The organism is Amycolatopsis sp. NPDC051102 (assembly GCF_040682815.1).
Classification (GTDB): Bacteria; Actinomycetota; Actinomycetes; order Mycobacteriales; family Pseudonocardiaceae; genus Amycolatopsis.
Genome location: NZ_JBFBBT010000019.1, coordinates 78,763 through 185,340, shown reverse-complemented (window position 1 = coordinate 185,340; position 106,578 = coordinate 78,763). Strand labels below are relative to the sequence as shown.

111 protein-coding genes and 1 tRNA gene are annotated in these 106,578 nt (G+C 70.2%); 65 read left to right on the top strand and 47 right to left on the bottom strand.

What is annotated here, in order from left to right; genetic code table 11:
* Positions 1-148 precede the first annotated feature (148 nt).
* The gene (locus AB0M93_RS37335; protein ID WP_364283008.1) at positions 149-724 is read right to left on the bottom strand and encodes a hypothetical protein; all 576 of its coding nucleotides are present in this window, start codon (positions 722-724) and stop codon (positions 149-151) included.
* Between the two features lie 164 nt (positions 725-888).
* On the opposite strand from AB0M93_RS37335, the gene AB0M93_RS37330 reads away from it, so the two are divergent.
* From AB0M93_RS37330 to AB0M93_RS37320, 3 genes are all read left to right on the top strand, one after another.
* Complete coding sequence (locus tag AB0M93_RS37330) at positions 889-2,700, top strand: NHL domain-containing thioredoxin family protein (protein ID WP_364283053.1); 1,812 nt, start codon at positions 889-891, stop codon at positions 2,698-2,700.
* A gap of 1 nt (position 2,701) precedes the next feature.
* Entirely contained in the window at positions 2,702-3,034 is a 333-nt protein-coding gene (locus AB0M93_RS37325; protein WP_364283005.1) for a co-chaperone GroES, read from the top strand.
* A 517-nt stretch (positions 3,035-3,551) separates the two neighbouring features.
* Positions 3,552-5,348: a VanW family protein gene (locus AB0M93_RS37320; protein ID WP_364283050.1), complete on the top strand. Its 1,797-nt coding sequence runs from the start codon at positions 3,552-3,554 to the stop codon at positions 5,346-5,348.
* A 4-nt stretch (positions 5,349-5,352) separates the two neighbouring features.
* Here the strand turns inward: AB0M93_RS37320 and AB0M93_RS37315 are convergent, their stop codons facing one another.
* Together AB0M93_RS37315 and AB0M93_RS37310 are read right to left on the bottom strand one after the other, a co-directional pair.
* Positions 5,353-6,060, bottom strand: coding sequence for a leucine-rich repeat domain-containing protein (locus AB0M93_RS37315; protein ID WP_364283048.1), 708 nt, complete (start codon positions 6,058-6,060; stop codon positions 5,353-5,355).
* The gene (locus tag AB0M93_RS37310; RefSeq protein ID WP_364283002.1) at positions 6,057-6,896 is read right to left on the bottom strand and encodes a helix-turn-helix transcriptional regulator; all 840 of its coding nucleotides are present in this window, start codon (positions 6,894-6,896) and stop codon (positions 6,057-6,059) included. Before AB0M93_RS37310 ends, AB0M93_RS37315 begins: the two co-directional genes overlap by 4 nt.
* Before the next feature lie 110 nt (positions 6,897-7,006).
* On the opposite strand from AB0M93_RS37310, the gene AB0M93_RS37305 reads away from it, so the two are divergent.
* The gene (locus AB0M93_RS37305) at positions 7,007-8,422 is read left to right on the top strand and encodes an MFS transporter (RefSeq protein WP_364282999.1); all 1,416 of its coding nucleotides are present in this window, start codon (positions 7,007-7,009) and stop codon (positions 8,420-8,422) included.
* Positions 8,423-8,483: 61 nt separating this feature from the next.
* Here AB0M93_RS37305 and AB0M93_RS37300 read toward each other — a convergent pair whose 3' ends face one another.
* From AB0M93_RS37300 to mug, 4 genes are all read right to left on the bottom strand, one after another.
* Positions 8,484-8,759 (bottom strand): GlsB/YeaQ/YmgE family stress response membrane protein, encoded by a 276-nt coding sequence (locus AB0M93_RS37300; RefSeq protein WP_103353968.1) that lies wholly within the window; start codon positions 8,757-8,759, stop codon positions 8,484-8,486.
* 139 nt (positions 8,760-8,898) lie between these two features.
* Complete coding sequence (locus AB0M93_RS37295; RefSeq protein ID WP_364282996.1) at positions 8,899-10,734, bottom strand: acyl-CoA dehydrogenase; 1,836 nt, start codon at positions 10,732-10,734, stop codon at positions 8,899-8,901.
* A gap of 139 nt (positions 10,735-10,873) precedes the next feature.
* Positions 10,874-11,659 (bottom strand): response regulator transcription factor, encoded by a 786-nt coding sequence (locus tag AB0M93_RS37290; RefSeq protein WP_364282993.1) that lies wholly within the window; start codon positions 11,657-11,659, stop codon positions 10,874-10,876.
* Between the two features lie 263 nt (positions 11,660-11,922).
* Positions 11,923-12,483 (bottom strand): G/U mismatch-specific DNA glycosylase, encoded by a 561-nt coding sequence (mug, locus tag AB0M93_RS37285; RefSeq protein WP_364282990.1) that lies wholly within the window; start codon positions 12,481-12,483, stop codon positions 11,923-11,925.
* A 168-nt stretch (positions 12,484-12,651) separates the two neighbouring features.
* Here mug and AB0M93_RS37280 point away from each other — a divergent pair, with 168 nt between their 5' ends.
* A complete protein-coding gene (locus AB0M93_RS37280) occupies positions 12,652-13,086 on the top strand; it encodes a hypothetical protein (RefSeq protein WP_364282987.1) in 435 nt (144 codons plus the stop codon).
* A gap of 66 nt (positions 13,087-13,152) precedes the next feature.
* Positions 13,153-13,329, top strand: a complete 177-nt coding sequence (locus AB0M93_RS37275) for a hypothetical protein (RefSeq protein WP_364282984.1) — start codon at positions 13,153-13,155, stop codon at positions 13,327-13,329.
* Here the strand turns inward: AB0M93_RS37275 and AB0M93_RS37270 are convergent.
* Positions 13,270-13,896: a VanZ family protein gene (locus tag AB0M93_RS37270; RefSeq protein WP_364282981.1), complete on the bottom strand. Its 627-nt coding sequence runs from the start codon at positions 13,894-13,896 to the stop codon at positions 13,270-13,272. The two genes, AB0M93_RS37275 and AB0M93_RS37270, sit on opposite strands and share 60 nt — an antisense overlap.
* A gap of 372 nt (positions 13,897-14,268) precedes the next feature.
* On the opposite strand from AB0M93_RS37270, the gene AB0M93_RS37265 reads away from it, so the two are divergent.
* The 4 genes from AB0M93_RS37265 to AB0M93_RS37250 all read left to right on the top strand — a co-directional run bounded on the left by AB0M93_RS37265 (position 14,269) and on the right by AB0M93_RS37250 (position 18,339).
* Positions 14,269-15,348, top strand: coding sequence for a Gfo/Idh/MocA family oxidoreductase (locus tag AB0M93_RS37265; RefSeq protein ID WP_364282978.1), 1,080 nt, complete (start codon positions 14,269-14,271; stop codon positions 15,346-15,348).
* Positions 15,349-15,387: 39 nt separating this feature from the next.
* On the top strand, positions 15,388-16,167 hold the full coding sequence (locus AB0M93_RS37260) for an alpha/beta fold hydrolase (protein WP_364282976.1): 780 nt from the start codon (positions 15,388-15,390) through the stop codon (positions 16,165-16,167).
* Positions 16,168-16,283: 116 nt separating this feature from the next.
* Positions 16,284-17,975 (top strand): bifunctional metallophosphatase/5'-nucleotidase, encoded by a 1,692-nt coding sequence (locus AB0M93_RS37255; RefSeq protein ID WP_364282973.1) that lies wholly within the window; start codon positions 16,284-16,286, stop codon positions 17,973-17,975.
* Between the two features lie 37 nt (positions 17,976-18,012).
* On the top strand, positions 18,013-18,339 hold the full coding sequence (locus AB0M93_RS37250; RefSeq protein WP_364282970.1) for an MmcQ/YjbR family DNA-binding protein: 327 nt from the start codon (positions 18,013-18,015) through the stop codon (positions 18,337-18,339).
* On the opposite strand, the gene AB0M93_RS37245 is transcribed toward AB0M93_RS37250, so the two are convergent.
* On the bottom strand, positions 18,329-18,865 hold the full coding sequence (locus AB0M93_RS37245; protein WP_364282968.1) for a GNAT family protein: 537 nt from the start codon (positions 18,863-18,865) through the stop codon (positions 18,329-18,331). The two genes, AB0M93_RS37250 and AB0M93_RS37245, sit on opposite strands and share 11 nt — an antisense overlap.
* A gap of 8 nt (positions 18,866-18,873) precedes the next feature.
* Positions 18,874-19,251, bottom strand: coding sequence for a nitroreductase family deazaflavin-dependent oxidoreductase (locus AB0M93_RS37240; RefSeq protein WP_364283045.1), 378 nt, complete (start codon positions 19,249-19,251; stop codon positions 18,874-18,876).
* An 88-nt stretch (positions 19,252-19,339) separates the two neighbouring features.
* Here AB0M93_RS37240 and AB0M93_RS37235 point away from each other — a divergent pair, with 88 nt between their 5' ends.
* From AB0M93_RS37235 to AB0M93_RS37225, 3 genes are all read left to right on the top strand, one after another.
* Positions 19,340-19,990 carry a hypothetical protein gene (locus tag AB0M93_RS37235; RefSeq protein ID WP_364282965.1) on the top strand — a complete coding sequence of 217 codons (651 nt, stop codon included), beginning with the start codon at positions 19,340-19,342 and terminating at the stop codon, positions 19,988-19,990.
* Between the two features lie 96 nt (positions 19,991-20,086).
* Complete coding sequence (locus tag AB0M93_RS37230; protein ID WP_364282962.1) at positions 20,087-20,437, top strand: YciI family protein; 351 nt, start codon at positions 20,087-20,089, stop codon at positions 20,435-20,437.
* Complete coding sequence (locus AB0M93_RS37225; protein ID WP_364282960.1) at positions 20,434-21,663, top strand: sigma-70 family RNA polymerase sigma factor; 1,230 nt, start codon at positions 20,434-20,436, stop codon at positions 21,661-21,663. The genes AB0M93_RS37230 and AB0M93_RS37225 overlap by 4 nt, the downstream gene beginning before the upstream one ends.
* On the opposite strand, the gene AB0M93_RS37220 is transcribed toward AB0M93_RS37225, so the two are convergent.
* A tRNA-Gly gene (locus AB0M93_RS37220) sits at positions 21,655-21,725 on the bottom strand. The two genes, AB0M93_RS37225 and AB0M93_RS37220, sit on opposite strands and share 9 nt — an antisense overlap.
* A 112-nt stretch (positions 21,726-21,837) precedes the next feature.
* Between AB0M93_RS37220 and AB0M93_RS37215 the strand changes: the two genes are divergently transcribed.
* Together AB0M93_RS37215 and dcd are read left to right on the top strand one after the other, a co-directional pair.
* On the top strand, positions 21,838-23,031 hold the full coding sequence (locus tag AB0M93_RS37215; protein ID WP_364283042.1) for an oxygenase MpaB family protein: 1,194 nt from the start codon (positions 21,838-21,840) through the stop codon (positions 23,029-23,031).
* Between the two features lie 23 nt (positions 23,032-23,054).
* Positions 23,055-23,636 carry a dCTP deaminase gene (gene dcd / locus AB0M93_RS37210; RefSeq protein WP_003058109.1) on the top strand — a complete coding sequence of 194 codons (582 nt, stop codon included), beginning with the start codon at positions 23,055-23,057 and terminating at the stop codon, positions 23,634-23,636.
* On the opposite strand, the gene AB0M93_RS37205 is transcribed toward dcd, so the two are convergent.
* On the bottom strand, positions 23,633-24,826 hold the full coding sequence (locus AB0M93_RS37205) for an FAD-dependent monooxygenase (RefSeq protein WP_364282957.1): 1,194 nt from the start codon (positions 24,824-24,826) through the stop codon (positions 23,633-23,635). The genes dcd and AB0M93_RS37205 overlap by 4 nt on opposite strands.
* 71 nt (positions 24,827-24,897) lie before the next feature.
* On the opposite strand from AB0M93_RS37205, the gene AB0M93_RS37200 reads away from it, so the two are divergent.
* The 3 genes from AB0M93_RS37200 (at position 24,898) to AB0M93_RS37190 (ending at position 30,676) form a co-directional block, all read left to right on the top strand.
* On the top strand, positions 24,898-25,368 hold the full coding sequence (locus AB0M93_RS37200) for a MarR family transcriptional regulator (protein WP_364282954.1): 471 nt from the start codon (positions 24,898-24,900) through the stop codon (positions 25,366-25,368).
* A gap of 66 nt (positions 25,369-25,434) precedes the next feature.
* Positions 25,435-29,829 carry a hypothetical protein gene (locus AB0M93_RS37195; RefSeq protein ID WP_364282951.1) on the top strand — a complete coding sequence of 1,465 codons (4,395 nt, stop codon included), beginning with the start codon at positions 25,435-25,437 and terminating at the stop codon, positions 29,827-29,829.
* A gap of 145 nt (positions 29,830-29,974) precedes the next feature.
* Positions 29,975-30,676 carry a CAP domain-containing protein gene (locus AB0M93_RS37190; protein ID WP_364282948.1) on the top strand — a complete coding sequence of 234 codons (702 nt, stop codon included), beginning with the start codon at positions 29,975-29,977 and terminating at the stop codon, positions 30,674-30,676.
* On the opposite strand, the gene AB0M93_RS37185 is transcribed toward AB0M93_RS37190, so the two are convergent.
* From AB0M93_RS37185 to AB0M93_RS37175, 3 genes are all read right to left on the bottom strand, one after another.
* Complete coding sequence (locus AB0M93_RS37185) at positions 30,670-31,695, bottom strand: cation diffusion facilitator family transporter (protein WP_364282945.1); 1,026 nt, start codon at positions 31,693-31,695, stop codon at positions 30,670-30,672. The two genes, AB0M93_RS37190 and AB0M93_RS37185, sit on opposite strands and share 7 nt — an antisense overlap.
* Positions 31,696-31,712: 17 nt before the next feature.
* Positions 31,713-32,060: a DUF742 domain-containing protein gene (locus tag AB0M93_RS37180; protein WP_364282942.1), complete on the bottom strand. Its 348-nt coding sequence runs from the start codon at positions 32,058-32,060 to the stop codon at positions 31,713-31,715.
* A gap of 402 nt (positions 32,061-32,462) precedes the next feature.
* Entirely contained in the window at positions 32,463-34,676 is a 2,214-nt protein-coding gene (locus AB0M93_RS37175; RefSeq protein ID WP_364282939.1) for a (Fe-S)-binding protein, read from the bottom strand.
* Positions 34,677-34,831: 155 nt separating this feature from the next.
* Here AB0M93_RS37175 and AB0M93_RS37170 point away from each other — a divergent pair, with 155 nt between their 5' ends.
* Complete coding sequence (locus tag AB0M93_RS37170) at positions 34,832-35,392, top strand: TetR family transcriptional regulator (protein ID WP_364283040.1); 561 nt, start codon at positions 34,832-34,834, stop codon at positions 35,390-35,392.
* 21 nt (positions 35,393-35,413) lie between these two features.
* A complete protein-coding gene (locus AB0M93_RS37165) occupies positions 35,414-35,863 on the top strand; it encodes a GNAT family N-acetyltransferase (RefSeq protein WP_364282936.1) in 450 nt (149 codons plus the stop codon).
* On the opposite strand, the gene AB0M93_RS37160 is transcribed toward AB0M93_RS37165, so the two are convergent.
* From AB0M93_RS37160 to AB0M93_RS37150, 3 genes are all read right to left on the bottom strand, one after another.
* Complete coding sequence (locus tag AB0M93_RS37160; protein WP_364282933.1) at positions 35,847-36,008, bottom strand: DUF397 domain-containing protein; 162 nt, start codon at positions 36,006-36,008, stop codon at positions 35,847-35,849. The genes AB0M93_RS37165 and AB0M93_RS37160 overlap by 17 nt on opposite strands.
* A gap of 1 nt (position 36,009) precedes the next feature.
* Complete coding sequence (locus AB0M93_RS37155; protein ID WP_364282930.1) at positions 36,010-36,849, bottom strand: helix-turn-helix transcriptional regulator; 840 nt, start codon at positions 36,847-36,849, stop codon at positions 36,010-36,012.
* Positions 36,850-36,930: 81 nt separating this feature from the next.
* Positions 36,931-37,464 (bottom strand): YbhB/YbcL family Raf kinase inhibitor-like protein, encoded by a 534-nt coding sequence (locus AB0M93_RS37150; RefSeq protein ID WP_364282928.1) that lies wholly within the window; start codon positions 37,462-37,464, stop codon positions 36,931-36,933.
* 174 nt (positions 37,465-37,638) lie between these two features.
* Here AB0M93_RS37150 and AB0M93_RS37145 point away from each other — a divergent pair, with 174 nt between their 5' ends.
* The 7 genes from AB0M93_RS37145 (at position 37,639) to AB0M93_RS37115 (ending at position 44,978) form a co-directional block, all read left to right on the top strand.
* The gene (locus tag AB0M93_RS37145) at positions 37,639-38,409 is read left to right on the top strand and encodes a DUF4097 family beta strand repeat-containing protein (RefSeq protein WP_364282925.1); all 771 of its coding nucleotides are present in this window, start codon (positions 37,639-37,641) and stop codon (positions 38,407-38,409) included.
* 28 nt (positions 38,410-38,437) lie between these two features.
* Positions 38,438-38,671, top strand: coding sequence for a hypothetical protein (locus AB0M93_RS37140; RefSeq protein ID WP_364282923.1), 234 nt, complete (start codon positions 38,438-38,440; stop codon positions 38,669-38,671).
* 67 nt (positions 38,672-38,738) lie between these two features.
* Positions 38,739-40,181, top strand: coding sequence for an alpha/beta hydrolase (locus AB0M93_RS37135; protein WP_364282920.1), 1,443 nt, complete (start codon positions 38,739-38,741; stop codon positions 40,179-40,181).
* 584 nt (positions 40,182-40,765) lie between these two features.
* Positions 40,766-42,640 carry a molecular chaperone DnaK gene (gene dnaK / locus AB0M93_RS37130; protein WP_364282917.1) on the top strand — a complete coding sequence of 625 codons (1,875 nt, stop codon included), beginning with the start codon at positions 40,766-40,768 and terminating at the stop codon, positions 42,638-42,640.
* Positions 42,637-43,344: a nucleotide exchange factor GrpE gene (gene grpE, locus AB0M93_RS37125; RefSeq protein WP_364282915.1), complete on the top strand. Its 708-nt coding sequence runs from the start codon at positions 42,637-42,639 to the stop codon at positions 43,342-43,344. The genes dnaK and grpE overlap by 4 nt, the downstream gene beginning before the upstream one ends.
* 30 nt (positions 43,345-43,374) lie before the next feature.
* Positions 43,375-44,547 carry a molecular chaperone DnaJ gene (dnaJ, locus tag AB0M93_RS37120; protein ID WP_364282912.1) on the top strand — a complete coding sequence of 391 codons (1,173 nt, stop codon included), beginning with the start codon at positions 43,375-43,377 and terminating at the stop codon, positions 44,545-44,547.
* 5 nt (positions 44,548-44,552) lie between these two features.
* A complete protein-coding gene (locus AB0M93_RS37115; protein ID WP_364282909.1) occupies positions 44,553-44,978 on the top strand; it encodes a helix-turn-helix transcriptional regulator in 426 nt (141 codons plus the stop codon).
* An 84-nt stretch (positions 44,979-45,062) separates the two neighbouring features.
* Here AB0M93_RS37115 and AB0M93_RS37110 read toward each other — a convergent pair whose 3' ends face one another.
* From AB0M93_RS37110 to AB0M93_RS37090, 5 genes are all read right to left on the bottom strand, one after another.
* Positions 45,063-45,593 carry a DUF305 domain-containing protein gene (locus tag AB0M93_RS37110; protein WP_364282906.1) on the bottom strand — a complete coding sequence of 177 codons (531 nt, stop codon included), beginning with the start codon at positions 45,591-45,593 and terminating at the stop codon, positions 45,063-45,065.
* Positions 45,590-46,357 carry a lytic polysaccharide monooxygenase gene (locus AB0M93_RS37105; protein ID WP_364282903.1) on the bottom strand — a complete coding sequence of 256 codons (768 nt, stop codon included), beginning with the start codon at positions 46,355-46,357 and terminating at the stop codon, positions 45,590-45,592. The genes AB0M93_RS37110 and AB0M93_RS37105 overlap by 4 nt, the downstream gene beginning before the upstream one ends.
* A 146-nt stretch (positions 46,358-46,503) precedes the next feature.
* Positions 46,504-47,220: a dienelactone hydrolase family protein gene (locus AB0M93_RS37100; protein ID WP_364282900.1), complete on the bottom strand. Its 717-nt coding sequence runs from the start codon at positions 47,218-47,220 to the stop codon at positions 46,504-46,506.
* 75 nt (positions 47,221-47,295) lie between these two features.
* A complete protein-coding gene (locus tag AB0M93_RS37095; protein ID WP_364282898.1) occupies positions 47,296-48,441 on the bottom strand; it encodes a globin domain-containing protein in 1,146 nt (381 codons plus the stop codon).
* A gap of 308 nt (positions 48,442-48,749) precedes the next feature.
* Positions 48,750-49,925 (bottom strand): globin domain-containing protein, encoded by a 1,176-nt coding sequence (locus AB0M93_RS37090; protein ID WP_364282896.1) that lies wholly within the window; start codon positions 49,923-49,925, stop codon positions 48,750-48,752.
* A gap of 254 nt (positions 49,926-50,179) precedes the next feature.
* Here AB0M93_RS37090 and AB0M93_RS37085 point away from each other — a divergent pair, with 254 nt between their 5' ends.
* From AB0M93_RS37085 to AB0M93_RS37070, 4 genes are all read left to right on the top strand, one after another.
* Positions 50,180-50,665 (top strand): MarR family winged helix-turn-helix transcriptional regulator, encoded by a 486-nt coding sequence (locus tag AB0M93_RS37085; RefSeq protein ID WP_364282893.1) that lies wholly within the window; start codon positions 50,180-50,182, stop codon positions 50,663-50,665.
* 99 nt (positions 50,666-50,764) lie between these two features.
* Positions 50,765-51,952 carry an MFS transporter gene (locus AB0M93_RS37080; RefSeq protein ID WP_364282890.1) on the top strand — a complete coding sequence of 396 codons (1,188 nt, stop codon included), beginning with the start codon at positions 50,765-50,767 and terminating at the stop codon, positions 51,950-51,952.
* Between the two features lie 96 nt (positions 51,953-52,048).
* The gene (gene clpB, locus AB0M93_RS37075; protein WP_364282888.1) at positions 52,049-54,643 is read left to right on the top strand and encodes an ATP-dependent chaperone ClpB; all 2,595 of its coding nucleotides are present in this window, start codon (positions 52,049-52,051) and stop codon (positions 54,641-54,643) included.
* A 197-nt stretch (positions 54,644-54,840) separates the two neighbouring features.
* Complete coding sequence (locus AB0M93_RS37070; RefSeq protein WP_364282885.1) at positions 54,841-55,608, top strand: hypothetical protein; 768 nt, start codon at positions 54,841-54,843, stop codon at positions 55,606-55,608.
* On the opposite strand, the gene AB0M93_RS37065 is transcribed toward AB0M93_RS37070, so the two are convergent.
* On the bottom strand, positions 55,605-56,540 hold the full coding sequence (locus tag AB0M93_RS37065) for a hypothetical protein (protein ID WP_364282882.1): 936 nt from the start codon (positions 56,538-56,540) through the stop codon (positions 55,605-55,607). The genes AB0M93_RS37070 and AB0M93_RS37065 overlap by 4 nt on opposite strands.
* Positions 56,541-56,609: 69 nt before the next feature.
* On the opposite strand from AB0M93_RS37065, the gene AB0M93_RS37060 reads away from it, so the two are divergent.
* The 15 genes from AB0M93_RS37060 (at position 56,610) to AB0M93_RS36990 (ending at position 66,754) form a co-directional block, all read left to right on the top strand.
* Positions 56,610-57,377, top strand: a complete 768-nt coding sequence (locus AB0M93_RS37060) for an SDR family oxidoreductase (protein WP_364282879.1) — start codon at positions 56,610-56,612, stop codon at positions 57,375-57,377.
* A gap of 109 nt (positions 57,378-57,486) precedes the next feature.
* Positions 57,487-58,248 (top strand): ABC transporter ATP-binding protein, encoded by a 762-nt coding sequence (locus AB0M93_RS37055; RefSeq protein ID WP_364282876.1) that lies wholly within the window; start codon positions 57,487-57,489, stop codon positions 58,246-58,248.
* Positions 58,248-60,695, top strand: a complete 2,448-nt coding sequence (locus AB0M93_RS37050; RefSeq protein WP_364282873.1) for an ABC transporter permease — start codon at positions 58,248-58,250, stop codon at positions 60,693-60,695. The genes AB0M93_RS37055 and AB0M93_RS37050 overlap by 1 nt, the downstream gene beginning before the upstream one ends.
* A 27-nt stretch (positions 60,696-60,722) precedes the next feature.
* On the top strand, positions 60,723-61,286 hold the full coding sequence (gene pyrE / locus AB0M93_RS37045) for an orotate phosphoribosyltransferase (RefSeq protein ID WP_364282870.1): 564 nt from the start codon (positions 60,723-60,725) through the stop codon (positions 61,284-61,286).
* Positions 61,287-61,542: 256 nt separating this feature from the next.
* Positions 61,543-62,094 (top strand): sigma-70 family RNA polymerase sigma factor, encoded by a 552-nt coding sequence (locus AB0M93_RS37040; protein ID WP_364282867.1) that lies wholly within the window; start codon positions 61,543-61,545, stop codon positions 62,092-62,094.
* Positions 62,085-62,639, top strand: a complete 555-nt coding sequence (locus AB0M93_RS37035) for an Asp23/Gls24 family envelope stress response protein (protein WP_364282864.1) — start codon at positions 62,085-62,087, stop codon at positions 62,637-62,639. Before AB0M93_RS37040 ends, AB0M93_RS37035 begins: the two co-directional genes overlap by 10 nt.
* Entirely contained in the window at positions 62,636-62,998 is a 363-nt protein-coding gene (locus AB0M93_RS37030) for an Asp23/Gls24 family envelope stress response protein (protein ID WP_364282862.1), read from the top strand. Before AB0M93_RS37035 ends, AB0M93_RS37030 begins: the two co-directional genes overlap by 4 nt.
* Positions 62,995-63,291, top strand: a complete 297-nt coding sequence (locus tag AB0M93_RS37025; protein ID WP_364282859.1) for a hypothetical protein — start codon at positions 62,995-62,997, stop codon at positions 63,289-63,291. Before AB0M93_RS37030 ends, AB0M93_RS37025 begins: the two co-directional genes overlap by 4 nt.
* A gap of 94 nt (positions 63,292-63,385) precedes the next feature.
* Complete coding sequence (locus AB0M93_RS37020) at positions 63,386-63,826, top strand: Asp23/Gls24 family envelope stress response protein (protein ID WP_364282857.1); 441 nt, start codon at positions 63,386-63,388, stop codon at positions 63,824-63,826.
* Positions 63,823-64,005 (top strand): hypothetical protein, encoded by a 183-nt coding sequence (locus AB0M93_RS37015; protein ID WP_364282854.1) that lies wholly within the window; start codon positions 63,823-63,825, stop codon positions 64,003-64,005. The genes AB0M93_RS37020 and AB0M93_RS37015 overlap by 4 nt, the downstream gene beginning before the upstream one ends.
* Positions 64,006-64,007: 2 nt before the next feature.
* Positions 64,008-64,283: an Asp23/Gls24 family envelope stress response protein gene (locus tag AB0M93_RS37010; RefSeq protein WP_364282851.1), complete on the top strand. Its 276-nt coding sequence runs from the start codon at positions 64,008-64,010 to the stop codon at positions 64,281-64,283.
* Positions 64,280-64,804, top strand: coding sequence for a DUF6286 domain-containing protein (locus tag AB0M93_RS37005; protein ID WP_364282849.1), 525 nt, complete (start codon positions 64,280-64,282; stop codon positions 64,802-64,804). Before AB0M93_RS37010 ends, AB0M93_RS37005 begins: the two co-directional genes overlap by 4 nt.
* The gene (amaP, locus tag AB0M93_RS37000) at positions 64,801-65,358 is read left to right on the top strand and encodes an alkaline shock response membrane anchor protein AmaP (RefSeq protein WP_364282846.1); all 558 of its coding nucleotides are present in this window, start codon (positions 64,801-64,803) and stop codon (positions 65,356-65,358) included. Before AB0M93_RS37005 ends, amaP begins: the two co-directional genes overlap by 4 nt.
* 276 nt (positions 65,359-65,634) lie before the next feature.
* Positions 65,635-66,024 (top strand): DUF2784 domain-containing protein, encoded by a 390-nt coding sequence (locus tag AB0M93_RS36995; RefSeq protein WP_364282843.1) that lies wholly within the window; start codon positions 65,635-65,637, stop codon positions 66,022-66,024.
* Positions 66,025-66,103: 79 nt separating this feature from the next.
* Entirely contained in the window at positions 66,104-66,754 is a 651-nt protein-coding gene (locus AB0M93_RS36990) for an RNA methyltransferase (protein ID WP_364282840.1), read from the top strand.
* A 3-nt stretch (positions 66,755-66,757) separates the two neighbouring features.
* Here the strand turns inward: AB0M93_RS36990 and AB0M93_RS36985 are convergent, their stop codons facing one another.
* Together AB0M93_RS36985 and AB0M93_RS36980 are read right to left on the bottom strand one after the other, a co-directional pair.
* Positions 66,758-67,726, bottom strand: coding sequence for a cellulase family glycosylhydrolase (locus tag AB0M93_RS36985; RefSeq protein ID WP_364282837.1), 969 nt, complete (start codon positions 67,724-67,726; stop codon positions 66,758-66,760).
* 68 nt (positions 67,727-67,794) lie between these two features.
* Entirely contained in the window at positions 67,795-69,930 is a 2,136-nt protein-coding gene (locus tag AB0M93_RS36980; protein ID WP_364282834.1) for a molybdopterin-dependent oxidoreductase, read from the bottom strand.
* Between the two features lie 51 nt (positions 69,931-69,981).
* Here AB0M93_RS36980 and AB0M93_RS36975 point away from each other — a divergent pair, with 51 nt between their 5' ends.
* A complete protein-coding gene (locus AB0M93_RS36975) occupies positions 69,982-70,980 on the top strand; it encodes a glycoside hydrolase family 76 protein (RefSeq protein ID WP_364282831.1) in 999 nt (332 codons plus the stop codon).
* A gap of 40 nt (positions 70,981-71,020) precedes the next feature.
* Here the strand turns inward: AB0M93_RS36975 and AB0M93_RS36970 are convergent, their stop codons facing one another.
* Both AB0M93_RS36970 and AB0M93_RS36965 read right to left on the bottom strand, forming a co-directional pair.
* Complete coding sequence (locus AB0M93_RS36970; RefSeq protein WP_364282829.1) at positions 71,021-71,887, bottom strand: substrate-binding domain-containing protein; 867 nt, start codon at positions 71,885-71,887, stop codon at positions 71,021-71,023.
* A 69-nt stretch (positions 71,888-71,956) separates the two neighbouring features.
* Positions 71,957-72,994 carry a LacI family DNA-binding transcriptional regulator gene (locus tag AB0M93_RS36965; RefSeq protein ID WP_364282826.1) on the bottom strand — a complete coding sequence of 346 codons (1,038 nt, stop codon included), beginning with the start codon at positions 72,992-72,994 and terminating at the stop codon, positions 71,957-71,959.
* 108 nt (positions 72,995-73,102) lie between these two features.
* Between AB0M93_RS36965 and AB0M93_RS36960 the strand changes: the two genes are divergently transcribed.
* The 8 genes from AB0M93_RS36960 to AB0M93_RS36925 all read left to right on the top strand — a co-directional run bounded on the left by AB0M93_RS36960 (position 73,103) and on the right by AB0M93_RS36925 (position 79,768).
* Positions 73,103-74,119, top strand: coding sequence for a substrate-binding domain-containing protein (locus AB0M93_RS36960; protein WP_364282823.1), 1,017 nt, complete (start codon positions 73,103-73,105; stop codon positions 74,117-74,119).
* Complete coding sequence (locus tag AB0M93_RS36955; protein WP_364282820.1) at positions 74,116-75,105, top strand: ABC transporter permease; 990 nt, start codon at positions 74,116-74,118, stop codon at positions 75,103-75,105. Before AB0M93_RS36960 ends, AB0M93_RS36955 begins: the two co-directional genes overlap by 4 nt.
* Complete coding sequence (locus AB0M93_RS36950; protein WP_285987298.1) at positions 75,102-75,911, top strand: ATP-binding cassette domain-containing protein; 810 nt, start codon at positions 75,102-75,104, stop codon at positions 75,909-75,911. Before AB0M93_RS36955 ends, AB0M93_RS36950 begins: the two co-directional genes overlap by 4 nt.
* Before the next feature lie 2 nt (positions 75,912-75,913).
* Entirely contained in the window at positions 75,914-76,741 is an 828-nt protein-coding gene (locus AB0M93_RS36945) for a PfkB family carbohydrate kinase (RefSeq protein ID WP_364283037.1), read from the top strand.
* A complete protein-coding gene (locus AB0M93_RS36940; protein ID WP_013230842.1) occupies positions 76,738-77,373 on the top strand; it encodes a nucleoside/nucleotide kinase family protein in 636 nt (211 codons plus the stop codon). Before AB0M93_RS36945 ends, AB0M93_RS36940 begins: the two co-directional genes overlap by 4 nt.
* A complete protein-coding gene (locus AB0M93_RS36935) occupies positions 77,370-78,110 on the top strand; it encodes an SDR family oxidoreductase (RefSeq protein ID WP_364282817.1) in 741 nt (246 codons plus the stop codon). Before AB0M93_RS36940 ends, AB0M93_RS36935 begins: the two co-directional genes overlap by 4 nt.
* Before the next feature lie 72 nt (positions 78,111-78,182).
* Complete coding sequence (locus tag AB0M93_RS36930) at positions 78,183-79,199, top strand: 2OG-Fe(II) oxygenase family protein (protein ID WP_364282814.1); 1,017 nt, start codon at positions 78,183-78,185, stop codon at positions 79,197-79,199.
* A 155-nt stretch (positions 79,200-79,354) separates the two neighbouring features.
* Entirely contained in the window at positions 79,355-79,768 is a 414-nt protein-coding gene (locus tag AB0M93_RS36925) for a VOC family protein (protein WP_364282811.1), read from the top strand.
* Between the two features lie 3 nt (positions 79,769-79,771).
* On the opposite strand, the gene AB0M93_RS36920 is transcribed toward AB0M93_RS36925, so the two are convergent.
* From AB0M93_RS36920 to AB0M93_RS36905, 4 genes are all read right to left on the bottom strand, one after another.
* Positions 79,772-80,446, bottom strand: a complete 675-nt coding sequence (locus AB0M93_RS36920) for a DedA family protein (protein ID WP_364282808.1) — start codon at positions 80,444-80,446, stop codon at positions 79,772-79,774.
* Positions 80,447-80,576: 130 nt separating this feature from the next.
* Positions 80,577-81,398, bottom strand: a complete 822-nt coding sequence (locus AB0M93_RS36915; protein ID WP_364282806.1) for a YceI family protein — start codon at positions 81,396-81,398, stop codon at positions 80,577-80,579.
* The gene (locus AB0M93_RS36910; protein ID WP_364282803.1) at positions 81,395-83,983 is read right to left on the bottom strand and encodes an MFS transporter; all 2,589 of its coding nucleotides are present in this window, start codon (positions 83,981-83,983) and stop codon (positions 81,395-81,397) included. The genes AB0M93_RS36915 and AB0M93_RS36910 overlap by 4 nt, the downstream gene beginning before the upstream one ends.
* On the bottom strand, positions 83,980-84,510 hold the full coding sequence (locus AB0M93_RS36905) for a MarR family transcriptional regulator (RefSeq protein ID WP_364282800.1): 531 nt from the start codon (positions 84,508-84,510) through the stop codon (positions 83,980-83,982). The genes AB0M93_RS36910 and AB0M93_RS36905 overlap by 4 nt, the downstream gene beginning before the upstream one ends.
* Before the next feature lie 188 nt (positions 84,511-84,698).
* Here AB0M93_RS36905 and AB0M93_RS36900 point away from each other — a divergent pair, with 188 nt between their 5' ends.
* The 5 genes from AB0M93_RS36900 (at position 84,699) to AB0M93_RS36880 (ending at position 87,969) form a co-directional block, all read left to right on the top strand.
* Positions 84,699-85,124, top strand: coding sequence for a PPOX class F420-dependent oxidoreductase (locus AB0M93_RS36900; RefSeq protein ID WP_364282797.1), 426 nt, complete (start codon positions 84,699-84,701; stop codon positions 85,122-85,124).
* A 504-nt stretch (positions 85,125-85,628) separates the two neighbouring features.
* Positions 85,629-85,805 (top strand): hypothetical protein, encoded by a 177-nt coding sequence (locus AB0M93_RS36895; RefSeq protein ID WP_364282794.1) that lies wholly within the window; start codon positions 85,629-85,631, stop codon positions 85,803-85,805.
* A gap of 63 nt (positions 85,806-85,868) precedes the next feature.
* Positions 85,869-87,260, top strand: coding sequence for an FAD-linked oxidase C-terminal domain-containing protein (locus AB0M93_RS36890; RefSeq protein ID WP_364282791.1), 1,392 nt, complete (start codon positions 85,869-85,871; stop codon positions 87,258-87,260).
* 32 nt (positions 87,261-87,292) lie between these two features.
* Positions 87,293-87,565: a type II toxin-antitoxin system prevent-host-death family antitoxin gene (locus tag AB0M93_RS36885; RefSeq protein WP_364282788.1), complete on the top strand. Its 273-nt coding sequence runs from the start codon at positions 87,293-87,295 to the stop codon at positions 87,563-87,565.
* Positions 87,565-87,969: a type II toxin-antitoxin system VapC family toxin gene (locus AB0M93_RS36880; RefSeq protein WP_364282785.1), complete on the top strand. Its 405-nt coding sequence runs from the start codon at positions 87,565-87,567 to the stop codon at positions 87,967-87,969. The genes AB0M93_RS36885 and AB0M93_RS36880 overlap by 1 nt, the downstream gene beginning before the upstream one ends.
* Here the strand turns inward: AB0M93_RS36880 and AB0M93_RS36875 are convergent.
* From AB0M93_RS36875 to AB0M93_RS36860, 4 genes are all read right to left on the bottom strand, one after another.
* Entirely contained in the window at positions 87,966-88,667 is a 702-nt protein-coding gene (locus AB0M93_RS36875; RefSeq protein WP_364282781.1) for a VTT domain-containing protein, read from the bottom strand. The genes AB0M93_RS36880 and AB0M93_RS36875 overlap by 4 nt on opposite strands.
* Positions 88,668-88,713: 46 nt before the next feature.
* Complete coding sequence (locus tag AB0M93_RS36870) at positions 88,714-89,076, bottom strand: hypothetical protein (protein WP_364282778.1); 363 nt, start codon at positions 89,074-89,076, stop codon at positions 88,714-88,716.
* A 25-nt stretch (positions 89,077-89,101) separates the two neighbouring features.
* On the bottom strand, positions 89,102-90,253 hold the full coding sequence (nagA, locus tag AB0M93_RS36865) for an N-acetylglucosamine-6-phosphate deacetylase (RefSeq protein ID WP_364283034.1): 1,152 nt from the start codon (positions 90,251-90,253) through the stop codon (positions 89,102-89,104).
* A 91-nt stretch (positions 90,254-90,344) separates the two neighbouring features.
* Positions 90,345-90,917, bottom strand: a complete 573-nt coding sequence (locus tag AB0M93_RS36860) for a SigE family RNA polymerase sigma factor (protein ID WP_364283031.1) — start codon at positions 90,915-90,917, stop codon at positions 90,345-90,347.
* Positions 90,918-91,116: 199 nt separating this feature from the next.
* Here AB0M93_RS36860 and AB0M93_RS36855 point away from each other — a divergent pair, with 199 nt between their 5' ends.
* Positions 91,117-91,395: a YciI family protein gene (locus AB0M93_RS36855; RefSeq protein WP_364282775.1), complete on the top strand. Its 279-nt coding sequence runs from the start codon at positions 91,117-91,119 to the stop codon at positions 91,393-91,395.
* Here AB0M93_RS36855 and AB0M93_RS36850 read toward each other — a convergent pair.
* The 6 genes from AB0M93_RS36850 to AB0M93_RS36825 form a co-directional block, all read right to left on the bottom strand.
* Complete coding sequence (locus AB0M93_RS36850) at positions 91,390-92,382, bottom strand: PDR/VanB family oxidoreductase (RefSeq protein ID WP_364282772.1); 993 nt, start codon at positions 92,380-92,382, stop codon at positions 91,390-91,392. The two genes, AB0M93_RS36855 and AB0M93_RS36850, sit on opposite strands and share 6 nt — an antisense overlap.
* On the bottom strand, positions 92,379-93,236 hold the full coding sequence (locus tag AB0M93_RS36845; protein ID WP_364282769.1) for a metal-dependent hydrolase: 858 nt from the start codon (positions 93,234-93,236) through the stop codon (positions 92,379-92,381). The genes AB0M93_RS36850 and AB0M93_RS36845 overlap by 4 nt, the downstream gene beginning before the upstream one ends.
* The gene (locus AB0M93_RS36840; RefSeq protein WP_364282766.1) at positions 93,233-94,705 is read right to left on the bottom strand and encodes an NAD(P)/FAD-dependent oxidoreductase; all 1,473 of its coding nucleotides are present in this window, start codon (positions 94,703-94,705) and stop codon (positions 93,233-93,235) included. The genes AB0M93_RS36845 and AB0M93_RS36840 overlap by 4 nt, the downstream gene beginning before the upstream one ends.
* Positions 94,706-94,786: 81 nt before the next feature.
* Positions 94,787-95,260, bottom strand: coding sequence for a pyridoxamine 5'-phosphate oxidase family protein (locus AB0M93_RS36835; protein WP_364282763.1), 474 nt, complete (start codon positions 95,258-95,260; stop codon positions 94,787-94,789).
* A 2-nt stretch (positions 95,261-95,262) separates the two neighbouring features.
* A complete protein-coding gene (locus AB0M93_RS36830) occupies positions 95,263-96,174 on the bottom strand; it encodes an SDR family oxidoreductase (protein ID WP_364282760.1) in 912 nt (303 codons plus the stop codon).
* Positions 96,175-96,229: 55 nt separating this feature from the next.
* A complete protein-coding gene (locus AB0M93_RS36825; protein ID WP_364282756.1) occupies positions 96,230-97,156 on the bottom strand; it encodes an aldo/keto reductase in 927 nt (308 codons plus the stop codon).
* 73 nt (positions 97,157-97,229) lie between these two features.
* Between AB0M93_RS36825 and AB0M93_RS36820 the strand changes: the two genes are divergently transcribed.
* The 3 genes from AB0M93_RS36820 (at position 97,230) to AB0M93_RS36810 (ending at position 100,041) form a co-directional block, all read left to right on the top strand.
* Positions 97,230-98,051, top strand: coding sequence for an LLM class F420-dependent oxidoreductase (locus AB0M93_RS36820; protein WP_364282753.1), 822 nt, complete (start codon positions 97,230-97,232; stop codon positions 98,049-98,051).
* A gap of 154 nt (positions 98,052-98,205) precedes the next feature.
* A complete protein-coding gene (fbaA, locus tag AB0M93_RS36815) occupies positions 98,206-99,237 on the top strand; it encodes a class II fructose-bisphosphate aldolase (RefSeq protein ID WP_364282750.1) in 1,032 nt (343 codons plus the stop codon).
* 141 nt (positions 99,238-99,378) lie between these two features.
* Positions 99,379-100,041: an MBL fold metallo-hydrolase gene (locus AB0M93_RS36810; protein WP_364282747.1), complete on the top strand. Its 663-nt coding sequence runs from the start codon at positions 99,379-99,381 to the stop codon at positions 100,039-100,041.
* Here the strand turns inward: AB0M93_RS36810 and AB0M93_RS36805 are convergent.
* The 5 genes from AB0M93_RS36805 to AB0M93_RS36785 all read right to left on the bottom strand — a co-directional run bounded on the left by AB0M93_RS36805 (position 99,971) and on the right by AB0M93_RS36785 (position 105,838).
* Positions 99,971-100,702: a tetratricopeptide repeat protein gene (locus tag AB0M93_RS36805; RefSeq protein WP_364282744.1), complete on the bottom strand. Its 732-nt coding sequence runs from the start codon at positions 100,700-100,702 to the stop codon at positions 99,971-99,973. The genes AB0M93_RS36810 and AB0M93_RS36805 overlap by 71 nt on opposite strands.
* On the bottom strand, positions 100,689-102,374 hold the full coding sequence (locus AB0M93_RS36800; protein WP_364282741.1) for an NB-ARC domain-containing protein: 1,686 nt from the start codon (positions 102,372-102,374) through the stop codon (positions 100,689-100,691). The genes AB0M93_RS36805 and AB0M93_RS36800 overlap by 14 nt, the downstream gene beginning before the upstream one ends.
* 597 nt (positions 102,375-102,971) lie before the next feature.
* A complete protein-coding gene (locus AB0M93_RS36795) occupies positions 102,972-104,171 on the bottom strand; it encodes an IS110 family transposase (RefSeq protein WP_364282739.1) in 1,200 nt (399 codons plus the stop codon).
* Positions 104,172-104,271: 100 nt separating this feature from the next.
* Positions 104,272-104,454: a hypothetical protein gene (locus tag AB0M93_RS36790; protein WP_364282736.1), complete on the bottom strand. Its 183-nt coding sequence runs from the start codon at positions 104,452-104,454 to the stop codon at positions 104,272-104,274.
* 211 nt (positions 104,455-104,665) lie between these two features.
* On the bottom strand, positions 104,666-105,838 hold the full coding sequence (locus AB0M93_RS36785) for a hypothetical protein (protein WP_364282733.1): 1,173 nt from the start codon (positions 105,836-105,838) through the stop codon (positions 104,666-104,668).
* A gap of 286 nt (positions 105,839-106,124) precedes the next feature.
* On the opposite strand from AB0M93_RS36785, the gene AB0M93_RS36780 reads away from it, so the two are divergent.
* Entirely contained in the window at positions 106,125-106,535 is a 411-nt protein-coding gene (locus AB0M93_RS36780; protein ID WP_364282730.1) for a DUF3151 domain-containing protein, read from the top strand.
* Positions 106,536-106,578: the final 43 nt, after the last annotated feature.

The window sequence follows — 106,578 nt, the reverse complement described above, 5'->3', positions numbered from 1 at the left end:
AATCTTGCGCTGCTCTCTCGCGTTGCGCTGTGTGTTGCGGGCCCGGCTCAAAGTGATTTGACGGCCTCAGGCGACGGGATGACCACCCCGCTCCTCTATTGGGTCAAGGCAGCGACGTCCCTCGCCCGGCTGAAGCGGGCCGCGGAGGCTAGTCGATGAAGCGGGACCAGAACGGGATGTAGCGAGGGCCGTCCGGCGGCGCTGTGCTGATTCCGCCCGTCGCGAACTCGCGGTGCAGGTAATCCCGCAGGTCAGAGCCGTACACGATGATGTCCGTCTGGTACACCGACAGGACCGGGTAACCCACCGTGTCCGGCAGGCCGGGCAGGTACCGGTGCCCGCACACCGGCACCAGCTGTGGCACGTCGGCCAGGCGGCGGCGCGCTTCGCGGACCGCGTCCTCCGGGCCAACCGGGCGCGTGCCCCAGTCCGGGAGCCAGAAGCCGTTGTGCTCGACGTCGTACAGCACTCCGTCGACCGGCCATGCCAACCGTTTGCGCAGCTGTTCCGGGTTGCCGCAGCGCCAGTCGGGCCAGCGGTCGCCGATCGGGACGCCGGCTGACAGGAACGTGCGGTGGTCCGCCGCGAAGCGGAAGCCGAACCGGTGCTCGACGTCGTCGAGCTCGGTTTCGCTCAGTCCGGGACGCACGGGTTCCCGGAGGTTCTCCTGCAGGTGCCGCGCCTCCTCCGGAGTGAGGGCGCCGGCCGGTTGGACGGGGGTCATGGCCCGAGCCTAAGCGGCGGCTCACCCGCCCGCGCGTCCTTTTTCGTGCCGACCTGGGTGACCCTTAAGGGGTGAGTTTGTTCTCTCATCGGGCGCATCGCGGAACAGAGCGTGAACGCGTGTAGTTCACTCATGCCGTGACTTCTCCACGACCGCAGAGCCGCGTGCGCGCCCCCGAGCTGCGCGGCGACGTCTGGCTGAACACCGGCGGCCGCCCGATCACCCTCGCCGAGCTGCGCGGCCGCGTCGTCCTGCTGGACTTCTGGACCAGCGGCTGCATCAACTGCCTCCACGTGCTCGACGAGCTGCGTCCCCTGGAGGCCGAGTTCGCGGACGTGCTGGTCACGATCGGTGTCCACTCGCCGAAGTTCCTGCACGAGGGCGAGCGCGCCTCGATCGAGGCCGCGGTCCGCCGCTACGACGTGCACCACCCGGTCGTCAACGACCCGAAGATGGAGCTGTGGTCGCAGTACGCCGTCCGCGCGTGGCCGACGCTGGTGGTAATCGACCCCGAGGGGTACGTCGTGCACGTCGCCGCCGGCGAAGGGCACGAAGAGGCGCTTCGCCGCGTCATCGCCGACCTGGTCACGAAGCACGAAGCCAAGGGGACGCTGCGCCGCGGCGGCAGCCCGTACGTGCCGGTCGAGGAGCAGCCCGCCGAGCTGCGGTTCCCGAGCAAGGCCGTCGCGACGGCCGAGGGGCGCGTGCTGGTCGCCGACACCGGGCACCACGCGATCGTCGAGTTCGCTTCGGACGGCGAGACCGTCATCCGCCGCTTCGGCAGCGGGGCCCGCGGTGGCCAGGACGGCCCGTTCGACATCGCGACCTTCGCCGAGCCGTCGGGCATCGCGCTGCTGCCGTACGACGTCGCCGAGCGCGTCGGCTACCACGCCGTCGTCGCCGACACGGCCGGTCACCGGCTGCGTGGCCTCGACCTGATCACCGGCGAGGTGACGACGGTCGCCGGCACCGGCGCGCAGTGGCGCAGCGGGCCGGACTCCGGCAAGGGCGTCGAGGTCGACCTCACCAGCCCGTGGGACGTCGCCTGGTGGGGCCCGGCCGGCGGGGTCGTCGTCGCCATGGCGGGCAACCACACGCTCAGCGTCTTCGACCCGGTCGGCGGCACGATCCGCCGCTTCGCCGGGACGACCGTCGAAGGACTGCGCGACGGCGATGTCAGCGAAGCGTTCTTCGCGCAGACGTCCGGCCTCGCCGTCGACGGCGACAAGCTGTGGCTCGTCGACGCCGAGACGTCGGCGCTGCGCTGGCTCGAGCCCGACGGCGAGTCGTTCACCGTGCAGACGGCGATCGGCGTCGACCTCTTTTCGTTCGGCCACACCGACGGCCCGGCCGACGAGGCGCTGCTCCAGCACCCGCTGGGCTTGGCCGTGCTGCCCGGCGACAAGATCGCCATCGCCGACACCTACAACGGCGCGGTCCGCCGCTTCGACGTCTTCACCCGCCAGGTGACCACCATCGCCACCGGGCTCGCCGAGCCGCAGGGCCTGCTGCTGCACGACGGCGAGCTGCTGGTCGTCGAGTCGGCGGGCAACCGGATCGGCCCGCTGCCGGCCGCTGAGCCGACGGTCGTGGCCGGCGACGCGCACGCCGTGCGCCGCCCGCCGACGGTCCTGGCGCCGGGCGAAATCGACTTTTCGGTCGTGTTCACGGCGCCACCCGGCGAGAAGCTGGACGACCGCTTCGGCCCGTCGACGCGGCTGGAGATCAGCGCGTCACCGCCATCGCTGCTGGTCGACGGCGGCGGTACCGGCACGGACCTGAGCCGCAAGATCCGCCTCGCCGCGGGCGAAGGCGTGCTGCAGGTCGTCGCGCAGGCGGCGAGTTGCGATGACGGCGGCGAGCACCCGGCGTGCCGGATCACCCGGCAGGACTGGGGCGTGCCGGTGCGGCTCGAGAGCGGTGGCGCGAGTGAGTTGAGCTTGGTCATGGCCGGTGCGCCGCGGACTGCCGAGTAACATGCAGGCCGTGTCTGACGGGCCGAAACTCCAGATCCAGATGCTGCATGATCGCGTGCTCGTGCGGCTTTCGCCGGAAGAAGGGGAGCGCCGCAGCAGCGGCGGCATCGTGATCCCCGCGACGGCGCAGGTCGCGCGCCGGCTCGCCTGGGGTGATGTACTGGGCGTGGGCAACAGTGTGCGGAACGTCAAGACGGGCGACCGCGTGCTCTTCAACCCGGAGGACCAGCTCGAGGTCGAAATCCAGGGCGAAGGGCACCTGGTGATGCGCGAACGCGACATCCACGCGGTGGCGACCGAGCAGACCGAGCACGGGACGGGGCTGTACCTGTAGGTCGGGTCCCGCGGAAGGCAGGGGCGTGGCAGACGAAGAGGTGACCGAGCGCGCCGACGTGCGCGAACCCGGCCGCACGGACGCGTCGACCGGGCCCGCGGTCGTCGAAGGAACCCCGGCGGCCGAGGTGTGGCCCGACGCCCAGCCGGAGCTGCCGGCGGTGGAGCCGGTTAACGCCGCCGAGACCGCGCCGGAGTTGCCGAGGGCGGAGCCGGTGGGCGCTGCCGAGGCCGTGCCGGCGTTGCCGAGGGTGGAGCCGGTGGGTGCCGCCGAGACCGTGCCGGAGCTGCCGGTGGCCGACTCCGGAACCGTGGGTGGGCAGCTGGAGGCCGAGCCCGTCACCGAGGCTGTGCCCGCGGTCGAGACCGCAGCCGGGTTGTCGGTGGCTGATGCGGCGGATGCGCGGGCTGAGGTCGATCCGGTCACCGAGATCGTGCCCGCGGCCGAGGCGGGCGCCGCCGGCGGATTGCCGCCGGTCTGGCCGGCTGCGGAACCCGATGCTCCCGCCGGGACCGCCGTGGCCACCGATCTCTTCTCCGATGACCTGCTCGGCGAACTCCTCGAAGTCCCCGCCCCGCCTCCCGCTCCCGACACTCCCGCTCGGAAGCTGCGCAAGGGCGTGGCCCGGACCATGATGGCCATCGGGCTCGCGCTCGGCATCTTCGTCATCCTCTACGCCATCGATCTCGCCGTCTCGGCCGGTGATGTGCCGCGCGGGGTGACCGTCGCCGGGATCGATGTCGGCGGGCTCTCCCATGCCGAGGCCGAAGCCAAGCTGCGGAAGGAACTCGAGCCGCGGCTGACCCGGCCCGTCGTCGTCCACGGCGGGGATGTGCAGGCCGAACTGGTGCCCTCGCAGTCCGGGCTCGGGCTCGACTGGCCGAACACCCTCGGGCTCGCCGGGCACCAGCCGCTCAGCCCGATCACGCGGATCATGTCGTTCTTCACCAGCCGCGAGGTCGGGGTCGCCACGCGTACCGACCAGAACCGGATCGGCGACGCCCTGCGCGAGCTCGCCGAGGGCAGGCTGAACCACCCCGCCACCGAAGGCTCGGTCGGGTTCACGCCGATCGACGGCAGCGACGGCGGTGTCACGCCCTTCCCCATCCTGCCGCGGCAGGGCCAGCAGCTGACCGACGTCGCCGGCGCCGTGCACACCGTCACCGACCACTGGCTTGACCCGGGCGGGGTCACGCTCGCCATGGCGATCACGCCCGTGAAGGCGACCGCGGCCGGCGTGCAGGCCGCCTACCAGCAGATCGTCGTGCCCGCCGTCGCGAAGCTGGTCGTCGTGCACGGCGAGGGCAAGGACGTTCCGCTGAAGCCCGTGGCGATCGCGTCGTCGTTCCAGTTCGCCGCGGTCGAAGGCGGGGCCGTCGAGGTCCGGATCGACCAGGGCAAGCTGCAGGCCGCCCTGAAGGACGACCTCGCGAGCACCGAGACCGACGGCAAGGACGCGCAGATCGTCTTCAGCGGCGACCAGCCCACCGTCGAGCCGTCCGAGGACGCCCGCAAGGTCGACTGGGAGAAGACCTTCCTCCCCCTGATCGACGTGCTGAAGAAGACCGACAAGCGGGACCTCCCGGTCGTCTACAGCGCGTCGGCGCCCAGCGTGACCACCGACGCCGCCAGCGCGCTCGGCATCAAGGAGGTCATCGGCGAGTTCACCACCGGTGGCCTGGCCGGCCCGGCCGCGACGAACAACCGGACGCTGGCCGCCCGCGTGTCCGGCGCCATCGTCAAGCCCGGCGAGACCTTCAGCCTCGGTGGCCGCTCCGGACCGCGCACCGCGGACGCCGGCTACGTGCCGGCCCCGGTCGACGAGGACGGCACCGGCGCGGACGTCGTCGGTGGCGGCGTCTCCCAGCTGGCGTCCACTTTGTACAACGCCGCCTACCTCGCCGGGCTCGCCGACGCCGGTCACCTGGAGCACGACCACTACCTCGACCGCTACCCGGTGGGCCGCGACGCCAAGGCCGTCAACGCCGACGGCAGCCCCGTCGAGCTCAAGCTGACCAACGACACGGCGACCGGCATCGCCGTCCAGGCCACGGTGTCCGGCGACTCGGTGACCGTCCGGATCTGGGGCACCCGGCACTACCGCGTCGAGGGCCAGACCGGCGCGCAGACCCCCGGCGAACCACCCCCGATCCAGTTCGGCTCCGGTGGGAGCGGCCCGTGCCGGCCGTCGATCGGCTCGTCCGGGTTCAGCGTGACCGACACGCGCGTGCTCTACGACATCGCGAGCGGCACCGAGGTCAGGCGGACGTCGCACACGGCGACCTACGGTCCGCGTCCGACCGTTCTCTGTTGAGTTGTCAGCGAAGGACCATGCACCCCGCCTCCTCGAAGTCGCGCAGCCACGCCGGCTCCCGCAGCTGCTTGTTCCACCGGAGATCCAGTTTGTCCAGTTTGGACAGCCGGGCCAGCGACGCGGGCAGCGTCGTCAACGAGTTCTCGCGCAGATCCAGCTGACGCAGCTCACCCAGCAGGCCGATCGACGACGGCAGCGAAGTGAGCCGGTTGCCGCGCAGGTGCAGTTCCCGCAACGCGCTCAGCGCACCGATCGACTCCGGCAGCTCGGTCAGCTCGTTGCGGTAGAGCCGGAGTTCGCGCAGCGCCGCGAACCCCGAGAGGTCCGCGGGAAGCGCCGCGAGCCGGTTGTCCGTGCACCCCAGGTACCGCAGCTTCCCCAGCCGGCACCAGGCGTCCGGGAACTTCGTCAGCCGGTTGTCGCTGACGTACAGGTACTCGGTGAGCCCGGCCAGCTCGCCCACCTCGTCCGGCAGCGAATCGAACCGGTTGTGCGCCAGGTCGAGCGTGTGCAGCGACGTCAGCGCCGAAATCCCCGGCGGCAGCACGGAAATCCGGTTCGCCGCGAGGTTCAGCACGCGCAGCCCGGTCAGCGACCACAGCGACCCGGGCACCACCGAGATCGCGTTCTTGTACAGGTCGAGCTGGGTGACGTCGGGCGGCACCGAAGGCACCGACGTGAGCCCCTGACCGCTCAGATCCAGTGCCGTCACGACGACCGCCGGGTGCGTGACAGCAACGCCCACGTCGAAGCGTCGTCCGGAGTGGACACCTGGATCCGCAGGCCCGGCGCCTCCGACACGGCCAGCTCGGTCAGCCGGAAGTGCATCCGGCCCGCCCGCGGGTGCTCGAACTCCCGCAGCCGCGCCCGCGGCTCCGCCACCTCGTGCCGCGCCCACAGCGCGGCGAACTCGGGGCTCAGCGCGGACAGCCGCCGGATGTCCTCCTCCCACGACGGGTCACCGATGTGGCTGCCGTACTCGGCGCGCATCCGCGCGACCATGTGCGGCACCTCCTCGTCGTAGTTCAGCAGGAACCGCCGCGCGTTCGGCTCGGTCACGCAGCACCACAGCAGGTTCTTGTGCAGGCACGGCAGGCTGTGCCACTCCCAGAACAGGTCCTCCTGCGCCGCGTTCGACGCGAGGACGTCGAACCGGCCGTTGACCACGGTGGCCGGCAGCGGGTCGAGCGCGCGCAGCACCTCGCGCACCGCGTCCGGCACCTCCTCGACCGACGACGGCAGCCGCGACGGCGTCAGCTCCGCCAGCCGGTAGAGGTGCTCCCGCTCGGGGTGGTCCATCCGCAGCGTGCGCGCGACGGCGTCCAGCACCTGCGCGCTCGCGTTGATCGGCCGCCCCTGTTCGAGCCACGTGTACCAGGTGACGCCGACGCCGGCGAGCAGCGCGACCTCCTCGCGCCGCAGCCCGCTGGTGCGACGCCGCACGCCGGGCGGCAGCCCGACCTCGGCCGGGCCGATCCGCGCCCGGCACGCCTTGAGGAACTGGCCGAGTTCCTCCCGGCGGCTGGTGTGGACCTGCGTTGACGTCATACCGACATGGTGCCCGAGGGGTACGACAATTTCGGGAAAAGCTGGTGTTCCCAGTACCAGCATCAGCAGGCTCTCTCCGGGAAGCACCGAAGAACCCCAAGGTCAGAGGCATGACACTGACCACACCTGCCCCGGCCACCCCGGACGGGGCCGCCCGGCCGGACCGGCGGCCGTGGTTCATGCTGGCCGTCCTGCTGCTCGGCCAGTTCATGGCGCTGCTCGACGTCACCGTCGTGAACGTCGCCATGACCGACATCCGCACCGACCTGCACGCGTCCGGCGCCGCGCTACAGCTCGTCGTTTCCGGCTACACCGTGGGCTACGCGATGTTGCTGATCACCGGCGCCCGGCTCGGCGAGCTGTTCGGACGCCGGCGCCTGTTCGTCACCGGTGTCGTCGCCTTCACCGTCTGCTCGCTGCTCTGCGGATTTGCGCCGGACGCGGTGACGCTGATCGTCGCGCGGATCGCCCAGGGCGCCGGCGCCGCGCTGATGATGCCGCAGGTCATCAGCGTCATCCAGGCGCAGTTCACCGGCCCGGCGCGGGCTAGGGCGCTCAGCGCGTACACCGCCGTCATCTCCGTCGCGTTCGTGGCAGGCCAGGTCCTCGGCGGGGTGCTCGTCGGCGCGGACCTCTTCGGCGCGGGCTGGCGGCCGATCTTCCTGGTGAACGTGCCGATCGGCGTGGTCGTGGCCGTGCTCGCCCTGCGGCTCGTCCCCGGCGGCGCGGCGAAGGCGGGCCGCCGGCTCGACCTCGCCGGTCTCGCCATCGCCGTGCCCGCGGTGGTGCTCGTCGTGCTGCCGCTGGTCCTCGGGCACGAAACCGGCTGGCCCGCGTGGACGTTCGGTTCGCTCGCGGCGGGTCTGCTGCTCGCCGTGCTGTTCGTGGTCGTGGAACGCCGCGTGCGCGATCCGCTGGTCAACCTGAGCGTCCTCAAGGTCCGCGGAGTCGCACCGGGCCTGGCCGCGCTGGCCACCGGCGTGGCGTCGTACGGCGGTTTCCTCTTCTGCGTGGCGCTGCACCTGCAGGCGGGTCTCGGGGAGACGGCGCTGGCGGCCGGGTTGACCATGGCGCCCGGCGGCGTGGTCTTCGGCATCTGCGGTTTCTTCTGGCACAAGCTGCCCGAACGCATCCACGCGGCGCTCACGCCGTCCGGTTACGTCGGGTCGGCGATCGCGTACGCGCTGCTGGGGCTGAGCCTGCAGGACGGCAGCAAGGGCGGCGCGCTGTTCTTCGCCGCGCTCGTGCTGTTCGGCCTGTCCATGGGCCTGGCGTTCGGGTCGCTGATGGCGCACGCCCTCACCCACGTCCCGCTCGCCAGCGCGGCGGACGCCAGCGGCCTGCTCACGACGACGTTGCAGCTGGGCCAGGTCGTGGGGGTGGCGACCTTCGGGAGCCTGTTCCTGACGCTCGCCGGCGGGTCGTCGGCCCACGCCATCACCACGACGATGACCTGCGCGGCGGCGCTGCTGCTGGCCGGGACCGGGTTCGCCGTCGCGCTGGCCCGCGCCTCGGCCCGGCGGTAGACACGGAAAAGCCCGGCCGGTTCACCCGTGGGTGAACCGGCCGGGCCGGATCCTGGAGGGGTTACCTGGTTACACCACGACGGCCGTAGGCGCCCGCGGCGATGCTGACACCGATCGCGGCCAGGACGACCTGGGTGAGGATCTCCAGCCAGTCGATGCCGTTGGTGTCCGCGTACCCGAGACCGCGCGCGATGGCCGTGCCGATGAAGGCGGCGATGATACCGATCACGATGGTCAGCCAGATCGGGATGTTCTGCTTGCCGGGAGCGAGCAGCCGGCCCAGAACGCCGATGATCAGCCCGACGATGATGGCGCTGATGATGCCGGCGACAGTCATCACTATCTCCTCTCGGTGATCGCGGGTCCGGCCACTCGGTCCCGCGACTCTCGGAGACGGAATGCCCCGGCGGTATGCCCTCGAAACGCCGGAAGGGCCCCTTCCGGGTGGGAAGGGGCCCTTCGGCGCAACGCGTTGATCAGAACGCGGCTTCGTCCAGTTCCATGAGCGCGTTGTCGGCGGCCTCCACGATGGCGCGGCGGGCGGTCAGCTCCGGCAGCACCTGCTTCGCGAAGAACGAGGCCACGGCGATCTTGCCCTCGTAGAACGGGACGTCCTTGGCGGACGCGCCCGCGTCGAGCTTGCCGATCGCGACCTCGGCGTGCTTGAGCAGCTGCCAGCCGATGAGCAGGTCGCCGACCGACATCAGCAGGCGGACCGTGTGCTGGCCCACCTTGTTGATGCTCTGCGGGTCCTCTTGCGACGCGGTCAGGTAGCCGATCAGCGAGCCGAGCATGCCCTGGGTGTCCTCGAGGGCCTGCTTGAGCAGCGCACGCTCGTTCTTGAGCCGGCCGTTGCCCGCCTCGGACTCGATGAACTTCGAGATCTCACCGGCCACGTACGCGAGCGACTGGCCCTTGTCGCGGACGATCTTCCGGAAGAAGAAGTCCAGCGACTGGATGGCCGTGGTGCCCTCGTACAGCGAGTCGATCTTGGCGTCGCGAATGTACTGCTCGATGGGGTAGTCCTGCAGGAAGCCGGACCCGCCCAGCGTCTGCAGCGACTGCACGAGCTGCTCGGTGGCGCGCTCGGAGCCGACACCCTTGACGATCGGCAGCAGCAGGTCGTTGACGCCGTGCGCGAGCTTCTGGTCGCCTTCGCCGGTCCACAGCTGGTCCTGGAAGGACGCCGTGTAGAGGTACACCGCGCGGAGACCCTCGGCGTACGCCTTCTGCAGCATCAGCGAGCGGCGGACGTCCGGGTGGTGGGTGATGGTGACGCGCGGGGCGGCCTTGTTCAGCATGTTCGGCAGGTCGGCGCCCTGGACGCGCTCCTTGGCGTACTCGAGGGCGTTGAGGTAACCCGTCGACAGCGTCGCGATGGCCTTCGTGCCGACCATCATCCGGGCGTACTCGATGACCTGGAACATCTGCGCGATGCCGTCGTGGACCTCGCCGAGCAGCCAGCCCTTGGCCGGGGTGCCGTGCTGGCCGAAGGTCAGCTCGCACGTCGTCGAGGCCTTGATGCCCATCTTGTGCTCGACGTTGGTGACGAAGGCGCCGTTGCGCTCGCCCAGCTCACCGGTCTTGGAGTCGAAGTGGAACTTCGGCACGAGGAACAGCGACAGGCCCTTGGTGCCCGGCTTGGTCTCGATGCCGGGACCCTCGGGACGGGCGAGCACCAGGTGCATGATGTTTTCGCTCATGTCGTGCTCGGCCGAGGTGATGAACCGCTTCACGCCGTCGATGTGCCAGGAGCCGTCCTCCTGCTGGGTAGCCTTGGTGCGGCCCGCGCCGACGTCGGAGCCGGCGTCCGGCTCGGTCAGCACCATCGTGGCGCCCCAGGCCCGGTCGATCATGATCTGGGCCCAGTGCTTCTGCTCTTCGGTGCCGTTCTTGTTCACGATCATGGCGAAGTTGGGGCCCGCCATGTACATGAACAGCGGGGCGTTGGCGCCGAGGATGAGCTCGGACGCGGCCCACTGCACGGTGGGCGGGAGACCGAAGCCGCCGAGGTCGTTGGTCAGGCCGAGGCGCCACCACTCGCCGTCCAGGAGCTGCTGGTAGCTCTTCTTGAACGACTCGGGGATCTTCACGCTGAACGTCTTCGGGTCGTACACCGGCGGGTTGCGGTCCGCGTCGGCGAAGGACTCGGCGAGCGGGCCGGTCGCGAGCTTGTTCAGCTCGGACAGCACACCGCGCGCGGTCTCTTCGTCGGATTCGGCGAGCACACCCTTGCCAAGGCGCTCCTGCACGCCGAGTACCTCGAAGAGGTTGAACTCCAGGTCTCGGACGTTGCTCTTGTAGTGGCCCATGTCGTCACTCCAATGTGTTCGGCTCCCCGGCCGGGCACATGTTCGCCTTACTCGCCGGTAACTTCAGGATATTACCTGCGGGTAACCAGAGCAAGCAGATCCGCACTTCCGAGTGCGGAAAATCCGCCGGTTTCCGGGGTCAACGCTGGCCGGGGAGTGCCGTTGTGTCCGCAGTCACCGGCAGGTGGCCGTCCTCGGCCCGGGCGATCAGGATCCCGCTGCGGAAGGCGATTGTCACGGCGTGTGTCCGGTCCCGGGCCGAAAGCTTGCGCAGGATGCTCTTCACGTGGGTCCGGACCGTCTCGACGGACAGGAAAAGCAGCTTCGCGATCGCCGAGTTCTCGAGTCCCTCGGCGACCAGCTGCAGCACCTGGTACTCGCGCCGGGACAGCGGCATCCCGCCACGCGGCGCCGGCGGGCTGTCGTGGGCGAGGTCGCCCTTCGGGGCGGACGCGCGCTTCGGCCGGGCGGTGAGGGCGGCCAGCGCCGGGTCGATGTAACGGCGTTCGGTGTGTGCCCGGCGGATCGCTTCGGCGAGCCGCCGTGAATCGATCGACCGCGGCACGATCGCGTGCGCGCCGGCGGCGATCGCGGCCGCGAGGTACTGCTGCGTGCGGTTCGCGTCGCGGATCAGGGTGACGAGGATCAGCGCCGGGTCACCGGCGTTGAGCAGCTTGGTCAGGTGGCAGTTCGGGTCGAGCGCCGAGTCGAGCACGACGACGTCGGGCTTCACCTGCTCGCACAGCTGCAGCGCGGCGTGGTGGCTGGCGGCCTGGCCGGCCCAGTGCAGCCCCTGGCTGCGGTGGACGAGCGCGGCGAGGCCGTCGCGGAAGATCGGGACGGGGTCGACGACCGCCACGCCGAGGCTGCGCCCGCCGGCTCCGGCCGGCCCGCTGGGCCTGCGGCTGGGCTCGATGCCGTGCATCGTGGGCCTCCGTCTCTGCGCCGTCGCTCCTGGGGACACCTCCCGGCATCCGTCCGGTCCCCCCTGCCGGGACCGGGCCAAAAGTGACTCCTCCTGTTGGTACGAGTCGCGATTGCGCAGCTCATGACGCCAATTCCCCCTCATGGCCCAACCTGCAGGTCACAGCAAACTGTGGGTAGAAGACGATCTTGCAGACTTGGCTCGGCTGGACGGGACGGGACCTGAAGGGGCAGTCGGCGCTACTGAGGGTGGCTCGTGGTCGTTCAACGATTTCGACAGTCTTCGGATGCGGCCCGCAGCCGCCCGAACTCGGCGGCCAGCCCGGCCGGCGTCCAGTGCGCGTTGAGCCCGCTCGGGTTCGGCAGCACCCACACGCGGGTGTCCCCGATCCGGTGCTCCTGCGGCCCGACGCGCGCCTTCGGGAAGCCGAACGCGGTCCGGTACGCGGTGATCCCGACGACGGCCAGCCAGCGCGGACGGTACTGGAGAACCTTCGCGACGAGGAGTTTCCCGCCTTCACGCAGCTCGTCGTCGGACAGTTCGTCGGCGCGAGCCGTGGTCCGCGCGACGACGTTCGTGATGCCGAGCTTGAGGTCGAGGAGTTCGTGCTGCTCGCTGGGGGCGTAGCGGCGTGGGGTGAAGCCGCCGTTGTGCAGGGCCGGCCAGAAGCGGTTGCCGGGGCGGGCGAAGTGCTGGCCCAGTGCGCCGGAGTAGAGGCCGGGGTTGATGCCGCAGAAGAGGACGTCGAGGCCGGGCGCGATGACGTCCTGGATGGTCGTGTTATGCGCTGCGGCCAGCTGGTCCTTTGTGGGTCGGGTGTTCACCTGTCCAGTTTCGGGCACGCTCGGGTTCGGCGCGGTGGCTCGCCGGTCCACAGGTCTTCGCCGATGTGGACAACCCGGGTCTGGGCTCGGCGATTCGGCGGTTTCGTCGGGGGGTGCCGATACGCTGGAAGCGGGGCCGGCCCCCAGGGAGGGCGGGGGGTGCTTTGGGTGAGGTCTGGGCTGGGCCGGCACATGCCGGCCGGGCCGGCGGCGGCCGGCTATCCGATGCCGAGCTCCGGCATGCTGGGCGTGACCGAGCTGGATGCGGACCGGCGAGCGATGCTCGCCGCCGCGCGGCGGCACCTCGCCCCGGACGGGCAGCTGATCGTCGAGTGGTATCCGCCCGCGTGGTTCGACGCCGCCGCGTCCGGCCAGGGTGGCCGGCTCGGCGAGGTGGCGATCGAGCTGGCCGACGTTGTCCGCGACGGCGATCTCCTCTCGGCGACCGTCCACTACGCCGCACGCGGGCGGCGGTGGCACCAGGAGTTCACCTGCCGCCGCCTGGACCTCGACGGCCTCCTGACCTCGGCTGACTTCGCCTTCGACCGCCGGCTCACCCCCGACCGCGCCTGGTTCTCCGTCCGTCCCCGTCGCATGGGGTAGCGGATTCACCACGAACCTGCGTAACCTGTGTGATCTCCCGCACAGCGCCGTACCGAGGAGGATTTCGTGCAGCTTCCGATCGTCTTCGGGCTGGTTGCGCTGGTCCTCGCCGTTGCCGCGCTCGTGGTCGTCCTGGAAGACCGGCGGGCCGCCAAGCGGGCCGCGCTGCAGCGGAAAGCCCGGTTAGCGCGTCTTGGCGAGGTCGACCCGCTCGCGCCGGGCCGGCTGCACGTGGACCGGTGAACGCAGGACCGTCAGCAGCAGCGCGCCGAACACCCAGCCGACGCCGGCGCCGGCCGTGTTGTTCATGAGGTCGTCGACGTCGAAGATGCGGTAGACGTGCGGTGCCGTGCCGAAGTTGGCCGTGACCTGCATGATCTCGATGAACAGTGACGCCGTGAAGCCGATCAGGGTCGTGCCGGTCAGGCCGCGGCGCCAGAGGATCCGCGCGAACACGCCCAGCGGGACGAACAGCAGCACGTTCAAGCACGCCTGCTGGAACGTCTGCGTCGTGAACCAGTCCCCGCCGTGCTTGAGCAGCTCCGTGTGGATGTCGGTGATCCACTGGAACGGGTGCAGCTGCACCGTCTGCGTCAGCCGGCGGGTGCCCGGCCCCGGCAGCGGCAGGAGGACGACCGCGAGCGTCATGCAGCCGTAGAGCAGCACCGCCGCCGTCGTGGCGATGCCGCGCAGGCGCAGGCCGCCGTGGCGGGCGAGCTGGGTGATCAGCTGCGGCACCAGGACCACGACCCACAGCGCGAGAAACCCGATGAAGCCGTACTGCAGGGCTGTGACCTGTGCGTTCGTCATGCCACCGACGGTATGGATCTTGCCGCCGGTGCCGCTTCGGTCGATGAGCCGCGCGGTCCGGACGCCCATCGGCCACTTGGCCGACCCGCCGCCGGGCCGATCGGTCAGTCGTCGTCGCGGTCCTCGCCGCGCTCGGCATGCCAGGCGCTGAACACCGTGCCCCCGATGAGCAGCACCACGACGGCCAGCACGATGAGGACGACCTCGATGCCCATCTTTCCCCCACATGTCGGAACGTCCGCCACATCGGTGCCGCCGGACCGGGTGTTACCGAAGTCATGCCGGCGTAACCGGTTGCTGCTTGCGCCGACCCGGGAATGACCACGACGCTCGGCACGTCGAAGTCTTGTGCGGGGAACGAAAGGAACGCTCATGGCACCGGTCCGGGTGGGCATCGTCGGGCTCAGCGCGAACGGCGGCTGGGCCGCGACCGCGCACGTGCCCGCGCTGGCCGCGGTGGACGGCTACGAACTCCGGGCGCTCAGCGGCAGCAACGCGGAGTCGGCCCGGGTGGCCGGGGAGAAGTACGGCGTGCCGCTGACCTTCGGCGACGCCGGGGAGCTGGCCCGGCACCCGGAGGTCGACCTCGTGGTGGTCGCCGTGAAGGTGTCCGAGCACCGGGCGCTCATCGAGCCCGCGCTGGCCGCGGGCAAGCAGGTGCTGAGCGAGTGGCCGCTGGGCGTCAGCCTGGCCGAAACCGAGGCGCTGGCCGAAGCCGCTCGCGGGAAGACGACAGCCGTCGGCCTGCAGGGGCGGTCCGCGCCCGCGTTGCGCTACCTGCGTGACCTCATCAAGGACGGCTACGTCGGCCGGGTGCTTTCGACGTCGCTGATCGCTTCGGGTGCCAACTGGGGGCCGAGCGTGCGCGCCGGCCGGGACTACCAGCTGCACCCCGAGGGCGGGGCGACGATGCTGACCATCCCGTTCGCGCACACCGTCGACGCGCTGGCCATGGTCCTCGGCGGCTTCACCGGACTCTCGGCGACGATGGCGACGGTCCGGCCGAGGGTGCGCGACGAGGTCACCGGCGAGTCCGTCGAGATGACCGCGCCGGACCAGATCGCCGTCACCGGCGTGCTGACCGGGGGCGCGGTCGCGTCGCTGCACCTGCGCGGCGGGACGTCGCCGGCCACGAACTTCCACTGGGAGATCAACGGCACCGAAGGCACGCTGGTCGTCGAGGCCGCGGACCCGCTGTTCTGGATCGCGAAGCTGACGTTGCGCGGCAGCCGGACCGGCACGCTCGAGAAGCTGACCGTCCCCGCGCGGTACGAGCTGCCGCAGCTGGCCGGCCGCAGCGCCGAGCCGTCGTACAACGTCGCGCACGCCTACGCGCGGCACCTCAAGGGCGACCTGCCCGACTTCGCACACGCTCTGCGCGTGCACCGCGTGCTCGACGCCGTCCAGCGGTCGGCCGACAGCGGCACCCGGGTGGAGCCGGACGCAGAGTAACTGTTACTTCCAGTCGTAGGTTTCCGCTACTCTTGGGCCATGGACGACGTTGTCTATGACCGCGCCGGCCACGGCGAACCGCTGGTGCTGATCCACGGCATCGGCCACCGCCGTCAGGCGTGGGCGCCGGTGTTCCCGCTGCTCACGCCCCACCGTGACGTCATCGCCGTCGACCTGCCCGGCTTCGGTGAGTCGCCCGAGCCGTCCGGCGGGTACGGCATCGAGCCGGCGCTGGTGATGTTCAAGGAGCTGTTCACCGACCTCGGGCTCGACCGGCCGCACGTCGCCGGCAACTCGCTCGGCGGCCTGCTGTCGCTGGCGCTCGGGCAGGCCGGCCTGGTCCGCAGCGTCACGGCGTTGTCGCCGGCCGGGCTGTGGAACCGGCGTCAGAAGCTCTACGCGATCGCCACGCTCCGGGCGCACCGCTCTCTCGCCCAGCGCACCCCGCCGCACGTCGTGCGCCGCATCGCCGCGACGGCCGCCGGGCGGCGCGCGCTGACCGGGATGATCGTCGGGCGGCCCGAGCGGCAGACACCCGACGCCGTCGTCGAGGACGCTCGCGCGCTCGCCACCGCGCCCGGCTTCGAACCCACCGCCGCCCAGTCGCGCGGGGACTTCCGCTTCACCGGCCCGGTCACCGGCGTCCCGGTGACCGTCGCGTGGGCCGAGCGGGACCGGATCCTCGCCCGGCCGCGCGTCGCCGACCTGCGGAAAGTCGCGCCGCACGGGGTGTTCCGGCTGCTGCCCGGCTGCGGGCACGTGCCGATGAACGACGACCCGGAACTCGTGGCGCGCGTGCTGCTCGACGGAAGCCGTTAGGTGACATTCGCTTTACGGCCGTCTTTTGCCCCTGGTAGGTGACCGGTTCACCAGGCAGAATCCTCCGCCGTGCGCCCGTTCGGGGACCCTGGGCGCGAATCGGAGGAAGAACACTCATGAGGCTTTCGACCCGGCTCGCGGTGTTCGCCGCGGCCGCGCTGGCTACGACGGCGGTGACCACCGCACCCGCGTCCGCGGGCCAGCGCCCGGACCCCACGACCGACGTCCGGATCATCGGGTTCAACGACCTGCACGGCAACCTGGAGCCGCCGTCCGGTTCCAGCGGGCGCGTGGTGCAGTCGGACGGGACCACTGTGGACGCCGGCGGGGCCGCTTACCTGGCCACGCACGTGAAGCAGCTGCGGGCGCAGGTGCGCAACTCGTTCGTCGTGTCCGCCGGGGACAACATCGGCGCGTCGCCGCTGACCTCGGCGCTGTTCCACGACGAGCCGACCATCGACTTCCTGAACATGCTCGGCGTCAACGCGTCCGTCGTCGGCAACCACGAGTTCGACGAGGGCTACAAGGAACTGCAGCGCATGCAGTTCGGCGGCTGCCACCCGACGGACGGCTGCCAGTTCCAGCCGACGTTCGACGGGGCGAAGTTCCCGTTCCTCGGGTCCAATGTGTACTTCACCAACGGCCTGCCCGCGCTGTTGCCGTTCACCGTGAAGTTCGAGGGCGGCGTCCCGGTCGGCGTCATCGGCGCCACCCTGAAGGACTTGCCGACCGTCGTCACCCCCGAGGCCATCAAGGGCCTGAAGTTCGGCGACGAGGTCGAGGCGATCAACCGGACCGCGAACCTGCTCGACTACTTCGGCGTCAAAGCCCAGGTCGTGCTGATGCACCAGGGTGACGGCACCGAGGTCGAAGGCCCGAACGACTGCAAGCTGCGCCCCGGCCCGGCCGCCGCGATCGCCGCCGCGGTGACGCCGAAGGTCGACGCCTTCTTCACCGGGCACAGCCACCAGCAGTACAACTGCGTGATCAACGACCCGGCGGGCCAGCCGCGGCCGGTCATCCAGGGCTCGTCGTTCGGCAGGCTGCTGTCGGTGGTGGACCTGAAGATCAGCCTGAAGACCCGCGACGTCGTGCGGTCGCAGACCAAGGCGTTCAACGAGATCGTCACCCGCACGGTCACGCCGGACCCGGTCGTGGCCGCGCTGGTCGCCGACGCCAAGACCAAGTCCGCGCCGATCGCGAACCGCCAGGTCGGCACCATCACCGCCGACCTGCCGGCGGCGGGCAACGCGGCCGGTGAGTCGCCGCTCGGCGACGTCATCGCCGACGCGCAGCTCGCGGGCACGCAGTCGAACAACGCGGTCGTCGCGATCACCAACCCGGGCGGCATCCGCGCCGACCTGACGTACAAGTCGTCGCCGAACGGCGAGGGCGACGGCGTGGTGACCTACGGCGAGGCGTTCACGGTCCAGCCGTTCTCGAACATCATGCAGACGATCACGCTGACCGGCGCGAACCTGAAGAACGTGCTGGAACAGCAGTGGACCGCGAGCGGCACGAAGATCCTGCAGATCTCGAGCTCGCTGCACTACTCGTACTCGGCGGCCGCGCCGATCGGCTCGCGCGTCTCGAACATCACGGTGAACGGCACGCCGGTCGACCCGGCGGCGACGTTCCGCGTGTCGGTGAACAACTTCCTCGCCGCCGGCGGGGACGGCTTCACCGAGTTCACCAAGGGCACGAACCTGGCCGGCGGACCGGTGGACCTGGACGCGCTGGTCGCGTACCTGGGTGCGCACCCGAACCTGGCCCCGCCCGCGGCGGACCGGATCACCCGCCTGCCGTAGCTCCGCTTTTCCAAGCCACCGGGTCGACAATGGACCCATGACGACCTGGGAAGACGTCGTGCGCCTCGCCTCCGGGCTACCGGAGGTGGAGGTGTCGACGTGGTATCGGACGCCCGCGCTGAAGGTGGCGGGCAAGGGATTCGCGCGGCTGCGCACCGAGGCCGAAGGCGGCCTGGTGGTGCTGTGCGGGCACGACGAGAAGGCCGCGTTGCTGGATTCCGGCGACGCGGCCTTCTTCACGACCCCGCACTACGACGGGTACGGCTCGATCATCGTGGACCTCGAGCGGGTGGACGTCGATCAGCTGCGCGAGCTGCTCGAAGACGCGTGGCGGCTGAAGGCGCCGCGGCGGCTCACCACTTGAGCTCGCCCTTCAGCATGCTCATCAGAATCATGTCGTGGCGCTTGCCGTCGAGGCCGACGAACGCCTCGCGGTGCCGGCCCTCCTCGACGAACCCGATCTTGCGGTAGACGTGCCGGGCGACCTCGTTCTCGGCGACGACCCACAGCGTGATCTGGTGCAGCCGCATGTTGTCGAAGCCGTACCGGCACATCAGGCGCAGCGCCTCGGTGCCGTAGCCGCCACCCGCGCGGTATTCGGCGTCGCCGATGTAGACGTCCAGGTAGGCCTCGCCGACTTCGGGCTCGGCGTCACGCAGGTCGATGATGCCGATGAGCTTCCGATCGGCCTTGGCCTCGATGCCGAGGACGACTTTCTCGTAGGTGTTGACCGCGCGTTCTTCGCAGCGTTTGCGCACCTGGGCCAGCGAAAGGGGGTGCTCGTTCTGCATCCAGCGGCCGACCTCGGGGTCGATCACGAACGGGTGAATCCGTTCGGCGTCCTCCGGTTCGAGTGCCCGCAGCCGGACGAGCTCCCCCTCGAGCAGCATTGCTCCCCCTAGTCCCGCTTCAGCAGCAGGAAGTCGTGGACGTTCAGCAGGCCGAGGAACTGGCGCACCGGTACCGGCATCGCTCGGCGCGACTCATCATGCACGAGTTCGGGCGAGTGCACGCGGTAATTTTTCCGCTGGGTGATGATGGTGCAACTCTCCGCGGCCAGCACGTTCTTGACCCAGTCCGTGTCGGGACCGTAGGTGAGGGCGACGACGAACCCGTCGCCGGTGCGGAAGACGTTCAACGGCGTCCGGTACTCCCGGCCCGACTTCCGTCCCTTGTGGACGAGCAGGCCGAACCCGGGGGCCCAGCCGACCACGTGCTTGTTGATCCGGTTCGTCACCACGCGGTTGAACCGGGCGAGTCCCTTGGGCAGCACCATGGACGTCATGATATCAACAATCGATGAATTAACCGATCGGGTGACCCCGGCTCCCGCCGGGTGGCGCGCCGATGGTGGGATATGGCGCATGTCGACCGAATGGCCGCTGCGCCAGGACCCGGAAGGGCCGGTCATCATCGCGCTGGCCCTGGTGAACGACCCCGACGCGCTGGGTTTCGTCGTGCTGGACGACGAGGACGACTGGTTCATCAGCGACGGCACCGAGCTGTCCGACGACGTGCTGGTCAACCGCGAGAGCTTCGGCAAGCTGTCGCTGCGCGAAGCCTTCGAACTGCTGCCGCAGCTGGGCGCGCTGGCGGGCCTCCCGACGGGGATGGCCGCCGACTGGGACCCCGAGCGCCGCACGTGGCTGCTGTCCTCGGTGACCGGCTCCGACGACGAAGACGAGGACGTCCGGCTGCTCGCGCAGCGCCGCGCGGCCTGGGAGTACGAGGGCTCGCCGGACGACGAGGCCCAGATCAGCACCGGTCTCACCGAGATCCCGACGGGTCCGCAGCAGCCGGTGCGCGCGGTCCGCCAGGTGGTCCGCGAGCAGGACGGCACCTGGTTGTTCGTCGGCTTCGAGGTCCCCGAGGCGGAGGACTTCGAGGTCGAGGGCCTGGAGCTGGAGCACGTCGCGAACCTGTACCCGGACGTCCGCACGGTGCTGAAGGCCGCGCCCGGCCAGGTGTACGACCGCGCGACGCCGGACAGCGAGTGGGAGCTCGTCGAAGGCTGAAAATTCCGGGGGCCGTTGTCCCGGGGCGGGTCCGCCCGTTCGTCCTTACAGTGAGAGCCGGCGATCGGCGCCGGCCAGGACCTGTGAGGAGCAGCCATGCCCCAGTACGCCGCGATCATCTACGCCTCCGACGTCGACCCGACCCAGCCCGAGGCCGTCGACATGATGAAGGACTACGACGAGTTCGGAGCCGGCGCGGCCGCGGTGATCCGCGGCGGCGCGGCGCTGTACCCGACGGCGACCGCGACGACGGTCCGCGTCACCGGAGGTAAGGGCGGCGACATCGTCACGAGTGACGGCCCGTACGCGGAGACGAAGGAAGCCCTCACCGGCTTCTACCTGCTCGAATGCGCGGACCTCGACGAAGCCGTCAAGGTGGCGGCCCGCATCCCGGGCGCCTGGGACGGCGCGATCGAAGTCCGGCCGGTCGTCGACTTCGGCAAGTGACCGGCGCCGGGGACGCGGTCGCGCGGCTGGTCCGGGACGAGGGCACCCGGGTACTGGCCACGCTGGTCCGCGTCACCGGAAGCGTCGACCTGGCCGAAGACGCGGTGCAGGACGCCGTCGTGCGCGCGCTGGAGACGTGGCCGCGCGACGGCGTTCCGGGCAATCCCCGCGGCTGGCTGCTGGTCGCGGCCCGCCGCCGCGCGGTGGACGTGATCCGCCGCGAAGCGAAACGCCTGGGGAAGGAGGCGGTCGCGATGCCGGCGATCGACCCGTCCCCCGACCCGCTGTCGGTCCGCGACGACCTGCTGCGGCTGGTGTTCACGTGCTGCCACCCGGCGTTGTCGCTGGACGCCCAGGTGGCGCTGGCGCTTCGGACGCTGGGCGGTTTGTCGACCGCGGAAGTCGCGCGCGCCTTGTTGGTGCCCGAAGCGACGATGGCGAAGCGCCTGACGCGCGCGAAGCAGAAGATCGCTCAGGCACGGATCCCGTTCCGGGTGCCGTCGGCCGAGGAGCTCCCCGCGCGTTTGGCCGGCGTGGCGTCGACGGTGTATCTGATCTTCAACGAGGGCTACACGGGCCGCGTCACCCTTGTCGACGAGGGCGTCCGCTTGGCCCGGTTGCTGGCATCGTTGATGCCGGACGAGCCGACGGCGTTGGGGTTGCTGGCGTTGGTGTTGTTGCAGGACGCCCGCCGCCCGGCACGCTGTCTCCCGGACGGCTCGCCGGCGTTGCTCTCGGTGCAGGATCGGTCGATGTGGGACGCATCGCTGATCAAGGAAGGCATCGAGCTGGTGGGCCGTGGTTTGCGCCGGACACCATCGGTGCCGAACGCGTACGTGGTCCAGGCGGCGATAGCGGCGTGCCACGACCTGTCACCGTCGTACGCGGAGACTCAGTGGGACGCGGTGATCTCCTGGTACGACGTGCTGTTGACGGTCGCGGACACTCCGGTGGTCCGGTTGAACCGCGCGGCGGCGGTGGCGGAACGGGATGGGGCTGCGGCGGGATTGGCGCTGGTCGATGCGTTGCCGGGGTTGGCGGATTACCCGTGGTGGCACGCTTCGCGGGCGGAGTTGTTGCACCGCTTGGGTTCGGCGTCGGCTGTTGATGCGTTGGCGCTTGCGGAGGAAACCGGTTTGCCTGCTGCCCATGTGGCGCATTTGCGGGGCAGAATAGAAAGCGAAAACCCCGGACACAATGCCCGGGGTTTCGGTGAGAGCGGATGACGGGAATCGAACCCGCGTATTCAGCTTGGGAAGCTGATGTTCTACCATTGAACTACATCCGCAGTGCGTCGCCAGCATACACGGCACCGTGATCCCCTTGTCCAGGACCCTCCCCTCCTTGACTCGCGCGCGTCAAGTGACAACACTTGTTGTCGACTAGCGGAGGTGAGCGCCGTGGAGGAGCCCGAGCTGTTCCGGCAAGGTGGGTTCCGGCTGGCCCAGCGGCTGTTCATCGAAGGTGACATCCGGGGTGACGAGCGGCAGGTCGCCCGGTTGCGGGAGTTCGCCCAGGTGCAGGACCGGCTTGCGGACGACGTCGTTGCCTGGATGGCGCAGCAGCCCAAGGGGCACGGGCGGAAGCTCTTCGAAGACGCCCTGGTGAACCGCGCCGAGGCGAGTGGGCCGCTGAAGGACTTCTTCGAGCAGGTTGACGCCAAGCCCTACTGGGTCGATGACGAGCGGCTCGAGCGCGGCGCCAAAGCCATCACCCGGGCCGGGCTGCTCGGGCTCTTTCCGCTCGGGGACATGTCGCTGATGGGTGGTTATCTCGCCTCGCGGGCCACGAAGTCGCTGGTCGGGACCGGGGAGATCGAGCACAAGGCCACCCGGCGGCTCGTCGAGACCGCCGCCTGGTGGATCGATGTCACCACGCCCGGGGCGCTCAAGCACGGTGGGACCGGGTACGCCGCCGCGCTGCGGATCCGGCTTGTGCACGCCCATGTGCGGGCCGCCATGAATCGGCGGGAGGACTGGGACTACGCCGCTTGGGATCGGCCCGTCAACCAGGTGCAGACCGCCGGGACGTTGCTGCTCTTCTCGCTCGTCTACGTCTTCGGTACGCAGCTGCTCGGCCTGCGCTACTCCGCCCGGGAACGTGGCGACATCCTGCACCTCTGGCGCTACATCGGGTGGCTCATGGGCGTCGACGACGAGCTGCTGCCCACCTCCGAAGAGGACGCCTGGCGGCTGCTGTGGCTGCTCGCCGCCACCGAATTCATCCCCGACGACGACTCCAAGCGGCTCGCCAAGGCGCTGATCGAGGCCAACGCCGCCGTCGGGGAAGGGCGTGGGGCCGTCGGGAAGGTTCTCTCGCACGTCTCCGTTGCCGTGCACTCGTCGATCAGCAGGCTCGTGCTCGGGAAGACCAATGCCGACTTCCTCGGTCTGCCCAACGACCCGGTTGCGCAGGCCGCGATCGTTGCCGTCGCCGGGGTCAACTTCGCCGCCGAGACCGTGCGGCGGTTCATCCCCGGGGCCACCGCGCTGCAGGAACGGATCGGGCAGGCCGGACGGCGTGGGTACGTCAAGCGGCTCGAGAAGATCTTCGGGCCTGACACGACGTACGCGCAGCACATGCGGGCCGCCTGAGCCCACCGGATAGGCTTCGGGCCGTGCTGCTCAGTGACCGTGACCTCCGCAAAGAGCTCGACGCCGGCCGGCTCGGCATCGACCCCTTCGATGCCGGCATGGTCCAGCCGTCCAGCATCGATGTCCGGCTCGACCGGTTCTTCCGCGTCTTCGACAACAGCAAGTACACCCACATCGACCCGCAGCTGCAGCAGGACGAGCTCACCTCGCTGGTCGAGAAGGAGGGCGACGAGCCCTTCGTGCTGCACCCCGGCGAGTTCGTGCTCGGGTCGACGTTCGAGCTCGTCACCCTGGCCGACGACCTGGCCGGCCGGCTCGAAGGCAAGTCGTCGCTGGGGCGCCTCGGGCTGCTCACGCACTCGACCGCCGGGTTCATCGACCCCGGCTTCTCCGGGCACATCACCCTGGAGCTGTCGAACGTCGCCAACCTGCCGATCACCCTCTGGCCCGGCATGAAGATCGGCCAGCTGTGCATCTTCCGGCTGTCGAGTTCGGCCGAGCACCCGTACGGCTCCAGCGAAGCCGGGTCCCGCTACCAGGGGCAGCGTGGCCCGACCCCGAGCCGGGCGTACAAGAACTTTCACCGCGTCGACACCTGGCGCTAGACCGCCACCTTCTCGTCCCAATCGATGTGGTGGTTCCACATGAAGGCGTTCGGGTCCTCCTCGGACGGCTTCGCGAACGCCCGCTTGATGAAGAAGTCGCGGACGACCCGACCGATCGGGCCGATCACCTTCTGCTCGCCGTTGCGCTTGCCGGCCGCGACCACGGCCTCCACGCGCTCCCGGCGCAGACCTTCGTAGGTGGCCAGCGCGCGCTCGACGTCCGGCACGTCGCGGAGGCATTTGCCCAGCGTGACGGCGTCTTCGATGGCCATTGACGCGCCCTGGCCCGCTGCCGGTGAGGTCGCGTGGGCCGCGTCCCCGATGATCACCATGCGGCCGCGGTGCCAGACCGGGACCGTCGGGAAGTCGTACGTCGGCCAGGCCGGGTAGATTTCCCGCGTCGCCTGGATGATCTCGGTGGCCGGCGTCCGGTCGGGGGCGACCAGGTGCAGGAGCTCGGCGCGCAGTTTCTCCCCGGCGAGCCCGGCCAGCTCGGACCCGGTCGGCTCGGTCTTGCGGGGCGGGTTCGCGAACCACCAGACGCGGCCGTCCGCGCTGACGACGTGGCAGAAGAACACGCGCTTGCCGAACACCATGTTCAGCACGCCCGGCTCGTCGGGCAGGTCCAGTCCTTCGGCGAACCCGCCGGTGTTCAGCAGCGGGACGTACCGCGGTGACGGCGCGTCCGGGTCGATGATCGTGCGCACCCGGGAGCGGAGGCCGTCGGCGCCGATCAGGAGATCGCCTTCCGCGTGCGAGCCGTCCGAGAAGTCCGCTCTGACGTGCGTGTTCGTCTGGCTCGCGCCGATCAGTCGTTTGCCGTACTCGGCGTGGATGCCGCGTCGGGCGGCCTCGTCGCGCAGCGCGACGTAGAGGTCGGAGCGCAGGACGGTCTGGCTCACGGTGCCGTCCGGGAGAGTGCCGCCCAGGGGAAATTCGGCGAGCCGGGTGCCGTTGCCGAGCCCGATCGACATCCGCGGCGAGTCGAAGCCCGCGCTCCGGACCACGTCCTTGAGGCCCAGCGGGAGCAGCGCGTCCAGCCCGTTGACCGCCAGGGTCAGGAACGCGCCGACCCCCTCGGCGCCGCGGTCGTACGCCTCGAACAGCAGCGGTTCGTGCCCGGCTTCGTGCAGGGCGATGGCGGTGATCGTGCCCGCCACGCCGCCCCCGATGATCAGTGCCCGTGTCATCTTTCGTCTCCTCGAATGTCTTAGAAACTAATTCGTTCTGTCGAACTAAAGGGTGGGCTAGGCTGGGTGCCGTGTCAAGCGAGCGCGCGAAACTCGTCGAAGAAGTTCTGCTCAGGTCGCGGGAGCTGTCGACGGAGACGGTCATGTTCCACACCGCGATCGCCGAGACCCGTGGACTGTCGGCGGTGGAGACCAAGGTCTTGGACTACCTCGCGCGCTTCGGTTCACAGACGCCGAAGGACCTGGCGCGGCTCTCCGGCCTCGCGCCCGCGTCGGTGACGGCGATGATCGACCGGCTGGAACGCAAGGGCATCGTCAACCGCGAGCGGCACCCCGAGGACCGGCGCAAGATCCTCATCGCCCTGGACCTGCAGTCGATCGCGAAGGGCGTGCACCTGTGGGATCACCTCGTGCAGGGCATGCACGAGCTCTGCGACCGCTACACCGACGACGAGCTCCGGACGATCATCGGGTTCGTCCAGGCCGCCACCGCCCTCACCCACGAGTCGACGGCGAAGCTGACCGGCTCCACGAAAGAGTGAGTTTGAGGGCGTAAAACCGGCTCCCGTGCCACGCTCCCAAGGTCGTGTCGGCCCCGGAGGTGGCTGTTGCCCGAAAGACCGCTGCGCCTGGTTCTGCTCCTGGCACTGGTCTTCCTGGCCTCGGTGGTCGTGCCGTCGGCGGGCGCGGCCGTCGCCCCGCCGTTCGCGGCCGGCTACGACGACACCGTGTACGGCGACTTCCTGTACGCGGGCAACGGCGCCCTGCGCTGCCCGGTCGCCGCCGACCACGCGCCGTCCGGCGGCGCGGCGGGCACGCCCGCGGCGTGCGCGAATACTGCGGACCGCAAGGACAACCTGGTCAACGACGACTTCTTCATGCAGTGGGCCGACGTCGACGCCGACCCCGGGACGTTCGATTCGGCGACCGTCTCGGTGACCGTCCCGCCGGGCGCGCGCATCGCCTTCGCGCGGCTGAACTGGGCGGGCAGCACAACCTGCGGTCCGTCGGCGGCCGCGCCACCGGGGACACCGGCGAAGCAGAACGTCCGGCTTTCCGTGGGCAGCGCGAAGCCCGTCGACGTCCCGCCCTCGGCGTACGCCGAAGACACGGGTTACTACTCGGCCCACGCCGACGTGACCGGCCGGTTCGCCAGTGCCGCGGGCGCGCTCGACGTCACGGTCGGGAACGTCTGGGCCCCCAAGGGTTTCGGCTGCGTCGGCGGCTGGTCGATCGTGCTGGTCTACGCCTATCCCGAGCGCAACGCCGATTTCGCGCCGGAGAAGCGCAAGGTCGTCGTCTACGACGGGCACGTCCGGCAGGCGGCCGGCGCACCGCCGACGGAGGCGACGATCACCGGCTTCCGCGCGGCGGCCGCCGACGCGCACCTCGGCGTCACGGCCTACGACGGCGACTGGGGCGCCACCGTCGACCAGTTCCTGATCGACGGCACCCCGGCCGCCGAGCCCGCGACCGGCGGCACGGCGAACTTCTTCGTCGCCAACGCCGACAACGCGGCGGCGCCCGCCGCGAAGAACAACTTCAGCGTCGACGCGAAGGCGTTCAACGTCGACAGCATCCCCGCCGGCGCGACGCGCACCAAGCTCGCCTTCGTCACCGGCGATGACGCGTTCCTGGCGCAGAACCTCGCGTTTTCGGTGCCGGTGCCCGAACTCCGGATCGCCGTGCGCGCGACCCAGCCGAAGGCGCACGCCGGCGAGCCGGTGACGTTCGCGGTCGCCGTGACCAACCCCGGTGCCGACCCGGCGTCCGGCGTGCAGGTCTCCGACGACGTCGTCCCGGCGTGCGCCAAACCGCTCGGCACGCTCGGCCCGGGCCAGTCGGTGACCTACACGTGCACCGGAACCGCACCGCCCGACGACTTCACGAACACCGCGAAGGCGACCGGCGCGAGCGCGCTCGGCGACCACCTGAACGGCGTGGCCGCCGCCCACGTCGACGTCGTGCACCCGGCCCTCGCCCTCACGAAGACGGCCGACCGGCCGGCCTACCGCGCCGGCGAGACCGCGACGTTCATGATCAAGGCGACCAACACCGGCGACACCGGCCTCGCCGACCTGCGCGTGACCGACCCGAAAACGCCGTCGTGCACCCTCACCGGAACGCTCGCCCTGGGCGAAAGCCGCACGACGACGTGCACGGCGAAGGCGCCGATCGCCGGCGGCGTCAACACGGCGAGTGCGGTGGCGGCCGACGACCTCGGCGAGCAGGTCACGGCCACCGCCGACGCTCCCGCGCCGACGATCGCGCCGGCGATCGAGGTCACCAAGACCGCGGACCCGCCGGTGATCCACGCGGGCGACGCCGTCACCTGGACGGTCGCCGTGCGCAACACCGGCGACAGTCCCCTCGCGCCGGTGCAGGTCACCGACGACACGACGGCAGCGTGCACGCGCACGATCGCCGGGTTGGCCGTGGGCGCGACGCAGGCGTACACGTGCACGGCGAACCCGTCCCGGACGACGACGTCCCAGGCGACCGTCACCGGCACCGACCTGGCCGGCCGGGCCGTGACCGCGACGGCGTCGGCCACCGTTTCGGTGATCACGCCGGCGCTGACGCTGGCCGCGGACGCGTCACCCGGCATCGCGCGCGCCGGCGACCCGGTCACGTTCACGATCACGGTCGCCAACGCCGGCGACGCACCGCTGACGGACGCCGCTGTCGCGGACGCGGCCGTCCCGGCGTGCGCCAAGCTGCTGGGCACGCTCGCGCCGGGCCGGACGGTCAGCTACCAGTGCACCGCCCCGGCGCCGCCGGACGACTTCGCCACGACGGTCATCGCCACCGGCAAGGACCAGCTCGACCGCGTGGTGAAGGTGACGGACGACGCCACGGTCGACGTCATCCACCCGGCAGTGACGCTGGCCGCGCGCGCCGCACCCGCGCAGGTCCGCGAAGGCGACAAGGTCACGTTCGCCGTGCTGGTCGAGAACACCGGCGACGTCCCGCTGGCGGGCGTCACGGTGGCGGACGACCAGGTGACCGCGTGCGCGAGGAAGCTCGGCGCGCTCCAGCCGAGGACGCAGCAGGCGTACGAGTGCACGACGGTCGCGGGCCCGACGGGCTTCGCGAACAAGCCGACGGTGACCGGCACCGACCCGACGGACCATCCGGTGACGGCGACGGCCGAAGCAGCGTTCGCGGTGCAGCACCCGGCGGTCGCGATCACGGCGGCCGTCACGGGCGGTCCGTTCCGCGAGGGCGACAAGGTGCCGTTCCGGATCACGGTCCACAACACCGGTGACGTGCCCCTGACCGGCCTCCGGGTCAAGGAAGCCGCGGACGCGCGAGACACCGGCTGCACCCAGGCCATCGACGGCGCGCTCGAACCCGGCGGCGTCGGCAACTTCACCTGCACCACCACGGCGCCGCCCGACGACATCACCCGTACCTTCCGGATCGTCGCCACGCCACCGGTCGGCCCGGACGTCATCGCCGCCGCCGAAACGACCGTCGACGTCATCCACCCGGCCATAGCGATCACCAGGACCGCCACACCGGACGTCGTCCGCGCCGGTGACACCGTCACGTCGACCATCACCGTCGTCAACACCGGCGACAGCACGCTCCAAGACGTCGCCGTGGCCGACCTGCTCGCCCCGGACTGCGCCAAATCCCTGGGACGCCTGGAACCGCAGGCGAAGCAGACCTACCGCTGCACGCAAACCGCCGGCGATGCTGACTTCGCCGCCGTCGCGAGAGCCACCGGCACCGACGCCACGAACCGTCCGGTGATCGCCACCGCCGGGGTCCCGGTCGACGTCATCCACCCCGCGGTCTCGATCACGAACGACGCTGCGCCCGCGCGAGTGCGGCAAGGCGACACCGTGACGTTCACGCTCGTCGTCATGAACACCGGCGATGTCCCGCTGACCAACCTCTCCATTGTGGACAGCAGCATCCCGGCGTGCGCTCACTCCATCGGCACCCTCCTTCCCGGCGCCCGGCAGCGCCACTCCTGCAAGGTAGACGCCGGCACCGACATTTTCGTGAGCTCCGCCACCGCGATGGCCACCGATCCGACGAACCGCCAGGTCAGCGCGACCGGCGACGCGGCCTACACCGTCCTGCACCCCGGCCTCTCGGTCGCCCAGGACGTCCACGGCGGCCCCTTCCGCACGGGCGACACCGTCATGACGACCATCACCGTCACCAACACCGGTGACAGCCCGCTGACCGCCGTCGAGGTGATGGCGGCCTGCCCCAAGACCTTCGACGAGCTGGAACCCGGCGCGAAACAGCAGTTCGACTGCACGAGGACCGCTCCGGCGGACGACGTCGTCAGCACCGTCAAGGCGACCGCGAAGGCTCCCATCGGCCCGCCACTCGGCGCGAGCGACGCCGACAAGATCGACGTCATCCACCCGGCCGTGCAGCTCACCGTGGACGCCAAGCCGGGAACAGTGCGCGCAGGCGACGACGTCACCTTCACCATCACCGCGCGCAACACCGGCGACGTCCCGCTGACCGCGGTGTCCGTTGTGGACAAACGACGGCAGGCCACCTGCGCGAACGAGTTCGGCACCGTGCCGTCCGGCGCGGTGAAGACCTACACCTGCACCCGCAAAGCGCCGGACGACGACTTCGAGCAAGCCGTCGAGATCAGCGGAATTGATCCGGCCGGTCGCGCCGTGCAATCGACCGGTGACGCAAAAGTGAATGTCGTCCACCCCGAGATCGCCGTGATGAAAGACGCCACGCCATACGAAGCCCGGGAAGGCGACACCGTCACCTTTTCGATCCTGGTCAAGAACACCGGCGACGTGCCGCTCACCGACGTCACGGTCACGGATGACCACACGCCGTCCTGCGCGCGCACTGCCCCGGACCTGCCCGTGGAAGCGGAAATCTCGTACAAGTGCACAACGGTCGCCGGAAAAGTTGGCTTTACCGGCAAAGCAATCGCCTCCGGGCAAGATCCGACCCGGCGTCCGGTGAGTGCTGCGGGCGAAGCGACGTTCGTCGTCCGAATGAGCTGAACGGAGTAACGCGGAAGCAGCCGATTGCCGCGAATTCCCTACCTGTCGCCGACGGTAAATGTGACCAGTGCGTTCGTAGGGTTCTCGTTGTAATCGTCCCGTGATACGTTCCTGCGCCGTGTCCCCCATTGGTGAACGTGCTCACGTGGTGATGGTGTCACTCAGTGTGCTGCTCGGCGTTTTCTCCGCCGCGGCCGGTACCTGGATGGCCACCGCGGAAGGAAACACCGCCGAGCTCGGCGCCGCGGCCTTGGTGCTGCCCAACGCGCCCGCCGGAGCCGGCGGCGGCAGTGGCACCGATCTCGCCGGCGGCCAGGTCCAGACCACCACCCCCGGTCAGCCTGCCGCGCCCTCGTCCTCGGCCTCCGCCCCGACCACGTCGTCGGCGGCGCCCACGCCGACCGAGACGTCCGCAGCCGCGCCGGCCACGACGTCCGAAGCTCCGCCGTCCACGACCAGGGCCGCGGCCCGCGTCGCGCCGTCGACCGCCGCCCAAGTTCTGTCGCTGGTCAACGACGAGCGCGCGAAGGCGGGCTGCGACCCGCTGACCGAGGAATCGCACCTGACGAAGGCGGCGCAGGACTACAGCGACCAGATGTCGGCCGGGAACTTCTTCTCCCACACCAGCCCCGACGGAACCACGTTCGACCAGCGCATCAAGCAGGCCGGCTACTCCAAGCCCGGCGCGGAGAACATCGCGAAGGGGCAGACGTCGGCCGCGCAGGTGATGGACGCCTGGATGAACTCCGAGGGCCACCGCGCGAACATCCTGAACTGCTCGCTCAAGAAGCTCGGCGTCGGCGTCACCACGGCCGGCTGGTACTGGGTCCAGGACTTCGGCTACTGAGGGGCCTGCGAAGACTTGTTCCACCGTTCGGCGACGTCGCCGTACCGCGCCAGCACCGTCGCCCGCAGCTCCGGGTCCGACCGCGGCACCGGCTCGATGAACACCTCGGTGACGTCGTTGAACCGCTCCGCCAGCTCGGACGCCAGGCGCACGCACGCGCGCTCCAGGTCGGCGGCCCCGAGCGAGTCGTCGAAGTCCACGCGGGTGCAGACGAGCACCTGGTCGGTGCCCATCAGCATGGTCTGCAGGTCCACGACGGCTTCGATCTCGGGCGCGCCGGAGAGGTGGTCGCGGATGGCGCGGACCAGCCGCGGGTGGGCCTGGCGGCCGACGAGCAGGCCGCGGTTGGTCCGGCCGAGCAGGTAGGCGACGCAGGCGAGCAGCAGGCCGATGGCGATGGACGCGATGCCGTCCCAGATCTCCGAGCCGGTGAGCTGGTGCAGCCCGATGCCGCCGAACGCGAGGAGCAGGCCGATCAGCGCGGCCGAGTCCTCGAACAGGACGGTCTTCGGCGTCGGGTCGTCGATCAGCCGCAGGTACGCCCATAGCGACTGGTTCTCGGCCTTCGACTCGCGGACGACCTGGCGCACCGCCTGCACCCACGACGTGCCTTCGAGCAGGAACGCCACGGCCAGGACGATGTAGCTGAGCAGCGACGTGCTCTGCGCTTCGCCGTGCCCGAAGAGGGTCGAGATGCCCTCGTACAGCGCGAACATCGCGCCCGAGGCGAAGATCGAGACGGCCGCGAGCAGCGACCAGAAGTAGCGCTCCTTGCCGTAGCCGAAGGGGTGCACGCGGTCGGCCGGGCGCGCCGAACGCTTCAACGCCGTCAGCAGCAGGACCTCGGTGATCGTGTCGGCCACCGAGTGCGCGGCTTCCGACAGCATCGCGCCGGAGCCGGTGATGATGCCCGCGATCAGCTTCATCACCGCGATCGCCAGGTTGACCCCGCCGGCGAGCAGGACGGTCAGAGTGCTTTCGCCACCGGAGCCACCGGACTTCGCGGATTCCTCGCTCACTCTTGTGAGCGTAGTGCTCAGAGGCGCCGCAGGCCGTGCAGAACGCGTTCCATGAGGGCGACGGCGGGGCGGCCGTCGGAGCTCGTGCGGCTGTCGTGGATGGTGACCAGGCCCTGCTCGGCCATGTCGTCCAGCAGCACGCGGACGACGCCGAGCGGCACGCTCAGGTTGGCCGCGACTTCGGCGACCGAGCGCGGCTGGTGACACAGGGAGCGCACCGAGCGGAACTCGCCGGTCAGCCGGGCGCCGTTCCAGTGCGCGCCGGCCCGCGTCGAGACCATCGCTTCGATCGCGAGGTGCCGCCGCGACTGCGTCCGGCCGCGCGTCAGGACGTACGGGCGCACGAGGGTGCGCTGGGTGGGCACGTAGTCCGATACGGGACGCTCATCGTCCGGTAGGGGGCGGAGTGCGTGTCGGCCGGTCGTAGTGGTCCGCCGGTCCTCGGCCATCCGTGCCGCCCCCTGATTCCGTGATCGTCAATGGTGCCCTCGCTGGCAACGGCGGCGGCGAGGAAAGGCCAGGATACGCCGCTTGTCCAGGGTTCAGGCCGTCGTTTCTCCTTCACCTGATGGGCCATTTCGGTGATTATCATGAACATTTTTCGAGAAAACGATTACCGCAACGAAGTCCCAGCTAGCGAGCTTGCTGGACATGACAAAGTTGTGACAACGGGTAGCGGAATGGCTACCGCGCCGCCGATCTTTCCGATCACGAAAACGGCCCCGATCAGGACATCCTGACCGGGGCCGCGTCGTGAAAATTTCGCGTCACTCCTCCGCGAGCGACGGCGCGCCGAGGGCGATCGGCTTCGGTTCCGGCTTGCGCTTGACCGACTCGAGCAGCATCTGCGCGACGTCGACGATCTCGACCTTCTCGCTCGCGCTGCCGTCGGCCTGGCGGGCCGTCAGGCCGTCGTTCAGCATCACCTTGCAGAACGGGCAGCCGGTGGCGATCTTCGACGGCGCGGTGCCGAGCGCCTCGTCGACGCGCTCGACGTTGATCCGCTTGCCGATCTTCTCTTCCATCCACATCCGCGCGCCGCCGGCGCCGCAGCACATCGACTTGTCGCCGTGCCGCGGCATCTCACGCAACTGCGCGCCCGTCGCGCCGACCAGCTCGCGCGGCGCCTCGTACACCTTGTTGTGGCGGCCGAGGTAGCACGGGTCGTGGTAGGTGACGTCCTCCGCGACCGGCGCCACCGGCACCAGCTGCTTCTCGCGGACCAGGCGGTTCAGCAGCTGCGTGTGGTGCACGACGTCGAACTGGCCGCCCAGCTCCGGGTACTCGTTGGCGAGGGCGTTGAAGCAGTGCGCGCAGGTCACGACGACCTTGCGGGCCTTGCGCTCGCGGCCCTCGAACACCGAGTTCAGCACCTCGACGTTCTGCTGGGCGAGCATCTGGAACAGGAACTCGTTGCCGGCGCGGCGGGCCGGGTCACCGGTGCAGGACTCCTCCGAGCCGAGCACGGTGTACTTGACGCCCGCCATGTGCAGCAGCTCGGCGACCGCGCGGGTCGTCTTCTTCGCGCGGTCCTCGAACGCGCCGGCGCAGCCGACCCAGAACAGGTACTCGGTGTCGCCGAGGTCGCCGTCGAACACCGGGACCTCGAAGTCCAGGTCCTCGGTCCAGGCCAGCCGGTCCTTGGCGTTCTGGCCCCACGGGTTGCCCTTGTTCTCCAGGTTCTTGAACATGCCGTTCAGCTCGCTGGGGAACGCCGACTCGATCATCACCTGGTAGCGGCGCATGTCGACGATGTGGTCGACGTGCTCGATGTCGACCGGGCACTGCTCGACGCAGGCGCCGCAGCTGGTGCAGGACCACAGGACGTCGGGGTCGATGACGCCGCCGTCGTCGCCGATCAGCGCCTTCTGCGACTCCGCGATGGCCAGGACGTCGATGCCCGCGTACATGTTGTCGCCGGACAGGCCGACCTCGTCGCCCGCCATGTCGCGCTTGCCGCCGGCCAGCAGGTACGGCGCCTTCGCGTAGGCGTGGTCACGCAGCTGCGTGATGACCAGCTTCGGCGACAGCGGCTTGCCCGTGTTCCACGCCGGGCACTGCTCCTGGCAGCGGCCGCACTCGGTGCACGTCGAGAAGTCCAGCCAGCCCTTCCAGCTGAAGTCCTCGATCTTGCCGACGCCGAAGGTGTCCTCGTCCGGGTCGGCTTCCTCGAGGTCGAGGACCTTGCCGCCGCTCATCATCGGCTTGAGCGCGCCGAGAGCGACACCGCCGTCGGCCTCGCGCTTGAAGTAGATGTTGAAGAAGGCGCTGAACCGGTGCCACGCGATGCCCATGGTCATCGTGCGCGCGACGACGATCAGCCAGACCGTGGCGCTCATCAGCTTGACGAACGCGAAGATCGTCACCAGGTTCGGGCTGGCCGGCAGCAGCTGGCCGATCGGGTTCGAGACGAAGGACGCCCACAGCGGCCCTTCGTGCGTGTTCAGCGCGGACTTCGCGGCCCGGACGCCGATGATGCCGATGCCCTCGATGAGCACGACGGCCTCGATGAAGTACGCCCACTTGAAGTTGGACCCGGCGAAGCGCGACTGGCGGTCGGCGCGGCGCGGGTGGTTGCGCTGGCGGATCGCCATCAGCACCAGGATGCCGACGATCGTGCCGAGCCCGAGCAGCTCCATGAGCAGCTGGAACGGCGGGAAGTCGTCGAGGATCGGCCAGCCCCACGTCGGGACGAAGACCTCGCCGTAGGCCTCGAACAGGGCCAGCGAGCCGAGCAGGAAGCCCCACATCACCAGCCAGTGGGCCGGGCCGACGCTGCGCTTCCGGTTCATCCGCGTGTGCGCGGCGAACTCCTTGATCAGCGTTTTCATGCGCGGCATGAACGGCCCGTTGCGCGTCGAGTCGGGCTGGCCGAGGCGGATCACCCGTACGAAACGGGCGATGGTCGCGGCGAACATGCCCCAGGCGACGAGGCCGAGCACGACGGAAATTCCGCCGAGCGTCAGTTGCAGAGCGCCCATCGTTCGGGTGCCTTTCGTCCGGGAAAACTGTGGTGGTGCCGGGAGACTAACCGTCCTTACTGATGAGTAACCTGTTGAGGGGCCGTAAGTCCCACCGATGTGGTGTACGTCGCTCTTTGTTTCGGGACGATCGTTCCGGTAGTTTTCACCCGATGGTGAAGCTGCAGACGGACGGCCGCAAAGCGCGCGGCGAGAAGCGGCGGGCCGAACTCATCGAGGCCACGCTGCGGATCATCGAGCGTGACGGCGTGGCCGGCGTCACCCACCGGACCGTCGCGGCCGAGGCCGGCGTGCCGACGACGTCCACGACCTACCACTTCTCGTCGCTCGACGACCTCCTGGTCGCGACGCTCATCTCCTGCGCCCGCGACATGGCGACCGAGGTCTACTGGATGATCGACCGGGCCCGGTCCCGCGGCTCACGCGGCGCCGAGGAGGTCGCGGGCCTGCTCGCCGAGGCACTCGGGCCGCGGCGCGGGCGCACGATGGCGGAGTACGAGCTGTACCTGCTGGCCGCGCGGAAGCCGGAGCTGCGCCCGGCCGCGCGTCGCTGGCTGGACGTCCTGACGTCGATGGTCCGCCACGACGACGAAGTGGCGTTCCGGGTGTTCCTCGCGGGCATCGACGGGCTGCTCATCCAGGGCCTGATCGACGACGAGCCGCCGTCGGCGGAGGAGCTGCGGCCGGTGGTGGACTACCTGCTGAAACCGCGTTGACGGCTGTCCTAGTTTCGGATCATGCGGACCTTCGGTGACTACGAACTCGACGACGACCGGACGCGGCTGGACCTCGACGTGGTGTGGAAGTTCCTCTCCACCGAGGCGTACTGGGGCCGCTGGCGCACGCGTGAGCAGGTCGAAGCGGCCATCGACGGCTCGTGGCGGGTGGTCGGCGCCTACCGCGACGGCTCGATGGTCGGGTTCGCCCGTGCGTTCTCCGACGGCGTCTCGTCGGCGTACCTCGCCGACGTCTTCGTCGTCGACTCCGCGCGTGGTAGCGGGCTCGGCAAGGAGATCGTGCGGGAGATGATCGACAACGGTCCCGGCGCCCAGTTCCGCTGGATGCTCCACACCGCCGACGCGCACGGGCTGTACCGCCAGTTCGGCTTCGCCGAACACACCAAGGGCCACTACCTGGAGCGCGAAGGGCCCAACGCGGGAAACTTCGTCGCTAACGCAGGTCGGTGAGGAGGGCGTCCCACGATCGGGTGGTGATTTCGAGGGTGCCGCCTGGGCGGTCCTTCGTGTCGCGGATCCGCACCACCTCGGCGAGCGCCACTTCCACGCACTCGGCCTCCGGACCGCTGTAGCTGGACTTCCGCCAGTTGTGCACGTCAGGCCTCCAAGCCGGCGATCACCCCCTCGATGAACGCGCGCGATTCCGCCGTGCTCAGCGCGAGGGACGCCATAGTCCGCGCGGCGGACTTGTAGTCCGACACCTGATCCTCATCGTAGATGTAGGCGCTGCCGCGGTACTGGTCCAGAAAGACGATGGCAGGCAGGTCCGAGTACTCGAAGACGCTGAACGAGCCGTTGAGCCCCGGGTGGTAGTCGCCGCCGGACGGAACCACCCGCACCTCGAACCGCCGCGGCAGTTCGAGGAGGTGGCGGAGCTGGTCAAGCAGCGTTTCGGTGCCGCCGATCTCCTGCCGGAGCGCAATCTCCCCGAGCACGAACGAACACTCGGGCGCGCGGTACTCGTGCAACGCCGCCTGGCGGATCATCCGGACCTTCAGCCGCTGTTCGATCAGCTGAGCCGGAGTGCCGCCGAGCGCCAGGATCGCCCGGGCGTAGTCCGGCGTCTGCAGCAGGCCGTGCACCAGCATCGGCTGCCAGCTGAAGATCGCGGCCGCGGTGCGCTCGTACTCGGCCAGCGTCGTGAGGATCGCGGGCGCGTCCGGCATCTCCTTCTCGGCCCAATTCGGCTCACGCGCGGTGCGGGCCAGGTCGAACAGCCTGTCGCGCTCCTCGCCGAGCACCCTGAGCTGCCCGAGCAGGAGCGCGACCTCTTCGATCTTGGGCACCCGCAGGCCAAGCTCCCAATGGGACAGTTCGGCCGCGTGCACGTCCGTGGCGCGGGCCAGCTCGCGCAGCCCGTACCCGCGCGCCTTCCGCGCTTTCCTCAGCCCGAACCCCAGCGCTCTCGACCGGGGTGTCGCTATCGGTGGTGGCATGAGCGCAGTGTGTCATCGGGGTCCGACAAAAACGGGCCCGGCTCCGTTGCCGATCGGCAACAGCGCCGGGCCCGGGAAACCTCAGCCCTTGTTCTCGTACACCGGCGTCAGCACCGCGCGGGCCAGCGTGTGCCCGAACATGTTGAAGCCGAGGAACGCCGGCGTCGCGTCTTCCGGCACCTCGAGCTTGTCGAGATCGAGGGCGTGCACCGCGAAGTAGTAGCGGTGCGGGCCGTGCCCGGGCGGGGGCGCCGCGCCGAGGAACTGCTTGACCCCGCCGTCGCCCTTCAGCGTCACCGCGCCGTCGGGAAGGCCGGAGCCGTCACCCGCGCCGGACGCCAGCTCCGTCACCGAAGCCGGGATGTTGAACACGGCCCAGTGCCAGAACCCGCTGCCCGTCGGGGCGTCCGGGTCGTAGCAGGTGATCGCGAAGCTCTTCGTCTCCGCCGGGAAGCCTTCCCACGACAGGTGCGGCGATCGGTCCTCGCCGCCGGCGCCGAAGATGCCCGACAAATGGGGCGTGGCCAGGGTTTCGCCGTCGGCGACGTCGTTGCTGCGCAGGGTGAACGACGGCACGTCGGGCAGGGATTCGTAGGGGCCGGGTGCTTGCGGCATGGATCCTCCTGATCACGGAACTGGAGTCTTCGGCCAGGCTAGGCCCCGGGCTCCTCCCGCGCGTCTCAGGGAGGGATCTCAGGGTCTTTCGGGGGGTTACCCCCATGTACGGCCCCTTCACCTCGTCATAACGTTTCTCACGCAGAAGAAACAACACTGAGGGGACCAACGACCATGGCGCGCCCGCTTCTGGCTCTGGGAGGCATCGTCCTGATCGGCGTCGGCCTGGCGACCGCATTCGGGTGGGGGTGGGGTTCGGACTTCCAAAACACCGACACGGTTTCGCAACCCATCCGCAGCGTGAAGCTGGAAGCCGATTCGGGGTCGGTGAAGGTCCGCGCCGGCTCGGGGGCGACGACGGTGCGCCAGGAGGTCGGCTACCACTGGCGCAGCAAGCCGGACGGGCCGTTCTACCGCGTCGAGGGCGATCAGCTGGTGCTCGGCTCGTGCGGCACGAACTGCACGGTGGACTTCGAGGTCGTCGTACCCGCGGGGGTGCCGGTGACGGGGGACATCGACTCGGGCGGGCTGGACGTCGCCGGAATGTCCAGTGTGGACGTCCACGTCGATTCCGGGCACGCGAAGGTCGAGGATGTGGCCGGCGCGGTGAAGCTGCGGATGGACAGCGGTTCGATCGACCTGGACAACGTCGGGCCGGTCCAGCTGCAGAGCGAGTCCGGCAGCATCACCGGCAGCGAGGTGCACGGTCCGGTCGACGTGACGTCGTCCAGCGGCAGTGTCGAATTCACGCTGGTGCGGGCGAACGACGTGAAGGTGCACGCCGAGAGTGGCGGTATCGACCTGACGGTGCCGGGCGGGCCGTACCGCGTCGAGGGCGGCAGCGACAGCGGGCACCGCGACATCGGCGTGCAGAACGACGGGTCCGCTCAGCACGTGCTGGACCTGACGACCGAAAGCGGCAACGTCACGGTCCGCGCGGCCTGACCTTTCTCTTACTACGGGGGCTTTTCCGATGGGCAGGATCGAACGGCGCGTGCTGGTGGCCGCGCTGCTGGGGGCGATCGCGACGTTCGGCGTCGTGGGCTTCGCGCGCGGGGAATCCGCGGAGACGCCGGCGCAGGGGGTGCCGGTCTCCGTGGATTCCCACTATCGAGTGACTTCTTGGGTCGGCACGCCGGCGGAAGTCGTTGTGCAGCAAGGAAACTCCGATTTCTTCTTCGCTTCCTGGACCGGCCGCCGCTCCTGATTTGTCGGTGGTCGCTGTTAGGAAGGAAGCACGCCGAAGGCCGGCGTGCAGGGGGAGGAAACGGATCATGAACATGCGCCGGGTTGCCGCGATCTTCGCGGTGCTCGTGGTCATGGCGGCGGTGCCGGCCGTCGCTTCGGCTTCGGTTCTGACGTGGCACTCGTGTGCCACGCAGCAAGAACCGACAGCGGAGTGCGCGACGGTCGACGTGCCGATCGACCGCGCGCGGCCGGAACTCGGGTCGGCGCAGCTCGCGCTGGCCCGGCTGCCCGCGCTCGATCCCGGCGGGCGGATCGGCTCGCTGCTGGTGAACCCCGGCGGGCCGGGTGGCTCCGGCGTCGGGTTCGTGCAGTTCGGCGGGCTGGCCTCGCCGGACCTCGGTGCGCTGCGGCAGCGGTTCGACATCGTGGGGTTCGACCCGCGCGGCGACTGGTTCAGCACGCCCCGCATCACGTGCGACCCGGCGACGCTGTTCGACCCGGCGCTGGACCGGTTCCCGTCGACGCGGGCGGGGTTCGACGCGCTCGCGGCGCACAACCGCAAGGCGGGCGAGGACTGCCTGGCCAGGACCGGGCCGCTGCTGGCGAACGCGGACACGCAGAGCGCGGCCGAAGACATCGAGACGATCCGGGCCGCGCTCGGCGAGCCGCGGATTTCCTGGCTGGGCCTCTCCTACGGCACCGAGCTGGGCGCGGTCTACGCGTCGAAACACCCGGACCGGGTGCGGACGATGGTGCTCGACGGCGCGATCGACCACGCGCGGCAGTTGCGCCAGGCGATCCTCGAGGAGGCCGCGGCCACGGAGGACGCGCTGGTCCGGTTCGCGGACTGGTGCCGGCGCTCGGCCGGCTGCGCCCTGCACGGCCAGGACGTCCTTCGTTTCTACGACGCCGTCGTGGCGAGGGCGGCCCGCGGCGGGATCTGGTCCGGTGACCTGGGCCGGCCCGCGACGGCCGACGAGGTCTCGGCGGGCGTCTACAACCACCTCTACATCCGGGACGACTGGCCGGCACTGGGCACGGCGCTGGCCGCGGCCGGCGGCGAGTTCCCGGACGCGCGGGCGCTGACCGAGCGGAACCAGTTCCTGTCCCCGATCTACGGCGCCTACCGGTCGATCGGCTGCCACGACTTCCCGTCGCCGTTCACCGGGCCGGCGGACATGGGCCTGATGGCCGGGCTCCTCCGCGTGGCGGCGCCGCACAGCTGGCGGTATTCGGAGTACTGGGACCTGACCAGCGGGTGCGCGGGCTGGCCGGTCCCGGCGAAGAACCCACCCCAACCCCATCCGGTCCACGGCGCCCCGCCGATCCTGGTCGTCGGCGGCGCGCACGACCCGGCGACACCGCTGGCGTGGGCCCGCGGCCTGGCGGCGAGCATCGACGACGCGGCTCTGCTGACCCGCACCGACGACGGTCACACGGGGATGTTCAACTCCGCCTGCGCCCGGGCGGCCGAGGTGACGTACCTGGTGAACGGGGTCGTGCCCGGCCGTGGGGCGGTGTGCCGGTGAGCGGGTGAGGCGGGATCATCCGCCGGGGTCGGGGTCGGGGTCGGGGTCGGGGGTCGGGGGCCGGAGGCGAGCGAGGTGGGCTCAAGGGCGGACGCGCCTGCCCGTGGGCGCTCGGCCTGGCCACGCCGACGGCGCTGCTGGACGGCAGCGGCCGCGGCGTCCAGCTCGGCGTGCTGATCAAGGGCCTCGAGCTGCCGCCGTGGTGCGGTCCGCGGTGGCTGCCGACCGTGGCCGGGCGGTGCGCTCGCGCGGCTGCGCTCCTGGGTGGGGACGGCGTTCCCGCGGCGCTCCCAGGTCGCGGGCGGCGTGCCCGCAGCGGCTGCGCTGCTGGTCGCGGGCGGTTGCCCGGGCTCTGCACCTTCGGGTGATCGGCGTCACAGCCGATCCGGGCCCACTCGGGAGCCGGACCCGGGAACAAGAACCCCCACCGCCTCGTTAGGCTGGGTACAGAGGTTGAGCGCAGTCGACTCAAGTCCGGCTTGACGAGGTGCGCGAAGGCCCGATAAAACTTGCCAGGGCCTCGCTCAAGGCGAGCATGAACCTGCAGGTCACGAACATAGCAGCCGTAAACAGGAGGAAGCACCATGGCGCGAGCGGTCGGCATCGACCTCGGCACGACCAACTCGGTCGTCGCCGTCCTTGAGGGCGGCGAGCCGACGGTCATCGCCAACTCGGAAGGCTCCCGGACCACCCCGTCGATCGTCGCCTTCGCCAAGAACGGCGAAGTGCTGACCGGTCAGCCGGCGAAGAACCAGGCCGTCACGAACGTCGACCGGACGATCCGGTCCGTGAAGCGGCACATCGGCACCGACTGGAAGACCGAGATCGACGGGAAGAACTACACCTCCCAGGAAATCAGCGCGCGCGTGCTGATGAAGCTGAAGCGCGACGCCGAGGCGTACCTGGGCGAGACGATCACCGACGCGGTCATCACCGTCCCGGCGTACTTCGAGGACGCCCAGCGGCAGGCCACCAAGGAAGCCGGGCAGATCGCCGGCCTGAACGTGCTCCGCATCGTCAACGAGCCGACCGCCGCCGCGCTGGCGTACGGGCTGGACAAGGGCGAAAAAGAGCAGACCATCCTGGTCTTCGACCTCGGTGGTGGCACCTTCGACGTCTCGCTGCTGGAAATCGGTGAGGGCGTCGTCGAGGTCCGCGCCACCTCCGGTGACAACCACCTCGGTGGTGACGACTGGGACGAGCGCATCGTCAAGTGGCTGGTCGACAAGTTCAAGGCCACGAACGGCATCGACCTGACCAAGGACAAGATGGCGCTGCAGCGCATCCGCGAGGCGGCGGAGAAGGCGAAGATCGAGCTGTCCAGCTCGAACTCGGCCAGCATCAACCTGCCGTACATCACCGTGGACGCGGACAAGAACCCGCTGTTCCTCGACGAGACGCTCTCGCGCGCCGAGTTCCAGAAGATCACTTCGGACCTGCTCGACCGCACCAAGGCGCCGTTCAACAACGTCATCCGCGACGCGGGCATCTCCGTCGGCGACATCGACCACGTCGTGCTCGTGGGTGGTTCCACCCGCATGCCGGCCGTCGCCGAACTGGTCAAGGAGCTGACCGGCGGCCGCGAGCCGAACAAGGGCGTGAACCCGGACGAGGTCGTCGCCGTCGGCGCGGCGCTGCAGGCCGGGGTGCTGAAGGGCGAGGTCAAGGACGTCCTGCTGCTGGACGTGACCCCGCTGTCGCTCGGCATCGAGACCAAGGGTGGCGTGTTCACCAAGCTCATCGAGCGCAACACCACGATCCCGACCAAGCGCTCGGAGATCTTCTCCACCGCGGACGACAACCAGCCGTCGGTGCAGATCCAGGTGTTCCAGGGTGAGCGCGAGATCGCCGCGCACAACAAGAAGCTCGGCATGTTCGAGCTGACCGGTCTCCCGCCTGCCCCGCGTGGCGTGCCGCAGATCGAGGTCACCTTCGACATCGACGCCAACGGCATCGTGCACGTGACCGCGAAGGACCTGGGCACGAACAAGGAACAGTCGATGACGATCACCGGTGGCTCCGCGCTGCCGAAGGACGACATCGAGCGCATGGTCAAGGACGCCGAGGCCCACGCCGAGGAAGACAAGAAGCGCCGCGAGGAAGCGGAGACCCGCAACCAGGCGGAGACGCTGGTCTACCAGACCGAAAAGTTCGTCAAGGACAACGACGACAAGCTGCCCGAGGACCTCAAGGGCAAGGTCAAGTCCGCGATCGACGAGGCCAACGAGTCGCTGAAGGGCACGGACTCGACCAAGATCCGCGAGGCGATCGAGAAGCTGAACGCCGCTTCGCAGGAACTGGGCACCGCCCTGTACGCCAACGCGAACGCCGACGCCGCGGCCGGTGCCGCGGGCGGTGCGGGTGCGGGTGCGGCCGGGGACGCCGGTGCGGCCGGCGGCCAGGCCAAGGCCGATGACGTGGTGGACGCCGAGATCGTCGAAGAGGACGAGAAGAAGTGACCCACAGCTACGACGAATCCGAGAACCAGGGCCGAGGCCCCGAGGAGCCGGTGGTCGTGCGTGACCGACGTCGGGTGGACCCCCAGACCGGGCAGGTTCGCCCGCCCGGTCCGGCCCACGCCGCGCCGGAACCCGACGAGGCGCCCGTCGAACACGCGGGGCCCTCGCTGGGTGAGTCCATTATGGACGATTCGGTGTCGGTCGTCTCCGACGTGGAGAAGGAGCTGTCGGAGCGCACCGCCGACCTCCAGCGCCTGCAGGCCGAGTACGCCAACTACCGCAAGCGGGTCGAGCGTGACCGCGAAGCGGTCGTGATCGGCGCGAAGGCGACCGTGGTGAACGACCTGCTGCCGCTGCTCGACGACCTCGAGCGGGCCGAGCAGCACGGTGACCTCACCGGCGCGTTCAAGGCCGTCGGTGACAAGCTGATCAGCGGCCTGCAGCGCGCGGGCCTGGAATCGTTCGGTACCGAGGGCGAGCCCTTCGACCCGAGCGTGCACGAGGCCGTGCAGCACAACACCTCGCCGGACGTGGCGGGCCCGACGGTCACCGTGGTCATGCGCCGCGGGTACCGCTTCGGGGACCGCGTACTGCGGGCGGCGCTGGTCGGCGTGACCGACCACGAGCCCGGCGCGGCCCAAGGGGACCCGTCCGTGGGTGGCGAGCTGCCACTCGACGGCGGAGTCGATGAGCAGCAGCAGTAAGAGAAACCCAGTGGAAGGAGGAGACGCCCGATGAGTGCACGGGAATGGATCGGCAAGGACTTCTACCGTGAGCTGGGCGTCTCCTCCGACGCCACCGCTGACGAAATCAAGAAGGCCTACCGGAAGCTGGCCAAGGAGAACCACCCGGACGCGAACGCCGGCAACGCGCAGGCGGAGCAGAAGTTCAAGGCGGTCTCCGAGGCCTACGGCGTGCTCTCCGACGCGAGCAAGCGCAAGGAGTACGACGAGGCGCGGCGCCTGTTCGGCGGTGCGGGCGGCTTCAACTTCCCCGGAAGCGGAAGTGGCACCGGCAGCTTCGACATGGGCGACATCTTCGGCCAGGCCGGCGCCGGTCAGCAGGGCGGTTTCGGCGGGCTCGGCGACATCCTCGGCGGCCTGTTCGGCCGCGGCCGGACGTCGGCGGGCGCGACGGCGAACCGGCCGCAGCGCGGTGCCGACGTCGAGACGGACGTCCGGATCGACTTCACCGAGGCGGTCAAGGGCGCGACCCTGCCGCTGCGGCTGTCGAGCCCGGCGACCTGTGCGACGTGCAGCGGCAACGGTGCGCGGCCGGGCACGTCGCCGCGGACCTGCCCGACGTGTTCCGGTTCGGGGCTGGTCAGCCGCAGCCAGGGCGCGTTCGCGTTTTCGGAGCCGTGCCGCGACTGCCGCGGCCGCGGGACGATCATCGACGACCCGTGCCCGGAGTGCGGCGGCGAAGGCATCAGCACGCGGACCCGCACGCTGACCGTCCGGATCCCGCCGGGCGTCGACGACGACCAGCGCATCCGGCTGGCCGGCCAGGGCGAACCGGGTCGGGGCGGCGCGCAGGCCGGTGACCTGTACGTCCGGGTGCACGTGGCCCCGCACCCGCTGTTCGGGCGCAAGGGCCTCGACCTGACGATCACCGTGCCGGTGGACTTCACGGAGCTGACGCTCGGCACCACGATCACGGTGCCGACGCTGGAGGCCAAGGTCTCGCTCAAGGTGCCGCCGGGCACGGCGAGCGGACGGGTGCTGCGCGTGCGCGGCAAGGGCATCGCCAAGCGTGACGGTTCGCAAGGTGACCTGCTCGTCACCCTCCAGGCGGCGATTCCCGCCAAACTGGACGACAAGGCGCGCGAGGCACTGCAGGCGTACGCCGAGGCGATGGCCGGGCACGACCCCCGGCCCGAGATCACCGAGCTGCTGCAAGGTAGGTGAGAGTGGTGTTCGGCGGGATTCCCCAGGAAGGGGACGAGGAGACCCCGGTGTTCGTCATCTCGGTGGCGGCCCAGCTCGCCGGGATGCACGCGCAGACGTTGCGCACGTACGACCGGCAGGGCCTGGTCTCGCCGGGCCGCACCGCCGGCGGCGGCCGGCGCTACTCGATGCGGGACATCGCGCTGCTGCGCGAGGTCCAGCGCCTGTCGCAGGAGGATGGCGTCAACCTGGCGGGCATCAAGCGCATCATCGAGCTGGAGAACCAGGTCGACGCGCTCCGCGCCCGGATAACCGAGCTGACGGAAGAACTGACCGCGGCGTACATGGCGGCGGAACAGGCCGCGGCGGCGGCGCACGCGTCCTATCGCCGGGACCTGGTCCCGCTCAACCAGCAGACGGCGTTGGTGGTCTGGCGCCCCAAGCGCCGCTGACGACTTGAACGACGAGGGCCTCCCCGGGCGACCGGGGAGGCCCTCTTGCGTGCGCAGTCCCTCCCGGCTGCTCACCGCCGCGGGTTACGTCTTGACGTTCAGCAGCTGCTTGACCTCCGCCGTCCGGGACTCGATCACCCGCCGGGCCAGGTCGCGGGCCTGGGCGTTCACCCCGCCGCCCGGACCGTTCTCCGTCTGGGCCAGCTCGACCGCTCCCTGCTGCTGGCCCGTCAGCACGTCCAGGAACCGGCGGGTGAACTCGCTGTCCGGCGCCGACTGCAGTGCTCCCACCAGGTCCGGCGACGTCATCTTCATGCCGCCGTGGCCCGCGTGGGCCTGGGGGTTCGTGTCCATCGCCGCCGGCTGGTCCCACTCGCGGAGCCAGCGGCGCATGTCCGTCACCTCGGTCTGCTGCGTCACCTCGATCGCCGCCGCCAGTTCCTTCACCGACGCCGGCAGGGGGCGGGCCGCGGCGAGCCGGACGATCTCCACCCCCTGCTCGTTCTGGGGGATCAGCATCTGCAGGAACATCACGTCGGCCGCGTTGTACGAAGGAGCGGCCGTCGTCGCGCAGCCGGTCAGCAGCAGCGCGACGACGGCCAGGACCAACCTCACTGGCGCTGCCACAGCGCCGGGGTGTTCGGCGGCTCCCAGCCCGCGATCGCCGTGTGCGCCTGGAGGCAGCGGTAGCTCGCGCCGCCGTACGTCACCACGTCGCCCGCCTTGTACGCCGTGCCCGCCGCCCAGGTGCCGCCCGTGGGCGGGGTGGTCGTCGTGGTGGTGGGCGGCGGCGGGGTCGTCGTGGTCGGGGGCGCGGGCGTCGTGGTGGTCGGCGGCGGCGGGGTGGTGGTGCCGCCCCCGCCCACCTGCAGGTCGATGCAGCTGTAGAACGCGTTGGCCGTGTCCGCGATGTTCCAGATGGCCAGCACCTTGATCCGGCCCGAGTACCCGGCCAGGTTCACCGTGTGCGACAGCGTCGACGGCGGCTGCTGGTTGTTGCCGTTGAACACCGCGACGCGGGTGTTGCCCACGTAGTACTCGTAGCTCAACGTCGAGTGCCGGGCGGTGAAGACCCAGTTGAACGTCACCGTCGTGCCCACCGACTTCGCCGGCCACGGCTTCGACTCGTCGGCCAGCTCGGCGAACTGGGACAGACCGGCGTTGCAGCTGCGCAGCCCCTTCGGGCCTTCGACGCTCTGCGGTTCGTAGATGATTTCGCCGCAGTTGGGGACCTTTCCGGCCGCGCAGTTGGCCTGCCGGCTGGGCGGATCCGACACGTATCCGTGGGCACTCGCGCTGGTGGCGGGGAGGACGACGACCAGCACCGGTGCGAGCAGGGCACCGGCCGCGGCCGCGAAGAGCTTTCGTTTCCAGGTCATTTCGGCTCCTCGAAGGGGAACAGCGTCGTTCCGCCGGGAAGGACGAACGAGCACATCCGGGGAAGATGTGGTCTAGACCATAAGAGGATTCGGGCACAACGGTCAACGAACTACCGCCGTTCGACGAATTCGCTGCTCCGCTCGGCTCAGTGCGAAGGTCGGGCCGGCTGCTGCAGGTGTTCGCCGAAGAACGCCGTCACCCGGCGCCACGCGTCCTCCGCCGATTCGTGGTGGTAGGTGAAGCCGACCACCTTGAGCAGCAGGTTCACCGGTGCCGCGGTGTCGATCTTGTTGGCGAACCCGTGGCTCGCGTCCGGGTACTCCTTGACGTCGTGCGGGATGCCGCGCTCGGTGAGCGCCGTCTCGAGCTTCGCCGCGGCGCCGCGCAGGCCGAAGTCCTTCTTCCCGAAGCTGGCGACGATCGGGCAGGCGTCGTCCAGCACCGACAGGTTCTTCGGCAGCTGCCCGTAGTACGGCGCTGACGCCTCGAAGCCGCGTGACGCCGCGACGAGCGCGAAGCCGCCGCCCATGCAGAACCCGGCGATGCCGACCCGGCCCGAGCAGTCCGCTCGCTCGGTCAGCAGGGTGCGGGCGGCCACGATGTCGTCGAACGTGCGCCCCTGGTTCGCGAACATGTCCGAGAACACCCGCCGCACGCAGCGGCGCATGCCGCCGCGGGAATACAGGTCCGGGCTCAGCGCCAGATATCCCTCGCGGGCGAAGCGGTCGGTGATGGTTTTCGTGTCCTGGCTCAGCCCGAACGCGTCGTGGATGAGCACCACCCCCGGATGCGGTCCGGCGCCCGCGGGTTCCGCCAGGTAGCCACCGATCGTGCCGTCCGAAACCGGAATAGTCATCTCCATATCGGTGAAGATAGCGACAATCCGCCGGTTCGGCGCCCGATCGCTGAGAGTCTCTCAGCGCATTACGGACAAACCTCAGTCCTGGGTGAACGGGTCGTACGATATTCGTTCCAGATCGATCCCCTTCGCCAGCAGCTTCGCGACGGTCGCCTGGATCATCGGCGGCGAACCGGAAACGAGGACGTCGTGGTTCTCCCACGAACCGCGCTGGGTCACGGCGTGGGCGAGCGTGCCGCGGTCGCCGCCGGCCAGCGCGCCCTCCTCGGTGACCGGGGTGACGGTCAGCCACTTCGACGTCGCCGCCAGCCGGCGGAGGTCGTCCAGCGCGTACAGGTCCTCCGGCCGCTTGCCGCCGAAGAACAGGTGCACCGGCGGGTTCCGCTTCCAGCGCGAAAGGTCGTCGAGGATCGCCAGCAGCGGCGTGATGCCGGTGCCGCCGCCGATCATGAGCAACCGGCGCTTCGCGGCGGTCGGGCGCACAGTCAGCACGCCCATCGACGGCCCCAGGCGCCAGACGTCGCCCGGCCGCGTGTGGTTGACGATGCTGCCGCTGACCCAGCCCCCGGGCACCGCGCGCACGTGGAAGGTGAGCTCGCCGTCGCCGCGGGGAGCGTTCGCCGGGGAGAAGTACCGCCAGAACCGGGGCCGCTGCGGCACTTCCACGCTGACGTACCCGCCCGAGCGGTACGGCAGCAGGCCCTCCGTGCGCACCTTCACCAGCGCGACGTCGCGGGCGAGCTTCCGGTGCTCCAGCACGGTCGCCGACCACGCGGCCGGCCCGGTCTCGGCCTGCGCGGCCTCGCGCATCGTCTTGGCGATGATCCCGTAGGCCGTGGTCCACGCGGATTCCACCTCGGGCGTCCACTTTTCCTTCAGAAATCGTTTCAACGCGGCGATCAGCGCGACGCCGACGGCGTCGTAGTGGCGCGAGACGACGGAGAACTTCCGGTGGTCGCGGCCGAGCTGCCCGAGGAAGGTGGCCAGTTCGTCGGGCCGGTCGACCATCTGCACCACGTACACCAGCGCGCGCAGCAGCCGGCTGCGCTGGGTCGTCATGGTGACCGGGAACAGATCGCGGCAATCGGGCGCGACCACGAACAACGCGCCGTAGAAGTACTGCGCCAGTTCGTCGGCTTTCGGTTCGATCGCTGCAAAGCTTTCACGAATCAACCGGGCCAGTTCGCGACCTTCCACGGCCGAAACGGGCAGCGGTTCGGGCATTGCGGAGATCTTCACGGATTCAGCACTCATCGGGAACGGTAATCTCCAGTCCTGCAAAGGCTTTTCATGCCGTGCACGCGGCGTCGCTGTGCGGTGCCGCCCCCGAGGGTTCCCGACTGTAGGCGAATTCCCGTGCAGATGCGCGTGATTCCGCGCGTTCCCGCTCGAACGGAGCAATTCGGCCACGTGCGGTCAACCCCGCCTGGCATAGGGTAAAAATGATCACGCCCGCCGGGTAAATCCGTTACTCGTTGCTGATTCCCGAGGCGTAACGAAATTGCGCGCGGGAGCGACCCGCGCGCGGTGCGCTAGTCGATCGTGAACGGGTCGTACTGGATCTGGTCCAGCGCGCTGCCCGCGACGAGCATGCGCGACACCGTCGCGCGGATCATGGCCGGCGAGCCGGACACGAGGATGTCGTGGCCGGGCCACGCGCCGTACCGCGTGACGGCTTCGGCGAGCGTGCCCTGCTCGAACCCCGGGACGTCGCCGCCGCGCTCCACCACCGGCGTGATGTGCAGCCACGGGTTGGTGGCCGCGAGCGCGCGCAGCTCTTCGAGGTCGTAGAGGTCCTCACGCGCCGGCCCGCCGTAGAACAGGTGCGTCTTCGGGTTCTCGCCCCACAGCGCGAGGTGGTCGAGGATCGCCCGCAGCGGCGCGACGCCCGTCCCGCCGGCGACCATCAGCACGCCCCGCGACGACTCCCGGTCGACCGTCATCCGGCCCAGCGGCGGCCCGAGCCGCCAGACGTCACCGGGCTGCGTGTGGCTGACGATGGCGCGGGACACCCAGCCGCCGTCGATCGCGCGGACGTGGAACTCGATGCCGCCGTCCTCGCGCGGCGCGTTGGCCGGCGAGAGGTAGCGCCACAGCCGCGGCCGCTGCGGCACTTCGACGCTCACGTACTGGCCCGGGTGGTACGGCACGGGCTGGTCCGGCACCAGCCGCACGAGGGCGAGGTCCCAGGTCAGCCGCCGGTGCTCGACCACGGTGGCCGACCACGACGGCGGGTTCGTGTCGGACGCGGCCGCGTCCTGCATGGCCCGGGCGGCGATGGTGAACGCCTCGGCCCACGCCCGTTCGACCTCGGGCGTCCACTCGCGGCCGAGGTGGTTCTTCAGCGACGCCAGCAGCGCGGTGCCGACCGCTTCGTAGTGCCGCGGCACCACGCCGAACTTGCGGTGGTCGCGGCCCAGCTGGCGCAGGAACGGCGCGAGGTCGTCGGGCCGGTCGACCATCTGCACGATGTGCACCAGCGCGCGCACCAGCCTGCCGCGCTGGATCTCCATGTTGATCGGGAAGAAGTCGCGCGTGGTCGGGGCGAGGGTGAACAGCATCCCGTAGAAGAACTGCGAGATGTCCGCGATGTACGGCTCCGACTTGGCCCAGCTGTCCCGGATGAGCCGGACCATCGCCGTGACGGCCGCGGGGGCTTCACGCGGGGCCGAAGACCGGGGGAACGGGCTGACGGAATCGGCTGTCATGAGCGGTTGTTCACGGGTCGGGGACCGCCTCCGGGGTCCTTCGCCACTGCTGCCACCTCGTCACTCAACGTCACTGGAATACGCCTCGCGTACCGCCCGTCCGCAGGGTAGCGGGCAGGCAGCCTTTTGCCCGCATTGTTGCTCCGACCGGGTGTATCCGCCCCGGTCAGGCGTGGGCGACCTCACCGGGGAGATGGTTGTCGCGAGCAAGTGTCCGGCAATAAACTTGTATGGCACAACCAAAGGAGGGTCCGATGGGCTTCGACGACACCGACGACGACGTCCGCGTCGAGCTCATGCGCGAACTGAAGACGGCTTCCCAGCTCCAGCACGCCTGGGTCATGCAGGCCTGGCAGAGCGAGCCCGGGCTGCACCCGGCGGCCGCGATGCTGCTGTCCGACCTGGCGAAGAACGGCGAGGCCCGTCCCTCCGAGCTGGCGAAACGCCGGTTCGTCGACCTCTCGGTCGTGAGCAGGCAGATCACCCAGCTCTCCGCCGCCGGGCTGGTCGACCGCCGTCCCGCGCCCGAGGACGGCCGGGCGTCGCTGGTGAGCGTGTCCGAGAAGGGCCGGGCCGAGCTCGCCCGCTGGCGCGTCAACTACCTGGAGTTCATGGAGAAGGCGCTCGGCGGCTGGGACGACGAGCGCGTCACCGAGCTCACCGGGCGGCTCGCGGAGATGAACGCCGACCTCCGGCGCGCGCTCGGCAGCGCGGCCTGCCTGGCCGACACGAACAAGTGACAGGGCGGCCGGAAGGCATACCGGAAGTGGCTTTGGACCCTGCGGAAAGTGTCCGTTCGGTCCTGACCTGAAAGCGTTGCCCAGGGTTAACGTCGGTGGGTGACGCGTGACCGGGTCGCACTGCTGTGCGCGCTGGGGATCGACAACTTCGGCTCAGGTCTGTTCCTCCCGTTGGCACTGGTCTACGTGACGCAGGTGATCGGGATGCCGCTGGCGGTGGCCGGCACCGCCGTCACGCTCGGTGCCGTCGGAGGGCTCGTCATCCCGCCGCTCGCCGGGCGGCTCGTGGACCGCGTCGGGCCCCGCGCCGTGGTGGTCGGCGCCCAGCTGCTGCAGGCCGCGGGCGCGGGCGCGTACCTCGTCGCCGACGGCGCGGGCCCGGTGATGGCGGCCGCCGTCCTGCTGTCCGCCGGGCAGCAGCTGTTCTACAGCTCCCTGTTCGTGCTCATCGCCGACGTCGCGGGCGACGTCCCGAAGGATCGGCCGTTCGCCGAGGCGGGGATGGTGCGGGCCGCCTGCTTCGGCCTCGGCGGCCTGACGGCGGGCCTGCTGCTGACGTGGCTCGGGGACACGGGCTACCGCATCGCGCTCGCCGTGGACGCGCTGACGTTCTTCGTGGCCGCGTCGATCCTCGTCGTCAGCGTCCGGCTCGTGCGGCCGCACCGGCAGGACCGCGAACGGTCGGTCCGGGTCCTGCGCGACCGGCCCTACCTCGCGCTGATCCTCTTCAGCGGGCTCTTCGGGCTGTCGCTGGACTTCTTCCTGATCGGCACGCCGGTGTTCGTGCTCGACCGGCTGCACGGCCCGGCCTGGCTGCCGGGCGCGATCCTGGCCCTGCTCACCGTGGTGACCAGCGTCGGCGGCACGCTCGCGCTGCGGCTCACCGCCCGGTTGACGCGGATCGCGGCGATGCGGGCCGGTTCGGCGCTGTTCTCCGTCTGGTGCGTGGTCAGCCTGGGCGTGCTCCTGGTGCCCGACGGCTGGCAGGTCGCCTACCTGCTGGCCTCGACGCTGGTGTTCGCCGCCGGCGACCTGGTCTTCGGGCCCCGGTCGGGGGCGCTCGCCGAAGCCGCGGCACCCCCGGTCGCCCGCGGACGTTATCTCGCCGCGTACCAGTACGCGTTCACCGTGGCGCAGGTGCTGGCGCCCGCCGTGGTCTCGTTGTTCTCGGTCGCCGACTGGTTACCCTGGGTGCTGGTCGGGGCGTGCGCGGGCTTGGCCGTGGCCGGGCTCGGGATGCTCGGTTCGCGGTTGCCGGCGAGCGCCGTCGCACCCGGTCGAAGTTGAGCGGAACAGACTCAAGTTTTCCTGCGTTAGGGATAGTGTCAGGCACGGTCAGGGCCTGTCACCTGGACTTCTGAAGTACCGAGCATGAGGTGAGGGATGGACGCTTTCAACCCGACCACGAAGACCCAGCAGGCGATCTCGTCCGCGGCGCAGGCGGCCACCATGGCCGGCAACCCGCACGTGTCGGCCGCCCACCTGCTGGGCGCCCTGCTGGCGCAGGGTGAGGGGCTCACCGCACCACTGCTGACCGCGGTCGGGGCCGACCCGGGGGTGGTGCACAAGGAGCTCGAACCGCTCATCGCGGCGCTGCCGTCGGCGACCGGCGCGACCGTGTCGAGCCCGCAGTTCGACACCTACGCGGTCAAGTCGCTGACGCGCGCCCAGAAGCTCGCCACCGAGCTGGGCGACGAGTACGTCTCGACCGAGCACCTGCTCGTCGGGCTCGCGACCGAGGGCGGGCAGGTCGCCGACCTGCTCAAGCGCCACGGCGCCACGCCGGACGCGCTGCAGGAGGCGTTCGCCAAGGTCCGCGGCTCCGCCCGGATCACCAGCGCCGACCCGGAAAGCACGTTCAAGGCGCTCGAGAAGTACGGCGTCGACCTCACCGAGCGCGCCCGCGCCGGCGAGCTGGACCCGGTCATCGGCCGCGACACCGAGATCCGCCGCGTCGTGCAGGTGCTGTCGCGGCGCACGAAGAACAACCCGGTCCTGATCGGCGAGCCGGGCGTCGGCAAGACGGCCATCGTCGAGGGGCTGGCCCAGCGCATCGTCGCCGGGGACGTGCCCGAGTCGCTGCGCGGCAAGCGCGTCGTCGCCCTCGACCTCGGGTCGATGGTGGCCGGCGCGAAGTACCGCGGCGAGTTCGAAGAGCGGCTGAAGGCCGTGCTCAAGGAGATCACCGAGTCCGCGGGCGAGGTCATCACCTTCATCGACGAGCTGCACACCATCGTCGGCGCCGGCGCGACCGGCGAGGGCGCGATGGACGCGGGCAACATGATCAAGCCGATGCTCGCCCGCGGCGAGCTGCGGATGGTCGGCGCGACCACGCTCGACGAGTACCGCCAGCACATCGAGAAGGACGCCGCCCTGGAGCGGCGCTTCCAGCAGGTGCTCGTCGGCGAGCCGTCGCCGGAGGACACCATCGCGATCCTGCGCGGGCTGAAGGAGCGCTACGAGGTGCACCACGGTGTCCGGATCACGGACGCCGCGCTGGTCGCCGCCGCGACGCTGTCCGACCGCTACATCACCGCGCGCTTCCTGCCGGACAAGGCGATCGACCTGGTCGACGAGGCCGCGTCGAAGCTCCGCATGGAGATCGACTCGCGGCCGGTGGAGATCGACGAGGTCGAGCGCGCCGTCCGTCGCCTGGAGATCGAGGAGATGGCGCTCGCCAAGGAGAGCGACGCGGCGTCGAAGGAGCGGCTCAACAACCTGCGGGCCGAGCTGGCCGAGAAGCGCGAGACGCTGACGGCGCTGACCGCGCGCTGGCAGAACGAGAAGGGCTCGATCGAGCGCGTCCGCGAGCTCAAGGAGCAGCTCGAGCAGCTGCGCGGCGAGTCGGAGCGCGCCGAGCGCGACGGCGACCTCGGCAAGGCCGCCGAGCTGCGCTACGGCCGGATCCCGGCGCTGGAGAAGGAGTTCGAGGCGGCCACCGCGGCGAGCGAGGCCAGCCAGCAGAACGTCATGCTGAAGGAAGAGGTCGGCGCGGACGACGTCGCGGACGTGGTCAGCGCGTGGACCGGCATCCCGGCGGGCCGGCTGCTGGAGGGTGAGACCGGCAAGCTGCTCCGGATGGAGGAGGAGCTGACCCGGCGCGTCATCGGGCAGGCCGAGGCCGTGCAGGTCGTCGCGGACGCCGTCCGCCGCAGCCGGGCCGGCGTCGCCGACCCCGACCGGCCGACCGGTTCGTTCCTGTTCCTCGGCCCGACCGGCGTCGGCAAGACCGAGCTGGCCAAGGCGCTGGCCGAGTTCCTGTTCGACGACGAGCGCGCGATGCAGCGCATCGACATGAGCGAGTACGCCGAGAAGCACTCGGTGGCGCGCCTGGTCGGTGCCCCGCCGGGGTACGTCGGCTACGACCAGGGCGGCCAGCTCACCGAGGCCGTCCGGCGCCGCCCGTACTCGGTGGTGCTGCTCGACGAGGTGGAGAAGGCCCACCCGGACGTCTTCGACGTGCTGCTGCAGGTCCTCGACGACGGGCGGCTGACCGACGGCCAGGGCCGGACGGTGGACTTCCGGAACACCATCCTGATCCTGACCTCGAACCTCGGCTCGCAGGCCATCGCCGACCCCGGGCTCGACGAGCGGCAGCGGCGGGACGCGGTGCTCGAGGTGGTGCAGCGGCAGTTCAAGCCGGAGTTCCTCAACCGGCTCGACGACATCGTCGTGTTCCACTCGCTCGGCACCGAGCAGCTGACGTCCATTGTGGACATCCAGATCGCCCGGCTCGCCAAGCGGCTGGCCCAGCGGCGGCTGAACCTGGACGTCACCGACGGCGCCCGCGAGTGGCTCGCGCTCAACGGCTTCGACCCGATCTACGGCGCCCGGCCGCTGCGGCGGCTGGTCCAGTCGGCGATCGGCGACAAGCTGGCGAAGGAGCTGCTGTCGGGCGAGGTCCGGGACGGCGACACCGTGCGCGTCGACAGCCCGGAGCTCGAAGCCGGCGACTCGCTCACCGTCACCCGCGTCTGACCCCTCGTGAGTGGTAAGGCGAGTTCTAACTCGCCTTACCACTCACGACAGCCGCGGCAGACCACGAAGCCGGGGCGTCCACAGTGGCTTGTGGCGATTTGTCGACCCGGCCCGGTGCGGAAAATGCTCCGAATGGGCCCGGCGACACGGGGACCGGCGATCATCCCTCCGGCGTAACAGGCGATACCCTGGCCGTCGTGGGTATTCCGGCGTGGATCTGGTTCGTCATCGCGGCCGTCGCCCTGGTGGCGGGGCTGGGGCTGCTCGCCGCCGACCGGGCGAAGGAGGGCTCGCGCAACCGCGAGCGCATGCGCTGGGCGCAGCTGCGCGGCTGGCAGTTCGTCGAGGAGGACGAGCGGCTGCCGCAGCAGTGGTCCAACGGCGCGATCGGCTACTTCGGCGCGGACGCCGCGGTGAACGTCGTCGCGGGTTCGACCTTCACCTCCGACGGCCGCCGCCCGGTGTTCATCTTCGACATCGAGACCGAGGGGCAGATCCCCGCCGTCGTCGTCGCCGTGCGCTGCAACAAGAAGCACCGGATCCCGATCGAGATGTGGCTGTCCAGCGTGCCGTTCCAGCGGGCCGACATGCCCGAGATGCTCGGCCCGATCGGCTCGCGCTACGCCTTCGCCGACGACGCCGACGGCGCCCGCGTCGTGATCACCCAGGAGCTCGTCGACGCCGCGGACCAGCTCGGCGGTGACGTCGGCGTGGCCTGGCTGGAGAACGAGTGGGTGCTCGCCAGCGTCGCCCCGACCGCCGGGCCGTCGCGGCTGGAGCGCCTGCTGCGCGACCTGGGCGAGATCGCGGACATCGTCGACCCGTTCGACGAGGACTACGACGCCGGACGGCACCAGGCGAGCGCCCCCGTTCCGTCCGAGGCCACCGCACCCGCGGCGCCGGGCAACCCGGCGGCCGGGACGCCGGTGCCGCCGCCCGCGGACGCACCGCCGAGCGAAAGCTAGAAGCCGAGCACCGGCTGGTCGAACACGCTGAGGGCCGCCGACCGGTCGAGCGTGCCGCGCACCGACGTCGTGCTGCCTTCGGCGTGCACGACGCGGTCGACGCCGAGGTCGCCGCGGATCGAGCCCTCCGGCCCGGCCGGGCCGAGGGACTGGGTCGTCTTCGCCAGCGCCCAGGCCGGCCCCAGCTGGCCGCCCGCTTCGTGCTGCTGCCCCAGGTCGAGGACGCCGGTGAGCTGGCCGGCCGCGTGCTGCTCGGACGTCATCCCGACCGCGCCCACCCGGCCGAGGTCGACGGCCTGGCCGGACGACCGGCGGGCCGACAGCGCGCCCTGGAGGTCGCCGGCGAAGCTGCCGTGCAGGCCGCCGTCAGCCTGTTCGGCGTTCTGGCTCAGCACGTCGACCCCGTCGGCCAGCCAGACGCCGTGGGTCGTGCCTTCGCCGATCCCGGCCCGGCGCTCGACGTAGCCGCCGAGGGGGGCGAACGAAAAGTCCTGCCCGACGCCCTGGCCGAGCCGCTGGCTGTTCCCGGTGCCCGTGCGGACCTGGCCGAGACGCAGCGTGTGCCGGCCGGTGCGGCCGAACGAGTCGGTCTCCTGCGACGCCGACGCCGACGCCGTCTCCGCCTGCCGTTCCTCGCGGCGGGTGGTCGCGGACGCCGTGAGGTCGTTGCCGAGCATCGCGCCGGCGATGTCCTTCGCGACGAAGTCGTGGCGCGTGGCGGTCACCGTCTCGCGCACCACCGTGGACCCGTCCTCGCCGGTGGTCGAGACGTCCCGCCCGAACGTGCTGTCGTCGTGGTGGTCGAGCGGCAGGGTGAGCTCGGCCGGGGACGCCAGCGCGGTGGCAGGCGCCGCGAAGAGCAGCGCGACGGGAGCCGCGCCGGCGGCGACCTTGGGCAGATAGCCGCCTTTGCGCCTGCTGTGCTTACCCATGCGGCGGACCATACTTCCCCGCCGAATCGAACGCACGTCCGCCCGTGACCAGCGAGTATGTTCACCCACATGACCACCACCGCTCTCATCACCGGGGCCACCGCGGGCATCGGCGCGCAGTTCGCGCGCACGCTCGCCGCCGAAAAGCGCGACCTGGTGCTCGTCGCCCGTGACGTCGCGCGGCTGGAGGCGTACGCCGCTGAACTGCGGGAACGCCACGGCGTCGCGGTCGAGGTGCTCCCCGCCGATTTGTCCGAAGTGGACGGACGGGCGGCGGTCGAGGAGCGGCTCGCGGCGGCCCCGGTCGACCTCCTGGTGAACAACGCCGGGTTCGGGCTGAACGGCGACTTCTGGACCATCCCGCCGGACGCGCTCCAGCGGCAGCTCGACGTCAACGTCACCGCCGTCCTGCGGCTCACCCGGGCCGTGCTGCCCGGCATGATCGAACGCGGTCACGGCGAAATCATCCAGGTCAGCAGCGTGGCGGGGTTCTTCAGCGGCCGCGGCTCGACCTACACGGCGAGCAAGAACTGGGTCACCTCCTTCACCGAGGGCATCGCCGCGTCGCTGCCCAAGGGTGTCCGGATGATGGCGCTCTGCCCCGGTTTCACGGCCACCGAGTTCCACGAGCGCGCCGGCATCGGCAAACCCGGCCCGAAAATCGCCTGGTTGGGTGTCGAACAGGTGGTCAACGAGGCACTCGCGGACCTGCGCCGCGGCAAGGTGATCTCCGTGCCGAGCCTGCAGTACAAGGCCGTCGTCGCGCTTGGCGGCCTGCTGCCGCGCGCGGTGCTGCGCCGGGTCAGCGGCGGGTTCGGCGGCAAGGGCCGCACCTGACGCCACCGGGGCACTTTCACGTGAAAGTGCCCCGGTAGGGATGTCCCTACCCACAAGACGCGCGTGCGCACCAGGGTGATCCGGGGGCCGGCTCAATAGCGTTTTTCCCATGACAACTGGGTGGCACGAGGCAGCCGACGCGGTCCGGCTGGAGGCCGTGCGCAAGGAGTACGGCGACGGCGTGGTCGCGCTGGACGGGGTTTCGATCGCGTTCCCGCGCGGCGGCTTCACCGCGGTGATGGGCCCGTCCGGGTCCGGCAAGAGCACGTTCCTGCACTGCGCGGCCGGTCTCGACCGCCCGACGTCCGGCCGGGTCGTGCTCGACGGCCAAGACCTCGACGGCAAGAACGAGACCTACCTGACGAAGCTGCGGCGCGATCGCGTCGGCTTCGTGTTCCAGTCGTTCAACCTGCTCCCGGCGCTGACGGTCGAGCAGAACGTGGTGCTGCCGCTGCAGCTGGCCGGCAAGCGCGCGGACAAGCGGCTGGTGGACCGGATCCTCGCGCACGTCGGGCTCGACGGGCGCCGCAAGCACCTGCCCGGGCAGCTGTCCGGCGGCCAGCAGCAGCGCGTCGCGATCGCGCGGGCCCTGGTCACCGACCCGGCGGTGCTGTTCGCCGACGAGCCGACCGGCGCCCTCGACACCCGCACCGCCGCCGAGGTCCTCGGCCTGCTGCGCGACTCCGTCCGGTCGTCGGGCCAGACGGTGATCATGGTGACGCACGACCCGGTCGCCGCGTCCTACGCCGACGACGTCGTGTTCCTGGCCGACGGCCGGATCGCCGGGCGGCTGGCCCGGCCGACCGCGGAAGCCGTCGCCGAGCGGATGACCCACCTGGGCGCCTGGGACCGGCTGGCGGTGCGAGCCTGATGCTCAAGCTGGCACTGCGGACCCTCCGCCTGCGCAAGGGCGGCTTCCTGGCGACGTTCGTCGCCGTGTTCTTCGGCGCGCTGGTCATCTCGGCGTGCGGTGGCCTGATGGAGACCGGCATCCGGTCGGAGACGCCGGTGCAGCGGCTGGCCGCGGCGCCGATCGTGGTCGGCGGCCGGCAGACGTTCGAGCAGCCGCGGGAGGACCCCGCGACGCTCGATTCCGAGGACAAGCACAAGACCGAGACCGCGACCCTGCCCGAGCGCGTCCGGCTCGACGCGGCGCTGGCCGGCCGCCTGCGTGCGGTTCCGGGCGTCACGAACGTGGTCGGCGAGGTCACCTTCCCGGCGCAGATCGGCGCCGCGAGCGTGCTCGGGCACGCCTGGGATTCCGCCGTGCTGACGCCGTACACGCTGAAGGGCGAAGCGCCGAAGCCGGGCGAAGTGGTCGTCGACGCCGGGCTCGGCCTCGCCGCCGGGGACACGCTGCCGGTCGCCGCGCACGGCCGTGTCGGCCAGTACCGCGTCTCCGGGATCGCCGAGGCGCCGCAGGCCATGCGGGACTCCGCGGTGTTCTTCGCGCCTTCGGACGCGGACGAGCTCTCCGGGCACCCGGGCCGCTACGACGTCATCGGCGTCTTCGGCGGCGACGTCGCCGCGGTGTCGGCGGCCGTCGGGGACGCCGGCGTCGTGACGACCGGCGTCGACCGCGGTGCCCTGGAGTTCCCCGAGACGGGCAAGAGCGGCGAGAACCTGATCGTGCTGGCCGCGGTGTCCGGCGGGCTGTCGGCGCTGGTCATGGTGTTCGTCGTGGCCGGCACGCTGACGCTGTCGACCCAGCAGCGCCAGCGCGAACTCGCGCTGCTGCGCGCGGTCGGCACCACCCCGCGCCAGCTGCGGCGGATGGTCCTCGGCGAGGCGGTCGTCGTCGGGCTGCTCGCGGTCGGCGTCGCGGTGGTGCTCGGGCCGGTGCTCGGGAACGGGCTGTTCGGGCAGCTCAGGGACCACGGCATCGTGCCGGACGTGCTCCGGTTCGAGCAGGGCTGGCTCCCGGCGACGGTCGCCGCGGGCGCGTCGCTGCTGGCCGTCGTGGCCGCGGCCTTCGTGGCCGGGCGGCGCGCTTCGCGGGTCCGCCCGACCGAAGCCCTCGCCGAAGCCGCCGTCGAGCGGCGCTGGCTGACGCCGATCCGGCTGATCACCGCGATCCTGTGCTTCGGCGGCGGGACGGCGCTCGCGATCGTGACGGTCGCCGTGATGACGGGCCCGGTCGCGGCCAGCACGGCCGGCCCGGCGGTGATGCTGTGGGCGTTCGGCCTCGCGGCAATCAGCCCCGGCGTCACGAAGCTGATGGCGACGCTGCTGCGCTGGCCGGTGCACGCGCTCACCGGCGTCAACGGCCGGGTCGCGCTGCGCAACACCCGCGTCGGCGCGGTGCGGGCGGCCGGCGCGGTCACCCCGATCATGCTCGCGGTCGGCATCGCGACCGCCAACATCTACCTGCAGACCACCCAGGAAGCGGCGTCGAACCAGGCGTTCACCGAGGACCTGCGCGCGGACGCCGTCGTCGGCGCGCCGGGCGGGCTGGACCCGGCGGTGCTGGACCGGGTGCGCGCGGTGCCGGGCGTCGCCAGCGCGTCAGAGTACGTGACCAGCACGGTGTTCGTCGAGAAGCCGTTCGACTCCGGCCAGAACGACGACGGCCGGCCCGCGCTGGGCGTCAGCGAGCTGACCGGGAACGCCGTCGAGGTGCCGTCGACGCTCGGCCACCACGTCGGCGACACGCTGTCGCTGCGGCTCGGCGACGGCACGCCGGTGGACGTGCGGGTGAGCGCCGTCGTGGACCAGCGCCCCGGCTTCGAACGGCTCGTGCTGCCCGCCGGGCTGCTGGCCCCGCACACGACGCTCGGGCTCGTGCCGCAGCTGCTGGTCCGGGCCGCTCCCGGCGTCGACGCGGCGACCCTGACGTCCCGCCTTCGCGAGGCGACGGCCGGGCTGCCGGTGTTCGTCGGCGACCGGGAGACGCTCATCGCGGCGCACGCGAAGGGCAACGAGGTCGGCGCCTGGGTCAACTACCTGCTGGTCGGGATGATCCTCGCGTACACGGTCATCTCCGTGGTGAACACGCTGGTGATGGCCACCGCGCGGCGGCGCCGCGAGTTCGGGATGCAGCGGCTGAGCGGCTTCACCCGCGGGCAGGTGCTGCGCATGGCCGGGGTCGAAGGCGCCCTGATCGCGACCATCGCGGTGCTGCTCGGCACGCTCGTCGCGGCCGGCGCGATCGTGCCGTTCTGCCTGGTGGTGACCGGGTCGGTGCTGCCGTCCGGCCCGGTGGCGATCTACCTGGTGGTGCTCGCGATCGCCGTGGTGCTGTCGCTGGTGGCGATCCTGGTCCCGGCCTGGGCGGCGACGCGCGGGCGTGCGGTCGACGCCACATCCGTCGGTGAGTGAACCCGGCCGTGTGTAAGACTCTCGGCCGTGGCGAACCCCGGGTTGGATCAAGCGGCGAAACTCGAACTGGCCAGGCTGGTCACCGATCTTTCCGTGGTGCACGGAAAAGTGACCCTGGCCTCCGGCAAGGAAGCCGACTACTACATCGACCTCCGGCGGGCGACGCTGCACCACGCGGCCGCGCCGCTGATCGGCAAGCTCCTGCGCCAGCTGACGGCGGACTGGGACTACGTGGCGGCCGGCGGCCTGACCCTGGGCGCCGACCCGGTGGCACTGGCGATGCTGCACTCGGCGGCGTCCGACGGCGTGGTGCTGGACGCGTTCGTGGTCCGCAAGGCGGTCAAGCAGCACGGGATGCAGCGGCGCATCGAGGGCATGGAGGTCCGCGGTCAGCGCGTCCTGGCGGTGGAGGACACGTCCACGACGGGCGGCAGCGTGCTCGAAGCGGTCGCGGCCCTGCGCGAAGCGGGCGCGGACGTGATCGGCGTGGCGACGGTCGTCGACCGCGACACCGGTGCGCGCGAGGCGATCGAGAAGGAAGGCCTCGAGTACCGGTACGTCCTCGGCAAGGACGACCTCGGCCTGGACTGACGCCGTGGCCTGAACTGACGGCCTGAACTGACGCGGCGGATCGGGGACTCTCCGTCCCCGGTCCGCGCGGCTCGCTTCCCGAACAGGTCCTTGGCGGCGTCCTTCACGTGCTCGACGGCGCCCCGGCGGGGCGCCCTGGTGCGGCAAGGACCACCGCGACGCGTGATCGTCACGGATTCGCCGTGGTGACCACCATCACCCAGAATCGGTGCGTGACGATTCGCGCCCGCCGGTGTCCTCCCCCCGAGGAGGTGCCGTGACGACGACTACGCCGCTCGACGACGTGACTCTCGTCGGCCGCGCGCGGGATGGGGACGTCCGGGCGTACGAGCAGCTCGTGCTGCGCTACCAGGGCCCGATGTTCCGGCTCGCCGTGAAGATGCTCGCGCACCGCGGTGACGCCGAGGACGTCGTGCAGGAGGTGTTCCTCAACGCCTGGCGCAAGCTCGACCAGCTCGGCGAGGACGCCGCCTTCGTCGGCTGGCTCTACCGGGCCACCACGAACCGGTGCCTCAACGCGATCCGCGCGCGCAAGCCGCAGGCCGACGTCGACCTGGACACCGCCGAGTCGCCGCGGACCGATCTGCAGCCGGAACGGGCGGTGCAGGTGAGCAGCCAGCTCGCGGCCCTGAACGCGGCCCTCGAGCAGCTGACTCCCGAGCAACGGGCGTGCTGGCTGCTGCGCGAAGTGCACGGCCGGTCCTACGAAGAGATCGGCGAAACCGTCGGCGTGAACGCGACCGCCGTCCGCGGCCGGATCGCGCGCGCCCGGGCCCAGCTGGCGGAGGTGATGAAGCCATGGCGATGACGGACTACGAGCTGCCCTGCGAACGCGATGTCGACCAGGTGTGGGCGCGGCTCGACGCGGTCGGCGCCGGGCTGGCCGACGAACACGAACTGACCTGCCCGCACTGCCGGGCCGCGCGCGAGAGCCTGCTGGCGCTGCGCGAGGCGACGTCGGAACTGGTGGCCGAGGCGGACGCGCCGTCGCCGGACCTGTTCGGCCGGATCATGTCGGCCGTGCGGGCGGAGGTGCGGCGCGGCTCGATGGTGCGGCTGCCGACCCCCGAACCCGGGTACGTCGAGGTCAGCGAGCAGGCGGTGGCGGCGGTGCTGCGGTACGCGGCGGACACCGTCGACGGCGTCCGGGCGCGGCGCTGCCGGGTGCGGCCCGTCCCCGGCGGGGTCGAAGTGGAACTCACCCTCGCGGTGAGCCTGCGGAACGCCGCCGGCGGTGAAGCGCTGGCGCAGGTGCGGGAGCGGGTGACCGCGGCGGCCGCGGCCCGGGTGGGCCTGACGCTCGCGAAGCTCGACCTGATCGTGGATGACGTGTACGGGGAGCCAGGGGAATGAGCGTCGATTACGTGGTGGCCGACCCGGTGATCGCCAGCGTGGCGGCCCGGGCGGCGATCAGCACGCCGGGCGTCGTGCGGCTCGAGCCGGGCCTGCGCGGCCTGGTGACGGCGTGGACGCGCGCGGCCCGCCAGCGCTGGAAGGGTCTCGACCCGGCCCCGGCGGACGGTGTCCGGGTCCGCACGGCCGACGGCCGGGTGACCGTCCACGTCGACCTCGTCACGGCAGCGGCCGACCAGGCGGCCGCGGTGGGCCGCGCGGTTCAGCGCGCGGTGACGCGGTTCGTGGCCGAGCAGACCGGGCTGGTCGTCGACGAGGTGTCGGTGTCCATCATGGACATCGAGCCGGTCGCCCGGTGACGGCGGCCGAAGCCGTCGAGAAGATCGTCGGCGCGCTCAACGAGGTGGACGGTCTTCGCCCGGCGACGCCGGTTTCGCCGGAAACGACGTGGCTGCCGGTGTCCTGGGACGGCATGGCGGTGGACCTGGGCCCGGAGGTGGTCCGGATCCGCCTGATCGCGACGCGGCTGCCGATCCCGCCGTTGCTGGAGCGGGCGGCGGCCGCCGTGCGCCCGGTGCTGGCCGGCACCGAGTGGGAGAAAGCGCGGCTGCGGCTGGAAGTCACGGACCTCGACGGGGCCGCCTTCTTGTGAGGCAGGCCACAGTGAGGGTCTCCCGCCGGCGGTGTCCTTAGCTACGAACAAGGCGGAAAGCCTTGTCCCGCAAGGACATCCAGGGAGGACCACCATGACTGTGACGGCCGAGAAGAACGCCGTGGCCACCACCGAATCGGCGCTCGTCACCAAGCAGGGCACCACGACCATCGCCGACACCGTGGTGCAGAAGATCGCCGGGCTCGCCGCGCGCGAGGTCCGGGGCGTGCACGACCTCGGCGGCGGCGCGGCGCGGGCGCTGAGCGCCATCCGCGACCGCATCCCGGGCGCGTCCGCCAGTGTCGGCCAGGGCGTGTCGGTCGAGGTCGGCGAGAAGCAGGCCGCGGTCGACCTGCAGGTCCTCGTCGAGTACGGCGTCGCCATCGCGGATCTCGCGCGGTCGGTGCGCCGCAACGTGATCACGGCCATCGAGCAGATGACCGGGCTGCAGGTGGTCGAGGTGAACATCAACGTCACCGACGTCCACATCCCGGGCGAGGACGAGGAGTCCACGGGATCGGACCGGGTCCAGTGAACGCGACGCTGATCGGGCTGCTGTACGGGCTGGCCCTGGGCTTCGCGGCGGGCTTCGGCGGATTCGGCGCGTTCGTCGCGGTGCTGGTGCTCGGCGGCCTCGGCCTGCTGGCCGGGCGCTGGGCCGACGGCAAGCTCGACCTGGCCGCCCTGGTGGGCGCCGCCCGCGATCGGAGGTAGCGGTGGACCGCGGAGTGACGACGGTGGCCCCGCGAGCGGTCCGGCGCATCGCCGCCCGCGCCGCCCGCGAGGTCGACGGCATCGGCGGTGCCGTGACGGCGGAGGCCACTGTGGACGGATCAGTGACCACTTTGGACATTGCGCTGCCGGTGGCCTACCCGGCCCCGATCACGGCGACCGCCGAGCGGGTCCGGACGCACCTGCGCGAGCGGACGGCGGAGCTGACCGGCCTGCGCGTGGAGCGCGTGGACATCACGATCGCCGGGGGTGCCCGGTGAGGCGGCCCCGGCGGAGCGTGCCGGCGGTCCTGACGGCGCTGGTGCTGCTGGCGGTCTGCGCGGTGGTGACGACGGCGCTGGTGCAGCGCTTGCTCGGCGAGCGGCCGGTGTTGTCGTACGACACCGTCGCCGCGCGGGTGCACGACACGTCCTGGAACGAACTGCCCGTGCTCGTCGGGGGCGGGGCAGCGGTTCTGGCGGGGTGCGTGCTCCTGGCGGCGGCGGTGCTGCGGGGCCGCCCGGTGGCGCTGGCGCTGGCAGCGGCGGAGGGAATCGACGCGGGCACGCCCCGGCACGGGCTGGAGCGGTCGTTGCGCGCGGCGGCCGAGGACGTCGACGGGGTGGCGGGGGTCAGGCTCAGGCTGGGCCGCCGGAAGGTGCGGCTGAAGGTCCGGACCAATCGGACGAACCGGGACGGCCTGGCGGACGCCGTCCGGGCGGCGGTGGAGGAGCGGATCGAGCGGGTGGGCTTGGCCGAGGTGCCGGACGTGCGCGTCCGGGTGCGAGGAGGTGCGCGATGAACCGCCCCGCCGTCCTGAACCGCGTCCTCCTCGCGCTGATCGGCCTCGCCCTCGTCGCCGCGGGCGGGTTCGCCGTCGCCACCCACTTCGGCGAACTCCGCCTCCTCGACCCCGCCGCCCCGCTCGTTCCCGGCACCGCCCCGCCACCCACGTGGGTCTGCTACCTCGCCATCGCGGTCGCCGTCCTCGTGGGCCTGCTCTGCCTGCGGTGGCTGGCCGCCCAGGTGTTCCGCCGCCCGAAACCCACCACCTGGCGGACCAGCGGCGACACCGGTGTGACCGTCCTGCCCTCCGCGGCGGCCGCCGCCCCGGTCGCGGCCGACGTCGAGACCTACGCCGGCGTCCGGTCCGCGTCCGCCCGGCTGTCCGGACCGCGGGACGCCCCGGCCCTGGACCTGGTCGTCACCACCGACCGGGACGCTGATCCCGTCGCCCTGCGGCAGCGGATCGCCGAGCACGCCGTGCCCCGGCTTCGGCAGGCCCTCGACGTCGGCCGGCTCCCCGTGCGGCTGGAGATTCGGCTGACCGCGAAATCCGGGGTCCGGGCGCGCTGACCAGGGCGTACCGTCGGGGCATGGAGAAGGAGGACCCGCACGACCCGAACCGGAAGAAACCGGACGGTGCCCCCGACCAGTACCCGCACGAGGAACCGACGGAGTACCCCGCGAAGCGGCCGCCGGAATTCCCACCGGGTGTGACGCCTCCGTCACCGCCGAGGTGAATTGGTTGCTCCGCAGGGTTGAACATCACCCCACTGGGCATTTATAAGGGCGAACGAGATCACCGGGCGGAGTAAAGTCGCTGGTAGGGGGATCGGTGGAGGGGGTGCGATGGCGAAGTTCCTGGCCGACGTGACCGTCGTGGTGCACATTCTGGCCTTGGTGCTGATCGGGTTCGGGGGCTTCGTCGCCTGGCGCTGGCCGAAGCTGATCTTCATCCACATGTTCGCCGCGGCCTGGGGCGTCCTGGTGAACGTGACGCCGGTGCCGTGCCCGCTCACCGCGCTGGAGAACTACTTCCGCCACCAGCAGGGCCTCGGCGACCTGCCCGGCGGTTTCAACTCCTACTACCTCTACGGAACGGTGTTCCCGCAGTCGTGGCTGCCGGCGATCGGCATCGTCGCGATCGTGGTGGTCACCTACTCCTACGTCGGCGTCTACCACCGGTGGCGCCACCGTCACGACGAGGAAACCCAGGTGCGGCCCGTTCACCTCGGGTGAGCGAGAATCGCCGGGTGAACACAGTGCTTTTTTGCGGGGGCCCGGGTGGCGGAGCCCCCGGCTCGGGGCGAAGCCCCGGATGAACACAGTGCCCGGACCCACCGAGTGGGTCAGCCGCGAAGAGGTCGGCGTCGGCCCGTGGCCGGGTGACTGGCCCGCCGACGAACGGTACGACCCCGAGCTGCTGCGGGACGGCGACCGCCGCAACGTCGTCGACGCCTACCGCTACTGGCGCCGCGAAGCCATCGTGTCCGATGTGGACAGCCGGCGGCACCCGTTCCACGTCGCGATCGAGAACTTCCAGCACGACCACAACATCGGCACCGTCGTCCGGACGGCCAACGCCTTCGCCGCGGCCGAGGTGCACATCGTCGGACGGCGCCGCTGGAACCGGCGCGGCGCCATGGTCACCGACCGCTACCAGCACCTGCGCCACCACGACGACGTCGACGGCCTGATCGCCTTCGCCGCCGAGCGGGGCCTCGCCGTCGTCGCCGTGGACAACACGCCCGGGTCCCAGCCGGTCGAGACGGCCGAAATCCCGCGCGAGTGCGTGCTGCTGTTCGGCCAGGAGGGGCCCGGGCTTTCGCTGCCTGCGCAGGAAGCCGCGTCGCTGGTGGTGTCGATCGCCCAGTTCGGCACGACCCGCTCGATCAACGCCGGGGTCGCGGCCGGGATCGTCATGCACGCCTGGATCCGGCAGCACGCCGACCTCGGCCGCGCCTGGTGAGCCCTACAGGCCCCAGCCCCAGCGCAGCTGCGCCACCCCGGTCGCGTTGTTCGTCTCCAGGCCGCTGCCGCTCTGCCGCGTGATCGAGTACGTGTCGCCCGAACGCAGGCCGGGCCAGTAGACGACGCCCATCTGCCGCGACCGCGCCAAGTCCGTGGTGGCGGCGAAGTACGCGGTGAAGTTGTTGCCGTCCTGGTGCCCGGCCGAGTAGTTCAGGCCAGTCGTCATCGGGGCGCCGGCCTCGTCGATGATGGTGCGCGAGGAGTACGAACCGAGCCGGGTGCTCAGGTTCGTCGTCCACGCCGAGCGGGTGGTGTCCGAAGCCCAGAAGCCGTAGAAGTGCAGGGAAAGCAGCGTGCCGTCCAACACGCTCGCCGCGCCGACACCCGTCACGTTGTCGTTGTAGCCGGTGCCGCTGATCAGCACCCGGCCGCGCGGGATGTTCGAATGCCGGGACAGCCACGACGAACACAGCGACACCCAGGCGTTCAGGCTGTAGCCGAACGGCTCGTTCATCGGTTCGAAGTAGACGTTGCCGTTGCCGCCGTAGTCGGCGGTCACCTTGTCCCACATGGTGTTCCAGGCGTTCGTGTCGTCGACGAACCCGTCCTTGTTCGCTTCCCAGTAGCCGAAGATGACCTTCATGCCGTGGGACAGGGCCGAGTCGGCGGCGCCCTTGTACCGCCCCCACCAGTCCGAGTTCACGCTCTGCGGGTTGATCGGCAGCCGCACGGTGTTCGCGCCGAGCTTCTGCTGGAAGCCGGTGATGATGCCGTCGGCCTTGCTGCGGACGCTGTCGTAGCTGTCCCCGGCGGTGAGACCGGTCGGGATCACCCAGCCGTCCACGTAGTTGTCGCGGGCGTCCGCCCAGTTGACGCCGCGGAAGCCGTTCGTGGCCGCGGACGCGCTCTGCGGGACCTGGATCAGGGAAACGAGCAGGAGGACGAGCAGGCAGTGACGAAGGCGGGCCATGCGAACTCCGATGTTCACGTAAACATGCCGGGTCGAGAATCCTCGACGGCCCGCCGCGGTGTCAAGCGTCAGACGGGGGTGACCTCGACGGGAATGCCGTTCAACACCGACGTTCCGGACGGAACGTCCAGCAGCGTCTCGTCGGCGACCAGGTTCGAGTTGACGCCGGGGTGCGCGCGAGCCACCCGCGTCCGCGAGCCGTCGACGTCGTGGCCCCAGCCGTGCGGGATGCTCACGACACCCGGCCGGATGTCGTCGGTCACCTCCACCGGGACCTGCAGTTTTCCGGCGCGGGACGTCACCGAGGCGAGGCCGCCGTCGGTGAGGCCCAGGCGCGTCGCGTCGGCGGGGTGGACCTGGATCGTGCACCGGTTGCCGCCGCGGACCAGCGGTTCGAGGTTGTGCATCCACGAGTTGTTCGAGCTCAGGTGCCGCCGGCCGATCAGCACGAGACCTTCGTCCGGGCTCTTCGCCAGTTCTTCGCGCAGCCGCGGGACGTCGGCGACGATCCCGGCCGGGGCCAGTTCGATCCGGCCGGACGCGGTGCAGAGCACCTCCGGGATCCGCGGCTTCAGCGGCCCGAAGTCCATGCCGTGCGGCGCGGCTTCGAGGTCGGCCAGCGTGACGTCGTACGGGCCGGCGCGCAGCATCAGGTCGACCAGGCGGGCGGGCCCGGTCCGGTCGTGGGTGAGCTCGACCTTCGCGCGGCGGGCGACGTCGGCGGCGACGAAGTCGTCGAGCGCCGCGACGTCGGCCTCCGGGCCCTGACCGGCGACGATGCCGGTGAGCCGCAGCATCGTCTCCCACTCCTGCGGCAGCGCCGACGGGAGCGTCGCCGGTGTCCAGTTGGCGACGTTGCGGACGGACAGCTGGTAGAAGGCCAGGTCGAAGTGCGGGCGTTCGAGCGGCGACGGGCCGGGCAGGATGACGTCGGCCTGCCGGGACGTCTCGTTGAGGTAGACGTCGACCGAGATCATGAAGTCGAGGGTTTCCAGCGCCGCGGCCAGCCGGCCGGCGTTCGGCGTGCTCAGGCAGGGGTTGCCGCTGACCGTGATCAGCGCGCGGACCTGACCCTCGCCCGGCGTTTCGATCTCGTCGGCGAGCGTCGCGACCGGCAGTTCGCCGACGACCTCGGGGTAGCCGCGCGCGCGGCTGTGCCAGCGTCCGACGGCGAACGGCCGCCGGTTCCCGGTGGGCTGGCACGCGGCCAGCGGGAACATCGCGCCGCCCGGAGCGTCGAGGTGGCCGGTGAGCACGTTGAGGACGTCGACCAGCCAGCTCGCGACCGTGCCGAACGCCTGGGTCGTGGTCCCGATCCGGCCGTAGACCACGGCGTTGTCCGAGGTCAGCTCCCGTGCCATCCGGCGGATCTCTTCGGCGTCGATGCCAGTGCGCGGGGCGACGGCTTCCGGGGTGAAGGGCTCGGCGAGCGCGCGGACGTCGTCGAGGCCGTTGAGGTGCTCGGTCAGGCGGCCAGGGTCGACGAGGTTTTCCGCGAACAGGACGTTGACCAGCGCGAACAGCAGCAGCGCGTCGGTGCCGGGCCGGATGGCGTGGTGCTCGTCGGCGAAGCGGGCGGTGCGCGTGACGCGCGGGTCGACGACGACGATCTTGCCGCCGCGCTCGCGGATGCCGCGCAGCCGCCCGCGGATGTCCGGCGCGGTCATCAGGCTGCCGTTGGAGACGAGCGGGTTGGCGCCGAGGATCAGCAGGTGCCGCGTCCGGTCGAGGTCGGGGACCGGAATGGCCAGCGGGTCGCCGAACATGGTGCCGGCGGAGTAGTGCTTCGGCATTTGGTCGACCGAGGTCGCGCTGTAGAAGTTCTTGGTGCCCAAGGCTTTGTAGAGCACGCGGCCGTAGAGTGTGAGCGCGATGTTGTGCACGCCGGGGTTGCCCGCGTACACCGCGACGGCGTCCCGGCCGTGCTGTTCGATGATCGGCGGGAGGCGGCGGGCGATCTCGTCGTACGCCTCCTGCCAGCTGACCTCGACGAACTCGCCGTCGCGCTTGAGCAGCGGGGCGGTCAGCCGGTCGGGGTCGTGGTGCAGCGCGCCGAGCGACGCGCCCTTGGGGCAGATGTAGCCCCGCGAGAAGACGTCCTCGTCGTCTCCTTTGACGCGCGTGACCTGCTGGTTCGCGTCGAGCGTCACTTCGAGACCGCAGGTGGCTTCACACAGCGGGCAGGTGACGTGGGCCGTCGTCATGACCACTGAACATACCGAGCGGTATGTCGATGGGCAAGGCACGATTGCGTCATGGACGTCTCGGCCGCGGAACGCGCGGTGACTACGCGGCACCTGCGCCGGGTGTGGGCGCTGCCCGGCACGGTCCTCGGCCGCAGCGGCTGGCCGGCTTCGGCCGATCAGCGGCTGCACTGGCACTGGAACTACTGGTGGCAGGCCCACCTGCTGGACACCCTGGTCGACGCCCAGCTGCGGGCGCCCTCGCCGGCCCGGCTCGCGTTGATCCGCGCGTTCGTGCGTTCGGTGCGGCTGCGCAACTTCGGCAAGTGGACGAACGACTACTACGACGACATCGCGTGGCTCGGCCTTGCGCTGCAACGGGTTTCGCCGCTGGGCATCGACGTTGGCCCGGCCCTGGCGGCGATCGACACGCGGCTCCTGTCGGGCTGGACAGCGGCGACGGGCGGCGGCATCTGGTGGCGCCGCGGCGACGACTTCAAGAACGCCCCGGCCAACGGCCCGGCGGCGATCTTCCACGCCCGGTCGGGCAACACCGCCCGCGCCCGTGCGATGACGGACTGGCTGACGTCCACTTTGGTCGACCCCGAGTCCGGTTTGGTCTGGGATGGCATTCGCGCGAACACGGGCGAGCTCGTCAAGCACATCTACACGTACTGCCAAGGCGTTTACCTCGGGGCGTGCTTAGAACTGTCCTTAATGGACGAGGCTGCGCGGACGGTTCGTGCGGTGGCGGAGCACCTCGCGCCCGGCGGCGTGCTCCGCGGCCAAGGCGGCGGCGACGGCGGGTTGTTCGCGGCGATCCTGGCCCGCTACCTGGCCCTGGCGGCCCGCGCCCTACCCGGCCCGGAGGCATCGACGGCCCGGTCACTGGTGCTGACGTCGGCGGACGCCTGCTGGTCGGGCGCCGCGGAAACGCCGGAGGGGCCGTTGTTCAGCGCGTACTGGGACCGCCCGGCACCGTGGCCGCTGCCGGAGGACGCCCCCGAGCGGGACATGTCGGTCCAGGTGGGCGGCTGGATGCTCCTCGAGGCCGCGGCAACGCTGTCGTGAGTGGTAAGGCGAGTTAGAACGCGCCTTGCCACTCACGACCTCAGCAGCCGCAGGAAGCGCCGTGGAGGAACTTCGGGGTCAGCCAGACCGACTCCGGTGGCCGGTCCGGGTCCGCCATGCGGGACATCAGCAGCTGGACCGCCCGCCGGCCCAGGTCCGCGACCGGCTGGACCAGCGTTGTCACCGCCGGGCTCACCCGGCGGGCCCAGTCCATGTCGCCGTAGCCCACCACCGCCAGCTCCGAGCCGATGCGGATGCCGCGGCGGTGGGCCTCGTACTGGACGCCCACCAGCATCGACTCGTCCGCCACCACCAGCGCCGTCGGGGAGGGCCAGCCGTCCAGGAGCTTGGCCGTGGCCCGGGTGGCGCCGCCCGCGTTCGAAAACCCGCACTCCACCAGCTCGCGGTTGAAGCGCAGGCCCGCCTGCTCCAGGCCCAGCCGGTAGCCGCGGACGCGCTCGCGGCTGACCTCCAGGCTCTCGTCCCCCGAAACCAGGCCGATCTTGCGGTGGCGGCGAGAGGTCAGGTGCCGGACCAGCGACGCCACCGCGTGCACGTTCTCCGTGCCCACCTGGTCGACGTCGTTGCGCGCGGCCACCCGGTCCACCAGCACCGTCGGCACGCCCATCCGGACCAGCCCGTTGATCACCGCTTCGTCGCCGGCCGAGGGGACCAGCAGCACGCCGTCCACCAGGTCGGCCCGCAGCGCGCGCACCACCTCGGCCTCTTCGCTGCCGGTGTCGCCGGTGTCGGCCAGCACGACGTCGCACCCCGCCTGCGCGGCGGCCGCCCTGATCGCGCGCACCAGCTCACCCGAGTACGGGTTCGCGGTCACACCCATCGCGACGCCGATCCGGTAGGTGACCGGGGGGTCCCACAACCGGAGCTCCGGCGAAAGTGCGGTCATAAGCCCTCGCAGACGCTCAGCGGAAACGTATCCGCTGAACGGCCGTACGGAGGTGTCAGGAACCCAGATTCACTGAAGTGAGTGAACCGGTGGGCAGCCGCACGACTCACGGTGACGCAGGGTGGGTGCGAGCCGGACCGTCTCGGCCTTGCGCGCCGGGTCGTTGATCCGGGCCAGCAGCAGCCGCACCGCCTGCCGGCCGATCTCCTCGATCGGCTGCGCCATCGTCGTCAGCGGCGGGTCGACCAGGTCCGCCCACTCGACGTCGTCGTAGACCACCACCGGCAGGTCACGCCCGATCCGCAGCCCGCGGCGGCGCGCCTCGTGCAGCACCCCGACCATCATGCTGTCGTTCCCGACGACCAGCGCCGTCGGCGGCTCGGGCAGCGCCAGCAACGTGCTCAACGCCAGCACGCCGCCCTCGCGCGAGGAGTTTCCGCAGGCCACGAGCTCGGACGACCAGGTGAGCCCGGACCGGCCCAGCCCCAGCCGGTAGCCGAGCACCCGCTCCTCGCTCGTCGACAACCCGGGCACGCCGCTGATCATCCCGATCCGCCGGTGCCCGAGCGTCGCCAGGTGCGCGGTCAGTGCCGACGTCGCCTGGATGTTCTCCGAGCCGACCTGGTCGACGTCGGTGCGGGTGGACAGCCGGTCGATCAGCACCGTCGGCACGTCCAGCGACACCAGCTCGCCGATCACCGGGCCGTCGCCGGGTGCCGGGGTGATCAGCAGGCCGTCGACGCGACGGGAGCGCAGCGCCCGCACGGTGTCACGTTCCGTGTCCGCCGCGTCGTGGGTGTCGGCCAGCAGGACGGTGTAGCCGTGCGCCGACGCCTCCCGCTCGATCGCCTGCATCAACGTCGCGAAGTACGGGTTGGCCACCAGCGAGATCGCCATCCCGATCGACCGCGTCCCCCCGGTGACCAGCGAACGCGCGATCGCGTCGCCGGTGTAGCCGGTCGACTCGATCGCCCGCAGCACCGCCGCCTTGGTGTCCTCGGCGACCGCGCGCGTCCCGTTCACCACGTGCGAGACGGTCGTGATCGAGACACCCGCGAGCTCGGCGATGTCCCGCTGGGTCGGCCGCGAAGATCTCGGCTGAGGCATACCAGTCCTTCCCGGCAAGCGTTTGCGCAAACGCTTGCGTCCTCGCAGCAGTCTGTCTACCTTCCGGTCCATCGGCAAGCCTCGAACCGGAACAAAGGGTGGGAACCCATGAGACAGCGAAGTCTCACCGCACTCACGCTGGCCGCCGTCCTCGCCGCGACGACCGGGTGCACGGTCGAACGCCACTGGGGCGGCAACACCAACACGGGCGGGAGCGGCAAGGCGAAGGTCGGCCTGGTCACCAAGACCGACACCAACCCCTACTTCGTCGAACTCCGCAACGCCGCCAGAGCGGCCGCGCAGGCCAACGGCGCCGACTTCAGCGCGCTCGCCGGCCAGTTCGACGGCGACAACGACGGCCAGGTCCGCGCCATCGAGAACCTCCGCCAGCAGGGCGCGAACACCATCCTGATCACGCCCAGCTCGTCCACCGGCGTGCTCAAGGCGATCAAGGACGCCCGCGACGCCGGGGTGCTGGTCATCGCCCTCGACACCGCCACCGAACCGGCCGACGCGGTCGACGCCACCTTCGCCACCGACAACTTCGCGGCCGGCGAGCAGCAGGGCGCCTACGTCAAGGCCGCGCTCAAGGGCGTCCCGCCCAAGCTGCTGATGGTCGACGGGACCGCCGGCAGCTCGGTCGACACCCAGCGCCACACCGGGTTCCTCAAGGGCATCGGCCTCACCGACGGCTCGCCGGAGATCAAGGGCCACACCGCGGCCAACGGCGACCAGAGCCTCGCCCAGCAGGGCATGGAGAACCTGCTGCAGCGCAGCACCGACATCAACGCCGTCTACTCGATGAACGAGCCGATGGGCCGCGGCGCGTACGCGGCGCTGAAGGCCCGCGGGCTCACCGGCCAGATCGTCATGGGCTCGATCGACGGCGGCTGCGAAGGCGTCCAGAACGTCAAGGACGGCCAGTTCGCCGCCACCGTCATGCAGTTCCCGAAGAAGATGGCCGAGCAGGGCGTCCTCGCCGCCGTCGAGTACGCCAAGACCGGCAAGAAGCCGTCCGGCTTCGTGAACACCGGCTCCGCCGTGATCACCGACAAGCCCCTGCCCGGCATCGAGAGCCACGACTCGGCCTGGGGCCTGCAGAACTGCTGGGGAGGCGCGAAATGACGACAGCAGTGGCAACGAAGGAACGTGAATCGCTCGGCGACTTCCTGCTCCGCGCCCCCGCGGTCGGCCCGGCGCTCGCGCTGGTCGTCGCGATCGTGGTGTTCTCGCTGGCCACGGACACGTTCTTCGACCTCGACAACCTGTCCACAGTGGTCCAGCAGTCGCTCGTCGTCGGGACGCTCGCGCTGGGCCAGACGCTCGTCATCCTGATCGCGGGCATCGACCTGTCCAACGCGGCCTCGATGGTCGTCGCGACGCTGATCATGGCGAAGCTCGCCGCGGCCGACACCAACGGTTTCGTCGCGCTGCTGGCCGGGGTGGTGCTGACGATCATCGTCGGCCTCTTCATCGGCGGCCTCGCGACGCGGATCAAGCTCCCGGCGTTCATCATCACGCTCGGCACGTTCACCATGCTGACCGCGGTGTCGAAGCTGATCGCCGGCGGCCAGGCCGTCCCGGTGACCGACGGGGTGCTGCAGTGGCTCGGCACCAAGCGCTACCTGTTCGGCGGCATCCCGATCACCTACGGCATGACGCTGGCGCTGCTGATGTACCTCGGCGTCTGGTACGCGCTGACGAAAACCGCGTGGGGCAAGCACGTCTACGCGGTCGGCAACGCGCCGGAGTCCGCGCGGCTGTCCGGGATCAAGGTCAACCGCACGGTGCTGTCGGTCTACATCGTGGCCGGGCTGACCTTCGGCATCGCCGCCTGGCAGGCGCTCGGCCGGACGCCGAACGCCGACCCGAACCAGTTCCAGCTCGGCAACCTCGACTCGATCACCGCCGTCGTCCTCGGCGGCACGAGCCTCTTCGGCGGCCGCGGCTCGGTGCTTGGGACGCTGATGGGCGCGCTGGTCGTGGCGGTGCTGCGGTCGGGCCTCACGCAGATGAACGTCGACGGCAACTACCAGGACCTCGCCACCGGCGCCCTCCTGATCGCCGCCGTCGTGGTGGACCGGATCGCGAGGAGGCAGCAGCAGTCATGAGTGAACCCATCCTGCAAGCTCGCGGACTGGTCAAGCGCTACGGCCGCGTGACCGCCATCGACGGCGCGGACTTCGACCTGCTGCCCGGCGAGGTGCTCGCCGTGGTCGGCGACAACGGCGCCGGCAAGTCGTCACTCATCAAAACCCTGTCCGGCGCGGTGATCCCCGACGAAGGCGAGATCAAAGTGGACGGCAAGACCGTCCATTTCAAGTCCCCTTTGGACGCCCGGCACTACGGCATCGAGACGGTGTACCAGGACCTCGCCGTCGCGCCCGCGCTCGACATCGCGTCGAACATGTTCCTGGGCCGGGAAAAGCGCCTCAAGGGGCCGCTCGGGCTGTTCCGCAAGCTCGACACCGCCACCATGCGGTCGGAGGCGCAGCGGATCCTCGACGAGCTGGGCATCAACATCAAGTCCATCAGCCAGCCCGTCGAGACGCTGTCGGGTGGTCAGCGCCAGGGTGTCGCGGTGGCGCGCGCGGCCGCGTTCGGCACCAAGGCCGTGATCATGGACGAGCCCACCGCCGCGCTCGGCGTCGCCGAGTCCGGCAAGGTGCTCGACCTGATCGGCCGGATCCGCGACCGCGGCCTGCCGGTGGTGCTGATCAGCCACAACATGCCGCACGTGTTCGACATCGCCGACCGCATCCACGTGCACCGCCTCGGCAAGCGCGTCGCGGTCGTCTCACCGAAGACGCACTCGATGAACCAGGTCGTCGGCCTGCTCACGGGCGCGTTGCGGCTCAACGAGAACGGCGAAGTCGAAGAGGCCGCCGCGGCGACCCACGTGGCCGGCTTGAAGTGAAGGTGCTGCTGGCGGGCCTGTGCACCGTGGACGTCGTCCAGCGGGTCGAGGAGCTTCCGGCGCCGGGCGAGAAGGTGCAGTCACTGCAGGTGGACGTCGCGGCCGGGGGGCCCGCGACGAACGCCGCGGTGACGGCGGCCGCGCTCGGCGCCGAGGCGACCCTGCTGACCGTCCTCGGGGCACACCCGCTGGCCGCGCTCGCCCGCGCCGACCTGGAGTCCCACGGCGTCCGGCTGATCGATCTCGCCCCCGACCTGCCGGACCCGCCCCCGGTCAGCGCGGCCACCGTCCGCACCCGTGACGGCGAGCGCACGGTCGTCTCCCGCAACGCCGCCGAGCGGCACTTTCACGTGAAAGTGCCCCTTCTGGCAGCGGATGTTGTTTTGCTGGACGGGCACTACCCGGGGCTTGCGCTGGCGGTCGCGAAGGGAGCGGAGGCGCCGGTCGTGCTCGACGCCGGGAGCTGGAAGCCCGTGCTCGACGAGCTGCTGCCCCTGGTGGACATCGCCGCCTGCTCCGCCCACTTCCGCGCGCCGGAACCCGGCCTGCACGAGCGCGGCGTCCCGACCGTCATCACCACGGCGGGCCCCGGCCCGGTGCGCTGGTCCACTGCGGACGGCGGCTCGGGTGAGGTGGCTGTGCCCGCGGTGCAAGCGCGGGACACACTAGGAGCGGGCGACGTCTGGCACGGCGCGCTCGCCGTGGCCGTGGCACGCGAACGGACGGTGACGGACCGGATCCGCTTCGCCAACGAGGTGGCCGCCGAACGGGTGCGGCATGTGGGACCGCGGTCGTGGACGACCGCGATCGCAGGAAGGAACAGGACATGACGGCGTTCGACGACCTGCTGGCCAGGGCCGAGGGGCTGACCGTGCGCGGGCAGCGCAACGTGCTCGGCATCATCGGCTCGCCCGCGTCCGGCAAGACCACGCTCGCCTGGGCGCTGGCCAACGCACTCGGCTCGCGCGCCGCGGTGGTCGGCATGGACGGCTTCCACCTCGCGCAGGTCGAGCTGCGCCGGCTGGGCCGCACCGAGCGCAAGGGCGCCCCGGACACGTTCGACGCCGCGGGCTACTACCACCTGATCCGCCGCCTCGCCGAAGGCCGCGAAACGGTGTACGCGCCGGAGTTCCGCCGCGAGATCGAGGAGCCCATCGCCGGGGCCGTCGCGGTCCCGCCGGAGGTCCAGCTCGTCATCACCGAGGGCAACTACCTGCTGCTGCCGGACGACCCGTGGAGCGCGATCCGGCCGCTGCTCACCGAGGCCTGGTTCCTCGCCCCGGACGAGCCCGAGCGCATCGAACGGCTCGTGTCGCGCCACCGCCGCTACGGCCGGTCGCTGGTCGAAGCCCGGCAGCGCGCGCTCGGCTCGGACCAGCGCAACGCCGACCTGATCTCGCAGACGCGCGATCGCGCCGACCTGGTGCTGGAGAACCTGCCGCTGGCGAACTTCGCGATTTGACCCTCGTCGTCACCGGCGGCAGCCGCGGGATCGGCGCGGCGATCTGCGCGCTGGCCGCCGCCCGCGGCTACGACGTCGTCGTCAACTACTCGGGTGACGCCGCGCCCGCCGAAGCCGTCGCCGAGCGGGTGCGTGCCTCCGGACGGCAGGCGCTGGCGTTCCGCGCGGACGTCTCCGACGAGGACGACGTCCGCGCGCTGTTCGACGCGGCCGCCGAGCTGGGGCCGGTGACCGGCCTGGTCAACAACGCGGCGATCACCGGCAACACCCCGGGCCGGCTCGAGGACTACGCGGTCGACGTCGTGCGGCGCACCCTCGACGTCAACGTCACCGGGGTGTTCCTGTGCTGCCGCGAGGCGGTCCGCCGGATGTCCACCCGCCACGGCGGCGACGGCGGCGCGATCGTCAACATCTCGTCGACGGCCGCGCGCACCGGCTCGGCCGGGGAGTGGGTGCACTACGCCGCGTCGAAGGCCGCCGTCGACACGCTGACCTTCGGGCTCGCGCAGGAGGTCGCCGCCGACGGGATCCGGGTCAACTCGGTCCGGCCGGGCATGGTCGACACCGGCCTGCACGCGGCCGCGGGTTTGCCGGACCGGATGGCGAAGTACGCGCCGCAGATTCCGCTGGGCCGGCCTGGGCGGCCGGCGGAAATCGCCGAAGCCGTGTTGTTCCTGCTCTCGAAGGCGTCGTCGTTCACGACGGGTGCGGTGCTGGAGGCCGGCGGGGGCCGCTGATCCTTGTGAACCGGCATTTCCCGGCTTTCGTGTGGTGAGCGTTCCCCACCACCGCGCGAAAGGTGAACAACCATGCGTACGTTCGAGCTGCCCGGATCCGTGGGCGGGCGGACCGTCGATCGGATCCTGGGCCGTCAGCTGGTCCGGACCTGGGAGACCGACGGCATCTTCCAGGTCGCGGCCACCGAAGAGCAGGACCGGATCGCCCGGGAAGCGCTCGCCGAGAGCCGCCGGTTCTTCGCCCGGTCGCTCCCCGAAAAGGCGAAGTTCGTCAGCGACCTGACCTACAGCGGGTACATCGCTTCGGGTGAAGAGGTGACCGCGGGCGAAGCCGACTTCTCCGAGATCTTCACCATCTGCCCGGACATCCCGCTCGGCGATCCCCGCGTCACCGGCAGCTGGCCGTGCCACGGGCCGGTGCCCTGGCCGGACGACAGCTACCGGTCGGCGATGATGGCCCACCTCCGGGAGGTCGGGAGCATCGGCGAGAAGCTGCTGCAGCTCGTCGCGCTCGGCCTGGGCGTCGAGATCGACCGGCTGACCCGGCTCACCCGCGAGGGCTGGCACCACATGCGCGTGCTGCGGTTCCCGGCCCGGTCCGCGACCACCGAACGCGGGATCGGCGCGCACACCGACTACGGACTGCTCGTGATCGCCGCGCAGGACGACGTCGGCGGGCTGTCCATCCGGCCGCCGGTGCCCGGGGAGCACCGCAACCGCAACTGGCTGCCGGGGGAGAGCACGGCCGGGATGTACCAGGACGACGAACCGTGGCACTTCGTCGAGCCCGAGCCCGGCGTGTTCACCGTCTTTCCCGGCGACATCCTGCAGTTCCTCACCGGCGGCCGCCTCCTGTCGACCCCGCACAAGGTCCGCCTCGCCACCCGGGAGCGGTACACGCTGGCGTACTTCCACGAGCCGTCGTTCGGCACCACCGTCCGGCCACTGGCGGGTGGCGAGGAGGTCATCTACTACGGAACGCACTTCACGAACATGTTCACCCGCTGTTACCCGGACCGGGTGACGACCCGGCGCATCGAGCGCGAAGGACGGCTGGCCGTGCTGGATCGTATCCGTGACCCGAAGTAAGGAGGTCGTCGCTGTCCGTGGGTTTTGTCCGCCTGCTGAGACGGCCGGAGACGGCGAGATCACGATCGGACGGGGAACTTGGTCACTCGCGTTTTGCGCGTCGAACGCTGTGCAACTCTGGGAAGCCGCCACCCGAAAGGACGGCTTCGGAAGCCATGGCCAAACTCATGTCCGTGCACCACCTCGCGCTCACCGTGACCGACGTGGACCGCAGCGTGCCGTGGTACGTGCGTGTCCTCGACCTCGAGGAGGTCACCCGGCGCGAAGAGCCGGACACGGGGCTGCGCAAGGTAGTCCTGCGTTCGGCCGGTGACGAGTTCTCCGTGGTCTTGGTGCAGCACGCGGACACCGGCCGGCGCGGGTTCGACGAGCGCCGGACCGGCCTGGACCACGTCGCGTTCCGCGTGCACTCGGCCGCCGAGCTGGCCGAATGGGAATGCCGGCTCGAGGAGTTCGGCGTCTCCTACCAGCCGGTCGCGCCGTCCCGCACGTTCGAAGGCTCGCGCGTGATCGTCTTCCGCGACCCGGACGGCATCCAGCTCGAGATCTGGACCGACCCGCAGCTCTGAGCGTCAGGCGCGGGCGTTGCTGTCGTCCCGCTCGTCCACCGGGCGCCGCATCTCCTGGCGGTAGCGCAACACGCCGTAGCCCGTGCCGAACACGAAGAACGCGACGCTGATCCACAGCGCCGCCGTCTTCAGCCACGGCAGCGCGTCCAGCAGGCCGGCGCCGTAGTAGCCGAGCAGCACCAGCGTCGGCACCCAGAGCAGGCCGCCGAGCGCGGTCGCCGCCATGAACCGGCGCGGGTCCATCCGGGCCGCGCCGGCGATCAGCGGGGCCAGCGTGCGGATCCAGGGGATCCACCGGGCCGCCACGATCGCGAAGAAGCCCTTGCGGTCCAGGAACCGTTGGGCGCGCTCGAGGTTGTGGCGGTTCAGCACCTTGCCGTCGCGCCGCGCGATGAGTTTCGTCCCGCTGCCGCGGCCGATGTAGTACCCGATCTGGTTGCCGAGGACGGCGACGATCAGCGCGGCTCCCGACAGGAACCACGCGTTGGCGTCCGAACCGTGCTGCGCCAGCACCACGCCCGCTCCGAACAGGAGCGAATCGCCGGGCAGGAACAGCCCGATGATCAGCGCGCACTCGACCAGCACGAAGCTCAGCACGATCACCCAGACGAGCAGCGGTCCGGCGGTGTCCAGCCAGCTCACGCCGACGCCCGCGGCCTCGGTGCTCACGACGTTCACACGCCGAGCCTACGTGGCCCAGGTGAACGGCCCGCGGCGAACGGTCGAATCGGGCTCGCCGGAAGTTTCAGCTTGCACGAACGGTGAAGGCCCCCTCACCCAGTGGTGAGAGGGCCTCCGGCCGTGAACCTCAGAACTGCGGCAGCGTCTCGCCCTGCACCGCTTCGACGTCCAGCTCGACCTTCACGGTCGTGCCGACCGCCGCCACCCCGGCGCGGACCATCGCGCTGTAGTTGATCGCGAAGTCGTTCCGGTGCAGCGTCGTCTCGGCGTGGAACGCGACGCGCACGCCGCCCCACGGGTCCGGGCCCCAGCCGCCGTAGGTCAGCTCGAGCTCGATCTCGCGGCGCTCGCCGTGCAGCGTCAGCTCGCCCAGCAGCGTCCACGAGTCCGTACCGCGCCGGCGCAGCCCGGTGCTGGTGAACGTGATCACCGGGTGCACGTCGACGTCGAGGAAGTCCGGCGAGCGCAGGTGGTCGTCGCGCATCTTGATGCCGGTCTCGATGCTCGCCGCCTTGATCTCGGCGTGCACCGACGACCGCTCGGCCGGGCGGCCGATGTCGATCCGGCCCGAGACGTCCGGGAACCGCGCCTTGATGCTCGCGATGCCCAGGTGCCGGGCGGTCGCGACCACCGACGAGTGGATCGGGTCGATCACCCACGGCCCGGCGGGCGGCAGCTCGATCGCCTCGGCGACCGGGGCCAGCACGACGTCGCCGAGCGAGCCGCTGCCGTCCGAGGCGATCTGCGCCGTCCGGGCGACCGGGCTGTACCCGGCCGCCGTGACGACGGCGGTGTAGACACCCGGCGCGAGCGCGTCGGTGACGACCTCGCCGCGGACGTCGGCCGCCTGGCGGGCGACCTGCCGCCCGGCCGGGTCGGTGACGGTGAGCATCGCGTGCTCGACCACCCAGCCCTCGGCCGTGCGGAAGGTCGCGCGCAAGCCGCTCATGACCGGTCGACCAGCTCGTCGAGGGCCTGGTCGTAGCTCAGCCGGACGTCGTGGTCCGCTTCGCCGCCGGTGAGCTCCACCTGGCTGGTCGCCGGCGGGTAGCCGCTCGCGACCACGGTGTACGCCCCCGCGGGCAGGTCGCTGACCACGTACCGGCCTTCGCCGTCGGTCCGCGCGACCGCGGCCACGTTGCCTTCGGCGTCGAGCACGGTGATCCGCGCGTCCGGCACGATCCGGTCACCCTCGGTCCGCGCGGTGCCGGACAGCAGCACCGAGCTGGCGAGCTCGACGTCGTGGCGCAGGACGCCGCTGTCGGGCACGGTGAGCGTCAGCGCGACGGGCCGGTAGCCCGCGCCGCTGGCGACCAGGGTGTAGGCCCCGGCGCCGACCCCGACGAAGGCGTAGGTGCCGTCGGTGGTCGTGATGAACGCGCCGTTCACCTCGCCCCGGCCGTCGGTCAGCGTCACCGTCACGTTCGGCAGCGGGTCACCGGTGGCGGCCGCCCGGACGGTGCCGGTGAGCTCGCCGGACCCGGTGAGCGTGACGTCGACCGTCGCCGGCCCGTTGCTGATCACGACGCTGGAGGCCTGCGGCTGGTGGCCGTGCGCGGACACGATCAGCACGTACGCGCCCGGGCCCTGGCTGGGCACCGAGTAGCTGCCGTCGGCGGCCCCGGTCGCCCGCGCGACCTGGCGGCCGCGCTGGTCGATCAGGGTCAGCGCGGCACCGGACACGTGGCTGCCGTCCTGGCGCCGGATGTGCCCGGTCACCGGCACGCCACCGGCGCCGACGGGGACGTCGATCCCGGCGTCCGCGATGGAGTTCGTGATCGGCAGCGCGCCGGACACGGCCTGGTAGTCGCCGTGCCCGTTGGTGCTCAGCGCGTGCTTGCCACCGCCGACGAGTGCCGGCTCGCGGTCGGCCGGGCGGACCGGCTCGACGATCTCGGTCGGCTCGTCGGCGTGGTCGTCCGCCTCGAGCAGCGCCTCGCCGCCCTCCATGGCCGCCGCGGCGGGGGCCGCGTTGGTCAGCGGGATCTCCTTCATGAACAGGAGGACCACCGTCGCCAGCAGGGCCACCGCACCGGCGATGTAGAACACCGTGGTGATCGAGTCGGTGAAGCCGATCAGGATCGGCGTCTTGATCGCCTCCGGCAGCGTCTGGATCACGCTGGTGTTCTCGGACAGGTTGCCGACGCTCGCGCCGGCGCCGGCCGGAAGCTGACCGCCGAACGCCTTCGTGATGTTCGGCATCAGCGTGTTGAACAGGACGGTCAGGAAGATCGCGACACCGGCGGTACCACCGATCTGGCGGAAGAACGTCGCCGACGCGGTCGAGACGCCCATGTCGCTGCGCGGGCCCGCGTTCTGCACCGCGATGATCAGCGTCTGCATGCACTGACCGAGGCCGAGGCCGATGATGGCCGCCGCGACCAGCGGGTGCCACACCGGCGAGTCGTATTCGACCTGCGCGAAGAAGAACGCGCCGGCGGCGATCATGAGGGTGCCCACGATCGGGAAGACCTTGTAGCGACCGGTCTTGCCGGTGATCCGCCCGGAGACGATCGAGCTGGTCATGATGCCCGCCATCAGCGGCAGCATCAGCAGCCCGGATTCGGTCGGCGTGTAGCCCTGCACGACCTGCATGAACTGCGGGATCATGGTGATCGCACCGAACATCGCGACACCGACGATGACACCACCGATGATCGCCACGGTGAACGTCGAGTTCTTGAACAGCCGCAGCGGGATCAGCGCGGCGTCCTGCATCCACCGTTCGACCGCGATGAACGCGATCACGCCGACGCCGCCGACGACGTAGCAGAGGATCGACTTGCCGTCGCCCCAGCCCCACTTCTGGCCCTGCTCGGCGACGATCAGGAACGGCACGACCGCGACGACCAGAGCGAGGGCGCCCCACCAGTCGATCTTGTGCTTCTGCGGGATGTGCGGCACGTTCAGCACCCGGGCGACGACGAACAGCGCGAGGATGCCGATCGGGACGTTGATCAGGAAGACCCAGCGCCAGCCGTGGATGTCGTAGCCGAAGATGCTGCCGGCGTGCTCGATGCCGGCGAAGAAGCCGCCCAGCACCGGGCCCAGCACGGTGGACAGGCCGAACACCGCGAGGATGTAGCCCTGGTACTTGGCCCGTTCCCGTGGCGGCACGATGTCGCCGAGGATGGTCATGGCCAGCGACATCAGGCCGCCGGCGCCGAGGCCCTGCACCGCGCGGAACGCGGCCAGCTGGTACATCGACTGCGCGAAGGCCGAGGCCAGCGAACCGACGACGAAGATCGTGATCGCGGCCAGGTAGAACGGCTTGCGGCCGTAGATGTCGGACAGCTTGCCGTAGATCGGCGTGACGATCGTCGAGGTGATCAGGTACGCCGTGGTCGCCCAGGCCTGCAGGTCGAAGCCGTGCAGGTCGTTGGCGATCTTGACGATCGACGTGCCGACGATCGTCTGGTCGAGCGCGGCGAGGAACATGCCGCACATCAGGCCGCTCAGGATCGTGACGATCTGGCGGTGGCTCAGCCGTGGTGGTTCTTTCGCCACGATCGGTTGTTCGACGGTGGTGCTCATGCGTTGGCCCCCTTGGCCGGTGCACCGGCGGACGCGTGGGCGTCGGCCAGCTGTGGAGAGTGGTTCTCGATACCTGTGTTGAGCCGGGCGAAGAGGCGGTTCAGGGTCCGGACGTCCCCGTCGGTCCAGTCCCCGAGCACTTCGGCCAGCCACTGGTTGCGCTGCTTGCGGTTCTCTTCGAACACCCGCATGCCCTCGGTCGTCGGCGCGAGCAGGCAGGCCCGCCCGTCTTCCGGGTCGGCCTGCCGCTCGACCAGGCCGTGCTGGACGAGCGAGCTCGACTGCCTGCTGATCGTCGAGATCTCGGAGTGGAGTGACTCGGCGAGCCGGCTGGTGCGCTGCGGGCCCTCGTGGATGAGGGTGAAGAGGATCGCGTAGGCCGCCCGCTCGATACCGTCGGGACCCTGCTTGGACACCTGGGACTTCGCCTTGTTGATCAGGCGGACCAGGCGCACGAGCTCGTGCCCGAGCTGGTCGGCGAGGTCCAGCTCGGCTTTGGGCCGGGTGGCGGAGCTGTTCGGTGCCATGGGTGTGTCCTTCACGGCGTTGGTTGGCGGCTGCAACTAGTTGCCTCAGGCAAGGATGTGCCCTCACTAGCGGTTATGCAAGCGGAGTACCTCGCGATGTGGCACAACACACTTTAGTTGTCATATGCAAGCAGATTTCCTCCGGGTTGCGGCTGGAACAACGGGCGCCGCCGCCGGTTGGAAGGGGTATGACCGACGACACGGCGTTCCAGGAGTTCCTCGCCGCACGCCGCCACGGCGTCCTGGCCACGATCCGCCGCGACGGGCGGCCCCAGCTGTCCACCATCACCCACCTGTACGACCCGGAGACGAACACCATCACCGCGTCGATCACCGAGACCCGGGCGAAGGCGAAGAACATGCGCCGCGACCCCCGGGTGACGTTCCACGTGAGCAGCGAGGACGGCTGGAGCTACGTCGTCGCCGAGGGGCGGGCGTCGCTCACGGCACCGGCCGCGGCGACCGACGACGACACGGTGGAGGCGCTGGTCGGCTACTACCGGCGGGCGGCGGGCGAGCACCCGGACTGGGCCGAGTACCGCCAGGCCATGGTCACCGACCAACGGGTGCTGCTGACCATCCACGTCGAGAAGCTCCTCGGGCTGGTCCGCTGACCCCGGTCGCGTCCCGGCCCGTCCCGTTCCGTCCCGGGAAGAACGGGGGAACTTCCCGGGAACCATGATTGTTCTCATCGTTCCGCGCTTCTGTCGGTGTTTTCCGTGGCCCCCGAAATTCGGGGGCCTTCTCGCGGAAAAAGGAAGCGGTTGATGAAATACCGGAAGCTGATCACCGGTGGTGTGCTCGCACTGGGCGCGGTCGGCGGGGCGGTGGCCTTTCCCTGCCGGCCGACGCGGCGACGGCCGTCCAGCACGTGCTGCACGTCGTTCCGAACCCTCGAGCCCGAGCGAGGAGCAGGAGGCGGAGCTCAACGAAGCCGCCGCCGAGGCCGAGGCACCCGGTGCCGCGGTGTGCGACATCGACTGGAGGACATCATGGTTGCTACGGCCCCGGTACGGAAAAGCGCGGAAGAAACGGAAGGGCCGCCCGGTCGGCAGCGCCCGAAACGGCGTCTTCTGCTGTTGTCGCCATTCCTGATCGCCGGTATCTACGCCCTTTTCGTGGTGGCTTGGGTCGCCCCGCCGTCGCCGGTCAAGGAGCGGGTGCAGCCGGTGCTGAACGCGGCGTTCAAGCCCTACTTCCAGCAGACGTGGACGTTGTTCTCCCCCAATGACGCGGACTTCGTCAACTACGACGACACCACGGCACTGGCGGTCTTCCAGGCCGAGGCGGGGTGAGGGCCTCCGTCAAGTTCGAAAGAAAATTTCCGCACTGCGGACTGCCGGGCTTACCATGAGGCCATGAGCGACGAAGCTTTGGTCACCCGGCTCCGCGACCTGCTCGGCAAGAGCGCCGTGCTCACCGACTCCGACGTCACCACCTCCTACGCCCGCGACATGATGCCGCTGGCGCCGTCGGGCACGCCGCTCGCCGTGGTCCTGCCCGCGAACGTTTCGGAGGTGCAGGCGGTCGTCAAGGCGTGCGCCGAGGCCAAGGTGCCGATCGTGCCGCGCGGGGCGGGCAGCGGCCTGTCCGGCGCGGCCAACGCCATCGACGGCTGCGTCACGCTGTCGCTGACCAAGCTGAACGAGATCGTCGAGATCGACGCGGGCAACCGGCTCGCGGTCGTCCAGCCGGGCGTGGTCAACCTGGACTTCCGCAACGCCGTGGAGAAGCACGGGCTGTTCTACCCGCCGGACCCGTCGAGCTACGACTGGTGCACGATCGGCGGCAACCTGTCGACCAACGCGGGCGGCCTCTGCTGCGTGAAGTACGGCGTGACGACGGATTCGGTGCTCGGCCTCGAGGTGGTCCTGGCCGACGGGTCGTTGCTGAAGACGGGCCGCCGCACGGTCAAGGGCGTCGCGGGCTACGACCTGGCGCGGCTGTTCGTCGGCAGCGAGGGCACGCTCGGGGTGATCACGCAGGCCACGGTCCAGCTCAAGCCGCTGCCGCAGGCACCGGCCACGCTGGTCGCGGGCTTCAGCACCACGGAGGCGGCCGGCGAGGCGGTGGCGCGGGTCGTCCGCGAGGGCCTGGTGCCGTCGCTGCTGGAGATCATGGACGCGTCGTCGATCAAGGCGTCCGAGGCGTACCTCAAGACGGACCTGGGCGCGGGCTCGGACTGCCAGGCGCTGCTGCTGGGCCAGTCCGACGCGGGCGGCGAGGTGGCCCGCCGCGAGCTGGCGGCGTTGGAGCAGATCTGTCTCGACTGCGGCGCGGACCTGGCGTACACGACGGAGGACCTGGAGGAGGGGCGCATGCTCCTGCAGGCCCGCCGGGTGGTCCTGACGGCCCTGGAGACGTACGGGCTGTGGCTCACCGACGACGTGTGCGTCCCGCGCACGCGCATCGCGGAGCTGATCCGCGGCTGCGAGAAGATCAGCGCCGAGGTGGGACTGCGCATCGCGGTGGTCGGCCACGCGGGCGACGGCAACATGCACCCCACGATCGTCTACCAGCCGGACGACCCGGACGAGTTCGCGCGGGCGCAGCGCGCGTTCGACGAGATCCTCGAGGTCGGGTTGTCCCTGGGCGGGACGGTGACCGGCGAGCACGGGGTCGGGAAGATCAAGCGCGAGTGGCTGGCCCGGGAGATCGGGCCGGTGGGGCTGCGGGTGCACCGGCAGATCAAGCAGGCCCTGGACCCGGAGAACCTGTTCAACCCGGGCTCGATGTTCTCGATGACCTAGGTCGTACTACGGACTTGTACTACACTGGTTCCGTGAACCAGGTAGCTGTGCGCGAGCTGAACCAGGACACCGCCGGCGTGCTGGCCAGGGTGAAGGCCGGGGAGGACGTCGAGATCACTGAGCGCGGCACGGTGATCGCCCGCATCGTCCCGGCGCAGCCGAGCCCGGTCGCGGCCTTGATCGCTTCGGGAAAGCTGCACCCGGCCTCGGTGAACGGGCCGATGCCGCGTCCGCACGGACCGGTCCGGACCGATCTCGAAGCCGGAGAGCTCGTTCGCGCGCTTCGCGACGACGAACGGTACTGATGATCTACCTGGACACCGCCGCCCTGGTGAAGCTGATCCGCCACGAGGCCGAGAGCGAGGCGCTGGTCGACTGGCTGGACGAACGGCAGGGCACCATGCTCGTCACGTCGACGTTGGCCGAGGTCGAAGTGTCGCGGGCTCTCCTGCGCAGCGATCCCGGCCTGCTGACCGACGTCCCCGCGGTGCTGGCGCGGGTCGCCAAGTACGAGATCGACGAGGTGGTGCGGCGGACGGCCGCTGCCTACCCCTCGCCCGACCTCCGCTCGCTGGACGCCATCCACCTCGCCACCGCTCACGCCGTGTTCGGCAGGCAGCTCACGTCCTTCGTCACCTACGACAAACGCCTGCTCGCCGTGGCCGAAGCGGTGGGCCTTCCGACCGACAGCCCGGGTGCGGACGCCTAGTCCTTGATGCGCGGGATCCGCTGCGTGACCTCGGGGTCGGTCTCGACAGCCGCCTTCTTCTCGCGGCGCGACTTCAGGTACTCCAGGCCGATCGGGACCACCGACACCAGCACGATCAGCACGAAGATCGCGTCGACGTTGTTGCGGATGAACGAGATGTTGCCCAGCAGCGAGCCCAGGATCGTGATGCCCGCCGCCCAGAGGATGCCGCCGAGCACCGTGTACGTGAAGTAGCGCTTCGGGTCCATACGGCCGATGCCCGCGATCCACGTGATGAACGTCCGGACGAACGGGACGAACCGGGCCAGGACCACCGCCTTCGGGCCGTGCTTCTCCAGGAACTCGTGCGTCTTGTCGACGTACTCGCGCTTGAAGAACTTCGAGTCCGGGCGGTTGAACAGCTTCGGGCCGGCGAAGTAGCCGAGGTAGTAGCCGACGACGTTGCCGAGCAGCGCCGCGACCACCACCAGCACGCAGACCAGCCACAACGGCGCGTCGAGCGTGCCGTTCGCGATGAACAGGCCCGCCGTGAACAGCAGCGAGTCACCGGGCAGCACCGGGAAGATGCTGCTCTCGATGAAGATGATCAGGCACAGCACCGCGATGACCGGCGTCGTCAGGCCGCTCAGCAGGTGCTGCGGGTCCAGCCATGACGGCAGCAGCGACATCGTGTTGACCGTGCTCTGGGCGAGAATCACCTGGAAAACGGTACAGGGTCACCCTGAGTCGTGACTGAGACCCGCCTCAGACCAGCGTCAGCAGGCCCACCACGGACCCCGCCGCCAGTCCCAGCAGCACCGCCAGCATCAGGATCCAGTACGCGGGCAGCTGCGTGGACGTCCGCGCCGGCTCCGGGCGCGGGGCGAACGCCGTGGGCGCTTCGGAGGCCGCGTCCAGGGCCGCCCGCTCGCGCTCCAACGAGTCCGCGCCGGCCCCTGAGAGCAGCCCGTACGCCGACGGCAGCTCGTTGATCGCGCTGGTCGGGACGGCTTCGGTGGCCGGCTCGGCGGCTGGCGGCGACGGCGGTGGCGACGCCTGCGGGGCGAAGACGGCTTGCGCGCGAAGGGCGTCCGCCAGCAACTGCTCGGGGTCCTTCGGCTCGCTCATCTCCGCCCGTTCGCTCGCAGTAAACCTATGTGCTCAAGGTAGCCCTACCCACCTCGGCGACCCATTCTCCCCGGCGCAGCACCTTCGCCGGCCGCAGGTCCTGGTCGAGGACCACGATGTCGGCCTGGTAGCCGGAGCACAGCATGCCCGTGCGGTCGGCGATGCCGAGCAGCTCCGCGGGCCGTTGCGACGTCGCGTGCACCGCGTCGAGGATGCCGAGTTTGGCACCCCCGACCAGATTGCGGAAGGCGGTGTCCATCGTCAGGGTGCTGCCGGCCAGCGAGCCGTTGTCGGCGAGGGTGGCGACGCCGTCGTGCACGTCGACCTCGAGGCGGCCCAGCGTGTAGCGGCCGTCCGCGGCGTCGGTGGCCGACATCGCGTCCGTGATGAGGACCGTCCGGTTCCGGCCCGCGTGCTTCGCCGCCAGCCGCACCACCGTCGGGTGCAGGTGCACCAGGTCGCAGATGAGCTCGATGGTGATGCGCTCGTCGTCCAGCAGCGCGCCGATCGGGCCGGGCTCGCGGTGGTGCAGCGGCCGCATGCCGTTGAACAGGTGGGTCGCCACCGTCGCGCCCGCGTCGATCGCCGGCAGCAGCTGCTCTTCGACGCCGTCGGTGTGCCCGATCGCGGCGATGACGCCGGACTCGGCCAGCTGGCGGACGGCCTTCACGCCGCCGTGCAGCTCCGGCGCGATGGTGACCATCCGGATCGCGCCCTGGCCCGCGCGCAGGAGCTTCTCGACCGTGCCGGTGTCCGGTTCGAGCAGGGTCTCCGGGTCGTGCGCACCGCAGCGGGCCTTCGAGATGAACGGCCCCTCCAGGTGGATGCCCGCGACCTCGCCGTCTTGGACGAGCTCACGCAGCGCGGCGACCTGCTCACGCAGGATGTCCACCGGGTCGGAGACCAGGCTGGCGAGCATGGTGGTGGTGCCGTGACGGCGGTGCGCGCGCACCGCCGTCAGGAGTTCCTCGGGATCGAGGGAGGTGAACGAAGCACCTCCCCCGCCGTGGCAGTGGGTGTCGATGAACCCGGGCACGACGAGTGCCCCGCCGACGTCGACGTGTTCGCCCGATGGCGGGGTCCCGGAACCCACGCCGGCGATCCGCCCGTCGGAGACGGCCACCCAGCCGTCGTCGAGTAAACGGTCCGGGGTTGCCACCCGGCCGCCCATGATCACGAAATCTCCGGCGCCTCTCACGCACCCCAGCATATATTGGTCTGGACCAAGCATGGTGATACGACTCAGTGATCGGAATGGTCCACCCGGGTCACTGTGGGGTCTGCATGGCCTTCTGGAGTGCCTCGAGCGCCCGGCTGGCGGTCGATTTGACGGTACCCTTGGAAATGCCTGCGGCCTCAGAGATTTCTGCCTCGCTCAGCCCGCCGTAGTACCGCAGCACCAGCACTTCGCGCTGGCGGGGCGGCAGCTTGGACAGCGCGCTGACCACCGCCTGGTGCTCGCTGGAGAGCATCGCGAGGCTCTCGGCGGACCGCGCGTTGACCGCGTGCGGCGGCACGTACTCGCGGGCGGTCTTGCGGCGGCGCAGCACGCTGCGCGACCCGTTGACCACGGCGGTGCGCAGGTAGCCGACGGCGGCCGCGGCGTCCCGGAGCCTGCCCCAGTTGCGGTGCAGGCCGGTGAAGGCCTCCTGGACGACGTCTTCCGCCGTCGCGGGCTCGTCGACCAGCAGAATCGCCAGCCGGACCAGCCGCATGCGGTGCTGGCGGTAGAGGTCTTCGAGGGTCAGCGGGGCCGGTGTCTGCGCCGGCGCCGGACCGTCCATGACCCGCAGGTGGCCGAGGGTTGCCTCGACGCTGCGTTCCGCATTGCCCTCGAGCATGAACCCCTGCCTGTTCTCGACCCCGGTTTGCACGGTGTGCCGCGTCAGCAGGTTCACGGTATTCACAGCGCTCACACAGGTACTGACGCACGCCCAGCCTATCGGGTTCAAGGACCGGTGCCACAGATCGGATGCTGGTACAGAACCGTGACACGGGTAGCGTCGGGTTCGTCCCGCCCGCCCGACCCCGGAGATCCACATGGCCTGGTTCCTCGTCGAAATCACCTACGTCCAGGAGAAGATGCCGGACGTCCGGCCGCGCCACCGCGAGTTCCTCGCGAAGCTGGCCGAGGAGGGCCGCGTCGCGGTCGCCGGGCCGCTCGGCGACGGCACCGGCGGCGTCACGCTGTACCAGGCCGACGACGAGGCGCACCTCAAGGAGACGATCGACCGGGACCCGTACTTCCTGGAGGGCGTCATCGCCGAGCGGAGCGTCCGCGAGTTCAAGCCGGTGATCGGCGCCTGGCTGCCGTCATAGGTCGAGCACGGCGGTGCCGCGGTCGACGCACACCCGCATCGACCCGCCGCCGGCCGTCGGCACCGCGCAGGTCCCGCAGAAGCCCTGGCGGCACGAGTACGGCGTCCCGGGCCTCGTCTCGCGGAGGACGTCCAGTGCCGTCCGGTCGTCCGGCACCTCGAGTACCACTCCTGACCTGCGCAAAGTGAGCTGGAACGGCGCCCCGGCGACGATCGGCGGCGGGGCGAACCGTTCGAAGTGGACGGCCGTGGCCGTGGTGAGCGCCAGGTCGGTCCGGACGCCGGTGATCATCGCCACGGGGCCGCAGCAATAGACCGACGCGCCGTCCGGGAGACCTTCGAGGAGCTCGGCGCCGGACGCCGGGACGCCGTACTCGGTGTCCGGGCGGATCCACACGCAGTCGTCGTCCGGCAGCTCGCCGAGGAACGGCATCGACTCGCGGCTGCGCCCGGTGTAGACCAGCCGCCAGTCCGCGCCCGCGTCGGCGCAGTGGTGGACCATCGGCAGGATCGGCGTGATCCCGATGCCGCCGGCGACGAACAGGAACGGCCCGCGCCCGACGAAGGGGAACGCGGTCCGCGGGCCGCGGACGGTCACCCGCGTGCCCGGCGTGAGGGCGTGGACTTCGGCCGACGCGGCGCCGAGCTTCCGGACGGCGATCCGGTAGTGCGAGCGGTCGGCGGGGTCGCCGCAAAGCGAGTACTGCCTGGTCAGACCGGACGGCAGTACGAGGTCGACGTGCGCGCCCGGCCGCCAGGCGGGCAGCGGGCCGCCGTTCGCGAGCCGCAGGCTGACGACGTCGTCGGCTTCGGGCCGGATCGTTTCGACTGTCAGCGAAAGGTCGCGGTTCACCGTGCGGACGGGCGGCCGCCGTCGGCCGCTGAATTGCGACAACCGGCGGTAAACGCCCACGACACCGACCAAAGTGGACATCAGGTGGTCGGTGCGCTCGCTGCCGTCCAGCCGGGTGGGGCGGCCGAGCGTCACCCGGCCGCCCGGGCCGCGGGCGAACTCGCCAGGTAGTCCACCGCCTGCTCGGTGTTCCCGGTCTCCGACGGGTGGTACGACCGCCGGAAGTACGGCCGGATCTCCCGCAGCAGCTCCCGCCCGGTCGGCAGCAGCCCCCGCTTCGCCGCCCGCCGGTAGGCCCGCAGGGAGGCGCGGCCCGGGCGCGCCGGGTCGGTGCGCATCAGGTACCGCGTCCCCCGCGCGAAGACCCAGGCCAGCACCGGCGTCACCGCCGCCATGCTCCGGACCCGCCGCCCGTACCGGCCGTCGAGGTGCATGAACACGTCGAACGCCACCGACCGGTGCTCGACCTCCTCGGCGCCGTGCCAGCGCAGCAGGTCCAGCATCACCGGGTCGGCGCCTGCCGCCGCCAGCGGCGCGTCGAGCACCCACTGGCCCAGGAACGCTGTGTAGTGCTCGATCGCGGCGATGATCCCCAGCCGCTCGACCAGCCACTCTTCGGCGGCCCGGCCGGTCAGGTCGCGGTCGCCGAGCAGCTTCCGGAACAGCCACTCCATCTGCGCCACGAACGGCCGGACGCGCACGCCCGCCGCCTCCAGGTGGGCCGCCGCGCCGTCGTGGGCCTCGGCGTGGACCGCCTCCTGGCCGATGAAGCCGCGGACGTCCTCGGCCAGCCGCGGGTCGCGGATCAGCGGCAGCGCCTGCTTGAACACCTCGACGAACCAGCGCTCGCCCTCGGGCAGCGCCAGGTGCAGCACGTTGATCGTGTGCGTGGCCTGCGGTTCGCCGGGGATCCAGTGCGCCGGCAGCGCCGCCCAGTCGAACCGGACGTCCCGGGCGTGCAGGACGAGCTGTTCGTCCGGCGAGGTCATGACGCGCGGCCGGACAGTTCGTAATCGGCCGGGTCGACCTTGCGCGTCTCGAGCCAGTAGCGCCAGGTGAAGCCGGGCCAGATCGTCCGGTTCACGCCCTGGGCGTCGAGGTACCAGCTCTTGCAGCCGCCCTGGGTCCAGACGCCCTTGACCAGTTTGTCCTGGATCTCCTGCTGGAACTCGTCCTGCACGCCCGGCCGGACGTCGAGGGCGGCGGCGCCGCGCGAATCGGCGAGCTTGATGGCGTCGACGACGTACCGCGACTGCGACTCGATCATGAACACCACCGAGTTGTGGCCGAGCGCGGTGTTCGGGCCGAGCAGGAAGAACAGGTTCGGGTAGCCGGACACGGTGATGCCCTTGTGCGTCCGCATGCCCTCGGCCGCCCACTCCTTGGCCAGGCTGCGGCCGTCGACGCCGGTGATGTCGAGGTACTCGAGCGCGTCGGTCACCTTGAAGCCGGTGCCGTAGATGATGGCGTCGACCTCGTGCTCGACCCCGGCGGAGTCGACGATCGAGTGCGCCTTGACCTCTTTGATCCCGGAGGTGTTCACGTCGACGTTGGGGCGGGCCAGCGCCGGGTAGTAGTCGTTGGAGATCAGGACGCGCTTGCAGCCCATCGTGTAGTCCGGCGTGACCTTCTTGCGCAGCGCCGGGTCCTTGATGCCCTTCGCGATGTTCCGCTTCGCGATCAGCTCGCCGGCCTTCATGATCGCCGGGTGGCCGTTGAAGCCGATGGCCCGCGCTTCGAGCAGCCAGTACAGCGCGTTGCGGTACAGGCGCTGGGTGCCCGGGACGCGCTTGAACAGCGTCTGCGCCCACGACGGCATCGCGTGGTCGGGCTTGGGCATGATCCACGGCGGCGTCCGCTGGAACAGTGTCAGCTCGGCGACGTCGGGGGCGATCTTCGGGACGAACTGGACGGCGCTGGCGCCGGTGCCGACCACGGCGACCTTCTTGCCGCGCAGGTCGTACTCGTGGTTCCACCGCGCGGAGTGCCACGTCTGACCCTGGAAGTTTTCGATCCCGGGCAGCTCCGGGATCTGCGGGATGTGCAGGCCGCCGACGCCGGAGACGAGGAACTGCGCGACGAACTCGCGGCCGTCCTTGGTCGTCGCCGTCCAGCGGCGCTCGCGCTCGTCCCAGTGGGCGCCGGTGAGCTCGACGCCGAACCGGATCTTCTCGCGCAGCCGGTACTTGTCCGCGACGCCCTTGAGGTAGTCGAAGATCTCCGGCTGCGGCGAGAACGACCGCGACCAGCCCGGGTTCTGCTCGTACGAGAACGAGTACATGTGCGACTGGACGTCGCACGCGCACCCGGGGTAGGAGTTGTCGCGCCAGGTGCCGCCCACCTCGGTGGCCTTCTCCAGGATCACGTAGTCCCGGATGCCGGCCTTTTCGAGCTGGATCGCCTGGCCGAGCCCGGAAAACCCGGTGCCCACGATCACGACCTTGAACCGCTCGGTCATCTGTCGGCCTCCGCTGCGTCGAGTTGGCTGCCCAGATGACGTTACCTCAGGTAACAGTTACTTGGAAGTACTGCCTACCGATCAGTACGTCCCGCCGAGCTTGCCGTGGTCCCAGCTGACGACCTTGGTCGGCCGGAACACCAGGCCGATGCGTTTCGCGGCCTGACCTGCGATGAAGGCTTGCAGCTCGGCCGGTGCGGGGTCACCCGGCTTGGCGCCCGAGTACCGCTGCATGAGTGCCGTACCCATCCGGGTGACCTCTTCGACGTCCTCGACGATCTCGACGTCGGCCTCGAACGAGACGCCGCGGAGCTTCTCGTAGCTGTCGCCGTCCTCGACCAGCACGGTCGCCTCCGGCAGCCGCCGGAAGTTCTTCGCCTTCTGCGACGTGCCGTACGTCCAGGTCGCGACGCCGTCTTCGTGCGGGAAGTACCAGAGCGGCGCGAGGTGCGGGCGGCCGTTCGGGCCGACGCTGGCGACGTTGATGACCTTCTGGCCGTCGAGGTACGCGCGGACCTCGGCCTCGGTCATCCTGATCTGGTCGCGACGGGACATCTTCACCCCTTGGTGGCGGCCCGCCCGCCGTGGCCGGTGACCGCCGACTCGAACGCGCCGCGCGCCTCGATGTCGGCCAGCGCGGCCTTGTCCGCCGACGGTACCCGGCTGCGCGAGCCGATCTCGATCACCGGCGGCAGGAACGCGCGGAACAGCTTGAGCCCGCCGACCCAGCGCGGCACGTGGATGGTCCGGGCGCGCTTGAGGATGCCCGCTTCGAGGTCGTCCAGGGCGACGTCCAGCGGGTAGGTCTTGCCGATCAGGCCCGGCATCGACGCGCGGAGCTTGCCGAACACCGGGTGCGCGTCGGCGCTCTCGACGAGGTCGGTGCGGATCCACGTCGGGTGCGCGACGCCGACCTTGACGCCCAGGTGGGCGACCTCGGCGCGGAGGCTGTTCGAGAAGGCTTCGACGCCGGCCTTCGCGGCGGAGTAGTTGGCCATGCCCGGCGCGTGCGTGATCGCGGCGAGGCTGGAGATGGCCAGCAGGTAGCCCTTGCGCTCGATGACGTGCGGGAGCGTGACGCGGAACGTCCGCCAGACGCCGAGCAGGTCGACCTCGATGACCTTCTCGAACGCGGCCCGGTCGACCGAGCGGACGAAGCCCGCGGTCGCGATGCCGGCGTTGGCGATGACGATGTCGATCCCGCCGAAGTGCTCGACGACGCCCTTCGTTGCGGTTTCGAGGGCGTCCCAGCTGGTGACGTCGGCTTCCCAGGCGCGCGCGTTCGGCCCGATCCGATCGGCGACCTTCTGCTGCTCCTCGGCTTCGAGGCCGACGAGGGCGACCTTGGCGCCGCGGGCGGCCAGCCGCTGGGCGAGCCCGGCGCCGATGCCACGCGCCGCGCCGGTGATCAGGACGACCTTGCCGTCGACCTTCTTGGTGCCGCTCAGCAGCGAAAACGGGTTGGCCACGGTGCCCTCCTAGACGTCACTTGAGGGCACCGTACCTCAACTTACCCGCGGTAAGCTACCCAAGAGTAGGGGCACTTTCACGTGAAAGTGCCCCTAGTTCTTCTGAGGTCAGCTCGAGCGTGACCGACGCGATCAGGTCGGTGAGCTGCTCCGGGGTGCGGGCGCTGGCGATCGGGGCGGCGACCGTCGGCTGCTGCCGCAGCCAGGCCAGCGAGACCGCGGCGACCGAGGCGCCGTGTGCGCTCGCGACCTCGTCGAGCTTGGCCAAGACCCGTTCGCCGCCATTGTCCAAATAGGACTCCGCGCGGGCTGCGCGCGGGCTGTCGCTTTCAGTGCCCTTGGTGCGGTACTTGCCGGTGAGGAAGCCCTTCGCGAGGGCGAAGTACGGCAGCGTGGCGAGGCCTTCGCGGGCGACGAGCGGGGCGAGGTCGCGCTCGTAGTCCCGCTCGACGAGGTTGTAGTGCGGCTGCAGCACCGCGTACCGCGCGAGGCCGTTGCGGTCCGAAATGGACAGTGCTTCGGCGAGCCGCTCGGCGCGGTAGTTCGAGGCGCCGAGGTAGCGGACCTTGCCCGCGCGGACCAGGGCGTCGAACGCTGCCAGGGTCTCTTCGAGCGGGGTGTCCGGGTCGTCGCGGTGGGCGTAGTAGAGATCGATGTGGTCGGTCTTCAGCCGCCGCAGCGAGTCCTCGGCCGCGGCCTGGATGTTCTTCGCCGACAGGCCCGGCCGGCCGTCCCACATCCCGACCTTGGTCGCGACGACGACGTCGTCACGGTTGCCGCGCGCGGTCAGCCAGTTGCCGAGGATTTCCTCGGACCCGCCGCCCCCGCCGTAGAGGTCGGCAGTGTCCACGAAGTTGCCGCCGGCCGCGGTGTAGGCGTCCAGCACGGCGAAGGACTGCGGCTCGTCGGCTGTCCAGCCGAAGACGTTGCCGCCGAGGTTGAGCCCGTAGACGTCGAGGTCGGTGTTACCCAGCTTGGTCATGCTTTCGACGGTAGTCTTCCCGCGGCCGGGGAACCCGGGAGGAAAATCGCCATCTCGTGCGTTGGGGTGTTCCATGGCAATCGAACTCGGCAAGCTCGGTATCTGGCGGCACTACTCGGGCGTCGACGCGCAGTTCGCGGCGGAGGCGGAGAAGCTCGGCTACGGCGCGATCTGGCTGGGGGCGTCCCCGAGCGGAGACCTCGCCTACGTGGACGACCTCCTGGCGGCGACGGACCGCCTGGTCATCGCGACCGGCATCGTGAACATCTGGCAGGACGAGCCCGCGGACATCGCCCGCGTGTACGAACGGATCGTGGCCAAGTACCCGGACCGCTTCCTGCTCGGCGTCGGCGCGGGCCACCCCGAGGCGTCCAAGGAGTACAAGAAGCCGTACGCGGCGCTGGTCGACTACCTCGACGGCCTGGACGCGGCGGGGGTCCCGGTGGCCGGCCGTGCCCTGGCGGCGCTCGGCCCGAAGGTCCTCGAGCTGGCCGGCGACCGGACGGCGGGCGCGCACCCGTACCTGACCACGCCGGAGCACACGCGGGGAGCTCGCGAGATCCTGGGCGAGGGCAAGCTGCTGGCCCCGGAGCAGAAGGTGGTCCTCGGCACCGACGCCGCCGAGGCCCGCGCGATCGGCCGCAACACCGTGAAGTTCTACCTGGGGCTGTCGAACTACGTCGCCAACCTGCGCAAACTCGGCTTCACGGACGAGGACGTCGAAGGCGAGGGCAGCGACCGCCTGGTCGACGCGCTGGCCCTGCACGGCGACGCGGCCACGATCGCGACGGGCGTCCGCGCCCACCTCGAAGCGGGTGCCGACCACGTCAACATCCAGGTGCTGAACGAGGACCCGTGGCCGGCGTACCGCGCGCTGGCGTCCGAGCTGCTGTGATCCTCGTCCGGCCGCCGGTTCGCCCGGCGGCCGGACACACCCCCTTCTGAACCGATTCCACGTGCGGAAAAGTTTCTGCCCGGGGACCGGTGTGCGGCGGCGGTACACCTCGTACGATGCGGTCGGGACCACCCTGTGCCAAGGAGGAGTAACGATGCCCATCGCCACCCCCGAGGTCTACGCGGAGATGCTCGACCGGGCCAAGGCGAACGAGTTCGCCTACCCGGCCATCAACGTGACCTCGTCCGAAACCGTGAACGCCGCCATCCGCGGCTTCGCCGAGGCGGAGAGCGACGGCATCATCCAGTTCTCCACCGGCGGTGCCGAGTTCGCGTCCGGCCAGAAGGTCAAGGACATGGTGACCGGCGCGACCGCGCTCGCGGAGTTCGCCCAGGTCGTGGCGGCGAAGTACGACGTGAACGTCGCGCTGCACACCGACCACTGCCCGAAGGACAAGCTGGACGGCTTCGTCCGCCCGCTGATCGAGATCTCGGCCGAGCGCGTCAAGAACGGCCAGAACCCGCTGTTCCAGTCCCACATGTGGGACGGCTCGGCGATCGACCTCGACGAGAACCTCGAGATCGCGGCCGAGCTGCTGGCCAAGACGGCGGCGGCGAAGATCATCCTCGAGGTCGAGATCGGCGTCGTCGGCGGCGAAGAGGACGGCGTCGAAGCGGAGATCAACGAGAAGCTGTACACCGCCGAAGGCGACTTCCTGAAGACGATCGACGCGCTCGGCGCCGGTGAGAAGGGCCGCTACCTGCTGGCGGCGACGTTCGGCAACGTCCACGGCGTGTACAAGCCGGGCAACGTGAAGCTGCGCCCGGACGTGCTGAAGGGCGGCCAGGAGGCGGCGTCGAAGAAGCTCGGCCTGGACGCGGGCTCGAAGCCGTTCGAGCTGGTCTTCCACGGCGGCTCGGGCTCGCTGCCGGAGGAGATCCGCGAGGCGGTGTCCTACGGCGTGGTGAAGATGAACGTCGACACGGACACGCAGTACGCGTTCACTCGCCCGATCGTGGACCACTTCTTCAAGAACTACGACGGCGTCCTGAAGATCGACGGCGAGGTCGGCAACAAGAAGGTCTACGACCCGCGCTCGTACCTGAAGGCGGCCGAGGCCGGCATGGCGGCCCGGGTCGTCGAGGCCTGCCAGGCTCTGGGTTCGGCGGGGACGAAGCTCAAGTAGTCACCCGCGGAAGGCCGCCACGGTGCTCCGTGGCGGCCTTCGGTGTGTCAGGACGAGGGGATCGCCCCGACGTACACAGGCGAGGTCACCACCGGCGGCCCGCCGGACGTGCGCGAGACGTCCGGCTGACGATCGCGAAGGTTGTCGGTCGGCACTATCGACAACAACGCGTACCTGCGCTGCCGCACGACGGGCGAGCAGCTCCTGATCGACGCGGCGGCGGACCCCGCGACCCTGCTGGAGCCGGCCGGCGAGGCGGGCCTGACCTCGATCGTCGCGACTCACTGCCACTGGGCCCACTGGACAGCGCCGGCGGAGGTGGCCTCGGCAACGGGGCACGGACGTACGCGATCGTCACGACGTGGAAGGCGTCGACCCGCAAATCGACCTCCCGGGAACGGCGGCGACACGATCCGCGTGGGCGAGGTGTCCGTGACGGCCCGCCACCTGGTCGACCATTCGCCGGGCAGCATCGCGTTGCTGTATCGCGGCCCATCGGGCATCCGGCGCCTGTTCACGGGCGATTCCCTGTTTCTGGGCTGGGTGGGCGACACGCAGAAAGACCCGGCGCGGTTCGCGTCGCTCGACGACGTGGAGAAGAAAATCTTCGCGGAGCTGCCGGACGAGGCGTGGATCTACCCGGGTGACGGCAAAGATACGACACTGGGTGCGGAGCGCCCGAGTCTCCGGAGTGGCAAGCCCACGCCTGTTGAGGAGGGCCGACTGGGGCCGTCTATCGACGTTGCAGGCTATCCCAATCTTCAGGGCTCAGCATTTGATTCTCTTTCATGCTCTGCAAGGTAGAGCTCAGCTCGCTGGCCCGGATTGCCGCAAATTCGGAATCCATGGAGGAAAAGATATCCAGAGCACGCTTCCAATGCTGTGCAGCTTCATCGAATAGATCGAGTTCAAAGCATACTCTGCCGAGGTTGTTCAGTACGTACGCTTCGGCGCCGCGCTCGCCCAGATCTTTCTCGACTTGGAGACATTTTCGATAATGATCTGCAGACTCTTGCCAATTCCGTTCGTTCTCGCTGCAGATCGCCAGACCAAAAAGCGCCTCGCCCTCACTTCGGGCTTCGCCGAGGGAGTGAGACAGAGCGAGCGCTTCGAGATGACATAGTCGCGCACTTTGAAAATCAGTTGTAGCGATCCTGTTCTGACCCAGGAGATTAAGGACGTGGGCCTGGAGGTGAGAGTCGCCCAATCTTTTCGCCAACTCAATGGCTTGACAACAAGATTCATCAACGGACTGCAATAGGCCAAGCGTACGGTATGCGATCGCAAGATTAGTGTAGGCCATTGCCTCTGCCCTCCGGTCCCCGCACTGCCGAAACAGGGGGATCGAACTGAGCGTGGCCTCCACTGCCTCGTCCGAGCGTCCGAGGCCCTCATAGGCCAATCCCAGGTTAACCAGCGCCCGAGCCTTATCGCGCGGGTCGTAACGCAAGTCAGTGAACTGCAACGTCAGCTCGATCTGCTCGGCGGCAGCGTGATGCTCCCCCAATTCCAGGTAGGCGAGCCCAATATTTCCTTGAGCGCCGACCACGTTGTGAAATTCCCGCAAATGGTGAAAAATTCGATGCCTCCCGATGCTCCTCTATTGCTTCGGAATGCAGGCCGGTTTCGCGATAGGCTATGCCAAGGTTGTTCCTGGTTCTCGCTTCCTTGTGTAGATCGCCAAGTTCAAGAGAAGCAGTCAACGCTGCGCGATGCGTAGCGATCCAGTCCGACCAACGCTGACGCATGTGAAAAAAGTTGCACATTACGGCAGGTAAATCAAGAGCATATGCATACTGTTCATGCGCGAGCGCCAAATTTACCGATGAGGCGATGCTCTGACACTCGGCATCCAGCCAAGCAAGAGCTGATTCGTACGTATCGAAATCAGTAGACGAGCGGGTCGAATTAACGTCCACCGAGCAGAGATGACTGTCGGCATTCTTCGCAGCCTTCAAATAGTAGGACAACATCCGCCCAAGTGCTTCTCTGTATCCAGGGTCGGACGATGCATGTTCGCTTGCATAGGCGCGGACCAGGTCATGCATCTTCCATCGCTTGAATCCGCGAACGAACACCAAGTGTGCACGTGCTAGCTGCGTGAGCACACGTCGAGTCTTTGGGACGTCGAAGTCGCACAAAGCCGCGATCGCTTCGATGCCAACGTCGACACCTGGATTGATTGTCATCATTCGAAAAAGATGGGCTTGATCGCCATCTAGGCAAGTATAGGACAAATCAAATGCCGCGCGAACTGCGAGATTGCCATCGAAGGTCAGCTCCGACAATCTATATTTTTCGTCGCGCATCGCGTCGACGAGGTCAGACAGAGGTCTGTCAGGAGTGATAGCCAACAAAGCGGCGGCAATATGAACCGCTAGCGGCAGTCGGTCACACAGCTCAACTAGCTGGGCGGCTGAACCCGATTCAATGGAACACCTCTCGTCGTTAGGATAGGCCGCTGTGAGCTCCTGCCTGAGTTGATCCAAGGATTCTCTAGGTGACAGAACGCTGAGGTTGAATACTCGGCTGCCTTGTACTCCGAGGCTGTGTCGACTTGTAATTAGAAATCTATTTACTTCGCCTCCGGCGAGAAACGGTTGAACCTGTTCAGATGACGACGCGTTGTCCAGCAAGATCAAAGTTGATAGGTTCGCCGCTGCACGCTCGGATAGTGCAGATCTCCACAGCAACTCCCTCGCTGCCCGGCCGTTTGGAATCTGCTCGCGCGTGACTCCTATCGCCTGCAGCAGAGTCTCTAAAGTATCCGTGGCATCCGGACGTTGTTCGGACGTGTCGTAGCCCTGTAGATCCACGAAGATTACTCCACCAGGAAACCATCCAGATTCGACGGCATGGTGTGCCGCCTGCACAGCAAGCGCAGTCTTACCCACACCACCCAGGCCAGTCACTGTTGCCGACGCGGGACCAGCGAGCATCGGAGAAGCAGGCTTCAGCACGTGGATCAGCTCGTTCAGTTCTTGGTCACGCCCGACGAAGAGAGGCTGAATGGGGAGGCCCGCGACGGCGGGCTTGGCAGGCGCCGGAAGAGCTATCGTGATGTCCCTCCCCTGCACGACGGAACCAGTGATGATCGCCGCGCGCGCTTTGTTCGAGGTGCAGGCCCTATCAGACATGTCGCTATCTTGCTCCGGTCGAGGAGAGGGCCACATCCGGGCCCCGTGAACGTCGGGATGTGCGCCTTCATCGCGCGCGTGGCCGGCGTGTCAAATGGAGACGGCAAGCAAACGTGTCACCAGTGACGTCTCCGTTGTCGTCGGACAACAAGAATCAGTGAAACGCCTATGAACTAACAAGCAGCACGTGCCAAATCTCCCGGCTTTGACGAGCGCATCTGGTGCTCCTGCTGCGGCTACAGGGCTGACGTGAAGTCCTGTGACCGGTCACCGCTTCGTCCCACGTCCTTACAGAGGCCAGGTCGACGCGACATATTCACCGCTCGTGTGATCCATCCTTCTGGGCGGAGTGGCGCGGCACGGACACGACACCGACTCGGAGCGCCCTGCATCCCGGAGTGGGGAGCCCGCGGCTGGTGACGGACGGCAGGGCAGCTATGGACGGTCCGTAGCTGCTCTTCGGAGGTCCGCTGCTGTCAGACCTCGACGACCTCGAGCAGGACTCCCGGTCTCCGGAAGTAAACGCAGGTGTCGAGCACACTTGGCTCATGCAGGTTAGCCAGGTGGCCGGCCCCGGGGGGTGTCCCTATGTGGTTGTCAAGCCGCAGCGGGAGCTGGTTCGGGGTGGCGGTAGTGGGTGCCGTTGCGGAGCATGGCGTAGAGGACGTCGCAGCGGCGGCGGGCCAGGCAGATCAGCGCAGCGTTGTGCTTCTTGCTCTCAGCTCGTTTGCGGTCGTAGTAGGCCCTGCTGGTCGGATCCGACAGAGCGGCGAACGCGGCGAGGAAGAACGCGCGTTTGAGCTGGCGGTTGCCGGTTCGAGCAGGGTGTTCGCCCTTGATGCTGGTGCCGGAGCTGCGGGTGACCGGGGCGATGCCGGCGTAGGCCGCCAGATGCCCCGAGGAGGCGAAGTTGGAGGCGTCGCCGACCTCGAGCAGGATGCGGGCTGCGGTCCTGACGCCGATGCCGGGCATCGAGGTCAGGACCCCGGCAAGAGGGTGCGCATCAAGGATCCCCTCAACCTGCTCGGCAACCTGTTTCCGCTGCAGGAGAACGGCTTTCAAGCTGTCGGCCAGCCGCGGCAGCACGGTGTCCGCGGCGACGGTGCCCGGGACGGTGACGGTCTGCTCGCCGAGCGCGGTCATGATCGCCTCGACCAGCCGTTCGCCCATGCGGGGTGCGTGGACCTTGGCGATGGCGGTGAGTTTGCGGCGGCCGGCCTTGGCGATGCCGGCCGGTCCGCCGCAGCGGGAGAGGATCTCCAGCACCGCGGGGTGGCTGATCCGCGGGCCGATGGCGTGTTCGAGAGCGGGATGGATGCCGGTGAGCAGGCCGCGGATGCGGTTGGCGATGCGGGTGGCTTCGCCTGCGAGGTCGTCGTCGAACCCGACCAGGACCTCCAGCTCGGCCAGGGCGTCGTCGCCGACGTCGACCGGGCGCAGCGTGTGGGGCAGCGAGCGGGCCGCGTCGGCGATGATGAACGCGTCCCGGGCGTCGGTTTTGGCGCGGCCGGGGTAAAGGTCGGCGATGCGGCGCATCGCCAGGCCGGGCAGGTAGGCGACCTGGTGCCCGAGGTCACGGGCGACCGCGACCGGCAATGCCCCGATCGTGGCGGGCTGGTCGACCACCACCAGCAGCGGCCCGTGCTGGGCGAGTTTGTCGAACAGGGCTTTCAGCTTGGGCTCGGTGTTGGGCAGCGGCCCGTCATGCAGCCGGTTGCCGTCCGGGTCGAGGCCGACCGCGTGATGGGCTTCTTTACCGACGTCCAAGCCGAGAAACACGCTGAAGCTGCTGCTCATCCACCAGCCGTTCGTTCGCCGCGAGTGATCACCGGGTTGGGCATCGATGGCCGGCACCCACGTTACGACGAGACCTACCAAGCTGGTGGCCGTGTCCCTATCAGCGGTCCCTCGATGCCACCAGACCCGGTGACACCACCCCCGGATCATGCCTTCGACTGGGGGCGCAAGTCATGCCGGGCCTGGTGACCACCACTCCCTGGTCGGGAGCCACGAAAAAGGTAACGGGGGCGTTGTCAATCAGCCGATCTTCGTCGAAGAACTCGTCGATGTCCTTGCGCATCTCAGCCGGGTCGAATCGCGGGAGACGACGATGCTTGGCGATCAGTTCCTCGGTAGTGAGCCGACGCCGCTGGGTCAGCGGGCGCAGCTCGGCGAGCTCTTCGCCGTTGCGCGTGACTTGAAAGTCTCACCGGCCTCCACAGCGTCCAGGGGGCCTCGAGTTCGTCGCGAAGCACGTCTTCACTGATGATCTTCATCGAGCGAGTATGAGGCTACGCCGGGATTTGCCTCGCGGACCAGCGGCGCGAAGCCGGGCCGGCCGCCGCCCACAGGACGAACACCCCGGCCAGGACCACCGCGGCCGTCCAGTACGCCGCCGGGGGTGCCGACTCCGTGTGCGCGTCTCCCAGCACCCACGGCCGGAACTGCGACTGCAGCCAGAACGCTCCGTACCCGAACGCCGTCACCAGCAGCGCCCCGGCCGCCGCGCGCACGACGCCGTGGCTCATCGCGAACGCCAGGTCCACCGCCAGACCCACGAAGAGCAGGTAGAACGGCACCGTCGAAACCGGAAACCCCAGCCCGAGCAGCAGCGGCCACATCACCGACCGGTAGGCCACGTACGCCAGCGCCACCGACGAAGCCGCCCAGCGGAAACCCAGCGTCTTGCGCGCCAGGACCAGGATCAACGCCATCACGCCGATGCCCCACAGCGGGTACACCCACTCCGGGATCGGCATCGTGAAGTGCAGCACCGCCGTCCGGTCGACCGGGTGGCCGATCTGGTTGGCCGCGAAGTCCAGCAACGACTTCTCCGCCTCCGGCGCCCCGCGCTCCCACGCGCGCAGGCCGAGGATGCCGTACTCCTGCTGGCCGTTCGGGAAGAACGTGTTCTCCAGGAAGAACGCCCACAGGCCGAGCAGCACGCCGGTCCGGAAGCGGCCCGGCGGCGCGAACCGCAGCCAGCCCAGCAGGACGCCCGCCTGCATGATGCCCGTGCCCAGGTAGAGCATCATGTGGGACGGGCTCCACGCCGTGAGGTCCAGGCCGTTGACGCGGTGGTTGATGACGTCCAGCGGGGCCGCGACCAGGAACGTCAGCAGGCCGATCTGCATCAGCCGCAGCGAGCGCTTGTCACACCCCAGGCCCGTGTAGCTGTGGATCGCCACCAGCACCACGATGATCACCGTGCCGACGGTGTTGATCAGGTGCGGGGGTGCCAGGTCGTCGCGCAGCCAGCGGAAGTGCCACGACATGTCCCACGACGAGCCCAGCAGCTTGAAGGCGAACGCCACCAGCCACATTCCGTAGCAGAAGCGGAGCACCCAGTCCGGTGTCGGCTGCCCGGCGGCGCCGCGGTGCCAGTGCCGCGTGAAGAACAGCCGCGTCTTGCCGATCGGACTGCGCGGGATCACGTCCACCGGGACGTCGACTGCCTTGGCCATGCCGGACATCATGGCCGGTCATGGTCACGAGTGGGTCAGGACCGTGGCAAAGGACGCGAAAATCGGGGTTCCCCCTACCTTCCTCCCCACCACCACCCTCAACGGAGGCGCTTCGCGCCCGGGTTCACCCCTACGGGTGGCGGACTTGCTTCCGGCGGCCCCCGGTTGGCATGGTGTCGCGCCATGATGCCGAAACGAGTTGTCGCGGGCGTGCTGGTCGCCGCCCTGGTGCTGGCCGGAGCCGGGGTGCTGGGGACCCTCTTCCTGTAGAGGCACAATGGGCGGCATGACGCACAACCTGCTCGGCCCCGAGCCGACGCTGCTGCCCGAGCACACCGCCGCCCAGGCCGCGCTCGACGCCGGGACCGACCCGGCCACCGTCGCCGCCGAACACCCGGACTACAGCGAGGCGTGGGCCTCGCTGGCCGAGAAGGCCTTCGACGCGGGCGAGACCGTCGCCGCGTACGCGTACGCCCGGACCGGCTACCACCGGGGTCTCGACCAGCTGCGCCGCGCGGGCTGGAAGGGCTTCGGCCCGGTGCCCTGGTCGCACCGCCCGAACCAGGGCTTCCTGCGCGCCCTCGCCGTCCTGGGCAAGGCCGCCGGGAAGATCGGCGAGACCGAAGAGTACGACCGCTGCCGCACCTTCCTCGCCGACTCCGACCCCGCCGCCGCGGAAGCCACCGGCCTGAAGTGACCCACCCGTCGTGAGTGGTAAGGCGCGTTCTAACTCGCCTTAC

Excerpts from the sequence above, each read along its gene's own strand:
- AB0M93_RS37335 (WP_364283008.1), bottom strand. The coding sequence starts at position 724 with ATGACCCCCGTCCAACCGGCCGGCGCCCTCACTCCGGAGGAGGCGCGG.
- AB0M93_RS37325 (WP_364283005.1), top strand. The coding sequence starts at position 2,702 with ATGCAGGCCGTGTCTGACGGGCCGAAACTCCAGATCCAGATGCTGCAT.
- AB0M93_RS37310 (WP_364283002.1), bottom strand. The coding sequence starts at position 6,896 with ATGACGTCAACGCAGGTCCACACCAGCCGCCGGGAGGAACTCGGCCAG.
- AB0M93_RS37305 (WP_364282999.1), top strand. The coding sequence starts at position 7,007 with ATGACACTGACCACACCTGCCCCGGCCACCCCGGACGGGGCCGCCCGG.
- AB0M93_RS37300 (WP_103353968.1), bottom strand. The coding sequence starts at position 8,759 with ATGACTGTCGCCGGCATCATCAGCGCCATCATCGTCGGGCTGATCATC.
- AB0M93_RS37295 (WP_364282996.1), bottom strand. The coding sequence starts at position 10,734 with ATGGGCCACTACAAGAGCAACGTCCGAGACCTGGAGTTCAACCTCTTC.
- AB0M93_RS37290 (WP_364282993.1), bottom strand. The coding sequence starts at position 11,659 with ATGCACGGCATCGAGCCCAGCCGCAGGCCCAGCGGGCCGGCCGGAGCC.
- AB0M93_RS37270 (WP_364282981.1), bottom strand. The coding sequence starts at position 13,896 with ATGACGAACGCACAGGTCACAGCCCTGCAGTACGGCTTCATCGGGTTT.
- AB0M93_RS37265 (WP_364282978.1), top strand. The coding sequence starts at position 14,269 with ATGGCACCGGTCCGGGTGGGCATCGTCGGGCTCAGCGCGAACGGCGGC.
- AB0M93_RS37260 (WP_364282976.1), top strand. The coding sequence starts at position 15,388 with ATGGACGACGTTGTCTATGACCGCGCCGGCCACGGCGAACCGCTGGTG.
- AB0M93_RS37255 (WP_364282973.1), top strand. The coding sequence starts at position 16,284 with ATGAGGCTTTCGACCCGGCTCGCGGTGTTCGCCGCGGCCGCGCTGGCT.
- AB0M93_RS37250 (WP_364282970.1), top strand. The coding sequence starts at position 18,013 with ATGACGACCTGGGAAGACGTCGTGCGCCTCGCCTCCGGGCTACCGGAG.
- AB0M93_RS37245 (WP_364282968.1), bottom strand. The coding sequence starts at position 18,865 with ATGCTGCTCGAGGGGGAGCTCGTCCGGCTGCGGGCACTCGAACCGGAG.
- AB0M93_RS37240 (WP_364283045.1), bottom strand. The coding sequence starts at position 19,251 with ATGGTGCTGCCCAAGGGACTCGCCCGGTTCAACCGCGTGGTGACGAAC.
- AB0M93_RS37235 (WP_364282965.1), top strand. The coding sequence starts at position 19,340 with ATGTCGACCGAATGGCCGCTGCGCCAGGACCCGGAAGGGCCGGTCATC.
- AB0M93_RS37230 (WP_364282962.1), top strand. The coding sequence starts at position 20,087 with ATGCCCCAGTACGCCGCGATCATCTACGCCTCCGACGTCGACCCGACC.
- AB0M93_RS37205 (WP_364282957.1), bottom strand. The coding sequence starts at position 24,826 with ATGACACGGGCACTGATCATCGGGGGCGGCGTGGCGGGCACGATCACC.
- AB0M93_RS37175 (WP_364282939.1), bottom strand. The coding sequence starts at position 34,676 with ATGGGCGCTCTGCAACTGACGCTCGGCGGAATTTCCGTCGTGCTCGGC.
- AB0M93_RS37165 (WP_364282936.1), top strand. The coding sequence starts at position 35,414 with ATGCGGACCTTCGGTGACTACGAACTCGACGACGACCGGACGCGGCTG.
- AB0M93_RS37155 (WP_364282930.1), bottom strand. The coding sequence starts at position 36,849 with ATGCCACCACCGATAGCGACACCCCGGTCGAGAGCGCTGGGGTTCGGG.
- AB0M93_RS37150 (WP_364282928.1), bottom strand. The coding sequence starts at position 37,464 with ATGCCGCAAGCACCCGGCCCCTACGAATCCCTGCCCGACGTGCCGTCG.
- AB0M93_RS37145 (WP_364282925.1), top strand. The coding sequence starts at position 37,639 with ATGGCGCGCCCGCTTCTGGCTCTGGGAGGCATCGTCCTGATCGGCGTC.
- AB0M93_RS37140 (WP_364282923.1), top strand. The coding sequence starts at position 38,438 with ATGGGCAGGATCGAACGGCGCGTGCTGGTGGCCGCGCTGCTGGGGGCG.
- AB0M93_RS37135 (WP_364282920.1), top strand. The coding sequence starts at position 38,739 with ATGAACATGCGCCGGGTTGCCGCGATCTTCGCGGTGCTCGTGGTCATG.
- dnaK (WP_364282917.1), top strand. The coding sequence starts at position 40,766 with ATGGCGCGAGCGGTCGGCATCGACCTCGGCACGACCAACTCGGTCGTC.
- dnaJ (WP_364282912.1), top strand. The coding sequence starts at position 43,375 with ATGAGTGCACGGGAATGGATCGGCAAGGACTTCTACCGTGAGCTGGGC.
- AB0M93_RS37105 (WP_364282903.1), bottom strand. The coding sequence starts at position 46,357 with ATGACCTGGAAACGAAAGCTCTTCGCGGCCGCGGCCGGTGCCCTGCTC.
- AB0M93_RS37100 (WP_364282900.1), bottom strand. The coding sequence starts at position 47,220 with ATGGAGATGACTATTCCGGTTTCGGACGGCACGATCGGTGGCTACCTG.
- AB0M93_RS37095 (WP_364282898.1), bottom strand. The coding sequence starts at position 48,441 with ATGCCCGAACCGCTGCCCGTTTCGGCCGTGGAAGGTCGCGAACTGGCC.
- AB0M93_RS37090 (WP_364282896.1), bottom strand. The coding sequence starts at position 49,925 with ATGACAGCCGATTCCGTCAGCCCGTTCCCCCGGTCTTCGGCCCCGCGT.
- AB0M93_RS37085 (WP_364282893.1), top strand. The coding sequence starts at position 50,180 with ATGGGCTTCGACGACACCGACGACGACGTCCGCGTCGAGCTCATGCGC.
- clpB (WP_364282888.1), top strand. The coding sequence starts at position 52,049 with ATGGACGCTTTCAACCCGACCACGAAGACCCAGCAGGCGATCTCGTCC.
- AB0M93_RS37065 (WP_364282882.1), bottom strand. The coding sequence starts at position 56,540 with ATGGGTAAGCACAGCAGGCGCAAAGGCGGCTATCTGCCCAAGGTCGCC.
- AB0M93_RS37060 (WP_364282879.1), top strand. The coding sequence starts at position 56,610 with ATGACCACCACCGCTCTCATCACCGGGGCCACCGCGGGCATCGGCGCG.
- AB0M93_RS37055 (WP_364282876.1), top strand. The coding sequence starts at position 57,487 with ATGACAACTGGGTGGCACGAGGCAGCCGACGCGGTCCGGCTGGAGGCC.
- AB0M93_RS37050 (WP_364282873.1), top strand. The coding sequence starts at position 58,248 with ATGCTCAAGCTGGCACTGCGGACCCTCCGCCTGCGCAAGGGCGGCTTC.
- AB0M93_RS37035 (WP_364282864.1), top strand. The coding sequence starts at position 62,085 with ATGGCGATGACGGACTACGAGCTGCCCTGCGAACGCGATGTCGACCAG.
- AB0M93_RS37030 (WP_364282862.1), top strand. The coding sequence starts at position 62,636 with ATGAGCGTCGATTACGTGGTGGCCGACCCGGTGATCGCCAGCGTGGCG.
- AB0M93_RS37020 (WP_364282857.1), top strand. The coding sequence starts at position 63,386 with ATGACTGTGACGGCCGAGAAGAACGCCGTGGCCACCACCGAATCGGCG.
- amaP (WP_364282846.1), top strand. The coding sequence starts at position 64,801 with ATGAACCGCCCCGCCGTCCTGAACCGCGTCCTCCTCGCGCTGATCGGC.
- AB0M93_RS36995 (WP_364282843.1), top strand. The coding sequence starts at position 65,635 with ATGGCGAAGTTCCTGGCCGACGTGACCGTCGTGGTGCACATTCTGGCC.
- AB0M93_RS36990 (WP_364282840.1), top strand. The coding sequence starts at position 66,104 with ATGAACACAGTGCCCGGACCCACCGAGTGGGTCAGCCGCGAAGAGGTC.
- AB0M93_RS36985 (WP_364282837.1), bottom strand. The coding sequence starts at position 67,726 with ATGGCCCGCCTTCGTCACTGCCTGCTCGTCCTCCTGCTCGTTTCCCTG.
- AB0M93_RS36980 (WP_364282834.1), bottom strand. The coding sequence starts at position 69,930 with ATGACGACGGCCCACGTCACCTGCCCGCTGTGTGAAGCCACCTGCGGT.
- AB0M93_RS36975 (WP_364282831.1), top strand. The coding sequence starts at position 69,982 with ATGGACGTCTCGGCCGCGGAACGCGCGGTGACTACGCGGCACCTGCGC.
- AB0M93_RS36970 (WP_364282829.1), bottom strand. The coding sequence starts at position 71,887 with ATGACCGCACTTTCGCCGGAGCTCCGGTTGTGGGACCCCCCGGTCACC.
- AB0M93_RS36965 (WP_364282826.1), bottom strand. The coding sequence starts at position 72,994 with ATGCCTCAGCCGAGATCTTCGCGGCCGACCCAGCGGGACATCGCCGAG.
- AB0M93_RS36960 (WP_364282823.1), top strand. The coding sequence starts at position 73,103 with ATGAGACAGCGAAGTCTCACCGCACTCACGCTGGCCGCCGTCCTCGCC.
- AB0M93_RS36955 (WP_364282820.1), top strand. The coding sequence starts at position 74,116 with ATGACGACAGCAGTGGCAACGAAGGAACGTGAATCGCTCGGCGACTTC.
- AB0M93_RS36950 (WP_285987298.1), top strand. The coding sequence starts at position 75,102 with ATGAGTGAACCCATCCTGCAAGCTCGCGGACTGGTCAAGCGCTACGGC.
- AB0M93_RS36940 (WP_013230842.1), top strand. The coding sequence starts at position 76,738 with ATGACGGCGTTCGACGACCTGCTGGCCAGGGCCGAGGGGCTGACCGTG.
- AB0M93_RS36930 (WP_364282814.1), top strand. The coding sequence starts at position 78,183 with ATGCGTACGTTCGAGCTGCCCGGATCCGTGGGCGGGCGGACCGTCGAT.
- AB0M93_RS36925 (WP_364282811.1), top strand. The coding sequence starts at position 79,355 with ATGGCCAAACTCATGTCCGTGCACCACCTCGCGCTCACCGTGACCGAC.
- AB0M93_RS36915 (WP_364282806.1), bottom strand. The coding sequence starts at position 81,398 with ATGAGCGGCTTGCGCGCGACCTTCCGCACGGCCGAGGGCTGGGTGGTC.
- AB0M93_RS36910 (WP_364282803.1), bottom strand. The coding sequence starts at position 83,983 with ATGAGCACCACCGTCGAACAACCGATCGTGGCGAAAGAACCACCACGG.
- AB0M93_RS36905 (WP_364282800.1), bottom strand. The coding sequence starts at position 84,510 with ATGGCACCGAACAGCTCCGCCACCCGGCCCAAAGCCGAGCTGGACCTC.
- AB0M93_RS36900 (WP_364282797.1), top strand. The coding sequence starts at position 84,699 with ATGACCGACGACACGGCGTTCCAGGAGTTCCTCGCCGCACGCCGCCAC.
- AB0M93_RS36890 (WP_364282791.1), top strand. The coding sequence starts at position 85,869 with ATGAGCGACGAAGCTTTGGTCACCCGGCTCCGCGACCTGCTCGGCAAG.
- AB0M93_RS36880 (WP_364282785.1), top strand. The coding sequence starts at position 87,565 with ATGATCTACCTGGACACCGCCGCCCTGGTGAAGCTGATCCGCCACGAG.
- AB0M93_RS36870 (WP_364282778.1), bottom strand. The coding sequence starts at position 89,076 with ATGAGCGAGCCGAAGGACCCCGAGCAGTTGCTGGCGGACGCCCTTCGC.
- AB0M93_RS36860 (WP_364283031.1), bottom strand. The coding sequence starts at position 90,917 with ATGCTCGAGGGCAATGCGGAACGCAGCGTCGAGGCAACCCTCGGCCAC.
- AB0M93_RS36855 (WP_364282775.1), top strand. The coding sequence starts at position 91,117 with ATGGCCTGGTTCCTCGTCGAAATCACCTACGTCCAGGAGAAGATGCCG.
- AB0M93_RS36845 (WP_364282769.1), bottom strand. The coding sequence starts at position 93,236 with ATGACCTCGCCGGACGAACAGCTCGTCCTGCACGCCCGGGACGTCCGG.
- AB0M93_RS36840 (WP_364282766.1), bottom strand. The coding sequence starts at position 94,705 with ATGACCGAGCGGTTCAAGGTCGTGATCGTGGGCACCGGGTTTTCCGGG.
- AB0M93_RS36835 (WP_364282763.1), bottom strand. The coding sequence starts at position 95,260 with ATGTCCCGTCGCGACCAGATCAGGATGACCGAGGCCGAGGTCCGCGCG.
- AB0M93_RS36825 (WP_364282756.1), bottom strand. The coding sequence starts at position 97,156 with ATGACCAAGCTGGGTAACACCGACCTCGACGTCTACGGGCTCAACCTC.
- AB0M93_RS36820 (WP_364282753.1), top strand. The coding sequence starts at position 97,230 with ATGGCAATCGAACTCGGCAAGCTCGGTATCTGGCGGCACTACTCGGGC.
- fbaA (WP_364282750.1), top strand. The coding sequence starts at position 98,206 with ATGCCCATCGCCACCCCCGAGGTCTACGCGGAGATGCTCGACCGGGCC.
- AB0M93_RS36800 (WP_364282741.1), bottom strand. The coding sequence starts at position 102,374 with ATGTCTGATAGGGCCTGCACCTCGAACAAAGCGCGCGCGGCGATCATC.
- AB0M93_RS36795 (WP_364282739.1), bottom strand. The coding sequence starts at position 104,171 with ATGAGCAGCAGCTTCAGCGTGTTTCTCGGCTTGGACGTCGGTAAAGAA.
- AB0M93_RS36790 (WP_364282736.1), bottom strand. The coding sequence starts at position 104,454 with ATGCGCAAGGACATCGACGAGTTCTTCGACGAAGATCGGCTGATTGAC.
- AB0M93_RS36785 (WP_364282733.1), bottom strand. The coding sequence starts at position 105,838 with ATGGCCAAGGCAGTCGACGTCCCGGTGGACGTGATCCCGCGCAGTCCG.
- AB0M93_RS36780 (WP_364282730.1), top strand. The coding sequence starts at position 106,125 with ATGACGCACAACCTGCTCGGCCCCGAGCCGACGCTGCTGCCCGAGCAC.